Raw genomic sequence first — 111651 nt, forward strand, 5'->3', positions numbered from 1 at the left:
CTTCAGCCCCGATTCCCAGAAGCCGTCGAAGCGACCGGCGGCGACATAGGCGAGGTCGAGCGCGGCCGAACCGAAGCGGCGGATGCCGGCGACTTCGGGCGCGACCGCGCCGAAGATGCGGGTCCATTCGGCAAAGTTGCCATGGCCCAGGAACGGAATGCCGGTCGCGATCAGTGCTTCGGACAGATCGCGGCGCGACGACACGCGCAGCCGCTGCCCCTGCAACCACGCACCCCGGCCCTTTTCGGCCCAGAAGCCTTCGTCGGTGATCGGGTTGTAGACCATCGCGCAGGTGATCTCGGGCTTGCCGCCCGCGCCGAACGGCTCCTCGACCGCGACCGAGATCGAGAAATGCGGGATGCCGTGCAGGAAGTTGGTGGTGCCGTCGAGTGGATCGACGATCCAGCGCGGCTTGGACGGATCGCCGGCGATCTCGCCGCCTTCCTCCAGCAACATGCCCCAGTCGGGACGCGCTTTCCGCAGTTCCTCGACCAGCGTTTCCTCGGCGCGCTTGTCGGCCAGCGACACGAAGTCCGCCGGCCCCTTGCGGCTGACCTGGAGATGCTGGACCTCGCCGAAGTCGCGGCGCAGGCGCGGGCCGGTCTTGCGCACGGCGCGTTCGAGGACGGTGATGAGGCCGGACTGGGCGGACATTTCTTTGGTTCCTGTTGGTTTACTTGGCAGCGCCGCGGGCGAAGCCCGCGTCGTCGGCCGCGCTTTCGCGCGCCGGCCGGGCTTGCGGTCAGGGCAAATAGCGCACGCTATTTGCTCCGACCGCTGCGCCTCAATCCGCGCGCCTCACATAAGTCTGCTCATACACGTCCACAACGATCCGCGTACCAGCAGCGATATGCGGCGGGACCATGACGCGGACGCCGTTGTCGAGCACGGCCGGCTTGTAGGACGACGACGCCGTCTGCCCCTTCACCACCGCATCGGCTTCGACGATCGTCGCTTCGATCGTATCGGGCAGCTGGACGCTGATCGCTTCGTCGTCATACATTTCCATGACGACATCCATGCCGTCCTGCAAAAATGCGGCAGCGTCGCCCAGCAGGTCGCGGGCCAGCGTCACCTGGTCGTAGGTGATCTTGTCCATGAACACGAGCGTGTCGCCTTCGGGATACAGGAACTGGAAGTCCTTGGTATCCAGCCGGATGCGCTCGACCGTTTCGGCGGAGCGGAAGCGGACGTTGTTCTTGCGGCCGTCGCGCAGGTTCTTCATCTCGACCTGCATATAGGCGCCGCCCTTGCCCGGCTGCGTGTGCTGGATCTTCACCGCGCGCCAGATGCCGCCTTCATATTCGATGATGTTGCCGGGGCGAATGTCGACGCCGCTGATCTTCATGACGAACCATACCTGTTGGAAAGAGCGAAGCTGCGCCCTTACCGCTCCGCCCGTCCGCGGGCAAGCAGCGGATAGGGGTTGATCGCCCGACCCCTATACCATGGCTCGTCGGGGTTCAGCCGCTCGATGCCGAAATGGAGGTGGAAATTGCCCGCCCCGGCGTTGCCGGTGTCGCCGACCGCCCCGATCGGGTCGCCCGCGCGGACCTGCCCGCCCTCGTGCAGTGTCGGGGCATAGGCGGCGAGATGGGCGTAGTAATAGGACAGCCGCCGGTCGGGCGAGCGGACATAGGCGGTCACGCCCCCGCCCCCGTTGCTGTAGAACAGCTTTTCGACCGTACCCGGCGCCGCGGCGACCACCGGGACGCCGGCCGGGGCCATGATGTCGACGCCGGTATGGCGCCGTTCGCCCCCGGCCCGCTCCTCGCCGAAACTGTCCCGGATGCTCGACCAGCCGACGCCGCGCACCGGCAGGGTCAGCATGCCGGGCGGTAGCGGATCGGCAGGTGCCTGAGGCGCCGTAGCTAGGCGGTCCGGACGAGGACTACGGGGATCGCCGAAATCGACCAGCAGCGCGATGAGCCCCGCCCCCAGCACGAACAGGGCGAGGAACGCCCAGCCGATCCGGTTCATCGCCGCAGCCTTTAGGGCTGGAAGATCGCGGGCGTGCCGGGCTTGACCATCAGCGACAGCCGCGCCGCGTCCCAGTTGGTCAGGCGGATACAGCCATTGCTCTCGGTCTTGCCGATATTCTCCGGCTCGGGCGTGCCGTGGATGCCGTAATGCTCCTTCGACAGATCGACCCACACCACGCCGACCGGGTTGTTGGGACCGGGCGGTACGATCTCCTTGCTGTCCGACTTGTCGGCGTGGCGCAGGATCGCGGGGTTGTACTGCCAGTCGGGATTGGCCGCGACGCCCTGGATCTTCCATTCGCCGATCGGCAGCGGGTCGTGCGACGAACCCATGGTGGCGGGGAACTGGGCGAGGATCTTGTCGCCGGCATAGGCGCGCAGCCAGCCTTCGGACTTGTCGACGACGACGCGGTCGGCCTGTGGCTGGTTGGCGTCGACGTTGAGATTGGCGAGCGTCTGGCGATAGTCGCCCGACCAGCTGTCGGCATAGCTGCGCGAGGTGGGCAGGACGTTGGGGAAGACGACGCGGGTGCCGGGGCGCAGCATTGTTTCGCGGCTGTTGAGCGCGACCAGCGTGGCGGGGGTGGTGTGGAACATCTCGGCCAGCTTTTCGAGCGGCGAGCGGTAGCCGAGCGTCGTCAGCTTCGCCTGATCGGCATATTCCTTCGGAATCGGGTTTGTGTACGGGCCGGCCAAGGCACGTTCGGACAGGGTCAGCGTGACCGTCGCCGGACGCATCGCCGGGTTCAGCGCGCGCTTCGTCGCAGGGTCGAGCGTACCGGTGACCGGCAGGTCGCGCGCGGTCTGGAACCCGCGCAGCGCCCGCTTGAACAAGGCGCTGTCCTTGCCGTCGATCACGCCGACGGTGAAGCCGTGCCGGTCCAGCAGCACCTGCGCATGCAGGACGGTCTGATCGATCGCCGGCGCGGGTTGCGGCGCGGGCGCCTGTGCCACCGCGACGCCGCTCACCACGAGTGCTGCCCATGCCAGTCGCTTCATACGCCAATCCCCAAACATCGTTGAGGAAGGATAACGACCGGGCGGGGCAGACGTTTCCTACCCCTTGAGCACCGCGTCAAATGCCTCGATCGCGGCGGCCTCGTCGCCGTTCCATACGGCACCCGAGACGGCGATGAAGTCGGCGCCGGCGGCGATCAGCGGGGCGGCGTTTACAGGGGTGATCCCGCCGATCGCGACACTGGGCAGTTCGAACAGCGCCGACCACCATGACAGGATGACCGGTTCGGGGACGTGGCGCACTTCCTTGGTCGTGGTCGGATAGAAGGCGCCGAACGCGACATAGTCGGCGCCCGCCTCCCCCGCCTCCATCGCCAGGTGGCGACTGTCATGCGCGGTCACGCCGATCTGGACATTGGGGCCCAGCACGTCGCGGGCTTCGCGGGCATCGCCGTCTTCCTGGCCCAGATGGACGCCGTCGGCACCCAAGCGCTTGGCGAGGCTGATGCTGTCGTTGACGAGGAAGGCGACGTCATGGTCGGCGCAGATGCGCTGGAGCGGCTCGGCGAGGCGGGCGGCGGCATGCTGGTCGATATCCTTCACCCGGAACTGGAAGGCGGCGACCGGGCCGGCACCCAGCGCGCGGGCGAGGCGATCGGGGAAGGTCCCGGTCACGTCGAGCGGCGATATGAGGTAGAGCTGGCACGGCGGACGCCGCACGTCGCGCACGAACTGCTTCGCGAAATCGGGGGACAGCGGGCCGAGCGGATCTTCGTCAAGGGTCATGCTGCTTCCCTGCCCCAGTGTGGCGGCGGGTGGAAGGGCATGGGCGGGTCAAAGTTCACTAAGTTCACACTCGCGCGCGTTTCGTGCACACATTTGCGAGTGACTATTAATATTAAGTCGTCCCGTTCGCTTGCCACTAAAGAAGAGGCGGAATCCCGGTCAACCCGGGGTGATGGGGTGAGCGATGCGCGACAATGACAAAGAGCACCGGACGCTGGAGCGCCCGACGTCCTTTTGCCATAGCTTGTGCTCTGTAGGACAGCGAAAGCGCTGAAACCGGTGGCGTCCGATCTATCGCTGGAGTCTTTTGCCCGGCGCCATCAGCGCCTGACCTTCAATTCGGCCTGCATGTCCGCAGCGATAACGACTTCATCTGTCGTACCAGTCGCACGCAGCGCCCGTATCCGCTGACGCATCGCAACCGACCGCCGCCGCTCAGGCAGTTTCGCAATAGTGGTATATTCCCGGACGGCCTTCACCCAAAGGGCGTTCAGGCCGCTGACATCTTCCGCGTCGCGCGCAAAGGGTCCTCGGACCAACATCCACTTGCCACGCTGGTCACGCGACAGAAACAGCACCAGCTTCATCCCGCGCGCGAAGGTATAGCGGACGCAGCCGCCAATCAGGGCGCCCTCGTTCGGTTCACGCAGTTCGCGTGGCGCGCTGCGGAAAAGGATCGTGCGATCTTGCGTTATGATCGATTCGGGAATGGCTATCCGGCGGGGCGCTATCGCACCATGCAGGATCATGCGGGTGGTCGCCAACACATCGCCGCCCCATTCCGGCGTGGGTGAACGGCGTTCGCCGTCCACCTCGGCTATGACGATCGCGTCGGCTCGTGCCGCGAGGTCCAGCGTAGTCGGCGGTCGATATTTCGGTGACACCGAACAGGCCAATGCCGGGCCGGCCCACGCCGATCCCAGCAGCAAAACGCTGCCGAGAAGCGCGTGGACCGGCGTCGCAGGCATTACGCCGCGACGAACGTCTTTTCGGTCGAGGCGCAATGGATTTCGTCGATCGCCTTGCCCAGGGCCCGGTCGAATTCGGCGTCGGTCATCTGCTGACGCAGGTCGGACAGCAGCGCCCGGCTGAAGCTGGCGATGATGCCCGGGTTCTTCGCCAGTTCGGCGCACGCCTCGGTCCGGCTGAAACCGCCCGACAGCGCCACCACGCGCAGCACGCGCGGATGGTCGACCAGCGGCTGGAACAGGCCGGGCTCGGCCGGGAGCGAGAGTTTCAGCATAACCTTGTCGTCGCCGGTCATGCCATCAAGCGCCTTGAGCGTTTCGTCGAGCAGGATCGCGTCGGCCTGCGCCCGCTCGGCGCTCTTGATGTTCACTTCGGGTTCGATGATCGGCATCAGGCCGTGCGAGAGCACCTGATCGGCGATCTCGAACTGCTGGCGCACGATCGCGGCGATGCCGACGCGGTTGGCGAGGTTGACGACCGAGCGTTCCTTGGTCCCGAAGATACCGAGCTTCGCGGCGCGGGCGAGCAGCGTGTCGAGATCGGGGTTCGGCTTCATCAGCTGGACGCCGTCGGCTTCGTTCTCGAGGCCCTTGTCGATCTTCAGGAACGGCACGACGCCCTTGTCCGCCAGCGCCTGCGGCACGGGCTTGCCGCCCGCCTGCCCGTCCATGGTGCGTTCGAACAGGATCGCGCCGATCACCTTGTCACCGGTGAACGCGTCCGACAGGATGATGCGGGCGCGCATATCGTGGATCAGGCCGAACATTTCGTCGTCGGTGGTCCATGCGCCGTCCTCGACGCCATAGCCGTTCAACGCCTTGGGCGTCGAACCGCCGCTCTGGTCGAGCGCGGCGATGAAACCCTGTCCGTCGGCAATCTTCGCAGTCATGTCAGCGGTGTTCATGTCGATCCCCTTGGGTTCGTGAAATGTCAGAGTGCGAGCCAGCGCCGCAGCGCCTGATCCACCTGCTCCATCGATGTTGCCGTCGCCTGCCCCAGCACGCGGACGATACGGCTGCGGCGGAGCGTCTTGATCTTGTCGACCTGCGCCTCGCTTTCGACCGAGATGCCGGTCGTGTCGGACGGCGCGAAGGGCACGCGGAACAGCGTCTCGCCACCGGTCAGGCTGGTCATCGGGACCAGCGTGACCGAGGCGTGCGCCTCGTTGAACAGGTCGGACTGGACGACGAGGAACGGGCGACGCTTGACCGCCAGTGCTTCGGGCCCTTCGACCAGCACGATCATGCCGCGCTTTATCTCCACCGGCCGTCCTCCGCTTCCACCCGGTCGAAGAACGCCCAGTCGGCGCCGTCGTCGCGCGCCGCGGCGCGTTCGGACTGGCGGCGGGCTTCGGCGCGAAACGCCTCGTCATGGAGTTCGACATAGCGGCGCACGGCATCGCGGGCGATATCGCTCTTCGATCGTCCCTGCGACCGGGCGACATTGGCGAGCCGCTCTTCCAGTTCGGTGTCGAGTCGTACCCCTAGCAACGCCCTGCCCTTCGTTTAACGTGTTGAACGGGTAGTCGGGGTTGGCGGTGGGATCAAGCGGGTTGTGGGGTTTGAACGGGCAAAAACGACGTACCCCCGCGCAGGCGGGGGTCCAGGGGCCAAGCAACGCGGCGTAGCGTTCGGCGCTCTGGCCCCCCGCCTGCGCGGGGGTACGGTGGATCGGGTGGCAGACTTAGCGGATCAGCGCGGCGACGCCGGGCAGTTCCTTGCCTTCCATCCATTCGAGGAAGGCACCGCCGGCGGTCGAGACGAAGCTGAACTGGTCGGCGACGCCGGCCTGATTGAGCGCGGCGACGGTATCGCCGCCGCCCGCGACCGACACCAGCGATCCGTCGGCGGTCAGCGCCGCCGCCGTCTTGGCGAGCGATACGGTCGCGACGTCGAACGGCGGGGTTTCGAAGGCGCCCATCGGTCCGTTCCACACCAGCGTCCGGCAGTTCTTGAGCACATCGCCCAATGCCTCGGTCGCGGCGGGGCCGACGTCGAGGATCATTTCGTCGGCGGCGACTTCGTGGACGTTGACGGTACGGGTCGCCGGGTTCGGTTTGAATTCCTTGGCCACCACCACGTCGTACGGCAGGTGGATGGTGCAGTTCGCCTTCTCGGCGGCTTCGAAGATTTCGTCGGCAGTGCCGGTCAGCTCGTGTTCGCACAGCGACTTGCCGACATTCACCCCGCGCGCGGCGAGGAAGGTGTTGGCCATGCCGCCACCGATGATCAGGTGGTCGACCTGTCCGACCAGATGCTTCAGCACGTCGAGCTTCGACGACACCTTGGCCCCGCCGACGACGGCCGCGACCGGGTGCTGCGGGTTGCCCAGCGCCTTGTCGAGCGCGTCGAGTTCGGCCTCCATCTGCCGCCCGGCGAACGCGGGCAGCTTGTGCGCAAGGCCTTCGGTCGAGGCATGCGCGCGGTGCGCGGCGGAGAAGGCGTCGTTGACGTAATAGTCGGCAAGCGCGGCCATGGTATCAACGAGTTGCGGATCGTTCTTCTCTTCACCGGCGAAGAAGCGGGTATTCTCCAGCACGGCGATATCGCCCGGCTGCATCATGCGGACCGCCTCGGCAGCGCCGGTCCAGTCGACGAAGCGGACTTCGCGACCGAGCACGTCGGACAGCGGCCTGGTGACCGGGGCCAGCGACATGGTGGGGTTCGGCTGCCCCTTGGGACGGCCGAAATGGGCGAGGATCAGCACGATCGCGCCGCGATCCGCCAGTTCGGTGACGGTGCCGATCGTCGCGCGCAGGCGGGTGTCGTCGGTGACGGCGCCATCGGCCATCGGCACGTTCAGGTCCTCGCGGACCAGCACGCGCTTGCCGGTGAGGTCGCCCATGTCGTCGAGCGTTTTGAAATTACGGCTCATGTCAGTTCCCCTGATGGCCACCCGTTCGTCCTGAGTAGCCATTGAGCAACGTCGAACTGCCATATCGAAGGACCGATGCTTCGATACGGAACTTCGACAAGCGCAGTCCCTACTCAGCACCAACGGGGGTAGTGGTTTCAATTCGTATCGTGTCGCCGACGCTGATCCGGCCGCCCTCGATCACCTGCGCCAGCGCGCCGCCGCGCCAGTCGGGGGTGAGAGCCGCGCGCAAGCCTTCGGCGATCGTCTCCATGCGGCTGCACGGATCGCATTCCTTGGTAATTTCAAGGAGAACCTCGCCGACGCGGACGCGCACGCCCAGCGTCTGCGGCAGGTCGAAATCCTCGACCAGCAGGTTCGCGCGGCGCTCCCACCAAGGCAGTTCGTGGCCGATCAGCGTCATCGCCTGCGCCCAGTCGCCGACTTCCATCAGCGACACCTGCCGCTTGTTGCGGCCGGGTTTCAGCGCGCCGCGGAAGTCGCCGTCCAACCCGGTTTCGACGGTGACGCGCACCGTCTGCACCAGTTCGATCGGCCCGCGCGAAAAGGCGTGGCGGGCGATGCCCTTCAGGATACCGCCCGCCATCGGGTCAGCCCAGCTTCGCCATCGCAGTCGCGGTGTCGACCATGCGGTTCGAGAAGCCCCATTCGTTGTCGTACCACGACACGACGCGGACCAGCTTGCCGTCGAGCACGGCGGTTTCGAGGCTGTCGACGGTCGACGAGGCGGGGGTGTGGACGATATCGATCGACACCAGCGGTTCGTCCGAGAACACCAGCACGCCCTTGAGCGGGCCCGATTCCGACGCCGCCTTCAGGATCGCGTTGACCTCGTCCTTCGTCGTGTCGCGCTTCGGCGTGAAGGTCAGGTCGACGAGGCTGCCGTCCGGCACGGGCACGCGGACCGCCGAACCGTCGAGACGGCCCTTCAGTTCGGGCAGCACTTCCCCGACCGCACGGGCGGCACCGGTGGTGGTCGGGATCATCGACATCGCGGCGGCACGCGCGCGGCGCAGATCTGGGTGGATCTGGTCGAGGATCTTCTGATCGTTGGTATAGGCGTGGATCGTGGTCATCAGACCGCGTTCGATGCCGATCGAATCGTTCAGTACCTTGGCGACGGGCGCTAGGCAGTTGGTGGTGCACGACGCGTTCGACACAATCGTGTGGCCGGCCTCCAGCTTGTCGTGGTTGACGCCGTAGACAACGGTCAGGTCGACATTCTTGCCCGGCGCCGAGATCAGCACGCGCTTCGCACCGGCGTCGATATGCTTCTGGCACGCGTCGCGGTCGGTAAAGAAGCCGGTGCATTCGAGGACCAGCTCCACGCCCAGTTCCTTGTGCGGCAGGTTGGCGGGATCACGCTCGGCGGTGACGCGGATGCGCTTGCCGTCGATGACCAGATCATCTCCCTCGGCGGCAACCTCACCCGGATATTTGCCATGGACCGAATCGCGGCTGAACAGCCAAGCGTTCGACTTGGCATCGGCGAGGTCGTTGATCGTGACCAGCTCGAGCCCGCTGTCGGGGCGTTCGAGGATCGCGCGCGCCACCAGACGGCCGATGCGTCCGAACCCGTTGATCGCTACTTTCGTCATATCCGCGTCTCCTCAGTTGCCAAGCCGTGCCAGCACCTTCGCGGTGATGGCATCGGCGGTCAGTCCGAAATATTCGTAGAGCTTGTCCGCCGGGGCCGACGCCCCGAACCGGTCGATGCCGAAGCGCAGGCCGTCGACCATCGTGTAGCGTTCCCAGCCGATCGTCGTCCCCGCCTCAATCGACACACGCAGGATCTCGTCGGGGCGGGCATGCGGCAGCACGTCCTCGCGGTACGCGGCGTCCTGCGCATCGAAGCGCGACCAGCATGGCATCGACACGACGTCGGCACCGATGCCATGCGTTTCAAGGCTGGCGGCGACGCCGAGCGCGATCTCGACTTCCGAACCACTCGCGATCAGGATGACGCGGCGGTCGCCCTCGGCATCCTTGAGACGATAGGCACCGCGTGCCGAGCGGTTCTCGGTAGCGCTGTCACGGACCTGCGGCAGGTTCTGCCGCGACAGCGCGAGCAGCGACGGACCGTCGCGGCGCTGTACCGCCAGTTCCCAGCATTCCGCGGTCTCGACCGCATCGGCGGGGCGATAGACGTCGAGGCCGGGGATGATGCGCAGGCTCATCACATGCTCGATCGGCTGGTGGGTCGGACCATCCTCGCCCAGACCGATCGAGTCGTGGGTCATGACATAGACCACGCCGGCATTCTGCAGCGCCGACAGCCGGATCGCCGGACGGGCATAGTCCGCGAAGACGAGGAAGGTGCCGCCATAGGCCAGCACGCCGCCATGCAGCGCCATGCCGTTCATCGCCGCCGACATGCCGAATTCGCGGATGCCGTAATGGATGTAGCGGCCCGAATAATCGTCCGCCGTCAGCGGCTGGAGCGCCTTGGTCTGGGTATTGTTCGAGGGGGTCAGATCGGCCGAGCCGCCGATCGTTTCGGGCAGCGAGGCGTTGATCGCTTCCAGCGCGAGCGAAGAGGCGACACGGGTCGCGACCTTCTTCGGATCGGCGAGCAGGTCGTCGACATGGTCCTTGAGCGACCAGCCGTCGGGCAGTTTGTTCGCCATGCGGCGTTCGAATTCGGCACGGTCGGCATGGGCCGACAGGCGGGCGTTCCAGTCGGCATGGACCGACGCGCCGCGTGCGCCGACGGCCTTCCACGCCTCCGTCAGGGCCTCCGGCAGATGGAATGCTTCGTGTTCCCAAAGCAGCGCGGCGCGGGTGGCGAGGATTTCCTCCGCCCCCAGCGGCGAACCGTGAACCTTGTGGCTGCCACCCTTGTTCGGCGCGCCCTTGCCGATGACGGTGCGGCAGCGGACCAGCGACGGACGCGGATCGGCGGCAGCTTCGGTGAGTGCGCGTTCGATATCGGCAAAGTCATGGCCGTCGCACGCAACGACGTGCCAGCCGGTCGCGGCGTAGCGCGCGGCGACGTCCTCGCTGGTCGACAGGTCGGTCGATCCGTCGATGGTGATGCGGTTGTCGTCCCACAGGACGTTCAGGCGGCCGAGCTTGAGGTGACCGGCAAGGCCGATCGCCTCGTGGTTGATGCCTTCCATCAGGCAGCCGTCGCCGGCGATGACCCAGGTGCGGTGATCGACCAGTCCGTCGCCGAACACGGTGTTCAGGTGCCGCTCGGCCGTCGCCATGCCGACCGCCATGGCGAGGCCCTGCCCCAGCGGACCGGTGGTGCATTCGATGCCGGGCAGCTCGAAATTCTCCGGATGGCCGGCGCACGGGCTGCCGAGCTTGCGGAAGGCGGCGATGTCGTCGATCGTCGGACGGGCATAGCCGGTCAGATGAAGGAGCGAATAGATCAGCATCGATCCATGCCCCGCCGACAGGATGAAGCGGTCGCGATCGGCCCAATTCGGGTCGGCGGGATCGAATTTCAGGAATTTGGACCACAGGACCGTCGCGACGTCCGCCATGCCCATCGGCATGCCGGGGTGCCCCGAATTGGCGGCCTCCACCGCGTCCATCGACAAAACGCGGATGGCGTTGGCGAGTTCGAGCTGGGATATGGTCACGCGCACTCCTGTTGGGCGCTACTAGGGTTGCGCGAGCCTTTGGAACCGTCACGCGTATCAGTCAACCGCCAAACCCGAGGCTTGTTTAACATGTATAGCAGCGATAGTTTCTTCGGATGAACGACGACCCCCATGCAGCCGCGGTTGCGCGTATCGAACAGGCGTTGTCGCGGATCGAACGCGCCGCACAGGTGAAGGTCGATGCGAATCAGGCGATCGCCACGCGGCATGCCGCGCTCAAGGCGCGGATCGGCGATGCGATCGGCGCGCTGGACGCGGTGATCGCGCGTGAAGCGGATGCCGACTGATGGGACAGATCACGCTCAACATCGCCGGGCGCAGCCACCAGGTAGCATGCCGCGACGGCGAGGAACCCAAGCTGAGGGCGCTGGGGGCGGTGCTGGAACGCCATGCCGCGGCCGCGCAGCGGGCGTCGGGCGGGTCGTCGGAGCGAACGCTGCTGTATATCGCGCTGATATTGGCCGACCAGTTGAGCGAAGGGCCGAGCGATGCGCCGGCCGATCCCGCCCCGGCAGTACTGGAGCGGATCGCCGAACGACTGGAAGCGGTCGCATCGGCCCTTGAGGCGCCGGGCCCGGACGCCTAGATAGGAGTCGGCGGGACTGCCCGGTGCGAGCCATGCATAATCCCTGAGGCTATTTCTTCATCCATGGGGGTTGTCCCTGCGCAGATCCTGGTCTGACGTACATGATCCCCACCTGACGTACCGTGCGTCAGTGGATAACGCGGCAAACGGCCCATGGTGGTTCCGCCACACCTTCGGACGGATATGATCGACAAGACGAGCTTGCGCCGCGCATTGCGGGCGCGCCGGCGTGGCTTTGCCGCTACCTGTCCGCCGCTGCCTGCCCCATCCCCGCTGTTGATCGAAGCGCTGCGCCCTGGCGTCATCGTCGCCAGCTATGTGCCGGTCGGCGGGGAAGCCGATCCTGCGCTGTTCGATGCGGCGGTGCTGGCCGCAGGCGGGCAGCTGGCATGGCCGGTCGTGGTCGACCTGGCATTGCCCATCACCTTCCATGTCGCGCCACCGGAGGCGATGATCGAGGGCCCCTACGGCCTGCGCCAGCCCGTGGCGGCGGACGGCGGCGTCGTACCCGACATCATTCTCACGCCGCTGGTCGGGTTCGATTCGCGCTGCAACCGGCTGGGCCAGGGGGCGGGCCATTACGACCGGGCGTTTGCGCTCTGGCCGGACGCGCTGCGAATCGGTATCGCGTGGTCGGTGCAGCAGGTGGACGACCTGCCTCGCGACCCATGGGACGTGCCGCTGCACATGATCGTCACCGAAGCCGATACATTCTTGCCGGGAGGCCCCAAGTGAACGAACCGACCTGGCGCAAACCGGTGGGCGTGCTGGCGATCCTCGTCATGCTGACATTGTGGGCGGTGGCGGTCGCGATGCTGTCGCCGGTAGTCGGCGGCTGGCACTGGGTGCTGCAGCTGGCATTCTACCTGATCGCCGGCATCGCATGGCTATGGGTACTGCCAATGCGGCGCATGCTGTCGTGGATGGAAACGGGCCGCTGGCGGTAGCGCCGATCCGTGAAGGATGGCGCGAGTGACGGGGCTCGAACCCGCGACCTCCGGCGTGACAGGCCGGCGCTCTAACCAACTGAGCTACACCCGCTCTCTAGCGAGGAGGCGGCCTGTAGGATAGCCGATCGGCGGTGTAAAGCGTGTTCTTGGCAAGCACCGGCAAAAAGGTCATTCGGCGATGGTCGCGGTCAGGCGCAGGCCGAGCACCAGCGCGTTGTCGACCGTCGGGTTCAGCCCCGGTGCGACGATATACTGTACGTGCGGCTGGACGCCGATCCCGTCGGCGATCGCGAGGCGGTGGTTGAGTTCGATCAAGGCCTCCCCCCTCGGCGGCGTTCCGATCGTCGCGCGCACGATCGCGCGTGCGGCGCTGCCCGCCCCGGCATAGGCGATGGCGATCCCGCTATCGTCGGCGGGCCGCGCACCGATCAGCCCGCGCCAGACGAGCCCGACGGAGGAAAAGCCGGCGATCAGATTGGCACGGTCGCTCGCCACCCCCAGCCGGAAGAAGCCGCGCATTCCCCGCGCCCGGTCGCCCGCCAGCTGTGCCTCGCCCCGCAGATAGGCGCCGCGGCTATGCACCTGACGGACGACCGGCGCGTGGGTCGCCACGTCGAAGCGGTCGTCGCTGCGCGCGGTATAGGTCCAGCCGCCGGCGAGCAGGCGGACACGGCCCAGTTCGGCATCCGCCTCCCCGATCAGCAGCGCGCCGTCGCCGCCGCCGATGCCGATCCAGATGCGGCGCGGATGGGCGGGATCGTTCGGCACGCCATCCGCCGCCGCCGCGCGCAGCGTCAGCCGGTTGCCGACCTTCACCTGCCCGCGGACCGACAGGCTGGTGCTGGGAAAGGTCGACGGCCCGGCCCGCCCCGATCCGCCCAGTTCGCTGCCCATGCCGAAGCCGCTGTTGACGAACAGCAGCGACGTCTGAACCGCGTCGAATTCGCTGTTCACGTCGTACAGCCCGACCTTCACCGACCAGCGGTCGTCGGTGCCGCGATGCTCGACCCAGCCCTCCAGCAGATGGAACAGCGGCACGCCGGTTTCGATGCTCGACGCGATCTGGCCATCGCCCACCACGTCGCCGCTGAAGCTGGCGCCGTTATTGTAGAAACCGTGGACCAGCACCGTGGTACGCGGGACGACGCCCAGCGCGTCGAGATCGGCGGTGGCGATCGCGCTGACATTGTTGATCCAGCGCGTACCGCGCCGCCGCCCGCCCGCGACCGACGACAGGATATCGCCGGTATAGGCGAGTTGCAGGACCAGCGGATCGCGCGCCTCCACCTCGGGCAGTTCGACATTGCCGGGCGCGCGCTCGACGCTGGGTGCGGCAACCTGTGCGACGGCGGGTGCGGCAATGCCGCATGCCGCTATCGCCCCAATCACCGCCCTGCCCCGTGCCATCCGCATTCCCGTCCGTTACGATCTTCCTGGCGAAGACGGCAGGGGGTGTCGCGAATTTCGCTATACGATCGCGCGAGCCGCCGGGGTTGACCGGGATGTGGCAGCGGCGGCAAGCTGACGCTTTCGCGAGGGCAGCCATGTACCAGCGTTTCGCCGAGATCGTCGATGCCGTGACCGCGATCCGGCACGATCTCCACGCCCATCCCGAACTGGCCTTTGCCGAACATCGCACCGCCGGAATCGTCGCCGAACAGTTGCGTGCCGCGGGGCTCACCGTCACGACCGGGATCGGCGGGACCGGGGTGGTGGGGACGCTGACCCATGGGCGGCCGGGTGCGACACTGGGCCTACGCGCCGACATGGATGCGCTGCCGTTTCAGGAACAAGGCGCGCCGCCCTATGCCAGCACCCGTCCGGGCGTGTTCCATGGTTGTGGCCATGACGGACATACCGCGATCCTGATCGGCGCGGCGCGGCATCTGGCCAGCCTGCCGCCGTTCGACGGCACGATCCATTTCCTTTTCCAGCCGGCCGAGGAGGGACAGGCGGGCGCGCGGGCGATGATCGAGGACGGGTTGTTCGAACGCTTCCCGTGCGACAGCGTGTTCGCGCTGCACAACTGGCCCGACCTGCCGGCGGGCGAGATCCGCACGCGCGCCGGGCCGATCATGGCGGCGGCGGACAAGTTCGTCATCAGGGTTCTTGGCAAGGGTGGGCATGCCGCCATGCCGCAAGGGACGCCCGATGCGGTGCTCGCAGCAGCGCAGCTGGTCACGCAGCTCAACACCATCGTCGCGCGGCGGATCGCACCGACCGACCCCGCGGTGCTGTCGGTGACGCAGGTCAACGGCGGCGATACGCACAACGTCCTCCCCGCGGAGGTGACGCTGGTCGGCACGGTCCGCACCTTCGATGTGGCGGTGCAGGCGCGGATCGAGGCGGCGATCCGGTCGGTCGCGGCGGGGATCGGTATCGCCAGCGATACGCGGATCGAGGTCGACTATATCCGCACCTACCCGCCGACGATCAACGACGCGCGGTCGGCGTCGATCGCGCTGGAGGCGGCGGCCGCCGCCGGACTGGCGCACGGCGAGGCGCCCGATCCGGCGATGACGGCCGAGGACTTTTCGTTCATGCTACAGGCCTGTCCGGGTGCCTATGTCTGGCTCGGGCAGGCGCGCGAGGGGGGCGAGAACCCCGCGCTGCACCACCCGCGCTACGACTTCAACGATGCGATCATCGGCCCCGGCATCGCGTGGATCGCGGCGCTGGCCGCGCGGGTGGTCGGGGCGCGCTAGGCTTCAGAGATATTTTAGCCAGCCGATATCGTTGCGGCGCTGCTTGAACTGCGCGAACCGGCGGGTCGGCAGGTAGAGCGCGGCCAGCAGCACGGCATAGAGCGCCCAGATGCCGGCGAGATGGTCGAACCCGTACACCGTCCCCCGGTTCGGACCCCACAGCCCGAGTGCGATCAGGTACAGCGCGCGCAACAGGTACAGGTGCAGCAGATAGAAGAACATCGGTGCCGCGCCGAAGATCGCCAGCGCCGGAATCAAGCGCGACGCCTGCCACCGCTCGAACGCCGCCAGCAGCAGCGCACCGAGGCCGACCGTCGGCAGCAGGTACAGCAGCGATGGCGGATATTTGGTGAGCGCGAGGAAACTGATCGCAGTGCGCAGCGGCGTGCCGGCATCGAACCATGGCCGGTCGCCATAGATATTCAACGTTCGCAGCACGACGAACCCTGCGATCAGGCCGAGCCCCAGCAGCACCAGCCGCCGCAGCCGCCGCAGCCGCACGGCCGGGGCGGTGGCGTTCGCGAACCACGGACCGATGCCATAGCCCAGCAGGATCAGGCCGATCCATGGCAATACCGGATAGGTCGTCTTCCAGGTAATGCCGAGAAATTCGAACGCGGCGCGCTGGTGCAGCAGCGCCCACGGCACGAAGAACGCGTCGCCCGGCGCCAGCACGATGCCGTCGAGCAGATTATGGCCGCAGACAACGGCCAGCCCCAGCGCGACGATCACCTTTCGCGAACAATGCACCGCACCGGCGAGGACGACCATGCTGGCGCCGATCGCCCAGATGACCTGCAGCCACAGCGTCTGCGGCGGGAACTTCGCGCTCCACGCGAACGAGACGAAGGTAATTTCGAAGATCAGCAGGAATGCGCCGCGCCGAAGCAGGAAGTCGGACATTTCGGCGCGCGAATGTTTCTGGCCGTACAGCCATGCCGACAGCCCGGTCAGCGCGACGAACACCGGTGCGCAGATCGAGCTGAGCAGCCGGGTGAAGAACAACGCGGGCATCACCGTGGTGGCGTCGACCGGATCACCAACCTGCAAATGGGTGAAGAACGTCTCGCGGACATGGTCGAGCAGCATCACGACCATCACCAGCCCGCGCAGGGCATCGATCGATTGCAGGCGGGTCGTCGGGCGCTTCGCTTCCAGATGCATTGCGGCGATGTATACGTGATAACATATCCTTAGCAACCGTGCGGTGCTTGACCGGGCAGACGGCGGTGCGGCACGACCCTAGGTTCATTCGATGGAGGCGACCGATGGCATTGCTCTATACTGCGCAGCCGGCGCGCGGCGAGGCTTGGGCGGCGATATTCGCCGGGGCGATGCCCGACCTCGACGTGCGGCTGGCGCCGGCGATCGGCGATCCAGCAGACATTCGCTATCTGGCGGCGTGGACGCTGGCGCCGGGACTGATCGAGACGCTGCCGAACCTCGAGGTGCTGTTCTCGATCGGCGCGGGCGTGGACCAGCTCGACCTGTCGCAGGTGCCGGCGCAGGTGACGGTGGTGCGGCTGGTCGAACCGAACCTAGCCGCAGCGATGGCGGAGTATGTCGCGATGACGGTGCTGGCGCTGCACCGCGACCTGTACGCCTATGCCGAGCAACAGCGTGCCGGCGTGTGGCGGCAGTTGCCGCAGGTGCCGGCGGGGGAACGGCGCGTCGGGATCGCCGGGCTGGGGCAGATGGGATCGGCGGCGCTCGATGCGCTGGAACCGTTCGGGTTCGCGCTGTCGGGCTGGAGCCGGTCGCCACGTTCGCTGCCCGGCGTGACCTGTTTCCACGGCGATGACGGCCTGGGGGACTTTGCGGCGCAGGCGGACATTCTGGTCAACCTGTTGCCGCTGACGCCCGAGACGCGCGGGTTTCTGGGACGTACGCTGTTCGAACGCATGCCGTCGGGCGCGGCGATCGTCAGTGCGGGACGTGGCGGGCATCTCGATGCGGCGGCGCTGGTCGCGGCGCTGGATGCCGGACGGCTGTCGCGCGCGGTCCTCGACGTGACGCCGGTCGAACCGTTGCCGGCCGCCGATCCGCTCTGGCACCATCCCCGCGTCGTAGTGACACCGCATGTCGCGGCGGCGACGGACAACGAAGGGTCGGGGAAAGCGGTGCTGGCGAACATCCGGCGGCACCGCGCGGGCGAACCGATGCTGGGCGTCGTCGCGCGCGAACGGGGCTATTGAAGGGTCGCGATCCGGCGCATCCATGTGATGCGCCATGGCGCGAGTGACGGGGCTCGAACCCGCGACCTCCGGCGTGACAGGCCGGCGCTCTAACCAACTGAGCTACACCCGCTCTCTAGCGAGGAGGCGGCCTTTACGGAGCCGCGCCGGGGCTGTCAACGGCGCTGTTCGCCGTGGCGGCATTTCGCCCCGACGGCGGTATGTCTTGCACCAGTGTGCCATGTTCGAACAGGAAGCCGGCGATATCGGGCTTGCCCGCGCCCTTCAGCACCGTCTGGATGATGATGAGCAGCGGCACCGCCAGCAACGCGCCGGGCGTGCCCCAGACCCAGCCCCAGAAGCTGAGTGTGATGAGGATCATCAACGGATTGATCGTCAGGCGGTGGCCGACGACCAGCGGGGTGATGACGTTTGCCTCCACCAGATGCGCGCCGACCATGATCGCCGCGGGCAGCAGCGCCCACCAGATATCGGTGAAGGTCATCAACCCGCCCAGCGCGAGCAGCAGCGCGGCGAAGATGGGGCCCAGATACGGCACATAGTTGAGCAGCGCGACGATCCCGCCCCACATCAGCGGCGTCGGCATACCGATATACCACAGCGCCAGCGCGACGATGACGCCGAGCATCAGGTTGATGAGCGTGATCGTGCCGAGATAGGCCGAGGTGTCGTCGACGACGTTCTGGATCACCCGCGCGGTCGCCATCGCCCCGCCGAAGCTGCTGCGACCGGTGATCGCCGCGCGGCGCAGATCGGTCCAGCCCGCCAGGAAGAAATAGATTACGAGGATCGCGAAGAACATTTCCAGCAGCGCCGACGGTGCCGAGGTCGTGACGAGATCGAGCAGCGACTGCGGCGGGGCGACGCTGGCCGCGCTCTGTTTGGCGGGGGCGGTCGCGACGTTGGCGATCAGGCCGTTCACGAATTTTTCGAGGCTGGCATAGAAATCGATCAGCGGCGCGACATTTTCCTGAACGCGGTCGATCCGGTCGGGCAGGATTTGCGCCCAGCCCCATGCCGGCACGACGATCGACGCCAGCGCGCCATTGGCGACCAGCAGGAACAGCAACACGCAGAACAGCGCGGCGAGCGGTGCGGGCACGCGGTGCCGTTCCTGCCATTCGAGCAGCGGCACCAGCGCGATGGCGATGACGATCGCGGCGGTCAGCGGCAGGAAGAAGCGCGCGCCTGCCTGCAACGCGAAGGGCAGCGCCAGCACCAGCCCGACCCCCGCGATCAGCGTCAACGCGGCGAGCAGCCGGTCGCGACGCAGCTCCTCGGTCGGGGCATCGACCACCGCGTCGACCGGATCGGACGGTGGCGTCGCCGCCGTACCGCTCGCCCCCGTCCGGTCGACCGGCGGCCGGGATGCTTCGGATTCGGGTGCGGTATCTGCCATGTATCGAGCCTAGTCCCTATCGGCGGTCCGCGCCATCGGCGGCGTAACGCGCGGGCACCCGATTTGCGCCACGCGGGAGCGGGCGATATGGGCCTCGCCCGATGACCGACGCCCGACAGCATGCGAGCCCCCTGCCCCCGGCGCTGCGCCCGATCGCCGCCGATCTGGCGCGGCTGTCGGCGATCGACCGGCGGCGCGCACTGATGCCGATCGCCGGGCGCGATTTCGCGTCGAACGATTATTTGGGCTTGGCCGGGTCGACGGTGCTGCGCGAGGCGGTCACGGACGCGATCGCGCGGGGGGTGCCGGTCGGGTCGGGCGGGTCGCGGCTGCTGCGTGGCAACCATGCCGAGCATGAAGCGCTGGAGGCCGAGGCCGCCGCGTTCTTCGGCAGCGAGCATGCGCTGTGGTTCTCCAGTGGTTTCGCCGCCAACGCGGCGCTGCTGGCGACGTTGCCGCAGCGGGGCGACCTGATCGTCCACGACACGCTGATCCATGCCAGCGCGCATGAGGGGATGCGGCTGGCGCGTGCCCCGGCGGTGGCGGCGGGGCATAACGATCCGCACGCGATCGACGATGCGATCCGCAACTGGCGGCGGCAGGGCGGCACGGGCAGCCCGTGGATCGCGGTCGAAAGCCTCTACAGCATGGACGGCGACATCGCGCCCTTGGATGCGCTGGCGGAGGTCGCGGCGCGGCACGATGCGATGCTGCTGATCGACGAGGCGCATGCGACCGGCGTGTTCGGACCGGATGGGCGCGGGCTGGCCGCCGCGCTGGAGGGACAGGCGAACGTCGTGACCTTGCGTACTTGTGGCAAGGCGTTGGGCAGCGAAGGCGCGCTGGTGTGCGGGCCGGCGGTCGTCATCGATTTCCTGATCAACCGGGCGCGCGGCTTCATCTTTTCGACCGCGCCGTCGCCGGTCATGGCGACGGCGGTGCGCGCCGGGCTGGGCGTGCTGGCGAACGAGCCGGCGCGGCGTAAGCGGCTGGCGGCGTTGGTCGGCCATGCAGGCAAGCGGCTGGGACCACTCGGCGCGAGCGTGACGGGAACGCAGATCCTGCCGTTGATCGTCGGCGACGACGGGCGGGCGATGGCGCTGGCAGCGGCGGTGCAGGCCGCCGGGTTCGACCTGCGTGGTATCCGTCCGCCGACCGTGCCGGCGGGGAGCGCGCGGTTGCGGATATCGTTGACGCTGAACATCGACGAGGCCGATATCGATGCGCTGGCCGGGGTTCTGGAGCGACTTGCATGACCGCGATCGTGGTGACCGGGACCGATACCGATATCGGCAAGACGGTGTTCGCCGCCGCGCTGACCGCCGCGCTCGGGGCGCACTATTGGAAGCCGGTGCAGGCGGGCACCGACGACGGGACCGATCGGCAGCGGGTCGCGCGGCTGGCGGGGATCGCATCCGACCGTATCCTGCCTGAAGCCTATGCGCTGGCCACCCCCTGCTCCCCACACCGCGCAGCGGCGATCGACGGGGTGACGATCGACCTCGACCGGCTGACGTTGCCGGTGGTCGACGGGCCGCTGGTGGTGGAGGGGGCCGGCGGCGTGCTGGTGCCGATCGCCGGCGCCACGACCTTTGCCGACCTGTTCGCACGCTGGCAGCGGCCGGTGGTGCTGGTCGCGCGCACCGCGCTTGGCACGATCAACCACAGCCTGTTGTCGATCGAGGCGTTGCGCGCGCGCGGCGTACCGCTGCTGGGCGTCGCGTTCGTCGGCGATGCGGTGCCCGACAGCGAGGAAACGATCGTCCGGCTGGGCAATACGCGGCGGCTGGGGCGGTTGCCGCAGTTGCCCGAGCTGACGCCCGACAGCTTGGCGCGCGCCTTTACCGAGGGGTTCGCGGTGGAGGATTTCCGGTGAGCGCGGTGTGGCATCCATTCACCCAGCACGGGTTGAACGAACCGATCCCGCAGATCGTGCGCGGCGACGGCGCGGCGCTGTGGCGTGCCGACGGGCGGCGGATCGTCGATGCGATCTCGTCGTGGTGGGTGACGACGCACGGCCACAACCATCCGCGCATCGCCGCCGCGATCGCCGAACAGGCGGGGCGGCTCGACCAGATCATCTTTGCCGGATACACCCATGAGCCCGCCGAGACGCTGGCCGCCGGGCTGCGCGCGATGCTGCCGGATGCGCTGACCCGCGTGTTTTTTTCGGACTCGGGATCGACCAGCGTCGAGGTCGCGCTGAAGATGGCGCTCGGCTATTGGCGCAACGGGGGCGAGGACCGACACCGCATCCTCGTGCTGGACCATGGCTATCATGGCGACACCATCGGGGCGATGTCGGTCGGCGCGCGCGGGGTGTTCAACCGCGCCTATGCCCCGCTGCTGTTCGATGTCGGGTCGATCCCCTTCCCCGACGCCGGGCGCGAGCAGGCGACCTATGATGCGCTGGCGGCGGCGGCGCGCGCTGGCGCGGCGGCGTTCATCGTCGAACCGCTGGTGCTGGGCGCGGGCGGGATGCGGATGTATCCGGCCGCGGTACTGGCCGAGATGCACCGTATCTGCGCGACCCATGGCGTATTGTTCATCGCCGACGAAGTGATGACTGGATGGGGTCGCACCGGCACGCTGACCGCGTGCGAACAGGCAGGCGTCGTGCCCGACCTGATGTGCCTGTCGAAGGGGCTGACCGGCGGGGCGATCCCGCTGGCGGTGACGATGGCGAGCGAGGCGATCTATCAGGCGCATTATGGGCCGGACCGGGCGACGATGTTCTTTCACTCGTCGAGCTACACTGCCAATCCCGTCGCCTGTGCCGCGGCGAGTGCCAATCTGGCGATCTGGCGCGAAGAGCCGGTAGTGGCGCGGATCGCGTCGCTAGGAGAGCGGCAAGCGGTTCGGCTGGCAGCTATGGGCACGCATCCGCGGGTCGCCAACGCGCGGCGGCTGGGGACGATCGCGGCGTTCGAGCTGGAAGGCGACGAGGGGTATCTGTCCGACCGGGCGCCGAAGCTGATGGCGCAGTTCCGCGAGGCGGGTGTGTTGCTGCGGCCGCTGGGGTCGACGCTCTACGTCATGCCGCCCTATTGCATCGACGATACCGATCTCGACGCGATCTACGCCGCGCTCGGTGAGGCGTGCGACTTGGGTTGATCACGACCGTAGCGCAGCGTTACGACGCGTTGCGGCGGCGGGTTTCCCAGCCCTTCTTCGCGGCGGCCGAGCGATCGGCGGCGGGGCGGTCAGCGGCTGCCTTGCCGCCGTTATGCGCGGATTTGTGCGTATCGGGCTTGCCGCGGCCCGAGCCGGACTTGTTGCCACCGCCCGAATCCTTGTTCACCGTCGCCCAGGCGCGGCGTTCGGCTTCCTCCTCGGACAGGCCGCGTTCTTCATAGCCCTGCTCGATATGCTCGGCCTTGCGCTTCTGCTTGTCGGTATAGCTGCTCTTGTCGCCGCGTGGCATGGCCAACCTCCTGTGGTGAAGGTTCAACCGTCGATGCTGCAGCTGGGTTTCATGCTCCGAGGATCGAGCGGTACAGTGCGTGATAACGCTCGGCCATCGCCTCGACCGAGAAGCGTTCGGCGACGATCCGGCGGCAGTCCGCCCGATCGAGTTCCCCTACCCGCTTAATCGCGGCGACCGCTTCGTCGAGGGTGTCGACGAGGAAGCCGTTGACGCCGTCTTCGATAAGTTCGGGCATCGATCCGCGATTATAGGCGATGACCGGGGTGCCGCACGCCATCGCCTCGACCACCGACAGGCCAAAGGGTTCGTCGAAGCCGATCAGGTGGAGCAGCGCGCGCGACCGGCCCAGCAGGTCGGTGCGCGCGGTGCCGCCGACCGCGCCGTGATAGACGATGCGGTCGCTATCGATGTGCGGTTCGACCTCCTCGCGCCAATAGCGGTCGTCCTGCACGATGCCGGCCATGTGCAGACGGCGTCCGCTGGCCTGTGCCGCCGCGACCGCTGCCGCCGCGCCCTTGTCGGGGTGCATCCGGCCGAAGAACAGCAGATCGTCGCTACCTTCCGCGTCGAACGGGAAGTCGTCCAGCGGGATGCCGTGATGGATCGTCGCGGCATAGCGGAGCGCCGGGTTACGGTCGGCATCGCTGATCGCGACATAGTGCACGCGGTCCTGATAGGGCGCGTACATCGGCAGGATGCGGTCGGACGAGAAGCCGTGGATGGTGGTGACCATCGGCGTATCGACCAGCCCGGAAAAGGCGTGGGCGGGGAAATCGGCCTGGTTGTGGATCAGGTCGAACTCGCCCGCGCGTTCGAACACGTGGGCGAGGTGCGCAAACTCCCACACCTTTGCGTCGATCGACGGGTCTTCGCTGTACGGCGCGGGGACGACTGCGGCGAGGGTCGCGGCGGTCAGGCTGTCCTGCGTGGCGAACAGCGTGACGTCGAGCCCGCGGGCGACCAGCGCCTCGGTCAGCAGGCTGGTGACCAGCTCCCACGGGCCATAGTGGCGCGGCGGCGTGCGCCACGCGATCGGGGCGATCATCGCGATGCGCATCAGTCGACTTTCAGGATACGGCCCTCGGCGGGGCGCAGGGTGACGGGATCGGTAGTGCCGTGGGTTGATAAGAAGACGTTGCCGGGTTCGACGCTGGCCGGGCGGTCGCCGAGGTTCAGCACGATGCGGTAGCGGTCGGTGCCGTCGCTGCGGGTGTAGGTCAGCACGTCGCCGTCGGCGCGAACGTCGCCGATCGCGCCGGTTGCCAGCGCGGGCGTGGCGCAGCGCAGCGCCAGCAGGCGGCGGTAGAGCGACAGCATCGATTCGGGGTCGCTTGCCTGTGCCTCAGCGTTGAGCGGCAGGTGCGCCGGATCGATCGGCAGCCACGGGTCACCGGCGGTGAAGCCGCCCACCGCGGTCCATGGCAGTGGGGTGCGCACCGGATCGCGGCCCAGCCCCAGTCCGGGCTCGCGCAGTTCGCGCGGGTCCTGCACCTTGTCGGCGGGCACCTGCGCGTCGGTCAGGCCCAGCTCGTCGCCCTGATATAGCGTCGGCGTGCCGCGCAGCGTCAGCAGCAGCATCGCCGCTACCCTCGCCTGTGCCAGCCCAACGCGCGTGGCGATGCGCGGGCGGTCGTGGTTGCCGAGCACCCAGTTGGGCCAGCCGCCCTCCGGTAATGCCGCTTCATACTCGACGATGCGGGTGGCCAGTTCGGCAGCGTTCCAGTTCGCCTCGATCAGCTGGAAATTGAACGGCAGGTGGACGCCGGGGGCGTCGGAGGTGCCGTAATAGGTCATCAGCTTCGGGATCGGGAGGTAGATTTCGCCGACCAGCACCGCGCCGAACTCGTCGGCCTGCTGGCGCATCGCGGTGGCGATGGCGTGGACCTCGGGCTGGTCGGTTGAGTGCAACTGCAACACGCGGTGCATGTCGCCCATGCCTTCGCGAAAATCGGGGTTGCGCGGGTTGTCGGGGAAGTCGGCGTGCTTGACCATGTGCCACTGCACGTCGATGCGGAACCCGTCGACGCCGCGATCGAACCAAAAGCGCATCGCGGCCAGCATCGCCGCCTGCACCTCCGGGTTGCGCCAGTTCAGGTCGGGTTGTTCGGGCAGGAAGGCACGCGAATAATATTGGCCGGTGGCGGGGTCGAAGCTCCACGCCGGCCCACCGAAATCGCTGATCCAGTTGTTGGGCGGGCCGCCGTCCGGGGCGGGATCGCGCCAGATATACCAGTCGCGCTTCGGATTGTCGCGCGATGCGCGGCTCTCGACGAACCAGTCGTGCCGGTCCGAGCTGTGATTGGGCACGAAGTCGAGCAGCACCCTGATGCCCGCGGCGTGTGCTTTCTCCAGCAGCGCGTCGAAATCGGCAAGTGTGCCGAAGCGCGGGTCGATCCCGGTATAGTCGGCGACGTCATAGCCGAAATCGGCCATCGGCGACGGGTAGATCGGCGAAATCCAGATGGCGTCGATGCCGAGATCGACCAGATAGTCGAGCCGGTCGGCGATGCCATTCAGGTCACCGATCCCGTCGCCGTCGCTGTCGGCGAAGGAACGTGGATAGATTTGGTAGATGGTGGCGGCCTGCCACCATGGTTGCGCGGATGAAACGATCACTCGCGGACAAGCCGCCAGCGGACGAATCGTTCCGCCTATTCGAACTCCATGATGACCGCATCGACCGCCAGGCTATCGCCGGCGGCATGGGCGATGCGGGCGACGGTGCCGGGGCGTTCGGCGCGCAGGATGTTTTCCATCTTCATCGCCTCCACCACCGCCAGCGGTTGACCGGCCTCGACCTTCTGCCCCTCGACCACTTCGACGCGGGTCAGCAGGCCCGGCATCGGGCACAGCAGGAAGCGGGACAGGTCGGGCGGGACCTTTTCGATCATGTGCCGGGTGAGCGCGGCGACGTGCGGCGGCAGGACGCGGACGATGTGCGAAGCGCCGCGGGCAGTGAGCTTCCAGCCGCCGATGGTGCGGGCGACGCGCGCGGTCAGCTCGCTGCCGTCGATCCGGGCGGTCACCACACGCTGCGACGGGCGCCAGTGCATCACGACGTCGAGCGGTACGTCACCGTCGATGTTGACCAGCAACCCGCCGTCATAGCCGTCGACGCAAATCTCGAAGCGATGCTCGCCGACGGTGACGATCCGCTCGGTCGAGGGCGGCGCCTGGCGACCGAGCTGTCCGTCGATCGAGCGGGCGCGGAGCGATTGTTCGAGGTCGACGAGGACCGCGATCGCCGCCAGTTGGCGCAGTAGCGACCGGTCGGCGGGGGCGCCGTGGAAGCCTTCGGGATATTCCTCGGCGATGAAGCCGGTGGTCAGCGCGCCTTCGCGGAAGCGGGGGTGCTGCATGATCGCGGAGAGAAAATCGATGTTGTTGCCGACCCCGGCCAGTTCGAACCGGTCGAGCGCCGCGACTTGGGCGTCGATCGCCGCTTCGCGCGTCGGGGCCCAGGTGATGAGCTTGGCGATCATCGGGTCGTAGAACATGCTGACCTCGCCGCCCTCGACGACGCCGTCGTCGACACGGGTGCGTGCCTCGGCCGTCACCCCAGCGAAGGCTGGGGTATCCCCGTTGGAGAGTGCATCGACATCACCGGGAGACCCCAGCCTTCGCTGGGGTGACGTATCGGGCTGCCGGGGAGGATCGTAGCGTACCAGCCGGCCGGTGCTGGGCAGGAAGCCGCGATAGGGGTCTTCGGCGTAGACGCGGTTCTCGATCGACCAGCCAGTCAGCTTGACCTCGTCTTGGGGAAAGGCGAGCGGTTCGCCCGCCGCGACGCGGAGCATCTGTTCGACCAGATCGAGGCCGGTGATCTCCTCCGTCACCGGATGTTCGACCTGCAGCCGGGTGTTCATTTCGAGGAAGTAGAAGCTCTCCCCCGTCACGTCCGCGCCGGAGACGATCAGTTCGACCGTGCCCGCCGAATAATAGCCGACCGCACGGGCCAGCGCGACAGCCTGTTCGCCCATCGCCTTGCGCATCGCGGGCGTGACGAAGGGTGATGGCGCTTCCTCGACCACCTTCTGGTGGCGCCGCTGGATCGAACATTCACGCTCGCCCAGATAGACGATGTTGCCGTGTTGATCGCCCAGCACCTGAATTTCGATATGGCGCGGGCTTTCGATGAACTTTTCGATGAAGACGCGGTCGTCGCCGAAGCTCGCCAGCCCTTCGCGCTTGGTCGCCTCGAATCCCTCGCGGACATCCTGTTCGCTCCACGCGAGGCGCATGCCCTTGCCGCCGCCGCCCGCCGACGCCTTCATCATCACCGGATAGCCGATGTCGCCGGCGATGCGCACCGCATCCTCGGTATCGGCGATCTCGCCCAGAAAGCCGGGCACGACGTTGACGCCAGCGGCCTGCGCCAGCTTCTTCGATTCGATCTTGTCGCCCATCGCCGCGATCGCGTTCGGCGGCGGGCCGACAAAGGCGATGCCGGCATCGGCACAGGCGCGCGTGAAACTCTCCCGTTCCGACAGGAAGCCATAGCCGGGATGGATGCAGTCGGCGCCGGTCGCCTTCGCCGCCATCAGGATCAGTTCGGGGTCGAGATAGCTCTGCGCGGCGGGCGCGGGGCCCAGCCGGACGCTCTCGTCCGCCATCATGACGTGCGGCGCGCGGGCGTCGGCATCGGAATAGACCGCGACGGTCGCGATCCCCATCCGCTTGGCGGTGCGCATGACGCGGCAGGCAATTTCCCCGCGATTGGCGACCAGAATCTTCTTGAACAAATCGCTCTCCTGTCCGCCCCGTGACTTCGGGGTCAGCATCAAATCTCGCGGCGCAGATCGCGCAACTGCTGCGCCCGTTCCTTCGTCAGTCGTTCGAGGCAGTTGGCGCGCGCCAGCGGCTGCATCGATCCGCCGGCATAGCGGCCGGCTTCGAGGACGCATTGCGTGTCGCGGAACTTCAGCCACGCGCGCTGGCTGGCGAGCGCCGCCGCGGCATAGCCGAAGCCGCCGCCACGCGAGGTGTTAGCCGCGTCCTGCGCCTTCATCTTGGCATAGCTCGCCTGCCATTCGCGGGTCATCGCCGCGTCGGCGCGTTGCAGCGCCGCCTGTGCGCAGCGGTTCATATCGGCCTGGGTGGTGGCGTTGGCGCAACCGCCCTGGGCGGCGGCGGCGGCGAGGAACAGGGTCAACAGCATGAGGATCTCCGCATCGGTTCCTCCCCAACCATCGGCGTCATCCCGAGTTTCGCCAGCAGCGCTGCATCCGCGTCGTCGCCGGCATTGCCGGTGGTGAGCAGCTGGTCGCCGGTGAAGATCGAATTGGCCCCGGCCATGAAGCACAGCGCCTGCGTCGCGTCCGACATGCTTTCGCGCCCGGCCGACAGGCGGACCATGCTGAGCGGCATGGTGATGCGTGCGACGGCGACGGTGCGGACGAATTCGATGTCGTCGATCTTCGCGAGCGGGGTGTCGGCCAGCATGTTGCCGAGCACCGTGCCCTTGACCGGCACCAGCGCGTTGACCGGCACGCTTTCGGGATGGCGCGGCAGCGTGGCGAGCGCGTGGACGAAGCCGACGCGGTCGCTGCGCGTCTCCCCCAGCCCGACGATCCCGCCGCTGCACACGTTGATCCCCGCCGCGCGGACATGCGCCAGCGTATCGAGCCGATCCTCGAACGAGCGCGTCGAGATGATGTTGGCGTAGTTTTCGGGCGAGGTGTCGATGTTGTGGTTATAGTAATCGAGCCCGGCCGCCGCCAGACGCTGCGCCTGATCGGGAGTCAGCATGCCCAGCGTCATGCAGGTTTCCATGCCCATCGCACGGACGCCCTCGACCATCGCGATCACCGCGTCCATGTCGCGGTCCTTGGGATTGCGCCATGCCGCGCCCATGCAGAAACGCTGCGATCCGGCCGCCTTCGCCTCGGCCGCGGAGGCGAGCACCGCCTGCACCTCCATCAGCTTTTCCGCCTTGAGCTGCGTGTCGGCGCTGGCCGATTGCGAGCAGTAGCCGCAGTCCTCCGGACAGCCGCCGGTCTTGATCGACAGCAGCGTGCAGAGCTGGACCTGTCCGATGGCGTGATGGGCGCGGTGGACGGTCTGGGCGCGGAACATCAGTTCGTCGAAGGGGAGATCGAACAGGTCGGCGATTTCGGTGCGGGTCCAATCGGTGCGGACCGGAGAACCGGCGTCGCGTTCGTTGCCCTGGGCCCCCGCCTGCGCGGGGGTACGTCCATCGTTCAGGGCAACCGAAGCAGTCATCACGTTCATTCCACAGTCTCTCCAACCGGCGGCAGGTTGTGGCCGAGCAGTGTCAGCACCTCCGCCGCCGCGTGGACCAGGTTGGTGCCCGGTCCGAAAATCGCCGCCACCCCGGCTTCGCGGAGCAGCGCATAATCCTGTGGCGGAATCACCCCGCCGGCGATGACGCGGATATCCGCACGGTCCGCCGCCGCCAACCGTTCGATCAGTTCGGGGATCAGCGTATTATGCCCGGCGGCGAGGCTGGAGGCACCGACGACGTCGACCCCTTGCGCAATCGCCAGCTGCGCGGTTTCCTGCGGAGTCTGGAACAGCGGGCCGGAGACGATGTCGAAGCCCAGATCGGCAAAGGCGCTGGCGACGACGTTGGCGCCGCGATCATGCCCGTCCTGCCCCATCTTGGCGACCAGCATGCGGGGTTTCCGTCCCAGCCGCCGCTCGACCGCCGCGACGCCTTCGCCGGCACGCAGCCAGCCGCTGTCGTCGGCATGGGCCGGGCCGTAGATGCCCTTGACCGGGGTCACCGAGACGGCGTGGCGGCCGAAGGCGACCTCCATTGCCGCCGACATTTCGCCCAGCGTCGCACGGGCACGGGCAGCGGCGACGCAGAGCGCCAGCAGGTTGCCGTTGCCCCGCGCGCCGTCCTGCAACGCGGTCAACGCCGCCTGCGTGACGGCTTCGTCGCGGTCCGCCTTTACCCGTTCGATGCGACGAATCTGGTCGGCGCGGACCTTGGCATTGTCGATCGAGAGGATGTCGATCGGATCTTCCTGTGCCAGCCGGTATTTGTTGACGCCGACGATGACGTCCTCGGCGCGGTCGACCCGCGCCTGCCGGGCGGCGGCGGCGCGTTCGATATGTTCCTTGGGAATGCCCTTGTTGACGGCGTCGATCATGCCGCCGGCGGCCTCGACCTCCTCGATCAGCGCCCATGCCTTGTCGGCCAGTTCCTTGGTCAGCGCCTCGACATAATAGCTGCCGCCCAAGGGATCGACGACATGGGTCATGCCGGTCTCTTCCTGCAATATCAGCTGCGTATTGCGGGCGATGCGAGCGGAGAAGTCGGTAGGGAGCGCGACGGCTTCGTCGAGACTGTTCGTGTGCAGCGACTGGGTCCCGCCGAAGGTCGCGGCCATCGCCTCGACGGTCGTGCGAATGACGTTGTTGTACGGGTCCTGCTCGGTCAGCGACACGCCGCTGGTCTGGCAATGGGTGCGCAGCGTCTGGCTGCGCGGACTGCCGCCGAAATCGGCGATGATCCGGCTCCACAGGGTGCGCGCGGCGCGGAGCTTCGCGATCTCCATGAAGAAGTTCATGCCGATGCCGAAGAAGAACGACAGCCGCCCCGCGAACGCGTCGATATCCAGCCCGCGCTCTATCGCCGCGCGGACATAGGCCATGCCGTCGGCGAGGGTGAACGCCAGCTCCTGCACCGCCGTCGCCCCGGCTTCGTGCATGTGATAGCCGCTGATCGAGATGCTGTTGAAGCGCGGCATGTGTTCGGCGGTGTAGGCGATGATGTCCGACACGATCCGCATAGATGGCTCGGGCGGGTAGATGTACGTGTTGCGGACCATGAACTCCTTGAGAATGTCGTTCTGGATCGTGCCCGACAATTTCTCCGGGCCGACGCCCTGTTCTTCCGCCGCGACGATGTAGAAGGCGAGGCAGGGCAGCACCGCGCCGTTCATCGTCATGCTGACCGACATGGTGTCGAGCGGAATGCCGTCGAACAGGATCTTCATGTCGTCGATCGTGTCGATCGCGACCCCGGCCTTCCCCACATCGCCCGCCACGCGCGGATGGTCGCTGTCGTATCCGCGATGCGTGGCGAGGTCGAAGGCGACCGACAGCCCCTTCTGCCCCGCCGCCAGGTTGCGGCGGTAGAAGGCGTTCGATTCCTCGGCGGTCGAGAAACCGGCGTACTGGCGGATGGTCCAGGGGCGGCCGGCATACATCGACGCCTTCACCCCGCGCGTGAACGGCGCGAAGCCGGGCAAGCCCGGATCGGGTGCGTCGGCAGCGGTGTAGAGCGGCTTTACCGCGATCCCCTCCGGCGTGGTCCAGGTGAGGTCGGCGTCTTTCACTTCGCGTGCGGCGAGCTTCTGCCAGTCTTCGATGGTCGGGCCTGTCATCGCACGGCCCCTACCGCCGGACGGGGGGTCAAGTCGAGCCGGGTCATGTCACGCCCCCGTAAAGCGCGGCGCGCGCTTGGTGAGAAAGGCCGTGCCGCCCTCCACCGCGTCGGTCGTCGCGCGGGCGGCGCGCTGCGCCTCGGCCTCTCGCGCCATCGCGGCGGAGTAATCGTGATCGAGCGCATAGGCGAGGTTGCGGCGCATCAGCCCAAGCGCGACCGTCGGCCCCGCCGCCAGCCGCCGGGCGAGCGCCATCGCCTCGTCCTCCAGCGCGGCACCGTCGACGACGGCATGGATCATGCCCCAGTCGAGCGCGGTGATCGCCGCGACCCGTTCACCCAGCATCATCATCCGCGCGGCGCGGGCACGCCCGATCAGGCGCGGCAACATCCAGCTGGCCCCGCCATCGGGGATCAGGCCGATATTCACGAACGCCTGCAGGAAATAGGCATCGTCGGCGGCGACGCAGAAATCGGCGGCGAGCGCGAGGCTGCATCCGATCCCCGCCGCGGCGCCGCGCACCGCGCTGACCACGGGCACGTCGAGATCGGCGATCGCCTGCAGCGTCGGGTTATAGTGATGGGTGAGCGCGGCATGCGTCGCCGCCGGAGCGTCGTCGCCGCTCAATGCCGCAGTCACGTCGGCGCCCGAACAGAAGGCGCGCCCTGCCCCGGTCAGCAACACCGCGCGCGCGCCGCCGCGATCGGCCAGCGCGTCGCGGATCGCATCGAACATCGCCGGTGGGGCGGCATTCAGCCGATCGGGTCGGTCGAGGACGATGCGCAATACATCGCCGTCCCGTTCCACCCGGATATCGCCTGCCATCGAATCACTCTCCCGTATCTTTTGATACGGTGTGCGGAAAGGCACGGACGAACGCCAGCCCCAAACGGGCCGAACGGCAATATGGCGGGGGCGAACCCCCGCCGCACCGGCTTACCAGAAGATGTCGTATTCGACGTCGACGACCCGTCCGGTGCGGACGTCGACCAGCAACGCATCGTTATAATAGCGTACCCAGCGATACGGCTCCCACGCGTCGGGCAGACGGTAATAATAGGGATCATTGATCCAGTAGTTCGACCCGAACAGGAACGAATTGAGCGTCACGCCGATGCCGAAGCGGCGATAGCCGTAGTTCCAGCCCTGCGGTGCATAATAGCGCGGCAGGCGGTAGAGGCCGCGATTCTGCTGGCGATAGCGGTTCCAGTCATAGCGGTCGTCACGCCGCCAGCCGCGATCCCATTGCCCGCCGCGGTTCCAGCCATTGCCGCGATCCCAGTTGCGGTCGCCCCGGTTCCAGTCGTTCCGGTCCCAGCCGCGATTGTCGCGGTCCCAGCCATTGTTCCACTGGTCACGCTGCTGTTCGCGGCGCCATTGGTCGCGACGCCATTGATCGCGCCGGTCCACCGTGCCGCGCCCGTCGGTGCGCGGCCAGTCGCGGCGCAACGCTTCGCGGTCGATCTGGCCCTGTGCATCGCGGGGAGGATCGCGCCGTTCGAAGCGGTCGCGCACCTGCGGTTCGGGCGGACGCTGCCAGCCGCGATCGGGCGTGCCGGGCTGCGGGCTGCGCTGCCAGCCGCGATCGCCCCGGTCACCGCGCTGTCCATCGCCACGCAGGCGTTCGCGGTCGATCTGTCCGGCGCCGTCGCGCGGCGGCGGCGGACGGTCGAAGCCGCCGCGATCGCCCCGGTCGCCGCGGTCGCCGCGGTCGCCGCGATCCTGCCAGCGCGGGGCGTCACCACCGGGCTGTGCTTCGGACCGGCGTTCCTCGATCCGTGGGTGTTCGGGGCGCGGCTGCGGCGCTTCGACGCGGATGTCGCTGCGGAATTCGGCGCGGGCTTCGGGCGTCTCACCCCCCGGTGCCCGTTCGATCCGTTCGCGTCCGCGGAACCCGCGTTCGGGCTGCGCCATGGCCGCCGTCGGCACCAGCGCCGACACGCTCAACAATGCCAGCAGGAAACGGCTCTTCATCATATCCCTCCACCGCCGGTGGTCGCCGGCATCGATGGATGCGGTTTATTACGGACGCGATCAACCGTTGCTGAATGGCGGTGACAGCCGATTGAAAGAATAGGGCTTACTTGCGCGGCGGGGTCAAAGCCGGCGTCTCGCGCGCGGCTTCGTCGCGATCGATGCCGGGGCGCGGGGGTGGGTCGAGCGTCGCGTCGCCGCGCGCCGCGGCAGCGGCCTGGCGCACCGCGTCGACCAGCCGGGGATAGATGCCGCAGCGGCACAGATGGTTGAGCGCGGCGACGATCTCCGCCTCACCGGGATCGCGGTTCTGCCGCAGCAGCGCGACCGTCGCCATGACGAAGCCGGGGATGCAAAAGCCGCACTGCACCACCTGTGCCGCGAGGAACGCCGCCTGTACCGGGTGGCTGCGATCGCGCGCCAGCCCCTCGATCGTGGTGACGAAGGTTCCTTCCAGGCTGCCGATCGCGACCTGGCACGACTTGACCGCGCGGCCATCGATATCGACCGTGCAGGCGCCGCAATGGCCGGTGCCGCAGCCATATTTGGTGCCGGTCAGGTTCGACGCGTCGCGCAGCGCCCACAACAACGGCGTTTCGGGATCGAGCCGATATTCCTGCGGCAGGTTGTTGACGGTGAAGCGGGTCATGCGGGCGACCTTGTAGGGGGCTTGCCCGCACAACGCCAACCCTGACGAAACGGGTCGTTTCCGGATGCGGCCTTGAGCCGTGCGCGTGCGCGACCGATCTTTCGGCCATGACCCTCCCCACCCTGTTTGTGCCGCATGGCGGCGGCCCCTGCTTTTTCATGCACCCCGGCGAAGCGCCCGACCCGATGTGGCGGCCGATGCAGGCCTATCTCGCCGGGCTGATCGCGTCGCTGCCGGAGCGGCCACGCGCGATCCTGATGATCTCCGGCCATTGGGAGGCGGAGCGGCCGACCGTCCATGTCGGCGAGCGTCCGGCGTTGCTGTACGATTATTACGGCTTTCCCGAGCATACCTATCACCTGCGCTGGGACGCGGCCGGGGTACCGGACGTCGCACGGCGGGCGGCGGCGCTGTTGCGGGGTGCAGGCTTTGCGACCGACGAAGAGGCGGCGCGTGGCTGGGATCACGGCGTGTTCATTCCGATGATGGTCGCGGTGCCGGATGCCGATATCCCGCTGGTCCAGCTCTCGCTCGACCGGTCGCTCGATCCCGCGGCGCATATCGCGATGGGGCGGGCGCTGGCCCCCTTGCGCGACGAAGGCGTGCTGATCGTCGGGTCGGGCATGAGCTTCCACAATCTGCGCGCGCGTGGACCGTCGGTGACGCCGGTCGCGGATGCATGGGATACCGCGCTGACCGCGGCGGTGACTGATCCCGATCCGGTCGCACGGACCGAACGGGTCGCGGCGTGGGAAAGCCTGCCGCACGCCCGGTTCGCGCATCCGGAGGCAGAGCATCTGTTGCCGCTGATGGTGACGCTCGGCGCGGGTGGCGACGATGCGGCCGTGTGCGACTATCGCGACGAGGTGATGGGCTGGGTCGTGTCAGGATATCGCTTCGGTTGACGCAAGAATATTGCGCTCTCCCCCCGCCTGCTGGCACAAGGGCGGAAACGCCCGACCAACGGGCCAAGGAGAGACGATGCTCGAAGCACTCGAAGCGTTGGAAAAGCGGCGCGCGGCGGCGCGGGCCGGCGGCGGTGATAAGCGGGTCGCGGCGCAACATGCCAAGGGCAAGCTAACCGCGCGCGAACGGGTCGACATATTTCTCGACGAAGGGTCGTTCGAGGAACTCGACATGTATGTCGAACATAATTGCGTCGATTTCGGCATGCCGGATCAGGTGATTCCGGGTGACGGCGTGGTGACGGGATCGGGCACGGTCAACGGCCGCCTCGTCTATGTCTTCAGCCAGGACTTCACCGTGTTCGGCGGGTCGCTGTCGGAACGACATGCCCAGAAAATCTGCAAGATCATGGACATGGCGATGAAGGTCGGCGCGCCGGTCATCGGTCTCAACGATTCGGGCGGCGCGCGGATTCAGGAGGGCGTGGCGTCGCTGGGCGGCTATGCCGAGGTGTTCCAGCGCAACGTGCTGGCATCGGGCGTGGTGCCGCAGCTGTCGCTCATCATGGGGCCGTGCGCGGGTGGCGCGGTCTATTCTCCGGCGATGACCGACTTCATCTTCATGGTGAAGGATTCCAGCTACATGTTCGTGACCGGCCCCGACGTGGTGAAGACGGTCACCAACGAGGTCGTGACCCAGGAGGAACTGGGCGGCGCGATCACCCATACCACGAAGTCGTCGGTCGCCGACTGCGCGTTCGAGAACGATATCGAGGCTTTGCTGGCGGCGCGCGACTTCGTCGATTTCCTGCCCGCCAACAACCGCAGCGGCGTGCCGGAACGGCCGAGCGACGATCCGTGGGATCGGAGCGAGCCGAGCCTCGACACGCTGATCCCGCCCAGCGCCAACCAGCCGTACGACATGCACGAGCTGATCGTGCGGACGGTCGATGACGGCAGCTTCTTCGAATTGCAGCCGGGGCATGCGGCGAACATCATCATCGGCTTCGGCCGGATCGAGGGGCGCACCGTCGGCATCGTCGCCAATCAGCCGATGGTGCTGGCCGGGTGCCTCGACATCAATTCGTCGAAGAAGGCGGCACGGTTCGTGCGCTTCTGCGATGCGTTCGAGATTCCGCTTCTGACGTTCGTCGACGTGCCGGGCTTCCTGCCGGGCGTGGGTCAGGAGCATTCGGGGATCATCAAACACGGCGCCAAGCTGTTGTTCGCCTATGCCGAGGCGACGGTGCCCAAGATCACGGTCATCACCCGCAAGGCTTATGGCGGGGCGTATGACGTGATGGCGTCGAAGCATCTGCGCGGCGACCTGAACTATGCATGGCCGACCGCCGAGATCGCGGTGATGGGTGCCAAGGGCGCGGTCGAGATCATCTTCCGCTCGAAGGACCCGGCCGAGGTCGCGGCGCGGACCGCGGAATATGAGGCGCGCTTCGCCAATCCGTTCGTCGCGGCGAGCAAGGGGTTCGTCGACGAGGTGATCCTGCCGCATTCCACCCGGCGGCGGGTGGCGCTCGGACTGCGCAAGCTGCGGAACAAGAAGCTCGAGAACCCGTGGAAGAAGCATGACAATATCCCGCTTTGAAGTCCTCCCCGGCACGGGGGGGGGGACCGCTCGCGCAAGCGAGGGATGGAGGGGGCTTGGCTCCATCGCAACGGTTCCGTGTGCTGACGGTCCCCTCCACCATCCTGCAAATGGTCCCCCTCCCCGTGCCGGGGAGGATTTGTCGTGAGCCTCGGCCGGTTGAACCATGTCGGGGTCGCCACGCCTTCGATCACGGCGTCGATCGCGATGTATCGCGACCTGCTGGGTGCCGATGCCATTGGCGAGCCGTTCGACCTGCCGGCGCAGGGGGTGAAGGTATGCTTCATCGATGCGCCCAATACGCAGATCGAGCTGATCGAGCCGTATGACGACAGTTCGCCGATCGCCGGGTTTCTCGTAAAGAACCCGGCAGGCGGGCAGCATCATCTGTGCTTCGAGGTCGCGGATATCGCGGTGGCGGTCGCCGGGCTGGCGGCCAAGGGCGCGCGGGTGCTGGGAAGCCCACGGATCGGGGCGCATGGAACGCCGATCGTCTTCGTCCATCCGCGCGACATGGGTGGTGTGCTGATCGAACTGATGGAGACGCCGGAGCATTGACCGGTCGTCCCTACTCCCCTCGACAGCCCTTGCCCTATCTGGTTGAACGCGTGGCATGAATAGTCCCGTCCGCAAGGCCCCCGGTGGCCCCTCCCCCGTCCGGGCCGAATGGGGCCGGTCGGTCGAGGCGACGCTCGGCGCCGTTCCCGGTATCCGCCGGGCCAAGACCGATGCCGCCGTCCTGTTCGCGCTGACCGATTTCCTGTCGGAGGCCGAATGCGACCTGCTGATGGCGACGATCGACCATGGCAGCCGCAAGTCGACGCTGCTGACCGCGAGCAACGATCCCAATTTCCGGACGTCGGACAGCTGCGACCTCGATCGCTGGCACCCGCTGCTGCAACCGATCGACGAGAAGATCGCGCACCTGCTGGGCATTCCGCCCGAACATGGCGAGACGATGCAGGGGCAGCGCTATGCGCCGGGGCAGCAGTTCCGCGCGCACAACGACTATTTCAACGAGAACGAGCCTTATTGGGCGTCGATGGCGGTGCAGGGCGGGCAGCGGACCTGGACGGCGATGGTCTATCTGAACGAGGTCGAACAAGGCGGCGCGACGTGGTTTCCGCAGGCGGGCGTGCGGTTCAATCCGCGGCCGGGCATGCTGATCGCGTGGAACAACATGGGCGCGGACGGCAGCCCCAACCTCGCCACGCTGCACGAGGGGATGGCGGTGGTCGAGGGGACCAAATACATCATCACCAAGTGGTTTCGCGAGCGGCCCTGGACCCCGACGATCGAGCCCTGAGCGGCCAAAGTTCACTAAGTTCACACTCGCCACGGTTTATGGCGCTTCACGCTCCTCACATCCGAGACGTCACCCCGGACTTGATCCGGGGTCCCGCTTTCTAACTGACGTTGCAGAAGAAGCGGGACCCCGATCAAGTCCGGGGTGACGATAGTGGCCGTCGGTGCGGCTGTAGGAAAGCGGTAAGGCGGCGGCACATCGATACATACGCCGCCGCCCTGTCCCTTACGCCTTCTTGCGCGCCCGCTTCGGCGCGGCGGCGGCTTCGGTGTCTTCTTCCTCGTCGGGCGATTCCTCGCCGGCTTCGCTCAGCGCTTCGCCGAGTGCGCGCAGCTTGTCCTGCTGCTTGTCCGACTTTTCGGCAATCTTGGTCGTGGCCGCGCCCAGGCGGTGGAGCAGATCGTGGACCCGGTCGCTGTCGGGTGCGTCCTTTTCCAATTGCTTGCGCAACGAGGCCAGGTCGCGCAGGATGCCCTTGGCACCCGGCACGTCGGTGTCGGCCAGTGCGGCTTCCCAATCCTCGATCATGGTGGCGCCCTTGGCGGGCTTGGTTTCGTCCAGTCCGCGATTGATCGCGTTCATCGTTCCGGCGAATTTAACGGCCATTGTCGACTCCTCGAACGGCAAGCTGCATGCGCAGCCGCCGGTCAACGAGCGAGGGGGAAAGCGGCCCCGGGGCAAGCGAACTATTTGTTTTCGCTGGGGTGAGGAACCTTTGGCTGGACCGAATGCCGAGGTCCAGTTGGAAAGCGTTTTCAGTCAGCCACCGACGTCCCGCAACCGGGTCCCGGCCTTCGCCGGGGTACAAGAAGACGACTTTTACAATGTTAGCGCCATTGCCGGGACGTCCGGATCGACCCCTCGTCAATCGACGCGGATGCGGGTTCCCGTGTCAAAGCCGTCGGACATCAGCCGTACGATCGCGTCCGCCACGCGCTCCGGCGGTTTTACCCGTTGCGGGTCCTCGCCGGGATAGGCGCGCTCGCGCATCTTGGTGCGGGTGGCGCCGGGATCGACGATTGCGGTGCGGACGGCTGAGATGTTCGCCATTTCGAGACCGTAGCTGGCGATGAGATTGTCGAACGCCGCCTTCGACGCGCCGTACATTCCCCAATAGGCCCGTGGCGCTGCGCCGACCGAGGAGGTGACGCCGACGACGCGGCCGGCGCGCGCAAGACGCAGCATCGGCGAGAAGGCAGCGATCAGCGCGGCGTTGGCGGTGACGTTGAGCGCCATCACCTTGTCGAACTCCTTGAGGTCGAACGACGGCACCGGCCCCAGCGTGCCGAGCGCACCGGCGTTGAGCACCAGCATGTCGAGCGCGCGCCAGCGTTCGGCGATCGCCGAGACCAGTTGCGGGATGGCGGTACGATCGTACAGGTCGATCGGCGCGATGGTGGCCGAGCCGCCCGCCGCATAGATCGCGTCCTCGACCTCCTCCAGCCCGCCGGTGGTGCGGGCGGTAAGGATGATGTGCGCGCCTTCGGCCGCCAGAGCGATGGCGGTGGCCGCACCGATCCCGCGGCTGGCGCCGGTGACGAGCGCCAGCTGCCCCTTCAACGACATGCTCATCCGACGCGTTCGGCCAGCATCGCCAGCTGATCGACCGAACTTGTTTCGTCCTGGTCGGTCAGCGGAGTCGGATAATCGCCGGTGAAGCAGGCGTCGCAATATTTCGGCCGGATCGAGGTGCGCGATGCCTCACCCAATGCGCGGTACAGCCCGTCGATTGACACGAAGGCGAGGCTGTCGGCCTGGATATAGTCGGTCATCCCGCCCAGATCGAACTTGGCGGCGAGCAGCTTGGCGCGTTCGGGCGTATCGACGCCGTAGAAGCAGCTGTGCCGGGTGGGCGGCGACGCGATGCGCATATGCACTTCGGCGGCCCCTGCATCGCGCATCATCTGCACGATCTTGAGCGAGGTGGTGCCGCGGACGATCGAATCGTCGATCAGGACGATGCGCTTGCCCTCGATCAGCTTGCGGTTGGCATTGTGCTTCAGCTTCACGCCCAGATGGCGGACCTTGTCGCCCGGCTGGATGAAGGTGCGGCCGACATAGTGCGAGCGGATGATGCCAAGTTCGAACGGGATGCCCGAGGCCTGCGCATAGCCGATCGCAGCGGGGACGCCCGAATCGGGGACCGGGATGACGAGGTCGGCGTCGACGCCGTTCTCCTGCGCCAGTTCGGCGCCGATCGCTTTCCGCACCGAATAGATCGAGCGGTCTTCGCTGATCGAATCGGGGCGCGAGAAATAGACCCATTCGAAGATGCAGGGACGTGGGCTGAGCGGCGCGAAGGGGCGGATCGAGCGCAGTTCGCCGTTCTTGACGATGACCAGCTCGCCCGGTTCGACTTCGCGGACGAATTCGGCACCGACCACGTCGAGCGCAACGGTTTCCGACGCGAAGATGTATGCGCCGTCGCCCAGACGACCCATTACCAGCGGACGGATGCCGAGCGGATCGCGGCAGGCGATCATCCCCTCGGGCGTCATGCAGATCAGCGAATAGGCGCCTTCGACCTGCTTCAGCGCATCGATGAAGCGGTCGAGCAGCGTCCGATAGTTGGACGTGGCGACGAGGTGGATGATGACTTCGGTGTCGCTGGTCGACTGGAAGATCGATCCGGTGCGGACCAGATCCTTGCGCAGCCGCATCGCATTGGAAAGATTGCCGTTATGCGCCACCGCGAACCCGCCCGACGCCAGTTCGGCATAGAGCGGCTGGATGTTGCGGTTCGACGTCTCGCCGGTGGTCGAATAGCGGACATGGCCGCACGCCGTAGCGCCGGGCAGCGATTCGATGATTTCGGGGCGATCGAAGTTGCCCGCGACATGGCCTTGCGCGCGCTGGGTATGGAACATCGCCCCGTCCCAGCTGCAGATGCCTGCCGCTTCCTGCCCGCGATGCTGGAGCGCGTGGAGGCCGAGCGCCACCAGCGCCGCCGCGCCGTCCGCGCCGGAAACACCGAAGATGCCGCACTCCTCGCGCAGCTTGTCGTCGTCGAATGGATGGGTGGTGAACATAGGCCCTTCCGGGGATAAGCGTGTCACGCGGCTGCCATATAGGGACGCGTAATCGATTTGTCGCCCTTTGATCGTCGATTGCGGCGGAACCATGATCGGCGATAGGGGTTGGGCATGACCCCGCGCGATACCGGCCTGACCCTGAACCCGAAATTCGATGCCGACGGACTGCTGACCGCGGTATGCGTCGATGCCGCTACGGCCGCGCCGTTGATGGTGGCGCATATGAATGCCGAGGCGCTGCGGCTGACGATTGAAACTGATGAGGCGACCTTCTGGTCGCGGAGTCGCGGGGCGCTTTGGAAGAAGGGTGAGACGTCGGGGAATGTGTTGCGTGTGGTGGAGGTGCGGATCGATTGCGATCAGGACGCGCTGTGGCTGCGTTGCGAGCCGGCCGGGCCGGCGTGCCATACCGGGGCGGCGAGTTGTTTCTTTCGGCGGATCGAGGGCGATCGGCTGGTCCCCGTCGCATGAGGTGGATCGCCGCGGCGTTGCTGGTGGCGGGGTGTTCGCAGGGAAGCTCGACGCCCGAGACGGTCGAGGGCGCGGCCCTGGAACAGGCGGCGATCGCGCGCGGCGTGGTCCGCGATCCGGCGAATGCCACGCCGGTCGGGCTGTATGCGCGCGAGGGCGACCGGATGTGCGTGACGGGCAAGCGGATCGGCGTGTTCATCGATTATGGCGAAGGCACCGGGTGCAGCGGGCGCGGACGGTATGCGCGCGATGGCGAGCGGCTGCGGGTCGATCTGGGCAAGGACTGCGCGTTCGACGCGGCGTTCGATGGCGATGCGGTGCGCTTTCCGGGGAAGTTGCCGGATGGGTGTGCGGCGCTGTGTACCAAGCGGGCGTCGTTGTCGGGGTTGCAGCTCGACCGGTTGAGCGACAGCGCGGCGGAGGCTGCGGCGCTGCGCGATCCGGGTGGGAGGGGGTTGTGCGCGTAATGCGCTTAAGTCCAGCCGAGCCGTACCCCCGCGTAGGTCGAAGTCCAAGGCGGCAAGCACTACAGTTGTGATCGTGGCTCTGGATCCCTGCCTGCGCGGGGATACGGTGGTCGCAGTTTAGATGCCCCGCGCCGCCGCCAGTGCGCGTTCGCGGGCTTCGCGGTGGTCGATGATCTTTTCCGGATAGTTTTTCGGTCGGCACCCGGCTTCGTCCGGATCGTGGATTGCCGCGTCGGACAGTTTCGCCAGTTCGGGCACCCAGCGACGGATATAGTCGGCGGCGTCGAATTTCTCCGACTGGGTCAGCGGGGCCATGATGCGGCCGAACATGTTCGAATCGACGCCCGTCCCCGCGACCCATTGCCAGTTCACCGAATTATTGCCGTAGTCCGCATCGACGAGGCAGTCCCAATACCAGCGTTCGCCCTCGCGCCAGTCGATCAGCAGGTGCTTGATGAGGAACGACGCGGCGATCATCCGCACGCGGTTGTGCATCCAGCCGACCTGCCACAGCTGGCGCATGCCGGCGTCGACGATCGGATAGCCGGTGCGGCCCTGCTGCCACGCCTTGAGGTCGCGTTTCGCTGCGGCGTCGCTGCGCCATTTCAGCTTGTCGTAGCGCGGGCGGCCATTGGCGTCGGCATAGTCGGGCATCGACAGGATGACGCCGCTGGTGAAGTCGCGCCACGCCAGTTCCTTGCGGAAGGTGGTCAGGCTGTCGCTCCGTCCGTCCAGCGCCGCCCAGACCTGGCGCGGGGTGATTTCGCCATGATGGAGGTGCGGTGACAAGTTCGAGCTGCCGTCGATCGAGGGGAGGTTGCGGGCCGTGTCATAATCGTCGACGCGATCGACGAAGGATTTCAGCGCCTCGTGTGCGCCGTCCTCACCAGGGTGCCATGCCTTGGCGAAGGCGGTCGACCAGTCGGGCTTGGTCGGCAGCAGCTTCCAGTCGGTCAGCTTGTCGGACTTGGGCCAGGTCGACGGCGACGGGACGGTGCGCGGCATCGCCACCGGGTCCTCGGGCGGCAGCATCTGGTTCAGCGCCTTCCAGAAGGACGAATAGATTTTGAACATGCCGCCCGAACCGGTGCGGACGCTTTCGGGCGGGCGCAGGTGATTGCCGTCGTGGAGGGTCAGCGTGTCGCCGAGCGCGTCCTGCGCCTTTACCCACCATGGTTCATAGTGGCGCATCGCATGGATGCGGGTCGCGCCGGTCTCTTTCATCAACTTGCGCAGTTCGGTGACGGCATCGCCGCTGCGCAGGATCAGGCGCGAGTCCTTGGCCTTCAGCGCATCGGCGAAGGCGCTCAGGCTGTGGTGAAGCCACCAGCGTTGCGCACCGCCGATCGCCCAGTCGCCGGGCGCCTTGTCGTCGAGGATATAGACCGGGATGACGTCGCCGTCGTCGATTGCGGCACGGAGCGCGGGCTGGTCGCGCAGGCGGAGGTCCTGGCGGAGCCAGAGTAGGACGGGGTCGCTCATCCCCGGGGGTACGCGTGCGGTACGATCCCGGTTCCCTGCGCCACCGCGACGATTGACGCGACATGGCGGTGCGACACTTCGAGCAGGTCGCCGTACCCGCCACCCAGCGCGCTGGCGATCGGCATGCCGCGCGCCTTTGCCAACTGCCCGACCCAGCGATCGCGTTCATTCAGGCCGTCCTGCGTCAACGCCAGCCGCCCCAGCCGGTCGGCGGCGAACGGGTCGACCCCGGCCTGATACAGCAGCAGCGTCGGGCCGAAACTGTCGATCAGCGGGACCAGCGTCGCTTCGAGCGCCGTCAGATACTCGTCGTCGCCGACCCCGTCGCGCAGAGGCACGTCGAGCGTCGAGACGGCCTTGCGCGCCGGAAAATTCTTCTCGGCATGGATCGAATAGGTAGCAAGTCCAGTGCGCCCGGCGAGGAGCGAGGCGGTACCATCACCCTGGTGGACGTCGACATCGACCACCAGCACCCGCTCGCACGTCCCTTCGTCGACCAGCCGGTGCGCGGCGATGGCGAGGTCGTTGAACACGCAATAGCCCGCACCGGTGTCGGCGAGCGCGTGGTGGCTACCCCCGGCGGTGTTGGCGGCATAGCCACGGTCCATCGCGACGCGGGCGGCGGCGTAGGTGCCACCGGGCACCGCCTGTGCCCGGAGCGCCATCGGCGGAGTGACGGCGAAGCCGATGCGGCGTTCCTTGTGCGGGGGCACGCGCGCCTCGATCACCTCGGCGACATAGGTATCGTCGTGCACCGCCTCGATCCACGCACGCGGCATCGGATCGCAGCCATGCCATTCGATCGCGTCACCCATGTCGAGCAACAGGTCGCGGACGAGGCCGTTCTTGCCCCAGCGATAGCGGCTGCCCGGCGGGCTTTCGGCGACATAGTGGGGATGGTGGACGACGGGGATCACCCACGGACAGATAAGGTGCGGATGCGCCTCGCAAAAGCGGTGCGCGGCGGATAGGAAGGCGGACATGGACAAGACCACCCTCCCCTATCGCCCCTGTGCCGGCGTCATGCTGCTGAACCGCGACGGACGGGTGTTCGTCGGCCAGCGGCTCGATTCGACGCTGGAGGCGTGGCAGATGCCACAGGGCGGGATCGATCCGGGCGAAGCGCCGATCGACGCGGCGGTGCGCGAGCTGCGCGAGGAAACCGGCGTGGCGGCGGACAAGGTGCGGCTGATCGCGGAAAGCCCCGAAGAGCTGTTCTACGACCTGCCCGACGACATGATCGGCAAGATCTGGAAAGGGAAATGGCGCGGGCAGCGGCAGCGCTGGTTCCTGTTCGCGTTCGAGGGCAACGATGGCGATATCGACATCCAGACGCCCGAGCCGGAATTCCGCGCATGGCGCTGGGCCGACCCCGTCGACCTGCCGACGATGATCGTGCCGTTCAAGAAGGCGCTGTACGAAGCGGTGCTCGCCGGATTTGCGGATCATTTGCATCGGTGAACTGCCCGATCGGCGGGACGAGCCGTTCAGCCGCGGTCCACGCGATCGGCTATAGCGGGCGGTGATGCTCAACCCCGCATTCCTTTTGCCACTCGGCGCTTACTACGCCGAGCCGCCGCCCGAGCCCGATCTGCCGATCGAAATCCGGACGATGCTGGAAGAGGCGATGGCGTCGGGTAACGACAACGACGTCGCGACGATCGTGCGCTATGCCCGCAAGGCTGCGCCGAAACATTCGCAGAAGATCGCCGAACTGGCGTCGCACTACACGTTCGAACGCAGCGAAAAGACCGAGAAGCGGTTGCGTACCGCGTCGTTCGGCGCGCTGGTGAAGGGACGTGCCGAGGTCGGCGGCTGGATCAACAGCGGCAATTCGGACAGTCTGGGTGTGACCGCGGTACTCGACCTGTCGCGTGAGGGATATCGCTGGCGCCACAAGTTGAAGCTGCAGGCGGATTATCAGGAAAACAACAACATCCCGACGCGCGAACATTATCTCGCGGCGTTCGAACCGAACTACAAGGTCGACGACCGACTGTATATCTATGGCGCGGCACAGTTCGAATCGGACAAGTTCTTCGGCTATTACGACCGTTATTCGGCATCAAGCGGCGCGGGCTATACCGTTGTCGCCAAGGGGCCGGTGACGCTCGACCTCGAACTGGGGCCGGCATTTCGCTATACGTCGTTCACCACCGGCACTGCCGAACGCAATCTGGCGGCGCGCGGGTCGGTCGATTTCGACTGGCGGATGACACCCGCGCTGACGCTAAGGCAGGATACCTCGGCCTATTTGCAGGATGCGAACAGCACGGTCACCAGCCTGACCGCGGTCGACGCCAAGCTGCTGGGGCCGCTATCGGCGCGGCTGTCGTACAATATCCAGTTCGAAAGCCGTCCGCCGGTCGGACGGGTCAACGCGGATACTACCGGACGCGCATCGCTGGTGTACGCGTTCTGAGGGGGTAATCCGGTTGCGCATATACGTCACCCCAGCGAAGGCTGGGGTCTCTGACGGCTCTTGTCCCGTGCCATAAACGGGAGATCCCAGCCTTCGCTGGGATGACGTTTGTGGATCGGAGAGCCCGCGCGGATATCGATACCAACCCCAAAACGGTTCCGTTTGATACCATATCCCTCTACAGCAGGGCGATGGACAGGATAGACGGGCACGAACGCCGGACGATCGACAGGATCGACGGCGCGGCCATGCGGTCGCAGGTCGAACGATGGGTGGCGGTGAACAGCGGGACGCGCAACGTCGCGGGGCTGGACACCATGGCCGGATTGCTGGCGGATGCGTTCGCCGCGCTGCCGGGTGAGGTCTCGCTGGTCGATCCCGATCCGGTAGAGACGGTCGATGCCGACGGCACGGTCCGCGCGATCGACCACGGGCGACACCTGCTGGTGCGGGTCCGGCCGGAGGCGCCGGTGCGGATGCTGTTCACCGGGCATATGGACACGGTGTACGGCGAGACCCACGCTTTCCAGGCGATGCGCTACATCGACGCCAATACGCTGAACGGACCCGGCGCGGCCGATATGAAGGGCGGGCTGTCAGTGATGCTCGCCGCGCTGATGGCGGTCGAGGCGGCGGGGATCGGCGATCGCTTCGGCTATGACGTGATGGTAAATTCGGACGAGGAGACGGGGTCGTTCTCCTCCGCGCGGCTGATCGACCGGGTGGCACGGGGGAAGGTAGCGGCATTCACCTACGAACCGGCCCTGCCCGATGGCACGCTGGCGGGCGCGCGGGGCGGCACCGGCAATTTCTCGATCGTCGTCACCGGGCGCAGCGCGCATGCCGGGCGCAATCCGGAGGAAGGGCGCAACGCGATCATCGCCGCCGCCGATATCGCGCTCCGGCTGAGCGCGGCGCGGAGCCCGCGACTGGCGGTCAACCCGGCGCGGATCGATGGCGGCGGGCCGAACAATGTCGTGCCCGATCATGCGGTGCTGCGGGTGAACTTCCGGCCGCATGGACTGGACGAGATCGAGCGGGCGCGGACGCAGATCGATGCGGTTGTGGCGGACGTCGCAGCGACCCATGAGGTCGAGATCGCAGTGCATGGCAGCTTCAACCGCCCGCCCAAGCCGATCGATGCCGGTGCCGCCCAGCTGTTCGCGCTGGTGCAGCAGGTGGGCAGCGACCTGTCGATTCCGATCGCATGGCGCGATACCGGCGGGGTGTGCGACGGCAACAACATCGCCGCGTGCGGCGTGCCGGTGATCGACACGATGGGGGTGCGCGGCGGCGCGATCCATTCGGCGCAGGAATTTATGATCGTCGACAGCTTGGCCGAACGCGCCGGACTGTCGGCACTGGCGATTGCCCGTATCGCGGGTCAGGGGGGATTGTGACGTTTCGAATCCGTGCGGCGCGCGAAAGCGACCTGAAATATCTCTATGAAATGGCGAAGCTGACCGGCGGGGGCTTTACCAACCTGCCCCCCGATCGCAACGCGCTGATGACCCGGCTGGAGCGCAGCGCCGTGGCGTTCAGCCATGAGGAGGACGCGCCGCGCGACGAAGTGTTCGTGCTGGTACTGGAGAATATCGACACCGGCGAGGTGCGCGGTACGTGTCAGGTGTTCACGAAAGTCGGGCAGCGGTGGCCCTTCTACTCCTATCGCGTCGCGACGCTGACCAAGCATAGCGAGGCGCTGGGGCGGACTTTCCGCGCCGACATCCTGAACCTCGTCAACGATCTGGAGGGGTCGAGCGAGGTCGGCGGGCTGTTCCTGCATCCCGGCGAGCGTGCCGGCGGGCTGGGGCTGCTGCTGGCCCGGTCGCGCTATCTGTTCATCGCGCGGCATCGCGGGCGCTTTGCCGATCGGGTGCTGGCGGAATTGCGGGGGATCATTGACGAGGCGGGCGGTTCGCCCTTCTGGGACGGGGTCGCCGGGCGGTTCTTCGGCATGACGTTCCAGGATGCCGACCAGTTCAATGCGATCCACGGCAACCAGTTCATCGCCGACCTGATGCCGCGCCACCCGGTCTATATCGCGATGCTGCCCGAAGCGGCGCGCGGGGTCATCGGCCTGCCCCATCCGACCGGCCGGGCGGCGATGCGGATGCTGGAGAACGAAGGCTTCGCCTATGAGAATTACGTCGACATCTTTGACGGCGGCCCGACGATGACCGCGCGGACCGACCAGATCGCGACGGTGCGCGACCAGCGCGAGCGGCAGGTGGTGGCGATCGGCGAAGGCGGCACACCGTCGCTGCTGGCGACCGGGCGGCTGGCCGAGTTCCGCGCGTGTATGGGCGAAGTGACGGTGCGCGACGATGGGATCGTGATTGACGCGGAGGCGGCACGCGCGTTGGACGTCGCGGTCGGCGATACGGTGTCGCAGGTGGGACGATGAGCGTGCGCGAGATCAATTTCGACGGGATCATCGGTCCCAGCCATAATTATGCGGGGCTGAGCCACGGCAACCTCGCGGCGACGCGCAATGCGGGCGGGACGTCGCGCCCGCGCGCGGCGGCGTTGCAGGGGATCGCCAAGATGCGCGCGAACCTCGCGCTGGGGCTGACACAGGGCATCCTGTTGCCGCATCCGCGCCCGGACCATGGTTGGATGAACCGGCTGCACTGTGGGTATGGGGAGGCATCGCCGACATTGCAGGCACAGGCGCTGTCGGCATCGGCGATGTGGGCGGCCAATGCCGCGACCGTCTCCCCTGCCGCCGATTGCGGTGACGGGCGCTGCCACCTGACCGTCGCGAACCTCGTAACGATGCCGCATCGCAGCCACGAATGGCCGGCGACACTGAAACAGCTCGAACTGGCCTTTGCCGATCCGGCGTTTGTGGTGCATGGCCCCGTCCCCGCCCCGTTCGGGGACGAGGGCGCCGCCAACCATATGCGGCTATGCGAGACGCACGGCACGGCCGGCGTCGAAGTGTTCGTCTATGGCGTGGCCGGTGGCCCCTTCCCCGCCCGGCAGCATCCGGAGGCCAGCGCGACGATCGCGCGCGGGCATGGCCTCGATACGGCGCGGACGCTGTTTGTGCGGCAGTCGGACGCGGCGATCGCGGCCGGCGCGTTCCATAATGACGTGGTGACGGTCGCCAACGAACGCGTGCTGTTCGCGCATGAACTGGCGTTCCACGACCGCGACGGCTTCTTCGCCGACCTGCGCCGGGCGATGCCATCGGTCGAGATCGTCGAGGTACCGGCCGACCGCGTCAGCCTTGCCGATGCGATCGCCTCCTATCTGTTCAATGCGCAGCTGGTGACGTTGCCCGACGGCGGCGGCGGCATGGCGCTGATCCTGCCCGCCGAAGCGCGCGAGAATGCGCGCGTGTGGGAGTGGTTGCAGGAGATGGTCGCCGGCAACGGGCCGATCCGGCGGCTGGAGGTGGTCGATGTACGCGAATCGATGGCCAATGGCGGCGGGCCGGCTTGCCTGCGCCTGCGGGTCGTGGCCGATCCGGCGACGATCGATCCCCGCTTCCTGGTCGACGATGCGAAGCTCGACCGGATCGCAGCAGTGGTCGAGGCGCATTGGCCCAAGCAGATTGCGCCGTCCGATATCGGCGATGCGGCGCTGATCGAGCGGATCGAGGCGGCGCGGCGGGCGCTGCTCGAGGCGCTCGACCTTGTCGGGTTAATTGACACTTAACCACGATCCGTGCGGCAGGAACCGCTGAAAACCGCCAATGGTACGTAATTTGCGTCATTTGGCATATGCTGACCCGGCTCAAAAACCTGTTCACGATCAAGTCGAAGTTCGAGGCGTACCTGGTCATCTATGGCCTGGGCGTCGGCGCGGTCGAACGCGGCTTTCATTACATGGCGCAATATCCCGGTATCGGCGGCAAGCTGTTGTTCGCGGTCTGCCCGATCGCGGTGTTCATGGCGGGGACGCGCATCCTCGACTCCATCGACGCGGAGCGCCGGGAGCGCTAGGGCGACCCATGCCTCGCGAAATTACCGCCTATTCGAACCCGATGGTGAAGGCCGCGCGCAACCTGCGTGAAAAACGCCATCGCCGCGATCAGCGCCGTTTCCTTGCCGAAGGATTGCGCATCCTGACCGAAGCGCGCGAGGCCGGTTGGCTGCCCGCCGAACTCTATTTCGCGAGCGACGCGCCGCATCCGCTGCTCGAGACGCTGATCGACGAGACCGAAGCGTCGGGCGGCATCGCCATCGCGACGACGGTCGACATCCTGTCCAAGCTGTCCGGCAAGGACAATCCGGGGTCGGTCGTCGGGGTCTATGACGAATTTTCGACCGAACTGGCGCAGATCGATCGGCGCAACGCGTCGCTGTGGCTGGTCGCCGAACGACTGCGCGATCCGGGCAATCTCGGCACGATATTGCGCACAGCCGACGCGACTGGGGCGGGCGGGCTGATCCTGATCGACGAGTGCGTCGACCCGTTTTCGGTCGAAGCGGTGCGGGCGAGCATGGGCGCGATCTTCACCGTTGCCGTGGCGCGCGCGGATTGGGCGACGTTCGAGGGCTGGCTGCGGGGTGGGCCGGGGACGCTGGTGGGGTTGAGCCTCGACACCGAGCAGGATTACCGCGCGGCGAGCTATCCCGATCCGACCTTCCTGCTGACCGGGAACGAGGCGCAGGGAATGCCCGACCATATGGCGGCGGCCTGCGACCTGCTGGTCAAGATTCCGATGCTGGGCAAGGCCGACAGTTTGAACGCGGCGGTGGCGACGGCGGTGATGGCGTACACCGTGCTGGGGCAGCACCGCCCCTGAACCTTCGCTGGCCTCGGGCATTGGGGCGGCATGCACCGACCCACTTTCGCCGCCCTGCCCGCCGCCGAACTGGATGCGCTGGAGCGTCCGAGTATCGTCCTGTTCGGGGCGAGCGAGGCGACGCCCTATAACGATGGCGAACCGAGCCATTCGGCCGATGCGCCCGCGGCGATCCGGGCGGCGTCGCTGGGGTTTGCGCGGCAATTGTCGCAGCTCGATTTCGATCTGGGGTTCACGCCCTTTCCCGATCCCGACGATGCCCGCGGCGTCGTCGATATCGGCGATATCGACACCCGGCCGGAAGATGCAGCGGGCAATCGTGCGCGGATCGAGGCGGCGACGCGCGCGGTGCTGGCAGCCGGCGCGGTGCCGATCGTCCTGGGCGGGGACGATTCGGTGCCGATCCCGTTTGCGGCGGGGTTCGAGGGGCGCGGGCCGCTGACCGTCGTGCAGATCGACGCGCATGTCGATTGGGGCGACGATATCCGCGGCGAGCCGCTGGGATACGGATCGCCGATGCGGCGGTTGGCGGAGATGCCGCAGGTCACCGGCATGGTGCAGGTAGGCGTCCGGGGCTTGGGCAGCGGTGGTGCGTGGCAGATCGAGGATGCGCGCGACTGGGGCAGCCGGATCGTCACCGCCTATGACCTGATCCGCAGCGGGATCGATGCGGCGATCGATGCGGTGCCGGCGGGCGGTCGCTATCTGGTGTCGATCGACTGCGACGGGATCGACCCGGCGGCGTTCCCGGCGGTCGCGATGCCGACGCCGGGCGGGTTGCGGTATGAGGAGGTCGTGGTGTTGCTGCACGCGCTGGCCGAGAAGGGCGAGATCGCCGGGCTGGTGCTCGCGGAATATGTGCCGGCGCGGGATGATCCGCAGCGACTGTGTGCGGGGATGGCGGCGCGGATCGTGGCGGTGGCGATGGGGTTGGTGCTGGGGGATAGCGGGCGGGCGGTGGTGCGGCCGAAGAAATAGGCCGTAAACTCGTCTCAACCCTTGCCCACGGTCAGTAAAGCTGGCCGCAGTCGTACCCCCCCGCAGGCGGGGGACCAGGATTTTTATGCCCAACCGGTTGTTCTGCTTGGCTCTGGCCCCCCGCCTGCGCGGGGGTATATCCGGGGTTGGGGGCGGCAGGTACAATTACGATAAGAGTGGATAATTACTCCGCCGCCGCTTCCTCCGCGTCGGACCGATCCTCGACCGCTTCCTCGGCAGCGGCGATCGCGACGGCCAGCTTGGTCAGCGGGCGCGGTGACTGTTCGACCACCGGCAGCGGGTCGATCGACTTGCCGCCGGTGTCGATGTTGAGCGTCTCGAACCGCTTGGCCGAGGTCATCACCTGCGATTCGAGGCTACCGACGAAGGCGTTGTAGGCGGTGTTGGCACCTTCGAGGTTCTTGCCGAGCTTGGCGACATGATCGCCCATCTTGGCCAGACGCGCGTGGAGTTCGCGGCCCAATTGGCCGATCTGTCGTGCTTCGCCGGCCAGCTTTTCCTGCCGCCACACCGCCGCGACGGTGCGGGCGATGGCGATCAGGTTGGTCGGCGTCGCGATCAGCACGCGGCGGTCGAAGGCATAGTCCCACAGGTCCGGCGCATGTTCGAGCGCGGCGGCGAGGAAATGTTCGCCCGGCACGAACATGACGACGTAATCGGGCGTATCCTCGAACTGCGACTGGTAGCTCTTGGCGCCGAGCGCGTTCACGTGGTTCTTCATCGACGCGACGTGCGCGGTCATGAACGCGGCGCGCTCGACCTCGTCAACCGCACCGTGCGCGTCCTGATAGGCGTTGAGCGATACCTTGGCGTCGATGACGAGGCTCTTGCCGCCGGGCACTTTGACGATCGCGTCGGGGCGCAGCCGGCCTTCGCCATGGTCGACCGACACCTCCATCTGGAAATCGGTATGTTCGGCAAGGCCGCAGGTTTCGAGCACGTTGCGCAGCTGCTGTTCGCCCCAGCGGCCGCGTGCCTTGGGGGCGGAACGCAGCGCGTTGACCAGCTTGGCCGCTTCGCTCTTCACCGATTCCTGGCCGATGCGCATCGCGTCCATCAGGCCCTTCAGTGTGCCGTACGCTTCCTGCCGCTCGCCCTCGACCTTGGTCATGCTGGCTTCGTAGCGCTTCAGCGTCGCCTCTACGGGAGCGAGCAGCGCCTTCAGCTTCATTTCGTTGGTGTCGCCGGCCTGCGCGAAGCGTTCGTTGGCGCGTTGCAGGAACGCCTTCTGCGCGCCATCGAGCATGATCTGCGCGGTTTCGCGGAACTGCCCGGCCATCGCCTCGCGCGCATCCTTGAACTCGGTCAGTCGTTCCTCGAACGCGGCGGCATTGGCCTTGAGCGCGGCATGGTCGAGCAGCAGCGCATCGCGGTCACCGCGGATTTCTGCCAGTTCCTCGCGTAGCACAGGCACTTCCTTGGCGCGTTCGGTGGCCAAGGCCAAATCGGCGATCGCCTGCTTGAAATCGTCCTCGCGGCTGTCGCGCTCCTCGCGCAGCGACTGGACCTGCCGGCTGCCCATCAGCCAGCCGATCGCCAGCCCCGCGAGCAGGACGGCGGCGACGATGACGATGACGAGCGGGTCCATGCGATACTCCGGAAGGAACGGAGTGGGAACCTACCCGCGGGTCGTTCGGGGGACAAGGCGGCGGGGGTTCGGTTCGTCGCGTTGCGGCGACGAGTGCGCGGGATGCCCTTGTCGCCAGCCCCGCCAAGGAGCGTCACCCCAGCGCAGGCTGGGGTCTCTCGCGGTTGGGGTACCGTGCTCTCACCGGGAAACCCCAGCCTGCGCTGGGGTGACGGTTGCGGCTAAGGAGCAGCTCTACGCCGCCTTACGCGCCTTGTTCAGTTTCTTGATGACCATGTCGCGCTTCAGACGCGACAGATGGTCGATGAACAGAACGCCGTTCAAATGATCCATCTCGTGCTGGAGACAGGTCGCCATCAGCCCGTCGAGCCATTCGTCATGGCTTTTGCCCTGCTCGTCGAGCCATGTCACGCGGCAGCGTTCGGGGCGGACGACGTCGGCATATTGCTCGGGGATCGACAGGCAGCCTTCCTGATAGGACGACAGCTCTTCCGACACTTCCTCGATCACCGGATTGACGAAGGCGTGCGGCGCCTTGACCGGCTTGCCCTCTTCATCCTCTTCGTCCTGCAGGTCGATGACCAGCACGCGCTTGGGCACGGCGACCTGGATCGCGGCGAGGCCGATGCCGGGGGCGTCGTACATCGTCTCGAACATGTCGGCGATGAGCGTCTTGACCTCGTCGGTTACGTCCTCGACGGGTTCGGAGACGAGGCGGAGGCGGGGGTCGGGAATTTCGATGATCGGAAGAATGGCCATAACGGCTGGGTAGGTAGCATATTTTCCGCGGTCAAGCGACGGGGCGTCGTGCCCGCAGCGCCTGTGCCAGCGTCCCTTCGTCGAGATAGTCGAGCTCGCCGCCGACCGGCAGGCCGTGGGCGAGCTGGGTCAGGCGGACCGGATATTTCTCGATCCGCTCGGCGATGTAATGCGCCGTCGTCTGCCCCTCCAGCGTAGCGTTCATCGCCAGCACGACCTCGTCGATGCCGCCCGCCGCGACGCGGGCGACGAGCGAATCGATCGCAAGGTCGTCGGGGCGTACCCCCTCCAGCGCCGACAGGCGCCCGCCCAGCACATGGAAGCGGCCGGGGAACAGCCGCGCGCGGTCGAGCGCCCACAGATCGGCGACCTCCTCGACCACGCACAGTGCGCGGTCGTCGCGGCGGGCATCGGTGCAGATGGCGCAAGGGTCAGTGGTGTCGACATTGCCACAGGTCGAACAGGTCGCCAGCGTCCGCGCTACGCGGTCGAGCGCGATCAGCAGCGGGTCGAGCGCCGCCTCGCGCTTCTTGACCAGATGCAGCACCGCCCTCCGTGCCGAACGGGGGCCGAGACCGGGAAGGCGGGAGAGCGCCTGGGTCAGCGCGTCGATTTCGGGAGAGGCCATCGCCGCCTAAGATAGGGGGTTGCACGGGCGGACGCTACGGTGTCGAGAGGGGCCATGCGGATCATCTTCATGGGCACGCCCGACTTTGCGGTGCTGATCTTACAGGCGTTGGTCGATGCAGGGCATGACGTCGTCGCGGCGTACAGCCAACCCCCGCGCCGGGCCGGGCGGGGCAAGGCGCTGACCTCCTCCCCCGTCCACCGGCTGGCCGAGTCTCTGGGGATCGAAGTGCGCACGCCGGAGCGGCTACGCCACCCCGTCGTGCAGGCGGACTTCGCCGCGCTGGACGCCGACGTCGCCGTGGTCGCCGCTTACGGGTTGCTGTTGCCGCAGGTGGTGCTGGATGCGCCACGGCTCGGGTGCCTGAACGTCCACGGATCGCTGTTGCCGCGCTGGCGCGGGGCGGCGCCGATTCAGCGCGCGATTCTCGCCGGCGATGAAGAGACCGGCGTCGGCATCATGCAGATGGCGGCGGGGATGGATACCGGGCCGGTACGGCTGGAGGGACGGACGCCGGTCGCCGGCAAGACCGCGGGCGAACTGGCCGGGGAATTGAGCGCGATGGGCGCGCGGTTGATGCTGGAGGTACTGGCCGACCCCGACGCCTACCCGCCGGTCGCGCAGGCGAGCGAGGGCATGACCCATGCCGCCAAGATCGACAAGGCCGAGGCGCGGCTGCGCTTCGACGGCAGCGCGGTGCAGGCCGAGCGGCAGGTGCGCGCGTTCAATCCGGCGCCGGGGGCGTTTTTCGAACTGAATGGCGAGCGGGTGCGGGTGCTGGCGGCGGAAGTCGTGGACGGTGCGGGCACGCCGGGCGTCACGATCGACGATGCGCTGACGATTGCCTGTGCCGAAGGCGCGTTGCGGCCGACCTTGGTTCAGCGCGCCGGGCGCGGGGCGATGACGCCGCGCGAACTGCTGCGCGGCTTCGCGATTCCGGCCGGCACCCGCGTCGCATGACCCGCTTCGCTTTGACCGTCGAATATGACGGTCGGCCGTTCGTAGGGTGGCAGCGCCAGTCCGAAGGGGCGAGCGTGCAGGGTTCGATCGAACGCGCACTGTTCGAGGTTACCGGCGAAACCGCCGCGGTCCACGCCGCCGGCCGGACCGATGCCGGAGTCCATGCCACGGCGATGCGGGCGCATGTCGATGTCGCGAAGCGAATAGCCCCGTTCCGGTTGATGGAGGCGCTGAACGCCCGGCTGCGGCCCGATCCGGTCGCGATCCTCGATTGTGTCGAGGTGGCGGACGACTGGCATGCGCGCTTCTCGTGCGTGCAACGGGCCTATGTCTATCGCATCGTCTGTCGCCGGGCGCCGTTGACCCACGCGCTGGGGCTGGCATGGCGGGTGCCGCAGGAACTGGATACGGTTGCGATGGCCGCGGCAGCGGCGCGACTGGTCGGGCGGCACGACTTCACGACGTTTCGCTCGGCGCATTGTCAGGCGGACAGCCCACTGCGGACGCTCGACTGGCTGGAGGTGGTGGCACAGGGCGAGCAAATCGCGATCCATGCCGCTGCGCGGTCGTTCCTGCACCATCAGGTGCGGTCGATGGTCGGCTGCCTCGCTATGGTCGGACAGGGCAAGCGGACGCCCGACGATCTGGCGGATATCCTCGCTGCGCGCGACCGGGCGGCGCTGTGGCTGAATGCGCCACCCGACGGATTGTTCTTCGCCGGCGCGGAGTATCCTGATGAGAAACACTCTGCACCCGTCCTGCCCCAAACCGTCACCCGAGCATAGACTGGGGTCTCCGACGGCTCCGGCGCTACTCCATCACCGGGAGATCCCAGCCTTCACTGGGAGGACGTACGCTGCCTATCGCACCAGCCGCGCCACTAGTTCGACATGGGTCGACCAGCGGAATTGCCCGACCGGCCGGACCCAGTCGATGCGGTATCCGCCTTGCACCAATGTCTTAGCATCGCGCGCGAAGCTGCTGGGATTGCAAGAAACATAGGCGATCACCGGCACCTTCGCCTCGGCCAGCGCCGCCGCCTGTTCACGAGCGCCTGCGCGCGGCGGGTCGAGGATCACGGCGTCGAACCGGTCTAGTTCAGCGGCGGTCAGCGGGCGGCGGAACAGGTCGCGATGGTCCGCGACGACCGGGCGTCCGACCCGCGCCGCGGCGAGTTTCAGCGCCATGATCGCTTCGCGCCCCGCCTCCCCGGCATAGGTCCGCGTTCTCGTCCCACGCGACAGGGTGAAGGTACCGAGCCCGGCGAACAGGTCGGCGACGATCCCCGCCCCGGCGACGGCTTCGTCGACCGCCGCGATCAGCGCCGCTTCGCCGTCGCCGGTCGCCTGCAGGAAGCTGCCGGGCGGGAACGGCACGGGCACGCCGCCCAGCGTCACCGTCACCGGTTCGGGCTCCCAACGAGCCTCCGCACCCATGCCGTCGTCGATCGACAGGCGGGCGAGGCGCTGATCCTGTGCGAAGGTCGTTAGCGCTTCGGCGGCGGCAAGGCCTTCGGCCATCTGGCCGATCAGCAGGACGTCGACGCCCTGATCGACGCGCGCGAGGTGGATATCAGCGCGGGTACGGTCCTTGAGCGCGGTCGCCAGCAACCAGCGCAGCGGCGCGACCGCGGCGAACAGCTCGGGCAGCAGGACATGGCACTCGCGCAGATCGACGATGCGGTGGCTGCCGCTTTCGGTGAAACCCAGCGTCACCTGCTTGCCGCGGCGGTCGGCGTGGAGCGTCGCGCGGCGGCGGGTCTGCGGCGCGGACAGGATCGCCGGGCGGACGGGGGCGTCGAGCGACTGCGACGCCAGCGCGCCGCGCACGCGGTCGGCGACGAAATCGGCTTCGCTCGACAGGTCGAGATGTTGGAGCCGACACCCGCCACATTCCGGAAAATGGCGACACGGCGGTTCGGCATGATGCGGGCCGTAATCGATCGATCCGTCGGGCAGCAGACGGTCGCCCGGCGCGGCGAGCGGGACATGGACGCCATCGCCGGTTACGCCTTCGCCCCGCGCCGCCACGCGGACGATCACGTCTTCGTCGCTCAACGACATTCGGCGACCGCCTGTCCAAGGTGATCGCTCAGGGCATCGGCGACGAATGCCGCGCCGGCCAGCTGCGCGGCACGGCCGTGCAGCCATACCGCCTGCGCCGCGGCATCGGCGCCGCCGGGACGCAGACGTGCGGCGAGGATGCCGGCCAGCACGTCGCCGGTGCCGGCGGTCGAGAGCCATGACGATGCGTGGGGGGCAACGGTGACGGTGCCGTCGGGGGAAGCGATCACGGTATCGGGGCCTTTGTGAACGATGGTGGCGCGCGCCTGTAGCGCAGCTTGCACCGTGCGGTCGATCTTGTTGCCATCGCCCTTGCCGAACATACGGGTGAACTCGCCGCCATGGGGGGTGAGCCAGGTCGGCGCGCTGCGGGCGGCGATACGCGCGATGCCGGCCGGGCCGAGCAGCGAGAGCGCGTCGCCATCGATGACGAGCGGCGCTGTGCACGCAAGGGCTGCATCGACTTTGGCGATCGCGGTATCGTCACGGCCGAGGCCGGGACCGACCAGCACCGCCGCCAGTCGTTCGTCGGCCAGATCGTCGAGCGGGCGGTGGACGAGCGCGTCGGGGCCGCCCTGCCCCCTGTCACCGGCCAGCACGACATAGCCCGCACCGGCCGACAGCGCGGCACGCGCGGCGAGGCGGGTGGCGCCGGTCATGGCGCCGGACAGAACCGTGACGAGGCCGCGGGTGTATTTGTGGGCGTCACGGGCGGGAGCGTCGATGCACGGGCGGGCGATCGTGCGCGGCGTTTGGGGCAGGGTCAGGTCGAGGTCGGCGAGCAGGACATGGCCGCAGCGTGCCACCGTATCGCCGACGACATGCGCGGGCTTGAGTGCACCCAGCGCGATCGTCAGGTCGGCGCGGCCACCGCCTCCGAACTCGTGGACCGCGTCGCTGTCGACCCCGCTTGGTACGTCGATCGCGATGGTGAACGCGTCGCGCGACAGATGGGAGAGACGATCGGCGATGACCGAGTCGAGTGCGCGCGACAGACCGATGCCGAACAGGCCGTCGACAAGGATCGGGCGAGGCTCAGCGTCGTTCATCTGATCCACCGGCCCCGGCCAAGCGGCGCGCATTCGGGCGGCAACCCCCTCAGCCCGGCCAGGCAGCGCAGCCACCCTGACGTCCATTCGCCATTCGTGCAGAAGCCGTGCGACAACAAAGGCATCGCCGCCATTATTACCGGGGCCTGCCAACACCAGTATCGGTCGACCAAAGGCAATGCGGCGCACCTCTCGCGCCACTGCCAGCCCTGCGCGTTCCATCAGCGCGCCCTGATCCACTCCACCCGCGAAAGCGGCGGTCTCCGCTGCCCGCATCTGCTCGGCGCGAAGGATCAGTGCGCCGCCGGGAAAGATCATCGCGCGACGGGACCGACCGTCGCGGGCAGGCGATAGCGCGCGCCGCCGATCGCAACCTCGATCCGGTTGTCACCGATCACGGTGACTTTTGCCGCTTCCGATCCGTCGGCGGCGACCACGCCGCGACCGTCGCGGGTGATGCGCAGCCGGTGGAAACCGCCATTCGGCTGGCGCAGGGTCAGGATGGTTTCGTCGCCATCGGCGGTGCGTTCGATGGTGCAGTCGGCGGCAAAGGGTGCCGCCGCGTCGGACGCACATTCGATCCGGCCGGCATCATCGGCCGCGGCGCGCTGCTCTGCCTCGACATTGGTGAGGACGGTCGGGTCGGGCTTCGGATCGCACCCGGCGAGCAGCAGGGGGAGGAGGAGCAGGCGTTTATCGAATCCGGTCATAGGCGATCGATACCACAGGTGGTCGCGCGCCGTATCGCTGTTGGCGACCGCGGCTCTCCCAACTGGAAACGCCGTACCCCGGCAAAAGCCGGGGTACGCTCAGGCGTGGCAACCAGCCCTCAAATATCGGCGTAGACGTGCCGCTCCGCCTTGGCGCCGGGATGCGTCACCGCACCCTGATACGCCGGGCCGACCGTCTGCGAATAGCGCCACAGCGCCCCCGCCTGATAGTCGTTGACCCGCGGCTGCCACTTCGCGCGGCGGTCCGCCAGTACGCCCGGGGCGACGTCGAGGTCGATCGTGCCGGCATCGGCGTCGATGGTGATGATGTCGCCATCCTCGACCAGCGCGATCGGGCCGCCTTCGGCCGCTTCGGGACCGACATGGCCGATGCAGAAGCCGCGCGTGCCGCCCGAGAACCGGCCGTCGGTGATCAGCGCGACGGTCTCGCCCATGCCAAGGCCATAGAGCGCGGCGGTGGTCGACAGCATCTCCCGCATGCCCGGACCGCCCTTGGGCCCTTCGTAGCGGATGACGAGGACGGTGCCGTCCTTGATCTCGCGCTTCTCGACCGCGGCGAAGGCGTCTTCCTCGCAATCGAACACGCGGGCGGTGCCGGTGAACTGCAGGCGCTTCATACCCGCGACCTTCACGATCGCGCCGTCGGGGGCAAGCGTGCCGCGCAGGCCGACGACGCCGCCGGTCGGGGTGATCGGCGTCTTGACGTCGTAGATGACCTTCTGGTCAGGATTCCACGTCACCTCGTCGATATTCTCGCCCAGCGTCTTGCCGGTGACCGTCATGCAACTGCCGTCGAGCAGATCGTTGGCAAGCATCGTCTTCATCAGCATGTAGACGCCGCCGGCCTCGTACATATCCTTGGCGACATACTTGCCGCCGGGCTTGAGGTCCGCAACGTAAGGCGTTGATTTAAAAGCTTCCGCCACATCGAACAGGTCGAAGTCGATCCCCGCCTCGTTCGCCATCGACGGCAGATGCAGCGCGGCGTTGGTCGAGCCGCCGGTCGCCGCCACGACACGCGCGGCGTTGATGAACGCGGCGCGGGTGGCGATATCGCGCGGGCGAAGGTTCAGGCGGACCAGCTCCATCACCTGCTTGCCGGCGGCGATCGCGATCTCCTCGCGACTGCAATAGGGCGCGGGCACCATGTTCGAATTGGGCAGCGACAGGCCGATCGCCTCACCGACGCACGCCATGGTATTGGCAGTGAACTGACCCCCGCACGCGCCATGGCCCGGACAGGCGACCTTTTCCAGCGCGGTGAGATCGTGGAGCGGACAAGTGCCGGCGGCATAGCGGCCGACCGCCTCGAACACGTCGACGACGGTCACGTCGCGATCCTCGAACCGGCCGGGCAGGATCGACCCGCCATAGACGAAAATCGACGGCACGTTCAGTCGCAGCATCGCCATCATCATGCCCGGCAGCGACTTGTCGCACCCGGCAAAGCCGACCAGCGCGTCGTAGCAATGGCCGCGGACCGACAGTTCGACCGAATCAGCGATGACCTCTCGGCTGACCAGCGAGGACTTCATCCCCTGATGGCCCATGGCGATGCCGTCGGTGACGGTGATGGTGTTGAACCGGCGCGGCATGCCGCCGCCCGCCACCACGCCTTCGCGAGCGGCATCCGCCTGAAAATCGAGCGTCGTGTTGCACGGCGCGCTGTCATTGCCGGCCGACGCCAGCGCCACGAACGGCTTGGCGATATCCTCTTCGGCGATGCCCATCGCGTAATAATAGGAGCGATGCGGCGCGCGTTCGGGGCCGACGGACACGTGGCGGCTGGGCAGCCGCGATTTGTCGAAAGTCTGGGTCATGGCGACAGCCTATTGCGCAGAGGATGCTTCCAACGCAAGTCCGTTGCGCACGGTGGCAATCGTTGACGTCAATATGCCGCACCACTCCGCCACGCCGGCGGGTTCGGCGATCAGGTCGTTGCGGATTTCAATCGAAAGCGACGCGATGCCCTGCCCCTCGGCGTGGCGGTTAAGCGTGGCGTTGAGGATGCGGCCCGAATAAGGTTCTTGATCGCCCGTCACAATCCCTTGCCCACGCAGGTGATCGATGGCGAGGCGGGCGGCGCGGTCGTCGCGGCCGTAGAGGACGCCTGCCTTCCATGGGCGCGGTTCGCCACCGGTTTCGAGTTGCGGCGTGAAACTGTGGATCGCAACGATCAATCGCGGACGGTCACGGCGGACCTGCGCGCGGATCGCGGCGTGATAGGGCGCATGGAAGCGGGCGATGCGATCCGCCCGGTCGGCCCCAATATTGGCGGGAATGGCGTGGCCGTCGGATATTTCGGGGATCAGGCCGGGATGGTCGCTCTGGCGATGCAGGTCGATCACCAGCCGCGATATGGTGCCAAGGATCGCGGGGGCGTCGAGCGCGGCGGACAAGGCGCGAGTCAGCGGCCCCGCACCGATATCGACGCCGACGTGCAGCGATAGGAGCTGCGGCGGAATCGCGACGTCGCCGGGCACCCAGGCTGAGGCATGGTCGCACAATAGCAGCAAGGCCGTGTCGCGGCCGGAGAGATGTTCGGTCATCGGAACACCGGCGCGCGACGTTCGCGGAAAGCGGCGAGCCCTTCCTGCAGCTCGGCGCCACCGAACGCGGCGTCGAACCGAGCCTCACCACTGGCTACGCCGTCGACCGCCTGTTTCAGTCCGCGGACCGCTTGGGCAGCGTTGGCGGCGATGCGCTCCGCCAGCGCCTGCACCGCCGTCAACGGGTCGCTGCTGCGCTGTTGCACCAGCCCGATCGCCAGCGCGGCATCGGCATCGATCGCGTCGCCGCTGTACAGCAGCCGCGCGGCATGCCCCCGCCCGACTGCGGCGACCAGCCGAGCGACGTCGGCCGGTGGATAGAGGATGCCGAGCCGCGCGGGTGGCACTGCGAAGCGCGCACCGTCACCGGCAATGGCAATATCGCAGGCGAGCATCAGCGCCACGCCCGCCCCGAAACACCCGCCATCGACCGCGGCAATGACCGGCATCGGTAGCGCGGCGATCCCCTCGATCGCGGCGGACAGCTGTTCGCGAAACGCGGTGCGGCGCGCGGGGTCGCGTTGCAGTTCGCCAAATTCGGCGATGTCGGCCCCGGCGGAAAAGATGCCCGGTTCGCGCGAAGCAAGGATGACCGCGCGGGCGTCGGAGGCGGCGAGGTCGGCGACTCGCTCTACCAGGGTACGCCAGCCACTCGTCGGCAGGGCGTTGCGCGCCGCCCCCCGGGCCAGCCACAGCGTGGCGATATCGCCGTCCATGGTGCAGTCGATCATAGGGGGTAAGTGGGCGGCGTCCGAAGAGACCGCCCACGGACGATCCGCTCCCGGCGTACGATCCGCTTGTGTTTCCCTACAAGGACCGTGCCATGCGTCATGTCCAGCGGATGCCGCCCCGCCCTGTTCCGCTTCGGGACGACCGCCTGTCACGCGAGTTCCGTTTCGAGACACCACCAGCCTAGCTGGGCTGCACCGATTGTGGCAGCGGCAGTGGCGCGGTCCTCGACCCGGTCGAACAGCGCGAAGCAGGTCGCGCCCGACCCCGACATGCGCGCCAGCGTCACGCCTTCGGCCGCAGCCAGCAACGCCAGCACCGCGTCGATTTCCGGGGCCAATGCCCGTGCCGGCGGTTCGAGGTCGTTACGCCCCGCGAGCGCGATCGCCAGCGCATCGCCCTGCGGCAACGGACCGCGATCGATCCGGTCCCATGCGGCGAAGACCGCGGCGGTCGACACGCCGACGCCGGGATTGACCAGCAGCACCGGCAGGTCAGGCGCATCGATCGGCGTCAGCCGCTCGCCGCGCCCGCGCCCGATCATCGTGCGGCCGGCGAGGCAGGCGGGAACGTCCGAACCCAGCCCCGCGGCGATATCGAACAGCGCCGGATCGTCGAGCGGCACGCCGGACAGCTTCGCCATCCCGCGCAGCGTCGCGGCGGCGTCGGCCGATCCGCCGCCGATCCCCGACGCGACCGGCAGATGCTTGTCGAGCACGATCGACAATGGCTCGCCCGGTCCGAAGCTGCTGCGAAACGCATCGCGGGCACGGGTGACCAGATTGTCGCCCTCCCCGCCCAGGCCCCCGGCGAACGGCCCGATAATGGCAAAGCCGTCACGCTCCGCCGGAGTCAGCCGCACCGTGTCGCCGTCGCGGACGAAGGCGAACAGCGTCTCCAGTTCGTGATAGCCATCGTCGCGCCGCGCACGGACGTGCAGCGCGAGGTTGAGCTTGGCGGGGGCGGGTTCGACGATCATCGCGGTCAGCGATGCGACGAAGCGGGCCCGTTCGCAAGCTTGCTCGCCAAACGCTGCGCATCGGCGCCGTCCGCTGCGACTGACGCTGCCGCCCAGGCATAGCGTGCCTCGACCCGGCGACCGGTCGCCCAATATACGTCGCCGAGATGCTCGTTGATCTCCACATCATCGGGTGCCTGCCGCACCGCGCCCTCTATCAGGGGCAGCGCGGCGGTCAAATTGCCGGCACGATAGCGCGCCCAGCCGAGCGAATCGGCGATCGCCGGGTCCTTCGGTGCCAGCGCATGGGCGCGTTCGAGCATGCGCGTCGCCTCCACGACATTCTCGCCATGGTCGACCTGCGCATAGCCCAGATAGTTGAGCGCGACCGGCTCCTGCGGGGCCAGTTCGACCGCGCGGCGCAGCATCGGCAGCGCGCCCGTCCAGTCGCCCGACTGGTCGAGCGCCGCGCCGCGTTGCAGGTACAGCGTCCAGTCCGCCCCCTGCCCCGCCTGCGCCAGCGCACGGGAATAGGTCTGCGCGGCCGCGGCCGCCTCCCCGGTTTCGAGCTGGAGGTCGGCATAGCGGCGCAGCGTCGCAGTCGTCGCGCCGGGGCTTTCGGCCTGGATGCGGGCCAGCGCCAGCGCGCCGGGCACGTCGCCGGACCGCTGGAGGATGACGATGCCGAGCGCATTGGCGCTCCCCGCGAACGGATCGCCCGCCGGGACCGCTGCCAGCGTCGCCTTCGCCTCGGCGATCGCATCGTCACGGGCGAGCGCGTCGGCCAGCGCGATGCGGGCACGGGCGTAATCCGGGTCGAGCAGCAGTGCCGAGCGGGCAAGCATGATCGCGAGCGATTCGGTGCCCTCCGCCGACAGGTCGCCGGCCATGCGCGCGAACAGGCGAGACACGCCGAACCGGGCGTCGCCCTTGCTGCCGCGACCCAGTGTCTCGGCGGCGCGGCTGAGCACCGGATCGTCGCCCGCCAGCAGTGCGCGCGCGGTATCGCGCTGTCCGGCGCGGGCGAGCAGTTGCGCCGCGTTCAGCCGGAAATCGGCGTCGCCCCCGGTCGCGGTCAGCAGGCTGCGGGTGGCGGCAATGCCCTCGCTCGTCTGTCCGGTCGCCAGCAGGCGCAGCGCAGCATTTTCGGCGGCATAGCGGCGCGGGATCGGACCACCATCGACCGCGACCGGCGGCGCGGGCAGATCGACCCAGCTCGCGAGCGACGGTCCCAGAAAACCGAGCGGTGATTCCGCCAGCCGACCAAGCGCCGTGCGTTGCGCCGCCGTATCGCGTGCGATCACCGCGTCGCTGAACGCGAGAATGTCGAGATCGGGCGGCGCCACGTCGGCGGCGCGCAGGACCGCGCCGGCCCGCCTTGCGAGCGGCAGGTCGCCACTGGCCAGTGCCTGCCGCAGCGCGCGCACCGCGATGACGGGATCGTTCGGCTGCGCTGCCAGCGCCTCGGCATAGCCCTGCGCGGCCACGGTAACGGCGCCATCGGCATCGGCGGCGCGGGCACGGACATAGGCGGCAAGCGGGGTGGTTGCCGCCGACGCCGGTGCGGCCACCAGCGTCGCCACGATCAATCCCAGGCTACATATTCGGATAATTCGGTCCTCCGCCGCCTTCCGGCACGACCCAGTTGATGTTCTGCGTCGGGTCCTTGATGTCGCACGTCTTGCAGTGGACGCAGTTCTGGGCGTTGATGACGAATTTCGGGCTATCCGTTTCTGCCCCCACGATTTCATATACGCCCGCCGGGCAATATCGTTGCGCGGGTTCGTCATAGAGCGGCAGGTCGTATTCGACCGGCACGTCGGGGTCCTTCAGCGTCAGGTGGACCGGCTGATCCTCCTCATGATTGGTGTTCGACAGGAACACCGACGACAGCCGGTCGAAGCTGAGCACGCCATCGGGCTTGGGATAGGCGATCGGCGTCACCTGATCCTTGCGCCACAGGCTTTCGTGATCGGGGTGGTGGCCCATGGTGAAGGGCATGCGCAGCCCCCAATGTTCCGCCCACATCGTCGCATTGGCGATGCCCGACCCGACAAAATCGCCGAATTTCTTGACGAGCGGCACGACGTTGCGGACCCCGCGCAACTCTTCATAAACCCAGCTCGCCTCGTACGCGGCGGTATAGGCGGTGAGTTCGTCGCCGGTGCGCCCGTCGCGCACCGCAGCGAAGGCGGCCTCGGCGGCCATCATCCCCGACTTCATCGCGGTATGGATGCCCTTGATCCGCGGTACGTTCAGGAACCCGGCCGAACAACCGACCAGCACCCCGCCGGGGAAGGTCAGTTTCGGCACCGACTGCCACCCACCGTCGTTGATCGCGCGCGCGCCGTACGACACCCGCTTGCCGCCCTTCAGGATCGCGGCGATCGCCGGATGGGTCTTCCACCGCTGCATTTCGTGGAACGGCGAGAGATAGGGGTTGCTGTAGTTCAGCCAGGTGACGAAACCGAGTGCGACCTGCCCGTTCGCCTGATGATACAGGAACCCGCCGCCGTTGCTGCCGCGCGTCTCGCTGAGTGGCCAGCCCTGGGTATGGATCACGCGGCCGGCGACATGATTCTCCGCCGGGATGTCCCACAATTCCTTGATGCCCAGACCATAGACCTGCGGCTGGCTGTCCTTCGCCAGGTCGAAGGTGCGAATGATCTGCTTCGACAGGTGACCGCGAACGCCTTCGGCAAAGAAGGTGTATTTCGCATGGAGTTCGAGGCCCGGCTGCCAGTCGGGCTTGCGCGTGCCGTCGCGGGCGATGCCCATATCGCCGGTCGCGACGCCCTTCACCGACCCGTCGTCGTGATACAGGATTTCGGCGGCGGCGAAGCCGGGGAAGATTTCGACGCCCAGGCCTTCGGCCTGTTCGGCCAGCCAGCGACACATATTGCCGAGCGACCCGGTATAGGTGCCGGTGTTCTGCATGAACGGCGGCAGGATGCGGTGCGACACCTCGCTGCTGCCGGTTTCCGACAACAGCCAGTGGTGGTTCTCGGTCACCGGAACCTCGGCCATCGGACAGCCCATGGTCCGCCAGTCGGGCAGCAATTCGTCCATCGCGCGGGGATCGAACACCGCGCCCGACAGGATATGGGCGCCGACCTCCGACCCCTTTTCCAGTACGCAGACGGCCAGTTCGTCGCCCGTTTCCGCCGCCATCTGCTTCAGCCGGATAGCCGAGGACAGACCGGCAGGGCCCGCGCCGACGATCACGACGTCATAGGGCATCGATTCCCGTTCGCTCATTCTTTCATCCTCTCGGGGGCGCCGCACCGCCCATACTCGTCGCGTGGGCGACACGCCCTGTCCTTCCGATTGATTCGGGCAGATTGACGGGGAGGTCAAGGCAGTGCCTTAAGGAGCAATGGGGGCGGACCAGCATATTCAGTGGCATGATGCCGCCGCGAGCGCGCTCGAATGGTGGCATGACGCCGGTGTCGACACGCTGGTCGAGGACGAACTGCGCGACTGGTTCGCGACCCCGGCCCCGCCCGCCCGCCCGCTTGCCGTAACGTCGACGCCGGTCGCCGATCTGCCGCCCGACACGCTGGAGGCGTTCCTGACATGGCGGATGGGCGATGCCGCGCCCGAAGCGGGATGGAACGCGGTGAGCGTACCGGTAACCGCGCAAAAAAATCCGCCGCTGATGATCCTGACCGACCTGCCCGAGGCGGATGATTCGGGCGATAGCGGCTGGATGACCGGCCCGGTCGGCGCATTGCTCGACCGGATGCTGACGGCGATCGGCGAAACGCGCGAGGACGTCGTCGTTGCCGGGATCGCCCATGCCCGCCCGCGGACCGGGCGCGTGCCCGCCGATGCGCAGGAGGCGCTCGACGATCTCGCCCGGCGCCTCGTCACGCTGGTCGGGCCGGCGCGGCTGCTGCTGTTCGGTGCCGAACCGTGCCGGGCGATGCTCGGCCCCGATGGCACGCGCGGTGGTTTACGAACGCTTAACCATGACGGCCTAACCTGTCCCACGATCGCTACGTTCCACCCGCGCTTCCTGTTGGAGCGGCCGTTGGCCAAGGCGGAAACGTGGCGGCACCTGCAGTTGCTTATCAGGGATACGACCACGTGAAGCTGACCCCACTCGTGTTCGCGGCGCTGATGTTGCCCGCTCTTCCCACCGCTGCCCGCGCCGACGATGCACCGAACCGCGGCGCCGTAACCACCGTCGCCGAAGCGCGCATCCCGCCGCAATTGTCGCTCGAGGATCGCGACGCCTACCGACAGGTGTTCGAAGCGATCCGCGGCGGGCGCTGGGCCGATGCGCAGCTGCGGCTCGACGCGATGAAGCCGGGGCCGCTCCACGCCGTCGCCCGTGCCGAACTCTATACCGCCAAGGGATCGCCCAAGGTCGAACTGCCGCAACTGATGGCGGTGCTGAGCGAAGCACCCGACCTGCCGCAGGCGCCCGATCTCGCCCGCATCGCCAAGGTGCGCGGCGCGACCACCCTCCCAGAACTGCCTGCGCAGCAGCGGCTGGTCTGGTTCGACGCCGCACCGGTCCGCGTCCGGGCCAAGGCCGCGCGCAGCGATGCCGCCGCGGCGCAACTGCTCGACGCGATGAAGCCGTATGTGAAGGCCGATGACGGTGCCGCCGCCGAAGCGCTGATCGCCACGCGCGAATCGGACCTGACTCCCGAAGCGCTGACCGAGATGCGCGGGCGCGTCGCGTGGATCTATTTCGTTGCCGGCGACGATACCAACGCCCGCCGCCTCGCCGCGGTGGCGCAGCGGGGTCAGGGCGACTGGACCGCGCAGGCCGACTGGACGCAGGGGCTGGCGGCATGGCGGCAGCAGGATTGCGCCGGCGCGCAGGGCGCCTTTGCCAGCGTCGCGCAGCGGGCGGGCGACACCGAACTCCGTTCGGCGGGGCTCTATTGGGCGACGCGCGCCGACATCGCCTGCGGCCGCCCCGACCTGGTGCAGGCACGGTTGCAGACCGCGGCGCAATATGGCGAGACCTATTACGGGCTGCTGTCGCGACAGGCGCTGGGGCTGATCGAGGGTGCCGATGCAAACGGCCGTGCCCCGGTGACCGAGGACTGGCGCGCGCTGGAGCGGCGGTCGAACGTGAAGGTCGCCGCCGCGCTGATCGAGGTCGGCGAGAATGCGCTGGCCGACAAGCTGCTGCGCCATCAGGCGCGGATCGGGGGCGCGGGTGATTATGCCGCGCTGACCCGGCTGTGCGGCAATCTGAACCTCCCCGCGACGCAGCTGTGGATGTCGCATAACGGACCGCAGGGCGCCCGCCCGCTGGCCGAGGCACGCTATCCCGCGCCCGACTGGACGCCCGAGGGTGGCTGGCGCGTCGACAAGGCGCTGGTGTTCGCCCACACGCTGCAGGAATCGCGCTTCGACGCCGGAGTGGTCAGCCCGGCGGGCGCGACCGGCCTGATGCAGATCCGCCCCGGCGCGCTCACCGATTATGCGCGGGCGCACGGCCTGACGCTGGAAAAATCGGCACTGTCGAAGCCGCAGGTCAACATGGCGGTCGGGCAGAGCTATCTGGAACAACTGCGCGACCGTCCGTTCACCGGCGGGCTGCTGCCCAAGGTCATCGCCGCGTACAATGCCGGCCCGACCCCGGTCGAGGCGTGGAACGTCCAGCTGAAGGACGGCGGCGATCCGCTGCTGTACATCGAATCGATCCCCTATTGGGAAACGCGCGGTTACGTCATGACCGTACTGCGCAACTACTGGATGTATGAGAAGCAGGCGGGCAAGGCGTCGGCCAGCCGCGCCGCGCTGGCGCAGGGGATGTGGCCGAAATTCCCCGGCCTGCCGGGTGCCGCCGCGGTGCGCGTGAGCGCCAATGGGCGGACGCGGATCGCCGATGCCAATTGACGAAAGCCGGACGTTCGTTCCCGTGCGCATCGCGGTGCTGACGGTATCGGACACGCGCGGACTGGCGGAGGATCGGTCGGGCGATACGCTGGTCGGCAGGCTTGAGGACGCCGGCCATGTGCTGGCCGACCGCGCGATCGTGCGCGACGATATCGACATGATCGTCGCGCGGTTGCACGGCTGGATCGACGACGACGGCATCGACTGCGTCATCACCACCGGCGGCACCGGCGTCACCGGCCGCGACGTGACCCCCGAGGCGGTCGAGCGCGTCGCCAGCAAGCTGATCCCCGGCTTCGGCGAGCTGTTCCGCTGGCAAAGCCATGCCAAGATCGGCACGTCGACGATCCAGTCGCGCGCCACCGCCTGCGTCGCGCGCGGCACGTATATCTTCGCGCTGCCCGGATCGACCGGCGCGGTGAAGGACGGGTGGGACGGCATCCTGCGCGAACAGCTCGACATCCGTCACCGCCCCTGCAACTTCGTCGAGCTGATGCCGCGTTTGCTGGAGCGGTAGCGGCAAACCGCCCCTCACCGGTAAGGCAGCACGAGGATCACATCTCGTCATTCCGGACTTGATCAAATCTCTGCGAAAGTACCGATTCTCACACCTAACGCGTACCCCCGCGCAGGCGGGGGTCCAGGGTCCCAAGCGCAAGCTGTTGTTTTGCGTGGCTCTGGGCGCCCGCCTGCACGGGGGCACGGCAAGGGTACGGTGAGGGGCGAGACTTTCGCCAAGGCACCGACTTGATCCGGCGTCCCGCTTTCTACCCGACGCAGGAGGATGAACGGGACCCCGGGTTAGGCCCGAGGTGACGTTTGGCGCGACCGGATCGGCAAGGGTAGCTTGCCCCTGCCCCGCCTCTATTTCTTCGCTGGCTTCGGCTTCGCCGCCGCGCGCTTCTCGTCGAGAAATTTCGCGAAATCGCTGTCCATCTCGGCGTACCAATCGACCAGGTCGGCGAACTACGCCTGCGTCATGCCGCCAACTGCCGTCGTGTCCAGAAACTCGCGCAGATCGCCGTCCGGATCGACCCCGACCTTCAGGAACCGCTTATTAGCGTTCCATTCGTTATTCAGGGCGGCGGTGTAGAGCGGGTCCTTCTTGTACCACGACGCGAACTGGAACGATCCGCAGTCCTTCAGCCCTTCGCAGCCATAGAATTCGACGGTGAACGAATTTCCGTTCACGCCGCTCAGAACATAGGGTTCGCCCTGCTTGTTGATCTTCAGTTCCGCGCGGTAACCCGCCTTCTGCAACGCCGTGACGACATTCCCCGGCTGACGCAGGTCGAGCAACACCGCGCCGGGCGCGGCCAGTGCCGCCGCCGCCCAGATCATCATTCCCATCATCGAAAAATCCCCCCATGCCCCGCGCAGTTCCTATCGCGGGGCATGCGGGCTGAACAAGGCTATTCGGCCACCATCGCCGCCAGCACATGGCCGTCGGGGTCGCGGAAATGGAAGCGGCGACCGCCGGGAAAAGTGAAGATCGGCTGGACGACCACCCCGCCCGCCAACTCGACCGCCGCCAGCGTTGCGTCCAGATCGTCGACCTCGATCACCGGCAGCAGCGTGGTGAGCGACGTATCGGCGTCCAGACCCAGATCGGTATCGCCACTGGTCGTCGCGGCGTAGGACGGCCCGTAATCGGTAAACTGCCAGCCCATGACGGCGGTGTAGAATGCCTTTGCCGGCTCCGTCGCCGTGACCGGTAGCTCGAGATAATTCAGCCGTGCCATATTGCCTCCCTTGTTCTTGCTTTGTTCTAACCAACTCGATAGGCTGGCGCAATGTCCAATCGTCCGGCCCGTGGTGCAACGAACAATGCGACCAGCGCGCGGTTCGCGCTGCCTGCACAGGAAATGGATGGCGACTGGCTCGACTGGCGCGAGACGGTCGACGGGGTCGAGCCGGTGCTGCGTACCAGCGTTTCGATCGAACGCCCACGCACCATTCTGTCGCGCAACAGCTCGCCCGACATTCCGTTCGACCGGAGCATTAACCCGTATCGCGGCTGCGAGCATGGGTGTATCTATTGCTTCGCGCGGCCGACCCATGCCTATCACGACCTGTCGCCGGGGCTGGATTTCGAAACGATTCTGTTCGCCAAGCCCGATGCGGCGACGCTGCTGCGCGCCGAATTGGCTCGGCCCGGCTATGTCGCCAAGCCGATCGCGATGGGGACCAACACCGACCCCTATCAGCCGATCGAACGCGAGTGGCGGATCACGCGCGATTGTATCGCGGTACTGGCGGAGACGAACCATCCGCTGACGATCACCACCAAATCCGATCGGGTGGTGCGCGATATCGACCTGCTGGTGCCGATGGCGATGCAGGGGCTGGTCAGCGTCACGCTGTCGGTCACCTCGCTCGATCCGGTGATCGCGCGGACGCTGGAGCCGCGGGCGCCGCATCCCGAAAAGCGGCTGGCAGCGGTGGCGACGCTGGCGCAGGCAGGGGTGCCGGTCTTCGTGTCGATCTCACCCGTCATCCCCGCGATCAGCGATCATGAGGTCGAGCATCTGATCGAGCGCGCAGCGCAGGCCGGGGCGCGGGGCGCCTATTTCCTGCCGGTCCGCCTGCCGCATGAGGTGGCGCCGCTGTTCCGGGCGTGGCTGGAGACGCATTTTCCCGATCGCGCAGGCAAGGTGATGGCGATCGTCCGGGCCGTGCGCGGCGGTCGCGACAATGATCCGGGCTTCCATTCGCGAATGCGCGGGCAAGGGGTGTGGGGCGAACTGCTGGCGACGCGCTTCGCCCTCGCCTGTCGGCGGCACGGAATCGGCAAGGGGCATCCCCGGCTGCGCTGCGACCTGTTCCGCCCGCCGGCCGGTGCGCAGGGCGAGTTGTTCGGCTGAACGACGGAACCGTTGCCGTATCGCAACGTATTCCGATCAAGGACAATCGGGGACGACGGACGATGACGACACGGATTTTCACTGCGGCAATGCTCTGTGCGGCAACGATCGCGGCACCGGCAATGGCGCAGACGCGATCGATCTCCCAAAGCGACCGCGCACAGGGGGCGCAGGCCAATCCGCAGCTGCTGGCGCAATATGGTGGCGCGTATTCGGGACCGCAGTCGGCCTATGTCGAGCGCGTCGGCAAGAAGGTGGCGGTGCAGTCGGGCCTGTCGAACGCCAGCGGCGACTTCACCGTGACCCTGCTCAATTCGCCGGTCGAGAACGCCTTCGCCATCCCCGGCGGCTATGTCTATGTCACCCGCCAGCTGCTGGCGCTGATGAACAGTGAGGCGGAGCTGGCGGCGGTGCTGGGGCATGAGGTCGGCCATGTCGCCGCGCGGCACAGCAATTCGCGCAACACCCGATCGACCATCGGCACGCTCGGCGCGACGCTGCTGGGCGCGGTCACGGGCAGCGACCTGGTCGGGCGGCTGGCCGGCGCCGGGTCGCAACTCTACACCCTGTCGTACAGCCGCAATCAGGAATATCAGGCCGACCAGTTCGGCGTGCGCTATGCGACCGCGGCGGGCTATGCCCCGTCGGGCATGGCCGACGCACTGATCCAGCTGAACGAGGCGCAGGCGCTGGCCGGGCAGACCAGCGGACGCGGTGGCAACAGCGTGCCGACGTGGATGAGCACCCACCCCAACGGGGCCGAGCGGGTGCGGCGTGCGCGGCAACTGGCGCAGCAGGCGGGCGGTTCGACCACCCAGCCGGCGCAGGATACCACCTATCTGCGGATGCTCGACGGCCTGCGCTATGACGACGATCCCGCGCAGGGGGTGATCGACGGCACGACCTTTAAGCATCCCGGCATGCGCATCCGCTTCACCGCGCCCGCCGGCTATGCGCTGCAGAACGGGACCGATGCGGTGACGATCGCGGGTCAGGGCGGACAGGCCGAGTTTCGCATGGCGCCGGCAGGCGATCCGGCCACGGTTGTTCGCCAGCGGCTGGCGGCCCTCGGCGCGCAGAACGCGCCGCAGCCGCAGACGACGCGGATCAACGGCACCGACGCCGCGATCGCCACCGTGCGCGCCAATGCCAACAACCAGCAAGTCGACGTGACGATCGTCGCCTATCGCTACCCCTCGGCCACCTATTATTTCCAGATCGTCACCCCCGCGGGGCGCGGCGTCGGCCCGTTCGAATCACTGCTCGACAGCTTCGGCACGCTGAGCCAGGCGGAAGCGAGCGCGATCACCGGCAAGCGCATCCGCATCGTCACGGTGAAGGCCAGCGACACGGTTGACTCGCTCAGCCGCCAGATGGCCTATCCCGATTTCCAGCGCGACCGGTTCCTGACAATCAACGGCATGGAAGAGGATGCGCGGCTGGTGCCCGGACAGCTGGTCAAGCTGGTCGTGCGCGGCTGACCCCTTCTCGTCGCCCCTCGCCCGTGCGAAGGGGCGGCGATGACCAGCCATGACGTCATCATCCTCGGTGCGGGCGGTGCCGGCCTGTTCTGCGCCGGCATCGCCGCACAGCGCGGGCGGCGGGTGATCGTCCTCGACCACGCGCCCGAACCGGGGCGCAAGATCGTCATTTCGGGCGGCGGGCGCTGCAACTTCACCAATGTCGGCACCAGTTGGGACCGGTACGTTTCGACCAATCCGCAGTTCGCCCGATCGGCGCTGGGGCGTTATACTGCGCAGGATTTCATTGCGCTGGTCGATACGCACGGCATTGCGTGGCACGAAAAGACGCTGGGGCAGCTGTTCTGCGACGGATCGGCGCGGCAGATCGTGGCGATGCTGATGGACGAAGCGCAGGGGGCCGAGATCGCGCTGGGCCAGCCGATCCGTGACGTAACCCATGCCGATAGCGTCTTCACCGTCGTCCATGGCGATCGCACCGTCACCGCCCCGTCGCTGGTGATCGCGACCGGCGGACCGTCGATTCCGAAGCTCGGCGCGACCGGCTTAGCCTATGACCTCGCCAAACGCTTCGGATTGAGGCTGGTCGAGCCGCGTCCGGCGCTGGTGCCCCTGACCCTGCCGCCCGAGGACGCGCTGTTCCGTGACTTGTCGGGCGTCGCGACCGAAGTCGTGGCGGGTGCCGGCAAGGCCAGGTTCCGCGAGGCGGCACTGTTCACGCACCGGGGCCTGTCGGGCCCGGCGATCCTGCAGGCGTCGTCCTATTGGCGCCACCGCGAGGCCATCACGATCGATTTCGTGCCCGACCAGCCGGCCGGATGGCTAGTCGACACCAAGCGCGCGCGGCCCCGCGCTGGGCTGCGGTCGGTGCTGGGCGCGACACTGCCCGACCGGCTGGCTGAGGCACTGGCGGCGAAGTTCGCGGTGGCGGGCGAGCTGGGCAATCAGCGCGATGCGGTACTGACCGATATCGAACGGCGCCTGAGCGGCTGGCAATTCCACCCGAACGGGACCGAAGGCTTCGCAAAGGCCGAAGTCACGGTCGGCGGCATCGCCACCGACGGGCTGAACCAGAAGACGATGACGGCCAGGCACCTGCCCGGCCTCTACGCGATCGGCGAGGCGGTCGACGTAACCGGTTGGCTCGGCGGCTATAATTTCCAATGGGCATGGTCGAGCGGCTGGGCGGCGGGACAAGCGGTGTGACGCGCAAGACGTCGTTCCCACCGGTTGTCGACACGTCGACACGGGTGTTGATCCTCGGCAGCCTGCCGGGGGACGCCTCATTAGCCGCTGGGCGCTATTATGCGCATCCGCAGAACCAATTCTGGCGGTTGCTGTCGCCGGTGGTTGGAGTGGACCTTCCCACTCTTGATTATTCCACCCGGCTCGAGGCGCTTCAGGCCGCGGGGATCGGCCTGTGGGACGTGGTGGCGAGTGCGACGCGGCCGGGCAGCAGCGATGCGGCGATCCGCGATGCAACCGCCAATGACGTGGCGACGCTGATTGCCTCGCTGCCCGTGCTGCGGGTGGTGGCGTTCAATGGCGGGACGGCATGGAAGGCTGGGCGGGGACTGGTGCGCGGCGTCGAAATGCTGGCACTGCCGTCGAGCAGCCCCCTGCACACGGTCGGCGTGGCGGCGAAGCAGCCAGCATGGGATGCGATCGGGTCGTACCTGCGGCACAGCTGAGCCTCTCGCGACCTTTCGTCGATATCGTCACCCCGTCGCAGGCCGGCGTCCCGCAGCCGGCCAAGACACGCCAACCGCACGCCATTTCCCGTCCGATCGCACGCCCCGGTTGCAATCGCCCCGCCCCCTGCCGCATAGCATCGCCCATGTCCGACGAACGCGATGTTTCCACCCTATCCTTCGAAGACGCGCTGCGCGAACTCGAAGGAATCGTCAGCCGGCTGGAAACGGGTCAGGAAGACCTCCAGACCGCGATCGACCTCTACGCCCGTGGCGACCTGCTGCGCGCGCAATGCGCCGCGCGGCTCGATGCGGCGCAAGCGCGGATCGAGGCGATCCGGATCGATGCCGAGGGGCGGGCCTCGGCCCAGCCGTTCGACGCGCAATAATGGCGACCGTCGCGCCGCCGGTGTCGCTGAACGCCGCCCTTCGTGAAATCTCGGCCGAGATGGATCGCCAGTTCGACGGGCTGTTGCCGGTCCCGGGCGATCCGCGCGCGAACCTGTACCGCGCGATGCGTCACGCCGCGATCGGCGGGGGCAAGCGGTTGCGCCCGCTGCTGGTATTCGCTACCGCGCGGCTGTTCAATGTCGAGCGGATGCGCGCCGCGCGGGCCTCGCTCGCGATCGAATGCATCCATGTCTACAGTCTGATCCATGACGACCTGCCGGCGATGGACGACGACGATGTTCGCCGCGGCAAGCCGACGGTGCACAAGGCATTCGACGAGGCCACCGCGATCCTGGCGGGCGATTGCCTGCATGCGCTGGCATTCGAGATTCTCGCGCACGAAGCGACGCATCCCGACCCCCATGTCCGCATCGAGCTGATCGCCGACCTCGCCCACGCCTCCGGCCCATCGGGCATGGCCGGCGGACAGGCGATGGATCTGGAGGCGGAGGACACCAGTTTCGACCTCAACACCGTCACCCGGTTGCAGGCGATGAAGACCGGCGCGCTGATCGCCTGTTCCGTGGAGGCGGGCGCGATCCTTGGCCGGGTGTCGCCGGATCAGCGCACGTCGCTGCGCGGCTATGCCCGCGATATCGGCCTCGCCTTTCAGATCGCGGACGACATCCTCGACGTCGAAGGCGACGAGGCGGCGGTCGGCAAGGCGCTGCGCAAGGATGGCGAGGCGGGTAAGGAAACCTTCCTCTCACTCCTCGGCCTCGACCGCGCCCGCGAACAGGCGCGGCTGCTGGTCGACCAGTCGATCGAACATCTGCGCGACTTCGGCCACGAAGCCGACCTGCTGCGCGCCATCGCCCGCTACGTGCTAGAGCGTGACCGGTGAAATCCGTGGTTTCGTCCGGCATCGTGATCGCTGCGATGCTGGGCGGATGCGACCGGGCCGATCCGATCGAACGGTTGCGCGCCGAGGTGGCGATGCCGGCCTGCCCCGGTGCCAAGGTCGAGCGTCTCCCGCCGGTAGCAGGCCTCGAAGCCGATTATGCAGTGAAGGTTACGGCAGCGACTGCTGCATGTCGCGGTGGTCGACCGCTCTGGCCCGATCTCACGACTATTATTGCCAAAGCAAGCCGATATTCTGTGGTCGCCATGACGCGTCGGGCCGGTATGCGTTTGCAATGGCGACGATCAGCTTCGTCGCTCCTGATCGCGCTCTGGTGGAGCTAACCAAGATATGACCCGCATCGGCATCTATCCCGGCACGTTCGATCCGATCACGCGCGGACACATGGACATTATCCGCCGCGGCGCGAAGCTGGTCGACCGCTTGGTCATCGGCGTGACGACCAACCCGTCGAAATCGCCGATGTTCACCCTGCCCGAACGCCTCGCGATGGTCGCGCGCGAGGTGGCGGATGTCGACGGCGACATTCAGGTCGTGGCGTTCGACGCACTCCTGATGACTTTTGCCGAGCGGCAGGGGGCGAGCGTGATCGTCCGGGGCCTGCGCGCCGTCGCCGACTTCGAATATGAATATCAGATGGCGGGGATGAACCAGCAGCTGAACGACCGGATCGAAACGGTCTTCCTGATGGCCGACGTCTCGCTGCAACCGATCGCGTCGCGGCTGGTCAAGGAGATCGCGATGTATGGCGGGTCGATCGCGAAGTTCGTAACGCCCGCGGTGTGCGAAGAAGTGGTGGCGCGGGTCGAGAAGCTGGGCCGCAAGGGCGACTAAATCCAACATCCTCCCATCGTTGTGGGGAGAATCTAGGTGCGCCGCCTAATCAACCACGTCACCCCCGCCAGCAGCACGATCACGATCCCGCCGCCGGCCAGCACCTGCCACGACGGCAGCCACCGCCCGATCACTTCGCTCAACCCGTGCCCGAACCAATAGCCGATCGACACGAAGATCGTCGCCCACAGCAGTGCCGCCGCGCCGTTCAGCACCACGAACCGGCCAAGCGGCAACTGTGTCGTACCGATCGCGATCGGGCTGACGGTACGCAACCCGTAGAGGAAGCGGAAGGCGAACACGAACAGCGTCGGATGCCGTTCGAACGTGGTCAGCGCGCGGGCGAAGGCGGGCTTCGCGCTCCAGCGGCGCACCCGCGGATGGTCGCGAAACCGACGCCCGGCGGCAAAGAACAGCTGGTCGGCGATGAACGACCCCACCGCCGCGGCGAGGATCGCGCCGACATAGGGCAGCACCCCGCGCTGGACCATGATCCCGCCCAGCACGACGACCGTCTCCCCCTCCGCCCCCGCGCCCAGCGCAAGGGCGGCGAGGCCGTAGCGGGCGATCAGCGCCTCGATCGTCATGGATGGGCTCCGATCATCGCGGCACCGTAGCGGCTCGCCCCGCACGGTAAAGCGAAACACGGCCCTTCCGCCGATACGGTCCGCGCGCTAGACACCGCCGATGCTTGCCCCGCCCCTCCCAATGCGTGCCCGACCGGGCGCTGTCGTCCGCTGGCTCTGGTGGGTCGCCGCGTTGATCGTGGCGATGGTGGTGGTCGGCGGCATCACGCGGCTGACCGAATCCGGGCTGTCGATCACCGAATGGAAGCCGCTGTCCGGCACCCTTCCTCCCCTCAATGCCGCGCAATGGGAGGCGGAGTTCGCGAACTACCGCCGCATCCCCGAATATCAGCTGCTGAACCAGGGTATGACGCTGGCGCAGTTCAAGGGCATCTTCTTCTGGGAATATGTCCACCGCCTGCTGGGGCGGATCATCGGACTGGCGTTCGCGCTGCCGCTGGCATGGTTCTGGGTCCGCGGCGCGATCCCGCGCGGGTATAAGGGCCGGCTGGTCGCGCTGCTGGCGCTGGGCGGATTGCAGGGGGCGATCGGCTGGTGGATGGTCGCGTCGGGCCTGTCGGTGCGGACCGACGTGTCGCATATCCGGCTGTCGGTGCACCTGCTCAACGCGCTGCTGATCCTCGCCGGCACCGTGTGGACCGCGCTCGACCTGCGCGAACTGGCGGCGGATCGTTATGCCCGGCCGGCGCGGCTGACCGGGGTCGGCGCGATCACGGGCATCATCCTGTTCGTCCAGCTGCTGTTCGGCGCGTGGGTCGCCGGGCTGAACGCCGGGCTGGTGACCGATCAGTGGCCGCTGATGAACGGTCGCTTCTTTCCGGCCGACGAATGGGCGGCGCGCGCACCGCTCGACGCGATCGTCAACGATCCGTACGTCGTCCACTTCCTCCACCGCTGGTGGGCATGGGTCGCGGTCGCGGCGCTGATCGTGCTGGCGCGTGCCGCCAAGCGCGCCGGCCATCCGAAGGTCGCGCGGATGATCCATATCGCGTTCGGCATCCAGATCGTACTCGGTATCAGCACCGTCATGACCGGGGTGCGGATAGAGGTCGCGGCGCTGCACCAGCTGGTCGGCGCGCTGCTCGTCATCGCCACGACATGGGGCGCGCACGCCGTCGGCCGGCGATGATCGTCCTACCCCCGCCCGTAATCGAGGCGGCGAGCACGACCGGCTTCGCGCCGGCGCTCGACACCGCCTATCGCTACCATATCGAACAGCAGCGTGACGAAGCCGGCGTCGTCCGCCGCTACACGACCGACCGCACGATCCGCTTCCGGCGGATGGCCGACGGGCTGGTGGCCGAGATGGTGATCGATACGGCCGATGGCGGCCTGTCGGATGGTCCCGGCGCGATGTTCGAACGCGCCTTTGCGACGCTGCGCGGCCGACCGATCCGCTACATCCTGTCCAACCGGGGCGAGGTGACCGGGGTGATCGATCGAGCGGACGTGTGGTCCGCGCTGATCGACGCCATCGCGACCCAGGCTGGAAGCGATCCGGCAAGGGCAGCGATGCTGGCGCGCCTGACCGCGCCGCTGCGCGCCATGCCCGAGCGGCAGCAGGTAGCGATGCTCGGATCGATGCTGACCAACCTGCTCGCTCCCGACATCGTCCGCCGCGGCGTCCAGCCCGAACGGCCGATCCGCCGGCCGGGCGCCCCGCCCTTCGGCACCGGTACGGAGGTGACCGGGACCGAGCGTGTCTATGCGCAAGGCCGCGACCTGATCGCCGAGGAAAGGCTGTCGGGCGACCTCGCCGCGGCAGGCGGCCGGGCGAGCGGGCGCCGGACCAGCACCACGACCCGCAGCGTCGACGCCGCGACCGGCCTGATCGTCCGCCAGACCGCCACGGTACGCATCGACAGCGGCGACGCGTCCTCGATCGCGACGACCCGGATCACGCAGCGCCAGCCATAGGGTATTTAGATACCCGTCAGCAAAGCCGCTGTTTGCTTGACTTATCGACGCCGTTTCGGCAATTGCCCGGCGTTCGCACCGCTCCGGTTCGGGGCGGACGCGTCATATATCCGAAAGGTCCAACGCCCATGAAGGCGCTCATGAAGACCACCAAGTCGGCCAAGCCGCACGAGGTGGAAAAGAAGTGGCATATCGTCGATGCCGACGGCCTGGTGGTCGGTCGCGCTGCGTCGATCATCGCCAACGTCCTGCGCGGCAAGCACAAGACGTCGTTCACCCCGCACGTCGATTGCGGTGACAACGTCGTCGTGATCAACGCCGACAAGATTCGCTTCACCTCGAACAAGGCGAAGACGAAGACCTATTACAAGCACACCGGATATGCCGGCGGCATCAAGGCGGTCACCGCCGAGAAGGTCCTCGAGGGTCGTTTCCCCGAGCGCGTCCTCGAAAAGGCCGTCGAGCGGATGATCCCGCGCGGCCCGCTGGGTCGTGACCAGATGCGCAACCTGCGCATCTTCAAGGGTGCCGAGCATCCGCATGAAGCGCAGAACCCGCAGGTTCTCGACATCGCGAGCATGAATCGCAAGAACAAGGTGGGCGCATAATGTCCGACAACCGCCAGTCCCTTTCCGACCTCGCCGGCCTGACCGGTCAGCAGGCACCGGAAGCCGCCGCTCCGCAGGCGTCGGCCCCGCAGACCGATGGCGCGGAAGCACCTGCCGCCGCTCCGGTCGAACCGGCCCGTCCGACCATGCCGCTGCGCGCGCAGGAAATCGACGCCTATGGCCGCGCCTATGCGACCGGCCGTCGCAAGGACGCCGTCGCCCGCGTGTGGATCAAGCCGGGTTCGGGCAAGATCACGATCAACGGTCGCGATCAGGAAGTGTATTTCGCACGTCCGACGCTGCGTCTCGTCATCAACCAGCCGTTCGGCGTCGCCGACCGCAATGGTCAGTATGACGTGATCTGCACCGTCAAGGGCGGCGGCCTGTCGGGGCAGGCCGGCGCGGTCAAGCACGGCATCAGCCAGGCGCTGACCCGCTACGAACCGATCCTGCGCGCGCCGGTCAAGGCCGCCGGGTTCCTGACCCGCGACAGCCGCGCGGTCGAGCGCAAGAAGTACGGCAAGGCGAAGGCCCGCCGCAGCTTCCAGTTCTCGAAGCGCTAAGACCCGTTTGGAAACGCGCCCCGATGGGCGCGTTTCCCGGTACCGTCTCGAGGCAAGAACGCCACGCGCGGGGGCCGACAAAGTTCCCGTTTGCGGCCAAATGCGTGCCGATTGGGGCGGTCCGGTATCGGGCCGCCCTTTTCGTTTGGTGCGTAACCGTATAGCGAGAGCCGGTCCGCACGCTGGCGGAACTATCCAAGAGACGCCATGACCTCGCGCGCCAAGACTTCGTTGCTGCCGCTCGCCGATTCGGACCTGTGGCCCGACGAACTGAGCCGCAGCCTGTCGGACAAGCTGTTCACCATCGCGTTCGGCGCGATCCAGTGGCCCTGGCTGCTGCGCAGCCTGTCGGGCGGCAAGAAGGCGGACAAGGCGCGGTTGATGGCCGATCTCGGGCTCGCCCCCGATGCGCTGCCCAATTTGGGCAGCTGGAAGGCGGATACCGGCTATCTGTCGCTGATCGTCGAACGCATCGCCGCCAGCCGGCCGCAGACGGTGGTCGAACTGGGCACCGGCGCGTCGAGCCTGGTCACCGGCGCAGCGCTGGCCAAGCATGGCGGCGGGCAACTCATCAGCTTCGATCAGCATGCCGGCTTCGTCGATGCGACGCGTGAATGGCTGGCAGAACACGGCATCGCCGCCGATCTGCGCGCCGCCCCCCTGGTCGAGGCGCCGGGTGACTGGCCGGGCGTGTGGTACGATATCGACGCACTGCCCGATCAGGTCGACCTGCTGCTGATCGACGGGCCGCCGTGGACGATCCACCCCTATGTCCGGGGTGCTGCCGAGACGCTGTTCGACCGCCTGCCGGTCGGCGGCGTGGTGATGCTCGACGACGGCGCACGGCCGGGCGAGCGGGTGGTGGCGCAACGCTGGCGTCGCCGCTGGCCGAACTTCCGGTTCGAACTGGTCAATCGCGGGACCAAGGGGACGTTGATCGGGCAGCGTTTGTCGTAAGAGGCTGCGTGCTGCTGCGGGAGGGCATACGCAGGACGTCCCATAGCCACGAGCGTCGCGCCGGCGAAGGGTGGGGCATCAGCGGCTCCTGCCTCGTGCCATCACCGGGAGATCCCAGCCTTCGCTGGGATGACTACGTGGCAGGCCGGATCATCGAATAGCCCCCCATCCCGTACCCCCGCGCAGGCGGGGGTCCAGCGCCACAATCGATACGCTGGCGCGCCGGGCTCTGGATCGCCGCCTCCGCGGGGATAAGACAGGCTTACCCCGCCTCCGTCACCGCCTCATCCGTCGCGCCCATCTTCCTTGCGATGGTCTCGAACTGCCCATTCTCGATCCGGATTTCATTGAACGACGGCGGATCGTCGCGAGTGCGGATCGACAGCGTGCCCGCGCCGATCATCCGCAACCGCCCGCTGCCGGTGCGATAGGGCATGTCGAACGGGTCGTGGACATGGCCCGACAGCACCGCATGCGCCCCCGCCGCCGCGACCGCGTCCAGCGCGACGCCGCCGCCATGCGTCTCGCCGCTCGACTTGGTCCCGACATCGATCAACGGATGGTGTGCGGCGATGAAGATCAGGTCGCCCTTGGGCACCTTGCGGATCATCTCCAGCGTGCGCGACAGCGCCTTGTCGCCGACATAGCCCTTCGACCAGTCCCAGCGGAACTGGAACCGGGCGGTCGTCTTGAGCGGCACGATCGCCACGCCGTCGATCTCCAGCGGACGCTCGATCATCCGCTCCAGCCGGCGATAGCGCTTATAGGGCCGGACGAACCGCGCGAAGAGATTGTAGAGCGGCAGGTCGTGGTTACCGACCTCGACCGTGACCGGCCGGTCGAGGCTTTCGAGCCATTCGGCCGCCGCCTCGAACTCCGCCGTCCGCGCGCGCATGGTCAGGTCGCCGGTCATGATGATCGCGTCGGGCTGTTCCGCGCGGACCGCATCGCCGAACCATGCGAGCGCCGCCTTGTCCTCCGCACCGAAATGGACGTCGCTGACATGGAACAGGCGGATCATCAGGCACTCCCGGAATTATCGTTCCGGTCCCAACGCATAACCGGCGTCAGCGCTCCGAACGGATCGCCAGCGCGGTCCCGCCGCCCAATGCCGCGACCAGCGCGAGCGCGAGGAACACCGCCCCCAGCCCCGCCCCCGCCGGCACCAGCGCCGCGAGCAACGGCGGCACGCAGGCGGGCAGCGTGTTGGTGAGGTTCAATACCGCCAGATCACGGCCGCGCGTATCGGGCGACGGCAGCAACTGCATCGCCAATGCCGAATGGAGGGCAAGGAACACCGACAGCCCGGTCTGCGCCACGCCATAGCCGATCGCCGCGCCGACGAACCCCGGCGCGACCGCCATGCCGATCAACCCGGCGACGACCAGCAGCGTCGCGCCGCCCAGGAACGGCTTGCGCCCGCCGACCCGGTCCGACCAGCGCCCGGCAAGGATCGTCGCGATAACGACCACCCCCGTGACGACCGCCATCGCCTGTGCCACCGGTCCCGCCGCATCGCCCTCCCCGCGCCAGCGATCGGCGAAGTGGAAAAAGGCATAGGCGGTCAGGCCATTGCCCGCGACCTGCATCGCAAGGCGCGCGACCCAGGCGCGGATCAGATCGGCGCGGACCGGTGCGGTCGCCGGCTCCTGCCCCGTAGCGCTTTGATCGCCGCCGCTGCGTTCGCGCGCGAACAGCAGGAACGGCACGATCATCATCGCCGCCAGCGCAACGTTCGCCGCAAACCGCGCGGCTTCACCGACGAACAGCGGCGCGGTCACCGCGGCCGCCGACAGCACGCCGATCGGATGCGAGATGCCGAGCAGCCCCGACACCCGCCCCTTGGCGCGGTCGGGCACCTCGTCGGCCATCACTGCGACCATCGGCGCGAACATCAGGTTGAGCGCGACCTGCCAGAAGGCGATAGCGCCGAGCAGCGCCGCGGGCGTTCGCGCCAGATGGATCGCACCGAACGCCACCGCGATCAGCCCCAGCCCGACCGCGATCGGCAATCGCCGGCTGCGGCTGCGGCGCCAGTGCAGGTCGCTCAGCCAGCCCGCGGCGATATTGGCGATGCTCGCGACCGCCGCGCCGACCAGCACCGCCTGTCCCAGCAACGCCACGCGATTGCCGGGATCGATCGCCTCGACCTTCACCTGCAACAGGATCGACACGAACGGCATGAACGCGACGAACAGCCCGCAATAGGCGAGCGTGTAGAGCGGCACGAACCCGCGCGCCGGCGCGGCCGGGGTCAACGCCCCGCGGTCCGGCGCAGCGCGACGATCAACTGACCGATGGTATAGGGCTTGTGCAGCAGGTCGAACCCCATCGTGCCGTGGCGGACGATCACGTCGCTATAGCCGCTGGTCAGCAGCACCGGCAGACCCGAATAGAGATCGCGCACCCGCGCGGCGAGTTCGACGCCGTCGATGCCCGGCATCATCACGTCGGAAAAGACGATATCGAACCCGTCGGGGCGTTCCGACAGCTTCGCCAGCGCGGCATGGCCGTCGACGACATGCAGCGGATCGAACCCCTGCGCCTCCAGTGCCTGCGTCGTCGTCGTGCCGACCGCGACATTGTCCTCGACCACCAGCACGCGCAGCCCGTGGCCCGCCATCGGCTCGGGCAGGTCGCGGGCGGGCGCAGGAACCTGATCGGGCGTCGTCACCTGCGGCAGGTACAGTGCGAAGCGGGTATCGCCCGGCGCGCTGCGCGCCCGCACCTCGCCACCCGACTGCTTGGCGAAACCGAACACCTGGCTGAGGCCGAGGCCCGTGCCCTTGCCCAGTTCCTTCGTGGTGAAGAACGGTTCGAAGATGCGGGTCAGCGTTTCCTCGTCGATGCCGCTGCCGGTATCGGCGACGGTGATCGCGACGAACTGCCCGCCGACCGCCGGGGCGGTGGCGCTGGCAGGAATGCCGTTGACCGATCGTACGGTCAGCGTCAGCCGCCCCTCGCCCTGCATCGCGTCGCGGGCGTTGGCGGCGAAATTGACGATCGCGGTGTCGAACTGGTTGGGATCGGCATCGATGAACACCGGCGTCGCGCACGGTTCGATCGTCACCTCGATCCGCGATCCGGCCAGCGTGCGGACGATATCGCCCAACGCGGTGACCGCGGCGTTCACGTCGAACACCGCCGGCTGCAACGCCGATCGCCGGGCGAACGCCAGCAGCTGCCCGGTCAGCTTGGCCGCGCGATCGACGGTGTCGCTGATCGCCGAGAGATAGCGTTCGCGGCGTTCGTCGGTCAGCGTCGGCTGGCGCAGCAGGTCGACCGAGGACCGCACGATCGTCAGCAGATTGTTGAAATCGTGCGCGACGCCGCCGGTCAGCTGGCCGATCGCCTCCATCTTCTGGCTCTGGCGCAGCGCGTCCTGCGCAGTCACCAGCGCCTTGGTCCGGTCGACGACCTGTTCCTCCAGCGATTCGGCCAGCGCCGCCAGCTCGCGCTCGGCCCGGCGGCGTTCGGTCGCGGCGCGAGTGCGCTCGGCGACTTCGCGGACGAACGCGATCTCGTCGTCGCGCCACACCCGCGGCTCGCCATGGTTGGTGTAGATCAGCGCGACCAGCCCGCCCAATTCGGTCAGCGGCATGTTGATGAACGCGCGCGCGTTGATCGATTCCAGCTGCGCCGCGGTATCCGCGGTGCGCGGGTCGCTGCGCGCATCCTCGACGATCGCGGTTTCGCCTCGCTTCAGGTCGTCGATATAGCTGCCATAGTCGCGGAAGTGCAGCACCCCGGCGATCGTCGCCACCCCCGGCGCGTTCCAGTCGCGCTCGATCGTAATCGTCTCCGCCTGCCGATCGACCACGCCGTACCCGACCCGGTCGACGCCCAGCGCCTCGCCGATGATCCGCGACGCGGTGACGCCCATCTCGACCGGATCGTCGAGCAGGCGCAGCTGGTCGTTCAGTTCGGACATGGCGGCGCGCATCCGCTCTAACCGCTTGTAGACCGTGACGTCGATCGACACGCCGGTCAGCCGCACGACCTCGCCATCGGCGTTGCAGGTCGGTTGCCCGCGGCTGGCGATCCAGCGCGTCTCGCCGTCGTTCGCGCGGATGCGGACCTCGATCTCCAGCGGCGCGCCGGTCAGGCTCTCTTCGATCGCGGCCATCGCCCCGGCCCGGTCGTCGGGGTGCACGATCGCGGCGATCTCGGCGGCGGACGGCGGATAATCGGCGTCGAACCCGAAATTGGTGCGGCAGATCGCCGACATCGTCAGCTGCCGCGTCGCCCGTTCGAACGACCAGGTGCCGAAACGCCCCGCCTCCAGCGCGAACAGCATCTCGCGCTCGCGCTCCTCTTGTTCGCGAAATCGCCCGGCCAGTTCGGCCAGTAGCGCGACATTGCTCGATTCCAGTCCCTCCAGCCGCGCCCGCTCCGACGTCACGTCGAGCTGGCTGGCGAAGAAATAGACGAGCTGACCGTCGGCATCATGGACCGGCGCCAGCAGCAGCCGGTTCCAGAACGGCGTACCGTCGTGATGATAGTTGCGGATGTCGATCTCGATCGACTGCACCGCCTCCACCGCCGCGCGAATCTGCGCCACCGCGGCGGGATCGGTATCCGCGCCCTGCAGGAACCGGCAGTTGCGCCCGATGATCGCATCGCGACCATAGCCCGTCAGCCGGCAGAAGGCGTCGTTGACGAACACCACCGGATTGTCGGGCAGGCGCGGGTTGGTGATGATCATCGGCATCCGCGTCGCGCGGACCGCGGCGACGAACGGGTCGGTTCCGCCATCGGTGCCGGCGATCTCCAGCGCGATGCGGCGATCGTCGCTGGCCGCCTGCCGGCTCGTCTCCGCCCTGTCGTCCACGTCGCCTCGCATCATCCCGGAACGTGGGCCGCGCGCGGCCGTTCCCCCATGCCAAGCTATGCGGGGATCAGCGGCGGACGTCCAGCCCGCCCGACAGGAACGCGTCGATATCCGCTTGCCGGAACAGGCTGAAATCGCCCGGCAACGAATGCTTGAGCGCCGCGACCGCCAGGCCCCAGCTGGCCGCCGTGGCATCGTCCTGCCCCGACATCAGCGCATGCAGCACCCCGCTGGCAAAGGCATCGCCGCCGCCGATGCGGTCGACGATCCCCGACACTGCCACCTCTTCGGTCTGCACCGCGCCCGCACGACTGTCGATCCGCGCCGACAGCCGGTGGCGATCGGCATCGTCGACATGGCGCGCGGTCGAGGCGATGTGCTGCAGGTTCGGGAACGCCGCGAACGCCGCCTCCGCCGCCTCGCGCCGGCGATCCTCGCCATCGCCCGAGAATTGCTTGCCGAGCAGCAGCGACACATCGCGGTGGTTGCCGAACAATAGGTCGGCCATCGCCACCAGCCGGGTCAGCACGCCGCGCGGATCGCTGTCCCACGCCTCCCACAGCCGCGCACGGTAATTGCCGTCGAACGAGACGGTCAGCCCCTTGGCCCGCGCCGCCTCCGCCGCGGCGATCGCGGCATTCGCGGCATCCGGCCCCAGCGCCGGGGTGATCCCCGACAGATGCAGCCGGGTACAGCCGGTGAGCAGCGCATCCCAATCCCATGCCGAGGCCGGCGCCGTGGCAAAGCTCGACCCGGCACGGTCATAGACGATGTCCGACGCGCGCAGCCCGGCACCGGGACTGAGGAAATACAGCCCCATCCGCCCGTCGCGCATTGCGACCCTCGAGCAATCGACCCCCTGCGCCCGGATCGCTGCCACCGCGCCGCGCCCCAGCGGACTGTCGGGCACCGCGCTGACCATCGCGCTCGCATGGCCCAGATTGGCGAGCCCGACCGCGACATTCGCCTCGGCCCCGCCGACATGCACGTCGAACCGCCCGCTCTGCATCAACAGCTCGCGGCCGGGCGCAGTGAGGCGCAGCAGCAGTTCGCCGAAGCACAGGATCATCGCGCCAGCCACCCGCCATCGACCGCCAGCACATGTCCGTTGACGTAATCCGACGCGGCGGAGGCGAGGAACACCGCCGCCCCGCCCAGATCGCTCGCATCACCCCAGCGCCCGGCCGGGATCCGCTCGACGATCTGGCGGTTGCGCGTCTCGTCCGCTTGCAACGCGGCGGTATTGTTGGTGGCGATATAACCCGGTGCGATCGCGTTGACGTTCACGCCCTTCGCCGCCCATTCGTTCGCCAGCAGCTTGGTCAGGCCGCCGATGCCCGATTTCGACGCGGTATAGCTCGGCACGCGCACCCCGCCCTGAAAGGTCAGCATCGAGGCGATGTTGACGATTTTGCCGCGGCCCTGCGCCACCATGTGCCGCCCGGCAGCCTGGCACAGGAAGAACACCGATTTCAGATTGGTGTCGATCACCGCGTCCCAATCTTCCTCGGTAAAGTCGAGGCTGTCGGCACGGCGGATGATGCCGGCATTGTTGACGAGGATGTCGAGCCCGCCCAGCGTATCGACCACCTGCGCCACGACGCCTTCGACCGGGGCGATGGTCGACAGGTCGGCCGACACGATCTCCGCCCGCCGCCCCATCGCCCGCACCTGTTCGGCGGTGTCGGTCGCGGGCGTCCGCCCGATCAGCGCGACGTCGGCCCCGGCAGCGGCCAGCGCCAGCGCGATCGCCTGTCCGATGCCGGTATTGGCACCGGTCACGGCCGCGACCCGGCCCGAAAGATCGAAGGGATTCATGGCAACTCCTCGGTTCCCCGCTTGGGCGGGTCCTGCTTATTTCCAGTATCGCACCACCGACACGCTACCCCGCGGTAGGAACGAAGCCGACCTGATCGTCACCCCAGCGAAGGCTGGGGTCTCCCGCGGTTCTTGTCCCGCACTATCACCGGGAGATCCCAGCCTTCGCTGGGATGACGCATGATAGAAACGGACCAGGATCTGCGCGATCCATGCCCTCACGCCAGCTGGCAGATATCCAGCACGTTCATGTCGGTATAATCCTGATTCTCGCCCGCCATCGCCCAGATGAAGGCATAGGCGCGCGTGCCCGATCCCATATGCACCGACCATGGCGGGCTGATCACCGCTTCCTCGTTGCTCATGACGATGTGGCGCATCGCTTCGCCTTCGCCCATGTAATGGAACACCTTGTCGTTGTCGGTCGGCAGTTCGAAGTAGAAATAGATTTCGCTGCGACGCTCATGGATGTGCGGCGGCATGGTGTTCCACACGCTGCCGGGCTTCAACACGGTCAGGCCCATCACCAGCTGCGCCGAATCGCACACGCCGGGGATGACCAGCTGATAGATCGTCCGCTCGTTCGATTCCTCGAGGCTGCCGCGCTCCAGCGCGTTGGCATCGGCGATGCCGAGCTTGCGGGTGGCAAAGCCCTGATGCGCCGGGCACGATGCGATGTAGAAACGCGCGCCGTTGCCGCCGAACTCGACGTCCTTGGCACCCATCGTGACGTAGCAGCAGTCCTTGTTGCCGAGCGTGAAGACCTCGCCATCGACCGTCACGGTGCCTTCGACCGCGCCGACATTGACCACCGCCATCTCGCGGCGTTCGAGGAACGGATGCCCCTCGGCCGACTTCGGCTCGGTCTGCACCGGCAGCTTGACCGGCGCACCGCCCACCGCAACGCCACCGATCACGAAGCGTTCGGCATGGGTGTAGTTCAGCACGCATTCGCCTTCGCGGAACAGCCCGTCGATCAGGTAGCGGTCGCGCAGTTCCTCGTTCGACACGCATTCCATCATGTCGGGGTGCGTCGCGTAATAGGTCCGGTCGAACATGGCTCTCTCCTGATGGTAACCGGTATCAGTCGTTCTGGGACTGTTGTGGTACCGGCACGTCAATGGGTCTGCTACCGTCCTACCGTCCCCGGCGGCATGCGTCGACCGGTTTTTGCGATCACGGGATGCCGGTTTTCTGCCGTTTCGGATCGAGGATGCGCGTTGCAATCCGCGTCGCAATCGTTCCGGAATATGGTCTACATGTCCTGTATGCGGAACGATTGACCAGCCATTTGCTCCAAAAAAGATTATGGTGCCGCGGTTTGACACCGGTTTCTTGTCCGCGATGGTGCATTATACTTCGCCCGAACTCAACCAGCCGTCATCCCAGCGAAGGTTGGAATCTCCCGGTTACAGCACGGGACAGGAGCCGCGGGAGACCCCAGCCTTCGCTGGGTGACGCTTCCGGACAGATGCACCGACGCAAAACCCCTGCCCTACACCTCCACCCCCTGCCAAACTCCCAAACGTTTTTTGGCGCCCCAGTTCCCACCCCGCGCGAAACCCGCCTGCGCACAAAAACGTGGCGAGTGTGAACTTAGTGAACTTTGGCGGCCTCGCGTCCCTGCCAAACCCCGCGACCGCCCGAGCCCATGAGACATTCCACCCACTTGCTCCGCCCCGCCGCACCCGGCAAAGCCGGGTCCATGCAACCGCTCGATCCTCAGCAACAAGCCGCTCGCACCTGGTTCGAATCGCTGCGCGACCGCATCTGCGCCGCGTTCGAGGGGATCGAGCGCGAGGCGGGGTCGGACGCCGCCTTCGCCTACACCCCGTGGGACCGCACCGACCCGTCGGGTGCGCCCGGCGGCGGCGGGGTGCGCGGCGTGATGAAGGGGGGCGTTTTCGAAAAGGTCGGGGTCAACGTCTCGACCGTCGGCGGCGCGTTCGAGGGCGAGTTCGCCAAGTCGATCCATGGCGCCGCCGAAGACCCCCGCTTCTTCGCCACCGGCATCAGCCTCGTCGCGCACATGGCCAATCCGCATGTGCCGGCGGTCCACATGAACACCCGCTTCCTGGTGACCACCAGGCGCTGGTTCGGCGGCGGCGCGGACCTCAACCCGCCGATCCCCTATGCGGAGGACACCGCCGACTTCCACGCGGCGATGCAGGCGGCGTGCGACGCCCACGACCCGGCGCATTATCCCCGGTTCAAGCAATGGGCCGACGACTATTTCTACATACCCCATCGCGGCGTGCATCGCGGTGTCGGCGGCATCTTCTACGACCATCTGGGCGACGACTTCGACCGCGACTTCGCCTTCACCCGCGACGTGGGCGAGGCGTTCCTGTCGATCTATCCGGAACTGGTCCGGCGGCGGATGGCGATGCCGTATGACGATGCCGACCGTGCCCGCCAGCTCGAATGGCGCGGGCGCTATGCCGAATTCAACCTCGTCCACGACCGCGGCACGCTGTTCGGGCTGAAGACCGGCGGCAATATCGACGCGATCCTGATGAGCCTCCCGCCGCTCGCGACGTGGAGCTGACTCAGTGGGGCTGATCCCGGTCCAACCGGACGAGGTCGCGACGATCGTCACCTCGCTGGAGATGCTCGAACGGCCGCGCCCCGCGCCGCTGCCGGCCTCGCCGCTGCGGCTGGTCCGCTGGGAACGGCCGACGCTGGACCGCTATCGCGCGCTGTTCCGCCGGGTCGGGGGCCCATGGCTGTGGTTCTCGCGGCTGGTGATGGCCGACGACGCCCTCGCCGCGATCATCCATGCCGATACCGTGCGCATCTGGGCGGTGGTCGACCGTGCGGGGATCGAGGTCGGGATGCTCGAACTCGACGATCGCACCGCCGGCGAATGCGAGCTCTCCTATGTCGGACTGATCCCCGAACTGGCGGGACAGGGCCATGGCCGCTGGCTGATGGCACACGCACTGGCGCTGGCATGGGGCAAGGACGTGCGGCGGGTATGGGTGCATACCTGCACGCTCGACCATCCCGGCGCGCTCGCTTTCTATCGCCGCTCGGGCTTCGTCCCCTATCAGCGATCGATCGAAACCTTTGCCGATCCGCGCGTCGCCGGGGTACTGCCCGACGACTGCGGCGGCCACTATCCGTTGCTCGCCAACCGGCGATAGATCGTCGCACGGGTCAGGGTGAAGGCGATCGACATCGCCGCCGCCACCACCGACGCCGCAAAGGCGAGGATCGCCATCGTCACCGGGTTGGTCCCGCCCGCCGACACCGCGCTGGCGGTGGCGCTGAGCAACAGCACGACCATCTGTCCTCCGAAGAAGATCAGCCCCGACAGCGACAGCAGCTGCAGCGCATGGCCTTTGGTCAGCTCGATCGCGCGGCCCATCGCATCGCCGAAGCGCCGCTCGGGCTCGGCCATCAGCACCGGCAGCACGACGAAGACCCGGCCGATCACATACAGCATCGGCAGGATGAACAGGATGAGGCCGCCCAGCTTCGCCGCGTTGATCAGCAACGTCGCTACGACCAGCACCGGCAGTCGGCGGAACGCGGTGCGCAGCGCCTCGCCCACCGTCGGTCGGGCCGGATCGAGGATCAGCGCCAGCAGCACCGCGATACCGACCAGCTCCGCCAGCGCCTGCAACGCCAGCCAGTGGATATTGTCGACCAGATAGGACTGCATCGACGCCAGCAACGCCTGGTCGTCCTGCGTCCCGGCACGCACCGTGATGCGGTCGGTGCGCATGAACAGCGACAGCGCCAGATTGGGCAGGAAGAAGAATACGCCGGCGACCGCGACGATCACGTCCCGGTCGCGACGCCAGATCGCCAACGCTTCCTGTATTGCGGCCCCGACGTTCAATTTCATGCGAACACGGCCGCATCGTCCTGTTGCCCGACGATCTCGCGGTAAAGCTTGCCGATAAAGGCCGTCTGATACAGCGCCAGCGCGGCGCTGACCGCCGCGACGGCGATGGCACCGCCGATGATGGCCAGCGAGAAGCTGCTGTTCGGGTCGGACAACAGGCCAAGGATACCGCCGACGACGAACTGCGCCGCCGACACCGCGACGCCCGCGACGATCGCGTAGAGCAGCAGCAGCCCGATCAGCTTCCACGTCATGCCGCGGGTCAGGCCGAACGCCCGCCCGATGGCACCGATACCGCGCCGCTCCATCGCGACGACCGCGTTGATCGGCAGCAGCCGCGCCGATGCCCACAGCGTGAACAGCGCCAGTGCAAAGAAATAGAGCAGCGACAGCCCCAGCTTGGCGAACTCCTCCGGCTGCGGCGGCGTGCCCGCCATTACGCTCCGGAAATCGAAGCCGCTGGCGACCACCACCACGACGCCCGGAATCGCCAGCACGGCGAGGATCGCGACCAGCACGATGCTCACGCCGATCAGCGGCAGGAAGCGCGACTTGGCGAGGCCCATCGCGACCGCGCGCTGCTCCTGCCCATTGGGCTGCGCGGAAAACGCGATCAGGTAGAGCGCACCCCATAGCGACACCAGCGTCGTGACGAGCGACACCAGCCCGAACGCCGCGGCGGTACCGCCGGTCGCGCCCGCGCGCACCCCGGCCAGACTGCCCGACAGCGCGGGCGCTGCGAACTGGGTGACGAGCAGGACGGGCATCAGCTCGCCCACATGGTCGCGGACGAAATCCACCGCCCGGTCCCAAATCGTTCCGATCTTGGCCATTGTTGCACGCGCTCCCCTTTTATCCGATGGATGCTCTACCCATCCTGTTCCCGAATGAAAATGGCCCCTGATCCCATCGTCCCGCCGATCGCCATCGCCCAGCAGATCGAATGGCGCACCGACACCGCGCTCGTCGACTATCCCACCGCACTGGCGACCATGGAGGCCCGCGCCACCGCCATCGCCGATCGGCAGGCCTCGGAAATGGTGTGGCTGCTCGAACATCCCCCGCTCTACACGGCGGGGACGAGTGCAGATCCGCTCGAGCTGCTCGATCCGCGGTTCCCGGTCCACGCGGCCGGACGCGGCGGGCGCTATACCTATCATGGGCCCGGACAGCGGATCGGCTATCTGATGCTCGACCTGACGAAGCGCGGGCGCGATGTCCGCCGGTTCGTCCATGCGGTCGAAGCCTGGGTCATCGGCGCCTTGGCGACGTTCGGCATCCATGCCTATGCGGTGCCCGACCGCATCGGCATCTGGACCGCGGACGGCGGGACCGAGGCGAAGATCGGCGCGATCGGCGTCCGCGTCCGCCGCTGGGCGACGCTGCACGGCTTTTCGGTCAATCTGGCCCCAGATTTGTCACATTTTGGGGGCATTGTTCCTTGTGGGATCGCCGAATTTCCCGGGACCAGCGCCGAAGCGCTCGGGAAATCGGTCGACCCGTTGATGTTCGATGCTGCGCTCGCCGCCGGCCTTCCGGCGTTTCTGGACGCGCTGTACCCTTGCGCGAAAGAGGCTTGAGGGCGGCTCCCCCTTCGACTAATGTCCGGACCGGATTGGGTATTAACGGCAAAAAGAACGCCGCCTATCCATAGCTTAGGGAGCTTACCATGCGTGCATTCTCGAAGATCCTGACCGGTTCGATCGTCGCCGGCGCGGCGCTGGCGCTGTCGGCTTGCGGCGGCAACACCGAAACCACCGCTGCCAACGACGCGACCATCACCGACCTGAACTCGACCGACATGATGGACGGCACGATGTCGGACAACATGACCGCGGTTGACGGTGCCATGGGCAACGACACCATGATGATGTCGAACGACAGCATGATGATGTCGAACGACACCATGATGATGTCGAACGAAGCCGGCATGACCAACGCCATGTAATCAACCGTTTCGGTTGATCTGGCGAAGGGGCCGTCCGGGCGACCGGGCGGCCCTTTTTCATTGCTCGGTCGCCTTTTCGCGTTCGTTACGCCCCCGTGCGGCGAATCGTGTGGACCCCATGCAAGTTGGGGCTTGGGTCGCTGGCCAAAACGCCTTAACCATCGCTGCCTGCCGAGGCGCCGACACCCGCGCCGTGAAAGGAAGAGATGAGCGTAGTGCGTACCCTGGTCCTGGCCGCTGCCGCCGCCCTGACCGTCGCGGCGACCCCCGCGTCGGCCCAATTTTTCTTCAAACCCGCCGATATCGACGGTCCGCGCGTGACTGGCGAGGAACCGGGCGTCATCACCCAGGCATTGCCGGGCGCGACGCCCGCCGAGCTGCGCGCGGCCGTGTTGTGGAACCTGCGGTCGGCGCTGAACGTCGCGGCGCTGCAGTGCCAGTTCGAACCGACCATGCTGACGTTGAACAATTACAACGCGATGCTGTTCAACCATGCCGACGAACTGAAGCTCAGTTACGAAGCGCTCGACAAATATTTCGACCGCACCACCGGCTCGTTAAAGGCGGGCCAGACGGCGCTCGATCAGTTCGGTACCCGGGTCTATTCAGGGTTCTCGACCGTGTCGGCGCAGCTCGGTTTCTGCCAGGCGGCAAACGAGATCGGGCAGGAGGCGCTGTTCGTACCGCGTGGCTATCTGGGCGAGTTTGCCGAACTGCGGATGCGCAAGCTGCGCAACTCGCTGGTCCCGGCCGGCGAACAACAGTTCACGCGGCAAGTTCCGTACATGCGTCCGGTCCGGCTGTATCAGTTCGAGAACCCGAAATGCTGGCGCAAGGGCCTGTGGCAGGTGAAGCGCTGCGGCGCCTATCCGGCCTGAGACCCATTTTCAAAAAAACGCATATTGCCGGAACCAAGGATCACGCGTCCCGTTATGCCCTTCGGATAGCGATTTTATGCCCCCCCGCTCTCGCTATCCACGAAAAGGGTCCGGTCGGGCGCATACCCTCCCCCCCCCGGTAACGTCCGCCGGACCCATATTCTGGTTTCAAACTAAGCGACCCGTCGATGCAGATCGGCGGGTCGCTTTTTTGGTGCACCATTGGTTCCTGAACCGGAACGAATGGTTTCCCCAGACATTCCTTGCGCAGAGCGGGCGCGCCCCGCGTCAACTGGAGGTACTTATGCGGAAGATTCTCAGCCTGGCCGTGGTTGCTGGTGCCCTCGCCATCAGCGCGTGCAACACCGTCGAAGGCGTCGGCAAGGACGTGTCGTCGGCGGGTAACGCCGTCGCCGGTGCCGCGAACGACACCAAGTAAGCCACCGCTTACCTGCACCGAAAAAGGCGGCCCGGACCATGTTCGAGCCGCCTTTTTTCTTGTCCGGCGAACGGGACGCCATTGGAGATTAGTTCATCTGGCTGCGACGTCCCCCGCGAAGGCGGGAGTCCCTATCCGCCAGCGTCGTGGGATCGGCCGAAGCGTAGGCGTCTATGGATTCCCGCCTTTGCGGGAATGACGATAATCAACCGCCGCGACTGAACGATGATCCCGGTCAGGAAATCCCGTTGCCAAGATGACGTCTGGATCAACGGGAGTGAAAACCCTAGCCGCGCTCGGCCGTCTCGCTGTCCGTCGCTTCCGCATTCTCCGGATCGCGCTTCGCCCGACGCTTCTCGGTGAACCAGATCGCGATCAGCGCCAGTTCGTAGAGCAGGATCAGCGGCACGGCGAGCAGGAACTGCGACCCGACATCGGGCGGCGTCGCCACGGCAGCGATCGCAAAGGCGCCGACGATCGCATACCGCCGCGCGCCGATCAGCTGCTTGCGGGTAACGATCCCGGCCAGTTCCAGCAGCATCAGCAGCACCGGCAGCAGGAAGGCGAGGCCGAACGCGAACAGGAACTGCATCACGAACGACAGGTAATTTTCGATCGACGGCAACGCCTCCTGTTCGACGCCGCCCAGATTGCCCTGATAGCCCAGCAGGAAGTGCAGTGCGACCGGGATGGTCACGTAATAGGCCAGCGACGCGCCGGCGATGAACAGGATGGGCGTCGCCAGCAGGAACGGGAACAGCGCACGCTTTTCGTTGCGGTACAGCCCCGGCGCGACGAACTGCCACAGCTGGTTCGCGATCACCGGGAAGGACAGCATCATCGCCGCGAAGAACGCGACCTTGATCTGGACGAAGAACGCCTCGAAAATCTGGGTGAAGATCACGCGCTTCTGACCGGCCGCGAGCAGCGGCTTGAGCAGAAACGTCAGGATTTCGTGGGAAAAATAGAAGCAGACCGCGAAACACGCCGCGACCGCGACCGCCGAATAGAGCAGGCGACGGCGCAGTTCGATCAGGTGGTCGAGCAACGGGGCTTGGCTGTCGTCGATCTCGTTCATGACGGGGCCTTGCCATCGGCGGCGGGCGGATGATCGCCGGGCGCCTCGCGCAGTTCGGGGCGCTCGACCATCACCGGGGCGGGCGTAGCGTCCGGTACGGTCGGTTCGGCATCATGTACCAGCGCAACATGCCCCGGCGGCGGCGGCGACGGCGCGTCGATCGGGTGCACGGCGGCCGGCTCGGACGGGTGTTCGCGCATGATCCGCGCGTTTTCCTCGGCCCATTTCTTTTCCATCTCGGCCAGTTCCGCCTCGCGGACCATGGTATCGAAGCCGGAGCGGAACTGCCGGGCGACGCCGCGCGCCTTGCCGACCCACAGGCCGACGATGCGCATTGCCTTGGGCAGATCCTTGGGGCCGATGACGACCAGCGCGACCAGCGCGACGACCATCAATTCGGTGGGAGCGATATCGAACATCGGCGCTCAAGTTCAGGCGGACGTGGACGTCCGCCGGGGAAGGATCAGCGGTCGCCGTGCGGACGGTCGGCGTCGCGCACCGGATCGGTGTGCAGCGGGTCGCGCGGCGCCGGATCGCGGTCGTAGCCGGTGTCGAGCGGACGCTGTTCCAGCCGTTCGCGCGGACGCGCGGGCGGCGGCGGAACGTCGTCATCCTCGGCCATGCCCTTCTTGAAGCTCTTCAGCCCCTTGGCCACGTCGCCCATCATGTCGGAAAACCGCCCCTTGCCGAACAGCAACAGAACGGCGACGCCGACGATCAGCCAGTGCCAAATGCTAAGACCACCCATCGTCCACACTCCAAGCGAAACAAATCCTTGGGGCTCACTTAGTCGCTATCGTCGCCGCTTTCCAGCACGCTTGCGAATGCGTCGCCGATTGGCTCCAGCAACCCCGCCACGCGCAGATCCTCGATTCCCGGCAGGTCGCGGCGGCTGTTCAGCCCGAAATGGTCGAGAAACGCCTGCGTCGTTGCGTACGTCAGCGGACGGCCCGGCACCTCGCGCCGTCCCGCCGGGCGGACCCAGCCGGCGGCGAGCAGCACGTCGATCGTGCCCTTCGATATCTGCACCCCGCGGATCGATTCGATGTCCGCGCGCGTCGCGGGCTCGTGATAGGCGATGATCGCCAGCGTCTCGATCGCGGCGCGCGACAGGCGGCGCGATTCGTCGCGGTCGCGGCGCAGGAAATGGGCGAGGTCGGGGGCGGTCTCGAAATGCCAATGCTCACCGCGCCGGACAAGGCCGAAGCCGCGCCCGGCATGATCCGCCTCGATCGTGACCAGCGCGGCGCGGACGTCGCCGTCGCCGACATAGGCGGCGATCATCGGGACGGTCAGCGGCGTCTCGCTGGCGAACAACACCGCCTCCACCGCGCGGACGAACGGGTCGGTCATGCGATCCGCCGCAGTTCGATCGGCCCGAACGGCGCGTCCTGCCGCACCTCGACCCGCCCCTGCCGCGCCAGTTCGAGCGTGGCGAGGAAGGTGGAGGCGAGCGCCGATCGGCGATAGCGTTCGTCGGCCTGGGACGGCAGGAAATCGGCGATCGCGGTCCAGTCGAGCGTCATGTCGAGCATCGTCTCGACCCGCTCCATCGCGACCTCCAGCGTCATGACCGGTCGCGTAGCGACGACGTGCAGTACCGGGCGGGTGCGCGCGCTGATCCGGCCATAGGCGCCGATCACGTCGAACAGGCTGGCATCCCAGCGCGCCTTGCGCACGACGTTCAGCCCTTCGGGATCCCCGCGGAGAAACACGTCGCGACCGATGCGGTCGCGCGCCATCAGCCGCGCCCCCGCTTCGCGCATCGCATCCAGCCGTTCGAGCCGAAGTTGCAGCCGCAACGCCAGCTCCTCCGGATCGGGGTCCATCTCCGGCTCGCGCGGCAGCAGCAGCGCGGATTTAAGGTAGGCGAGCCACGCCGCCATCACCAGCCAGTCGGCGGCAAGTTCGAGCCGCAATGCCGCCGCGCGATCGATCCAGCGGAGATATTGCTCGACCAATGCGAGGATCGAGATGCGGCGCAGATCGACCTTCTGCGTCCGCGCCAGCGCCAGCAGCAGGTCGAGCGGCCCTTCCCACCCGTCCAGTTCGATCGTCAGCATCGGCGCGTCGGCGTCCATGGTACCGACCCTATCCGCGGGTGCGGGCGTCCGTCACCGATATTCGTGCGTCACGTCCTGATGCAGCCCGGTGAGCGTGACCGAACGCCCGTCCTGCATCTCGGGCATGGCGGTGATGCGCAACCAGCGCTTCGGCTCGCCCGGCGCGTCGATCTCGGTATCGATGGTAAACCCCCGCCGGTGGCGAATGGCATGGGCGCGCAGCCGTTGCAGCGCCGATCGCGACTCCGGCGCGTACATCGGCAGCGTGACCTCGCGGCGCGGCGTGACCCACAACGGCAACCCGAACAGGGCATAGGTCGAATCGCTCCATGCCAGCGCATGGGAGCGAAGGTCGCAGCGGAATTGCCCGTCGCCGGACAGGTCCGGGGTATAGCCGTTGCAGAGAATGCCCTGCGGCAAGCGGACGCCGCGTTCGAACAGCGGCCAGCTATGATAGAGTTGCAGCGGTTCCGTCGGCAGCATCGCGCAATTTCCCCAGCACCAAGCGGAGAGCAGTATAACGGACGGCCGTTAAGGCGCGGTTAGCGCGCGGCTCAGGTCAGCGCGAGCAGCCGGTCCCGGGTCGCGACCAATTCCGCCATCGGCACCGTACTGACCGTCCCGACCGCCGCCATCGCGCGGTCGAGCCGTGCGCGCGATGCCGGTGCGATCTCTTCCAGACGATCGGCGATCGCGTGCATCTCGTCCAGCCGCGCCCAGCAGTCGAGCACGGCGTCGCATCCCGCGGCGATCGCCGCCGCTGCCTTGTCCGCCGGGGTGCCGGTCAGCGCCTTCATGTCGATATCGTCGGTCATCAACAGCCCGTCGAAGCCGATCCGCCCGCGGATGATGTCGCGGATGACGGTCGGCGACAGCGTTGCGGGACGCTCCGCATCCCATGCGTCGAACACCAGATGCGCGGTCATCCCCATCGGCGCACCCGACAGCGTGGCGAAGGGGGCCATGTCGTGTTCCAACGCCTCGGCCGGCGCAGTGACGCGGGGCAGTTCGAGATGGCTGTCGACGGTCGCACGGCCATGGCCCGGCATGTGCTTGACGATGCCGACCACCCCCGCCGCGGCCAGTCCGTCGAGCGTCGCGCGGCCAAGGGCGGCGACCCGCATCGGGTCCGCGCCGAAGCTGCGGTCGCCGATCGCGCCGGTCATGTCGGGCTGTCCGACGTCGAGCAGCGGCAGCGCGTCGACGGTCACCCCGACCTCGGCCAGCATCATGCCCAGCGCCTGCGCATTGGCCTTCGCGGCCGCGATCGCCGACGACGGCGCGCGGTCGTAGAGCTTCGCGAAGGCGGCGGGGGCGGGAAAGTCGGGCCACACCGGGGGCTTCATCCGCGATACCCGTCCGCCTTCCTGATCGATCAGGATCGGCAGATCGGCCCGGCCCGACAGGTCGCGCAAGCTGTCCGTCAGCGCGCACATCTGTGCGCGATCGACACAGTTACGCGCGAAGAGGATATAACCGAGCGGGTCGGCCGCGCGGAACAGCGCGGCCTCGTCGGCGGTCAGGGTCGGGCCGGACAGGCCGAAGATGACGGGCTTCATGCGGCGAGGGCTACCGCAGCCGCCGGGCCGCGACAACCGGGGTATGTCACCGGGCTATGAAGCAATTCTCTCCGGCCAGTTTCAGCTTGCCGCACAGGTCCGACGCCTGGTTCGCACTGCCGGCGTTGACGCGCAGGCGGTAGACGGTCTTGCCCTTCACCTCCGCCGCCTGCACCGATTTGCCGAGCGGAGCGAGATAGGCGAAGCGGCGCGACAGCTGGTTCCACGCGGTGTTGGCCACGCCTTCGCTGGGGAAGGAGCCCAGCTGAACGACCGATCCCCCTGCCCCCGCCGCGGTTTCGACCGGAGCAGCGGCGGCAGGCGCACGCGCCTCCAGCCGCGACGTGGTGGTCGGCACCGCGGTCGCGACGCGACCGGTGCCGCTGCTGGTCGGGTTCGCGGTCGGGGCGGCGGCGCGACCCTGTACCGGCGCTTCGGGGACGGCGTTCAGGTTGACTGCGGCATTCCTCCCGGTCGCACCCTCGCTGGTGGCGATCGCGGTGTCGCTGTCGCCGGTCACCCGCATGCCGTCGGCCTCTTGCGGACGCGTCTTGTACGGCCCGTCCGGCGCGGCGATCAGGTCGCCGGTACCACTGGCGGTCGGCGCGGCGCGGTTACGCAGCAGGGCGAAAGCGATCGCCCCGACCATCAGCAACCCGATCAGCACGACCAGCACCGTGCGCCAGATCGGGCGCGCGGGTGCAAGCTCCGGCTCCGCGCTTTCCAGCCACGGCAGGCGTTCGTGATCGGGATCGCCGGCGGTGATCGTGTCGGCCATCACTTCATCTCCTCGACCGCCTCGACCCCCATGATGGCGAGACCGTTGCGGATAATCTGCCCGATCGCGCGCGCGAGGAAAAGCCGTGCCTGCGTCAGTACGGCATCGTCCGCTTGTAGATAGCGGCGCGACGGATCGTCGTTGCCGAGATTCCATGCGGCATGAAACTCTGCAGCCAAGTCATAGAGATAGAAGGCGATCCGGTGCGGTTCACGTGCCGCCGCCGCGCTTTCGACCACGCGTGGAAACTGTGCCGCACGTTTCACCAGCGCCAGTTCGACCGTATCGAGACGGGACAGGTCGGCTTGCGCGTTTTCGGCAATACCGGCCTCCGCCGCGCGGCGCACCAGCGAATGGACGCGGGCATGGGCGTATTGGACGTAGAAGACCGGATTGTCCTTCGACGCTTCGACCACCTTGGCGAAGTCGAAGTCCATCTGCGCATCGGCCTTGCGCGTCAGCATGGTGAAGCGGACGACGTCCTTGCCGACCTCGTTCACGACATCGGCCAGCGTAACGAAGTTACCGGCGCGCTTCGACATCTTGACCGGCTCACCACCCCGCAGGAGGCGCACCATCTGCACCAGCTTCACGTCGAAGCGGGTCCGCCCTTCGGTCAGCGCCTGGACCGCCGCGACGATGCGCTTGACGGTACCGGCATGGTCGGCGCCCCAGATGTCGATCAGCTGGTCGACGCCCTCGGCCTTCTGGAAATGATAGGCGAGGTCGGCGCCGAAATAGGTCCAGGTCCCATCGGACTTCCTGATCGGACGGTCCTGGTCGTCGCCGAACTTCGTCGAGCGGAACAGCGGCAGTTCGACCGGTTCCCAATCCTCGGGCGTCTCGCCCTTGGGCGCTTCGGGGACGCCGTCATAGACGAGGTCGCGCGCACGCAGCCACGCCTCGGCCGCTTCGGGCTTCTTCGCCGCCTGCAACTCGGCCTCGGACGAGAACACGTCGTGGTGGATGCCGAGCAACTGCAGGTCGGCGCGGATCATGTCGAGCATCGCCGCGACGGTCTTCGTGCGGAACAGCACCAGCCATTCGCTTTCGGGTGCGTTCACGTAGCGGTCGCCGAACTCGGCCGCGAGCGCCTGCCCGACCGGGACCAGATAGTCGCCGGGATACAGCCCCTCGGGGATCGAAATCGTCTCGCCCAGTGCCTCGCGGTAACGCAGGTGCGCCGAACGGGCGAGGACGGCGACCTGTCCGCCGGCATCGTTGACATAATATTCGCGGATGACGCGCGCGCCATTCCATTCGAGCAGGCTGGCCAACGCATCGCCGACCACCGCCCCGCGACAATGGCCCATGTGCATCGGCCCGGTCGGGTTGGCCGAGACATATTCGATGTTCACGACCTGCCCGCTGCCCACGCTCGAGCGGCCATAGTCGTCGCCGGCATCGGCGATCGCGGTCAGCTCGCCGCGCCACGTGTCGTCGGTCAGCGTCAGGTTGATGAAGCCCGGACCCGCTACCGACACGCTCGCCACCTCGGGAAGTCTGGCGAGCTCGGCGACCAACAGCTCCGCCAATGCGCGGGGATTGGTTTTCGCCGGCTTGGCCAGCACCATCGCGGCGTTAGTGGACAGGTCGCCATGCGTCGTATCGCGCGGCGGTTCGACCGTAATCGCGCGTCGCTCCAGCCCCGCCGGCAGGTCGCCACGGGCGACGAGCGTGTCGAGCGCGCGGTCGAGATGGGCGAAAAAACGGGGGTACAGCGTCATGGCGGTTCCGGTCGGTTGATCCAAACGCGCCGCTTAGCCGATAGCGCCGCCCCTGCAAAGGATCACGCCCGGATCAGTCCCGCGACCGGACGTCGCCCGCTGCTGCCCGGAAACAGTGTCGCCATCGTGCGCGCCGGATCGATGCCGAAATGCCCGGCGACCGCACCGGCGATCAACGCGTCGAGATCGGTCGTCGGCGTCAGGTCGCGATCCTCGTACAGCTTTGTGAGGCCCGGCCAGTCGGCCACGACGCGCTTGCCCAGCACCGTGCCGCCCAGCATCATCGTCGCGGTCGCGGTGCCATGGTCGGTACCGCCGGTGCCATTGATCCGCGCCGTCCGGCCGAACTCGGTCGCGACCAGCACCAGCGTCTGGCTCCATGCCGGGCCGAGCCCGGTGCGGAGTGCCGACACCATCGCGTCCAACGCCTTCAGCTGGGTGTTGAGCCGCCCGCGCTGTCCGGCATGGGTGTCCCAGCCGCCGGTTTCGATCATCGCGATCCGCGCGCCGTCTGCGGGGGCGAGCAGCCGCGCGGCCAGCGTACCGGTCGCCGCGGCGTTGCGGCCGGCATCGCCGCCGGCCTCCTGGGCGAGCTGTCGGGTCTGCACCGCCTGTGCCCACAACGCGTGGAGTTGCGGGTCCTCGGCATAGAGCTGGGTCACGCGGCCCATCAGGTCGCCCGAGGCGTCGGGCAGCGCGGAGGGAGCATAGGACGCGACCTCGCGCGTGCCGCGGAGCGCCAGCGGAACGGTCGCGGCGACGGCGATGGCGCGGGCATCCTCGCGCGGGAGCAGGGTCAGCAGGCGGTTGAGCCAGCCGTCCTTGACCGCATAGGCCGCAGCGCCGCCGGTTTCGAGCACGTTCTGCCCGTCGAAATGCGACCGGTCGCGATAGGGCGATGCGACGGCGTGGGCGAACAGCGCCTGCCCGCCGTCATAGAGCCCGGCCATGCCGGACAGTGCCGGGTGCAGCGCGAACATGCCGTCGAGCTTGCGCGCCGCCGCCGCATCTTCCGCCCATGCCCCGCGCAAGGCCGCATAGCCGGGGTCCCCGGTCGGCATCAGCGTGGCGAGGCCGTCGGCTGCCCCACGCTGGATGACGAACACGAAGCGCCGCTCGGTCGCCGCGCGGGCATAGGCGAGGCGCGGGGCGAAGGCGGCGGACAGCGCCGCCGCGCCGCCGATGAGGAAATGTCGCCGATCGGTCATGGCCTATCTCCGCAGGAACTGGGGGGCAACGAACAGCAGCGCGAGCGCCTGTGCCGGGCTTTCTGCGCGGGTGATCGCGGCCTGCGTCGCGGGGGCGAGGCCGTCGGGGAACAGCCGGGTCGCCAGCGCCCGCGGGTCGGGTGGCTCGCGCAGCCGCCCGGCTAGGCGCTCGGCGGCCTCGACCCGGCGCATCAGCGCGTCGGGGCCGGCCCAGCTGGCGGCGATGTCGTCGAATCCGATCGGCTGTCCGGGGCGCCAGATCGGCTGGCCCAGCTGCCCGAACAGATTGACCAGCTGCCGCCCCTCGCCCGGCGGCGCATCGGTGGCGCGCAGCGTGGCGATGGTCCATTCCCATGGCGTACGGAATTTGGGCGTGCCGGGCGCCCAGGCCTCGGGCGCATCGAGCAGCGCGCGGTAGACGGTCGGCAGGTCGCCACGCGACGACAGGAACGCACGCTCGACACGGGCGACGGCGGCAGGAGGCGGATCGTCGGCGACGAAGTGGCGGACCAGCTTGGTCGCGATGTGCTTGGCAGTCGCCGGATGCACCGCGAGGTCGGCGAACACCGCCGCCGACTGGTCCGCGCCCCCTTCGGCATAGTCGCGGCCAAGGATGCGGCGCTTGCCGGGCTGGTGCAGCGCCGGTGCGAAGACCGCGCTCCCCTGCTGTCCGCCCACGATCCGTGGACCGCCACGGCCGAGGCCGGCGACGGTCCAGCCGGTCAGCGCCCGAGCAAGTTCGGTGACGTCGGCCTGGGCATAGCCGGTGCGGACGCCCAGCGTGTGCAGCTCCAATATCTCGCGCGCGAGGTTTTCGTTGAGGCCGGCACGGCCACCGACCCGGCGCTGCCCGAACGGGCTGTCGGGGCCGACCGACTGCGCCTGATCGAGATAGATCAGCATCGCCGGATGACGCTCAGCAGCGAGGAGCAGGTCATGAAAGCGGCCGAGGACGTGCGGGCGGATCGCGTCGAATTCGAACGCGGCGGCGAGGCCGGTGACCGGCAGCTTGTCGGCCGACAGGGCGAAATGGTTCGACCAGAAATGGGCCAGCCGCTCGACGAAAGGCGTGTCGCTGGCCACCGCCGCGGCGGTGCGGGCGGCCACGCCATCGAGATAGAATTGGCGGACGCCCCGGCGAATCTGCGCGGCGCGGTTGTCGGGCGGGTCGGCGGCCATCGGCATCGCCTCCGCCTGCATATCCGCCTGCGTCGCGCGGCGTTCCTGCCGCACCCTGCGCAGGTCGGCCTGCGCCCGTGCCGCCGCCTGCCCCGCCACCGCAGTCGTCGCCACCCCCGCGAGCGCGGACGGGCGCGGGTTCCAGCGGGCGAACTGATCGGTCAGCCAGCGTTTCGGATCGGCAGGCGGCGTCGCGTCGCCGCGCGCGCCCAGCCCGAACCGGTTCCATGCAATCTCGCTCTGGGGCATCGCCCGCCACTCCACTGCCAATCTCTCAGGCGATCCAACGCCTTGATTGTCGCAGAGTTATATCAGCGGCGTCAGAATCCGTCGGGCAGGTCGATCGGTCCGACAACCTCCCGGTAACAGCGCACCGCAAAGCGATCGGTCATGCCGGCGATATAGTCGGCGATATGGCGACTGCGGTCGGGTTCGGCGTCGGGCAGCGTCTCGCGCCAGCCGTCGTGCATCGCCGCGGGGTCGGCGTGATAGGCAGCGAACAGGCCCGCGACGACCTGCTCCGCCATCGCCGCCGCCGCCAGCTGGCGCGGGTGGTGGTAGAGATTGGCGTACATGAAGCGTTTGAGCGTCCGCTCCGCCTCCGCCATCTTGGGCGAGAAATGGGCGAGGCACTGGCCGGCGGCGCGGACGTCGGCGACGGTCTCGACGCCGGCCGCTACGGTACGCCGCTGAGTCTCGGCGATCAGGTCGTTGACCATCGATCCGATCTGCGAGCGGGTGAGTTCGCCGACCAGCCGATCGGCAGGCACGTCGGGAAAGCGCGCGCGGACCGCGTCCCAGCCGACGGCGACGAAGGGCACGGCGAGCAGCTGTTCGAGCGTCAGCAGCCCGGCGCGCAGCCCGTCGTCGATGTCGTGATTGTCATAGGCGATGTCGTCGGCGATCGCCGCGATCTGCGCCTCCAGCGACGGCCATTCGTTCAGGCGCAGGCCGTGCGCGGCGTCGGCCCCGGCCAATGCCCAGCCGGGGGTGGGGATCGGGCCGTTATGCTTCGCGAGCCCTTCCAGCGTGTCCCAGGTGAGGTTGAGGCCACGCCAGCGGGGGTATGGGCTGTCGAGCCACGTCAGCGTGCGCAGCGTCTGGCCATTATGGTCGAACCCGCCATGCGCCGCCATCGCCGCGCGCAACGCATCCTCCCCGGCATGGCCGAACGGCGGATGGCCGATATCGTGGGCGAGGCACAGTGCCTCGGTCAGGTCTTCGTTGAGGCCGAGCGTCCGCGCGACCGCACGACCGATCTGGGCGACTTCCAGGCTGTGGGTCAGCCGGACGCGGAAATGGTCGCCGTCGGGCGCCATGAACACCTGCGTCTTATGGCGCAGGCGGCGGAAGCTGATCGAGTGAATGATGCGGTCGCGGTCGCGCTGGAACGCGTCGCGTGGGCCGCGAGTCGCGTCGCCCGGTTCGGCGTGGAGCCGCCCGCCATGTGCCTGCGGGTCGGCGGCATAGAATGCCTTCACTTGACCGGGACCCGCGCGACCTTCTGCCCCGCCTCGCTGGTGAAGGTGAACGCCTGCACCCCCGATTTGCGCAGCGTGTTGACGAAGTCCTGCGCCTCGGCATCGCTCTTGAACGGCCCGGTGAGCAGGCGGTTGGTCGCGCGCAACGGCGTGGTCCATGCCTGCCGCCCTTTGAGCGCGGATGCCTTGCCCGCCATGATGCCCCATGCGGCGGGGAGGCCGGCGACGTTGGCGCCGCCGGCGATCTGGACCCAGTGGCGTTCGGGGTCGGCGCGCTTGACCTGTGCCTCGCGCGCGGCCTCGGCAGCGGCGGCCTTCTTCTCGTCGGCGATGCGCTTGGCCTCGGCCGCCTTCTTGGCGGTGGCGGCACGGGCGGCGGCTTCCTTCTTCGCCTCGGCGGCTTCGGCCGCGCGGGCGGTGGCTTCGCGCGCGGTCGCGGCGCGGCGGGCGGCTTCGGCCTCTGCCGCGAGCGTCGAAGGCGCCGCGACCGGTGCCGGCGGCGGTCCGACGCCGAGTTCGGACGCGGGGATGTCGAGGTTGCGGATGATGCGGGCGAGCACATCGTCGTTCGATTCGGTGCGCGCGGCGACGGTCGCGGCGGCGCTGGAGACGGCGGGCGTCGCCGCCGGCGGGGTCGGCGCAGGGGCCGTGTTGCTGGCGACCGCGGCGGGCGCTGCGGTCTCTGCGGGGCGATCGACCAGCGTTACGGGCACCGGAGCGGAGGCGACCTGGACCGGCGGGCGCGCGGCCTGTTCGGCGCGGTCGCGGGCGGCGAGTGCCTCGGCAGCGACGCGGCGTTCCTCGGTTTGGCGGGCGGCGACGCGTTGCGCTTCGACCCGGGTCGCTTCGGCGAGACGCGCCTGTTCGGCCTGTTGCGCGGCGAGCTGCCGCTGCGCGAGCGCGGCGCGGCGGGCAGCTTCGTCGGCCTGTGCCTGGGCAAGCTGCTGGGCGCGGGCGTCGGCGGCGCGGCGGGTCGCTTCGGCCTGCGCGGCCTGTGCCTGAGCCAGTTGCTGCGCACGGGCGTCGGCGGCGCGACGGGTGGCCTCGGTCTGAGCAGCCAGCGCGGCGGCGGCCTGACGCTGGCGTTCGGCGCGGCGCTCGGCATAGGTCGACGAGCGAGCGGTAGTGCGCGCCGTCGCGGCGGGTGCAGGCGTCGTTGCGGAGGCCAGCGCGACCGGCGGCGCAGTGCGGACCGGGGCGGGCAGCGCCGGGGCGAGGCGCGCGTCGGCCAGCCGCTCGGGGCTCGGCACCAGCCGGCCGTAATGGACGGCGAAGGCGCGGTCGGCGCCAGCCAGTTGCGGCAGGCGGCGGAAGAAGGGCGAGAGGCTGGCGGAGAAGCCCGGCAGCACGCTGGCGGTGATCTTGTCGGCACCGGCGGCATCGCCCGACATGGCGAGGACGAAGGCGCGCACCCGCCACGCGGCGCGGTCGCCCTTTTGGAGCAGCGGGTTGAGGACGGCGGTCGATCCGGTCACGTCGCCATCGATGCCGAGCGACAGCGCGAGGCGGCGGGTCACCTCGTCATCGTCGCCGGCCCGCAGCGCCTGCCGGTAGTCCGCCTGCGCCAGCGACCCGCGGCCGAGCAGGTCATAGGCAAGACCGCGTTCGGCGAGGTACGGGGTCATGTTCACGCCCGCCCGTTCGGCTGAGGCGAACAGCGCCAGCGCCTCGCCCGGACGCTCCATCCCGACCAGCGCGACGCCGCGCGCGGCGCGGATGCGCGGGTCGTTCGGCGCGACCTTTTCGGCGCGGGCTAGGAACTGCATCGCCGCGTCGGTATCGCCGAGCTTGCCCGACAGTCGCCCCGCCTCGACCAGCGCCGACACGTCGTTCGGGCTGCGGCCGAGGACGCGCATCTGTTCCGACAGCCGGTCGGCATTGGGAGTCAGCGGCTGGACGATCGCGCCGGGCTGCGCGGCGGCCGGCAGGGGCGATGCGGTGGCGAGCAGCAGCGCGGTCAAATGGAGCGGTGAGAGTCGGGTCATGGGCGGGACCGCTTAACCATGCGGCGGCTGAACGGGGAATGTTCAGGTGCCGATGCGGCGACGAAGCGAGCGGTGGTGGCGATGAAGCGAGCTATGCGCGGTCAAAGTTCACTAAGTTCACACTAATGGGCGTTTTGCGTGTCGCGTGGGGGGTTGTCCGGCGGGGCGCGGGTTTGTGGAATGGGAAGCGACAGGTTGGCCGGGGACGGCGTTGTAGGAAAGGGGTTTTGCGATCAATGCCGCGCGCATCGAACCTTCGTCCGGCGAACAACTTTCTATACTCGTCACCCCGGAGTTGATCCGGGTCCCGCTTTCCCGATCTGTCGAAACAGAAGAAGAAGGGTGACCCCGGATCAAGCCCGGGGTGACGTGCATGGGGTTGGGTGACAGTCGCTTAGCGTCGGGAGTGGGCGAAACAGTTCCGTCGCCGTTCGGGGGCACGCCCTCGACCGTCCCCTCCCCGCGCGGCGGGGAGGAGTTTAGTGCCGTTTACTGGTTGTTCTGCCGGTGCAGGAAGCGCGGGATGTCCAGCGGTTCCTTCGCATCGTCGGTGCCGCGGGCCGGCGCGCGGCCGGCATTGGCCATGCGTTCGAACAGCGTGCCGCCGGGCTTGCGGGCCGGCGCAGCTTCTTCCCGCGGCGCTTCCGCCGGGGCGTCGGGAGTCAGCCAGCGGCGGCGGCCGTCGCTGGACGACGCGCCGAAGTCGCTTGCCGGGGTCGGTGCAGGCATCGGGGCTGCGGCCTGTTCGGCACCCAGCACCAGTTCGTCCTCGTCATGCTGCACGGTGGCCGGCGTGTCGTAGGTAGAATGCGGCACGGCGCGTTCCGACACCGATGGCTGGCTCGCGCCCTGCGGGAAACGGTCCATCGGCGCGGGCGCCGGGGCTTCTTCCAGATGCTCGGCGGCGGCACCGCTCGGCGCGACCGGCGCGGCGGCGGGCGCCGAGGGCGCGGCGGCGCGACGCGGCGCGTTGAACGAGAAGGCGCGGGTCGGTTCGGCCTGTGCCGGCTGCGGCGCGGCCTGCGACGGGGCTTCGTCCTCGATGCCGGTCGCGACGACCGAGACGCGGATCTTGCCTTCCAGCTCGCTGTTGAACGCCGAACCCCAGATGATGTTGGCGTCGTCGTCGACCAGTTCGCGGATGTGGTTCGCGGCTTCGTCCACTTCGAGCAGGCGCATGTCGTCGCCGCCGGTGATCGACACGATCACGCCCTTGGCGCCGTTCAGCGACACGCCGTCGAGCAGCGGGTTGGCGATCGCCTGCTGCGCGGCTTCGATGGCGCGGTTGTCGCCCTCGGCCTCGCCGGTGCCCATCATCGCCTTGCCCATTTCCTGCATCACCGAACGGACGTCGGCGAAGTCGAGGTTGATGAGGCCGGGCATGACCATCAGGTCGGTGATGCCGCGCACGCCCTGCTGCAACACTTCGTCCGCCATTTCAAAGGCTTGCTTGAAGGTCGTGTTGGCGTTGGCGATCAGGAACAGGTTCTGGTTCGGGATGACGATCAGCGTGTCGACATACTTCTGCAGTTCCTCGATGCCGGCATCGGCCGACTTCGCGCGGCGCTTGCCCTCGAACGCGAACGGACGGGTCACGACACCGACGGTCAGGATACCCATCTCGCGCGCGGCCTTCGCGATCACGGGGGCAGCGCCGGTGCCGGTGCCGCCGCCCATGCCGGCGGCGATGAAGCACATGTGCGCGCCCTCGAGCGACTTCTGCACCTGCTCGATGGTTTCCTCGGCCGCGGCGCGACCGATTTCGGGGCGGCTGCCGGCACCAAGCCCCTGGGTGATCTTCGCACCCAGCTGGATACGCTGCGGCGCGGACGACTGCTTCAACGCCTGTGCGTCGGTGTTGGCGACGAGGAACTCGACCCCCTGCACTTCGGCGCGGATCATGTTGGCGATCGCGTTGCCGCCGGCACCGCCGACCCCGATGACGGTGATGCGCGGGGTCAATTCATCCACGTCGGGTGCCAGAAATTCGATGCTCATACTCGGTCTCCCTGTCCCGGCCGGCACCGGGCACAAATTTCGAAAGGCGGTTGTGCATCAAGCCGGGGGACGATCCTAGCCCCCCACCCGGCCCGATGGTAATAAAAAGTCAATAGTTGGTTCGGAATGCGGTCAACAGACGCTGAAACAACGCCCCGGTGCTGGGCCGCGATACCATCTGCTGCGTCGGCTGCAATGCGCGCAGGTCGACCGGGTTCGACGCGGCGAACATGGCGAGGCCGGCGAGCGTCGCGAATCCGGGACCCGAATGGGCATCGGGCAGCGCGGTCAGCCCGCGGGCACGGCCGACGCGGACCGGACGCCCCAGCGCCTGCTGCGCATAGTCGGCGATCCCCTTAAGCTCCGCACCACCACCGGTCAGCACCACCTGCCGCCCGACGGGATCCTCGAAGTTCAGCCGGCGCAGTTCCTTGTTGATCTCCGCTACCAGTCGGTCGAGCCGCTGGCGGATCACCGCGATCAGCTGGGCACGGGTGATCCGGGTCCCCTCGGCATCCTCGTCGACGCGGACCGGCGCGACATCGATCATGTCGTGGTTGTCGCGCGGGGACATGTTGGCCGAACCGTAGAAGCATTTCAGCCGTTCGGCCTGTGCGCGGTTGGTGCCGAAGGCGGAGGCAACGTCGTCGGTGATATCGCTGGCGCCCATCGCGATCGAGGCGAGGCCGGTCAGTACGCCATTGGCGAAGACCGAGACGTTGGTGATGCCCGCGCCGATTTCGACCAGCGCGACGCCCAGTTCGCGTTCCTCTTCGGACAGGCAGGCGAGGCCGGTGGCGACCGGCGCGGCGACGATCGACTTCGTCTCGAGATGTGCCGAGCGGACGCACAGGTCGAGATTGCGGACCGGCGAGCCTTCGGTCGCGACGACGTGGATTTCGACGCCGAGGCGATCGGCGTGCAGGCCCTTGGGTTCCTTCACGCCGCCCAGACCGTCTAGCGTGTAGCGCATCGGTTGCGCGTGCAGCACCATGCGCTGGCCCGGATCGATCGCGTTGCGGCCGGCCTTCAGCAGCGCATCGATATCCGACTGTTCGACGCGGTGGCCGCCCAGATCGACCTCGAGCTTGACGATATCGGACACGAGGCCGCCGGCCGAAAAGCTGACCCACACATCCTCGATATTGAAGCCGGCGATGCGTTCGGCCTGTTCGACCGCTTCGCGGACCGCCGTCTCGGTCGCCTTCATGTCGGCGATATAGCCGCGCTTGACGCCGCGGCTCTCGCGCTGGCCGGTGCCGAGCACG

Annotated in this window: 116 protein-coding genes and 2 tRNA genes (2 of these 118 only partly in view); 47 read left to right on the forward strand and 71 right to left on the reverse strand. The window is 67.7% G+C overall.

Features of this window, described 5'->3' with window-relative positions:
- From MF610_RS06945 to tkt, 13 genes are all read right to left on the reverse strand, one after another.
- Nucleotides 1-654, reverse strand: partial view of an inositol monophosphatase family protein gene (locus MF610_RS06945; RefSeq protein WP_242194250.1) — the 5' portion only. It extends 162 nt beyond the left edge of the window; the window shows 654 of its 816 coding nt (coding positions 1-654); its start codon is at nt 652-654; its stop codon lies beyond the left edge, outside the window.
- A gap of 130 nt (nt 655-784) precedes the next feature.
- Nucleotides 785-1348, reverse strand: coding sequence for an elongation factor P (gene efp / locus MF610_RS06950; RefSeq protein WP_056452206.1), 564 nt, complete (start codon nt 1346-1348; stop codon nt 785-787).
- 38 nt (nt 1349-1386) lie between these two features.
- The gene (locus tag MF610_RS06955; RefSeq protein ID WP_242194252.1) at nt 1387-1980 is read right to left on the reverse strand and encodes a murein hydrolase activator EnvC family protein; all 594 of its coding nucleotides are present in this window, start codon (nt 1978-1980) and stop codon (nt 1387-1389) included.
- Nucleotides 1981-1991: 11 nt separating this feature from the next.
- Nucleotides 1992-2981 (reverse strand): L,D-transpeptidase family protein, encoded by a 990-nt coding sequence (locus tag MF610_RS06960; RefSeq protein ID WP_242194254.1) that lies wholly within the window; start codon nt 2979-2981, stop codon nt 1992-1994.
- 57 nt (nt 2982-3038) lie between these two features.
- Nucleotides 3039-3725 (reverse strand): thiamine phosphate synthase, encoded by a 687-nt coding sequence (gene thiE, locus MF610_RS06965; protein ID WP_242194256.1) that lies wholly within the window; start codon nt 3723-3725, stop codon nt 3039-3041.
- 320 nt (nt 3726-4045) lie between these two features.
- Nucleotides 4046-4693, reverse strand: coding sequence for a hypothetical protein (locus tag MF610_RS06970; RefSeq protein ID WP_242194258.1), 648 nt, complete (start codon nt 4691-4693; stop codon nt 4046-4048).
- Nucleotides 4693-5598, reverse strand: coding sequence for a fructose bisphosphate aldolase (locus MF610_RS06975; RefSeq protein WP_242194260.1), 906 nt, complete (start codon nt 5596-5598; stop codon nt 4693-4695). Before MF610_RS06975 ends, MF610_RS06970 begins: the two co-directional genes overlap by 1 nt.
- A gap of 26 nt (nt 5599-5624) precedes the next feature.
- Nucleotides 5625-5939 carry a type II toxin-antitoxin system PemK/MazF family toxin gene (locus MF610_RS06980; RefSeq protein WP_242194262.1) on the reverse strand — a complete coding sequence of 105 codons (315 nt, stop codon included), beginning with the start codon at nt 5937-5939 and terminating at the stop codon, nt 5625-5627.
- A gap of 8 nt (nt 5940-5947) precedes the next feature.
- Nucleotides 5948-6184 (reverse strand): ribbon-helix-helix protein, CopG family, encoded by a 237-nt coding sequence (locus tag MF610_RS06985; RefSeq protein WP_055755878.1) that lies wholly within the window; start codon nt 6182-6184, stop codon nt 5948-5950.
- 193 nt (nt 6185-6377) lie between these two features.
- Nucleotides 6378-7568: a phosphoglycerate kinase gene (locus MF610_RS06990; RefSeq protein ID WP_242194265.1), complete on the reverse strand. Its 1191-nt coding sequence runs from the start codon at nt 7566-7568 to the stop codon at nt 6378-6380.
- A gap of 109 nt (nt 7569-7677) precedes the next feature.
- Nucleotides 7678-8154, reverse strand: a complete 477-nt coding sequence (locus tag MF610_RS06995; RefSeq protein ID WP_242194267.1) for an MOSC domain-containing protein — start codon at nt 8152-8154, stop codon at nt 7678-7680.
- Nucleotides 8155-8158: 4 nt separating this feature from the next.
- Nucleotides 8159-9166 (reverse strand): type I glyceraldehyde-3-phosphate dehydrogenase, encoded by a 1008-nt coding sequence (gene gap, locus MF610_RS07000; RefSeq protein ID WP_242194269.1) that lies wholly within the window; start codon nt 9164-9166, stop codon nt 8159-8161.
- 12 nt (nt 9167-9178) lie between these two features.
- Complete coding sequence (tkt, locus tag MF610_RS07005; protein WP_242194271.1) at nt 9179-11158, reverse strand: transketolase; 1980 nt, start codon at nt 11156-11158, stop codon at nt 9179-9181.
- A 116-nt stretch (nt 11159-11274) separates the two neighbouring features.
- On the opposite strand from tkt, the gene MF610_RS07010 reads away from it, so the two are divergent.
- The 4 genes from MF610_RS07010 (at nt 11275) to MF610_RS07025 (ending at nt 12712) form a co-directional block, all read left to right on the forward strand.
- Entirely contained in the window at nt 11275-11466 is a 192-nt protein-coding gene (locus tag MF610_RS07010) for a hypothetical protein (protein WP_242194274.1), read from the forward strand.
- A complete protein-coding gene (locus MF610_RS07015; protein WP_242194276.1) occupies nt 11466-11765 on the forward strand; it encodes a cell division protein ZapA in 300 nt (99 codons plus the stop codon). Before MF610_RS07010 ends, MF610_RS07015 begins: the two co-directional genes overlap by 1 nt.
- A gap of 183 nt (nt 11766-11948) precedes the next feature.
- Complete coding sequence (locus MF610_RS07020; RefSeq protein WP_242194278.1) at nt 11949-12500, forward strand: 5-formyltetrahydrofolate cyclo-ligase; 552 nt, start codon at nt 11949-11951, stop codon at nt 12498-12500.
- Complete coding sequence (locus MF610_RS07025) at nt 12497-12712, forward strand: DUF2842 domain-containing protein (protein ID WP_339328514.1); 216 nt, start codon at nt 12497-12499, stop codon at nt 12710-12712. The genes MF610_RS07020 and MF610_RS07025 overlap by 4 nt, the downstream gene beginning before the upstream one ends.
- Before the next feature lie 17 nt (nt 12713-12729).
- On the opposite strand, the gene MF610_RS07030 is transcribed toward MF610_RS07025, so the two are convergent.
- Together MF610_RS07030 and MF610_RS07035 are read right to left on the reverse strand one after the other, a co-directional pair.
- Nucleotides 12730-12806, reverse strand: a tRNA-Asp gene (locus MF610_RS07030).
- Nucleotides 12807-12883: 77 nt separating this feature from the next.
- Complete coding sequence (locus tag MF610_RS07035) at nt 12884-14122, reverse strand: carbohydrate porin (protein WP_242194280.1); 1239 nt, start codon at nt 14120-14122, stop codon at nt 12884-12886.
- A gap of 137 nt (nt 14123-14259) precedes the next feature.
- Between MF610_RS07035 and MF610_RS07040 the strand changes: the two genes are divergently transcribed.
- Nucleotides 14260-15420, forward strand: a complete 1161-nt coding sequence (locus tag MF610_RS07040) for an amidohydrolase (RefSeq protein ID WP_242194283.1) — start codon at nt 14260-14262, stop codon at nt 15418-15420.
- A gap of 3 nt (nt 15421-15423) precedes the next feature.
- Here the strand turns inward: MF610_RS07040 and MF610_RS07045 are convergent, their stop codons facing one another.
- Nucleotides 15424-16584: an acetyltransferase domain-containing protein gene (locus MF610_RS07045; RefSeq protein WP_242194285.1), complete on the reverse strand. Its 1161-nt coding sequence runs from the start codon at nt 16582-16584 to the stop codon at nt 15424-15426.
- Nucleotides 16585-16688: 104 nt separating this feature from the next.
- Between MF610_RS07045 and MF610_RS07050 the strand changes: the two genes are divergently transcribed.
- The gene (locus tag MF610_RS07050; protein WP_242194288.1) at nt 16689-17615 is read left to right on the forward strand and encodes a 2-hydroxyacid dehydrogenase; all 927 of its coding nucleotides are present in this window, start codon (nt 16689-16691) and stop codon (nt 17613-17615) included.
- A gap of 35 nt (nt 17616-17650) precedes the next feature.
- Here MF610_RS07050 and MF610_RS07055 read toward each other — a convergent pair.
- Both MF610_RS07055 and MF610_RS07060 read right to left on the reverse strand, forming a co-directional pair.
- Nucleotides 17651-17727: transfer RNA gene (locus MF610_RS07055), tRNA-Asp, on the reverse strand.
- 21 nt (nt 17728-17748) lie between these two features.
- The gene (locus tag MF610_RS07060; RefSeq protein ID WP_242194290.1) at nt 17749-19014 is read right to left on the reverse strand and encodes an AI-2E family transporter; all 1266 of its coding nucleotides are present in this window, start codon (nt 19012-19014) and stop codon (nt 17749-17751) included.
- A gap of 101 nt (nt 19015-19115) precedes the next feature.
- On the opposite strand from MF610_RS07060, the gene MF610_RS07065 reads away from it, so the two are divergent.
- Genes MF610_RS07065 through MF610_RS07075 form a run of 3 tightly spaced genes read left to right on the forward strand, consistent with a single transcriptional unit; the run spans nt 19116 to nt 22128 of the window.
- Complete coding sequence (locus MF610_RS07065; RefSeq protein ID WP_380870845.1) at nt 19116-20270, forward strand: 8-amino-7-oxononanoate synthase; 1155 nt, start codon at nt 19116-19118, stop codon at nt 20268-20270.
- Complete coding sequence (gene bioD / locus MF610_RS07070; protein WP_242194292.1) at nt 20267-20890, forward strand: dethiobiotin synthase; 624 nt, start codon at nt 20267-20269, stop codon at nt 20888-20890. The genes MF610_RS07065 and bioD overlap by 4 nt, the downstream gene beginning before the upstream one ends.
- Nucleotides 20887-22128, forward strand: coding sequence for an adenosylmethionine--8-amino-7-oxononanoate transaminase (locus tag MF610_RS07075; RefSeq protein ID WP_242194294.1), 1242 nt, complete (start codon nt 20887-20889; stop codon nt 22126-22128). Before bioD ends, MF610_RS07075 begins: the two co-directional genes overlap by 4 nt.
- 19 nt (nt 22129-22147) lie before the next feature.
- Here MF610_RS07075 and MF610_RS07080 read toward each other — a convergent pair whose 3' ends face one another.
- From MF610_RS07080 to MF610_RS07125, 10 genes are all read right to left on the reverse strand, one after another.
- The gene (locus MF610_RS07080) at nt 22148-22438 is read right to left on the reverse strand and encodes a plasmid stabilization protein (protein ID WP_242194296.1); all 291 of its coding nucleotides are present in this window, start codon (nt 22436-22438) and stop codon (nt 22148-22150) included.
- Between the two features lie 49 nt (nt 22439-22487).
- On the reverse strand, nt 22488-23498 hold the full coding sequence (locus MF610_RS07085; protein WP_242194297.1) for a glycosyltransferase family 4 protein: 1011 nt from the start codon (nt 23496-23498) through the stop codon (nt 22488-22490).
- On the reverse strand, nt 23498-25057 hold the full coding sequence (locus MF610_RS07090; RefSeq protein ID WP_242194300.1) for an alpha-amylase family glycosyl hydrolase: 1560 nt from the start codon (nt 25055-25057) through the stop codon (nt 23498-23500). Before MF610_RS07090 ends, MF610_RS07085 begins: the two co-directional genes overlap by 1 nt.
- A 35-nt stretch (nt 25058-25092) precedes the next feature.
- The gene (locus tag MF610_RS07095; RefSeq protein ID WP_242194302.1) at nt 25093-27183 is read right to left on the reverse strand and encodes an acetyl-CoA carboxylase biotin carboxylase subunit; all 2091 of its coding nucleotides are present in this window, start codon (nt 27181-27183) and stop codon (nt 25093-25095) included.
- Nucleotides 27184-27221: 38 nt separating this feature from the next.
- Entirely contained in the window at nt 27222-27599 is a 378-nt protein-coding gene (locus MF610_RS07100) for a lysozyme inhibitor LprI family protein (protein ID WP_242194304.1), read from the reverse strand.
- A complete protein-coding gene (bioB, locus tag MF610_RS07105) occupies nt 27590-28666 on the reverse strand; it encodes a biotin synthase BioB (RefSeq protein ID WP_380870848.1) in 1077 nt (358 codons plus the stop codon). Before bioB ends, MF610_RS07100 begins: the two co-directional genes overlap by 10 nt.
- 2 nt (nt 28667-28668) lie before the next feature.
- Nucleotides 28669-30798 carry a methylmalonyl-CoA mutase gene (gene scpA / locus MF610_RS07110; RefSeq protein WP_242194309.1) on the reverse strand — a complete coding sequence of 710 codons (2130 nt, stop codon included), beginning with the start codon at nt 30796-30798 and terminating at the stop codon, nt 28669-28671.
- 48 nt (nt 30799-30846) lie between these two features.
- Nucleotides 30847-31623 (reverse strand): enoyl-CoA hydratase-related protein, encoded by a 777-nt coding sequence (locus MF610_RS07115; protein ID WP_242194312.1) that lies wholly within the window; start codon nt 31621-31623, stop codon nt 30847-30849.
- Between the two features lie 111 nt (nt 31624-31734).
- Entirely contained in the window at nt 31735-32772 is a 1038-nt protein-coding gene (locus MF610_RS07120) for an RcnB family protein (protein ID WP_242194314.1), read from the reverse strand.
- A 106-nt stretch (nt 32773-32878) separates the two neighbouring features.
- Nucleotides 32879-33421: a (2Fe-2S)-binding protein gene (locus tag MF610_RS07125; RefSeq protein ID WP_242194316.1), complete on the reverse strand. Its 543-nt coding sequence runs from the start codon at nt 33419-33421 to the stop codon at nt 32879-32881.
- Nucleotides 33422-33528: 107 nt separating this feature from the next.
- On the opposite strand from MF610_RS07125, the gene MF610_RS07130 reads away from it, so the two are divergent.
- The 4 genes from MF610_RS07130 to MF610_RS07145 all read left to right on the forward strand — a co-directional run bounded on the left by MF610_RS07130 (nt 33529) and on the right by MF610_RS07145 (nt 37235).
- The gene (locus MF610_RS07130; protein ID WP_242194318.1) at nt 33529-34326 is read left to right on the forward strand and encodes a DODA-type extradiol aromatic ring-opening family dioxygenase; all 798 of its coding nucleotides are present in this window, start codon (nt 33529-33531) and stop codon (nt 34324-34326) included.
- 76 nt (nt 34327-34402) lie between these two features.
- Nucleotides 34403-35929, forward strand: a complete 1527-nt coding sequence (locus MF610_RS07135; protein ID WP_242194320.1) for an acyl-CoA carboxylase subunit beta — start codon at nt 34403-34405, stop codon at nt 35927-35929.
- 144 nt (nt 35930-36073) lie between these two features.
- On the forward strand, nt 36074-36487 hold the full coding sequence (mce, locus tag MF610_RS07140; protein ID WP_242194321.1) for a methylmalonyl-CoA epimerase: 414 nt from the start codon (nt 36074-36076) through the stop codon (nt 36485-36487).
- Nucleotides 36488-36542: 55 nt separating this feature from the next.
- Nucleotides 36543-37235, forward strand: coding sequence for a prolyl hydroxylase family protein (locus tag MF610_RS07145; RefSeq protein WP_242194324.1), 693 nt, complete (start codon nt 36543-36545; stop codon nt 37233-37235).
- A gap of 225 nt (nt 37236-37460) precedes the next feature.
- On the opposite strand, the gene MF610_RS07150 is transcribed toward MF610_RS07145, so the two are convergent.
- The 3 genes from MF610_RS07150 to purF form a co-directional block, all read right to left on the reverse strand.
- On the reverse strand, nt 37461-37841 hold the full coding sequence (locus MF610_RS07150; protein ID WP_242194328.1) for a hypothetical protein: 381 nt from the start codon (nt 37839-37841) through the stop codon (nt 37461-37463).
- A gap of 258 nt (nt 37842-38099) precedes the next feature.
- Entirely contained in the window at nt 38100-38807 is a 708-nt protein-coding gene (locus MF610_RS07155) for an SDR family NAD(P)-dependent oxidoreductase (RefSeq protein WP_242194330.1), read from the reverse strand.
- Nucleotides 38804-40264: an amidophosphoribosyltransferase gene (gene purF, locus MF610_RS07160; RefSeq protein WP_242194331.1), complete on the reverse strand. Its 1461-nt coding sequence runs from the start codon at nt 40262-40264 to the stop codon at nt 38804-38806. Before purF ends, MF610_RS07155 begins: the two co-directional genes overlap by 4 nt.
- A gap of 114 nt (nt 40265-40378) precedes the next feature.
- Between purF and hisI the strand changes: the two genes are divergently transcribed.
- Both hisI and MF610_RS07170 read left to right on the forward strand, forming a co-directional pair.
- Entirely contained in the window at nt 40379-40738 is a 360-nt protein-coding gene (gene hisI, locus MF610_RS07165; protein ID WP_242194333.1) for a phosphoribosyl-AMP cyclohydrolase, read from the forward strand.
- Nucleotides 40735-41205, forward strand: a complete 471-nt coding sequence (locus MF610_RS07170) for a hypothetical protein (protein WP_242194335.1) — start codon at nt 40735-40737, stop codon at nt 41203-41205. The genes hisI and MF610_RS07170 overlap by 4 nt, the downstream gene beginning before the upstream one ends.
- 117 nt (nt 41206-41322) lie before the next feature.
- On the opposite strand, the gene MF610_RS07175 is transcribed toward MF610_RS07170, so the two are convergent.
- Nucleotides 41323-42687, reverse strand: a complete 1365-nt coding sequence (locus tag MF610_RS07175; RefSeq protein WP_242194337.1) for a cryptochrome/photolyase family protein — start codon at nt 42685-42687, stop codon at nt 41323-41325.
- Complete coding sequence (locus tag MF610_RS07180; protein ID WP_242194339.1) at nt 42684-43604, reverse strand: histone deacetylase family protein; 921 nt, start codon at nt 43602-43604, stop codon at nt 42684-42686. Before MF610_RS07180 ends, MF610_RS07175 begins: the two co-directional genes overlap by 4 nt.
- Before the next feature lie 64 nt (nt 43605-43668).
- On the opposite strand from MF610_RS07180, the gene MF610_RS07185 reads away from it, so the two are divergent.
- From MF610_RS07185 to MF610_RS07220, 8 genes are all read left to right on the forward strand, one after another.
- On the forward strand, nt 43669-44148 hold the full coding sequence (locus tag MF610_RS07185; RefSeq protein WP_242194341.1) for an RNA pyrophosphohydrolase: 480 nt from the start codon (nt 43669-43671) through the stop codon (nt 44146-44148).
- A 64-nt stretch (nt 44149-44212) separates the two neighbouring features.
- The gene (locus MF610_RS07190) at nt 44213-45109 is read left to right on the forward strand and encodes a DUF481 domain-containing protein (RefSeq protein ID WP_242194343.1); all 897 of its coding nucleotides are present in this window, start codon (nt 44213-44215) and stop codon (nt 45107-45109) included.
- A 191-nt stretch (nt 45110-45300) separates the two neighbouring features.
- Nucleotides 45301-46509, forward strand: coding sequence for a hydrolase (locus MF610_RS07195; RefSeq protein WP_242194345.1), 1209 nt, complete (start codon nt 45301-45303; stop codon nt 46507-46509).
- Nucleotides 46506-47516 (forward strand): arginine N-succinyltransferase, encoded by a 1011-nt coding sequence (locus MF610_RS07200; RefSeq protein ID WP_242194346.1) that lies wholly within the window; start codon nt 46506-46508, stop codon nt 47514-47516. Before MF610_RS07195 ends, MF610_RS07200 begins: the two co-directional genes overlap by 4 nt.
- Nucleotides 47513-48775, forward strand: a complete 1263-nt coding sequence (locus tag MF610_RS07205; protein ID WP_242194348.1) for an N-succinylarginine dihydrolase — start codon at nt 47513-47515, stop codon at nt 48773-48775. The genes MF610_RS07200 and MF610_RS07205 overlap by 4 nt, the downstream gene beginning before the upstream one ends.
- 65 nt (nt 48776-48840) lie before the next feature.
- Nucleotides 48841-49062 carry a hypothetical protein gene (locus MF610_RS07210; RefSeq protein WP_242194349.1) on the forward strand — a complete coding sequence of 74 codons (222 nt, stop codon included), beginning with the start codon at nt 48841-48843 and terminating at the stop codon, nt 49060-49062.
- 8 nt (nt 49063-49070) lie between these two features.
- Nucleotides 49071-49868 carry a TrmH family RNA methyltransferase gene (locus MF610_RS07215; protein ID WP_242194351.1) on the forward strand — a complete coding sequence of 266 codons (798 nt, stop codon included), beginning with the start codon at nt 49071-49073 and terminating at the stop codon, nt 49866-49868.
- Nucleotides 49869-49898: 30 nt separating this feature from the next.
- The gene (locus MF610_RS07220) at nt 49899-50846 is read left to right on the forward strand and encodes an arginase family protein (protein ID WP_242194353.1); all 948 of its coding nucleotides are present in this window, start codon (nt 49899-49901) and stop codon (nt 50844-50846) included.
- Between the two features lie 184 nt (nt 50847-51030).
- On the opposite strand, the gene MF610_RS07225 is transcribed toward MF610_RS07220, so the two are convergent.
- The 3 genes from MF610_RS07225 to recR all read right to left on the reverse strand — a co-directional run bounded on the left by MF610_RS07225 (nt 51031) and on the right by recR (nt 53842).
- Complete coding sequence (locus tag MF610_RS07225; protein WP_242194355.1) at nt 51031-52455, reverse strand: DNA recombination protein RmuC; 1425 nt, start codon at nt 52453-52455, stop codon at nt 51031-51033.
- Between the two features lie 234 nt (nt 52456-52689).
- Nucleotides 52690-53214, reverse strand: a complete 525-nt coding sequence (def, locus tag MF610_RS07230; protein WP_242194357.1) for a peptide deformylase — start codon at nt 53212-53214, stop codon at nt 52690-52692.
- Nucleotides 53215-53245: 31 nt separating this feature from the next.
- Entirely contained in the window at nt 53246-53842 is a 597-nt protein-coding gene (recR, locus tag MF610_RS07235) for a recombination mediator RecR (RefSeq protein ID WP_242194358.1), read from the reverse strand.
- Between the two features lie 54 nt (nt 53843-53896).
- Here recR and fmt point away from each other — a divergent pair, with 54 nt between their 5' ends.
- Nucleotides 53897-54802 (forward strand): methionyl-tRNA formyltransferase, encoded by a 906-nt coding sequence (fmt, locus tag MF610_RS07240; protein ID WP_242194361.1) that lies wholly within the window; start codon nt 53897-53899, stop codon nt 54800-54802.
- Nucleotides 54799-55587, forward strand: a complete 789-nt coding sequence (gene truA / locus MF610_RS07245; RefSeq protein WP_242194363.1) for a tRNA pseudouridine(38-40) synthase TruA — start codon at nt 54799-54801, stop codon at nt 55585-55587. Before fmt ends, truA begins: the two co-directional genes overlap by 4 nt.
- A gap of 75 nt (nt 55588-55662) precedes the next feature.
- On the opposite strand, the gene MF610_RS07250 is transcribed toward truA, so the two are convergent.
- The 9 genes from MF610_RS07250 to MF610_RS07290 form a co-directional block, all read right to left on the reverse strand.
- A complete protein-coding gene (locus MF610_RS07250; protein WP_242194366.1) occupies nt 55663-56865 on the reverse strand; it encodes a class I SAM-dependent RNA methyltransferase in 1203 nt (400 codons plus the stop codon).
- Nucleotides 56856-58232 (reverse strand): NAD(P)H-hydrate dehydratase, encoded by a 1377-nt coding sequence (locus MF610_RS07255; protein ID WP_242194368.1) that lies wholly within the window; start codon nt 58230-58232, stop codon nt 56856-56858. Before MF610_RS07255 ends, MF610_RS07250 begins: the two co-directional genes overlap by 10 nt.
- Nucleotides 58229-58624: a hypothetical protein gene (locus MF610_RS07260; RefSeq protein ID WP_242194369.1), complete on the reverse strand. Its 396-nt coding sequence runs from the start codon at nt 58622-58624 to the stop codon at nt 58229-58231. Before MF610_RS07260 ends, MF610_RS07255 begins: the two co-directional genes overlap by 4 nt.
- Nucleotides 58625-58743: 119 nt before the next feature.
- A complete protein-coding gene (gene ilvD / locus MF610_RS07265; protein ID WP_242194371.1) occupies nt 58744-60465 on the reverse strand; it encodes a dihydroxy-acid dehydratase in 1722 nt (573 codons plus the stop codon).
- Between the two features lie 9 nt (nt 60466-60474).
- A complete protein-coding gene (locus MF610_RS07270) occupies nt 60475-61194 on the reverse strand; it encodes an N-formylglutamate amidohydrolase (protein WP_242194373.1) in 720 nt (239 codons plus the stop codon).
- Nucleotides 61191-61925 carry an enoyl-CoA hydratase/isomerase family protein gene (locus MF610_RS07275; protein WP_242194375.1) on the reverse strand — a complete coding sequence of 245 codons (735 nt, stop codon included), beginning with the start codon at nt 61923-61925 and terminating at the stop codon, nt 61191-61193. Before MF610_RS07275 ends, MF610_RS07270 begins: the two co-directional genes overlap by 4 nt.
- Before the next feature lie 149 nt (nt 61926-62074).
- Nucleotides 62075-62902: a 4-(cytidine 5'-diphospho)-2-C-methyl-D-erythritol kinase gene (locus tag MF610_RS07280; protein WP_242194377.1), complete on the reverse strand. Its 828-nt coding sequence runs from the start codon at nt 62900-62902 to the stop codon at nt 62075-62077.
- A 5-nt stretch (nt 62903-62907) separates the two neighbouring features.
- A complete protein-coding gene (locus MF610_RS07285) occupies nt 62908-64464 on the reverse strand; it encodes a tetratricopeptide repeat protein (RefSeq protein WP_242194379.1) in 1557 nt (518 codons plus the stop codon).
- 13 nt (nt 64465-64477) lie between these two features.
- The gene (locus MF610_RS07290; protein ID WP_242194382.1) at nt 64478-66139 is read right to left on the reverse strand and encodes an electron transfer flavoprotein-ubiquinone oxidoreductase; all 1662 of its coding nucleotides are present in this window, start codon (nt 66137-66139) and stop codon (nt 64478-64480) included.
- Between the two features lie 118 nt (nt 66140-66257).
- Here MF610_RS07290 and MF610_RS07295 point away from each other — a divergent pair, with 118 nt between their 5' ends.
- From MF610_RS07295 to moaB, 3 genes are read left to right on the forward strand one after another with little or no spacing between them, the layout of a single operon-like run.
- On the forward strand, nt 66258-66974 hold the full coding sequence (locus tag MF610_RS07295; RefSeq protein WP_242194383.1) for a uracil-DNA glycosylase family protein: 717 nt from the start codon (nt 66258-66260) through the stop codon (nt 66972-66974).
- 29 nt (nt 66975-67003) lie between these two features.
- The gene (locus MF610_RS07300) at nt 67004-68746 is read left to right on the forward strand and encodes a lytic transglycosylase domain-containing protein (protein WP_242195307.1); all 1743 of its coding nucleotides are present in this window, start codon (nt 67004-67006) and stop codon (nt 68744-68746) included.
- Complete coding sequence (gene moaB, locus MF610_RS07305; RefSeq protein ID WP_242194385.1) at nt 68736-69263, forward strand: molybdenum cofactor biosynthesis protein B; 528 nt, start codon at nt 68736-68738, stop codon at nt 69261-69263. The genes MF610_RS07300 and moaB overlap by 11 nt, the downstream gene beginning before the upstream one ends.
- 449 nt (nt 69264-69712) lie before the next feature.
- On the opposite strand, the gene MF610_RS07310 is transcribed toward moaB, so the two are convergent.
- Together MF610_RS07310 and MF610_RS07315 are read right to left on the reverse strand one after the other, a co-directional pair.
- Nucleotides 69713-70099, reverse strand: a complete 387-nt coding sequence (locus MF610_RS07310; RefSeq protein ID WP_242194387.1) for a YbjN domain-containing protein — start codon at nt 70097-70099, stop codon at nt 69713-69715.
- Between the two features lie 59 nt (nt 70100-70158).
- Nucleotides 70159-70488: a VOC family protein gene (locus MF610_RS07315; protein ID WP_242194390.1), complete on the reverse strand. Its 330-nt coding sequence runs from the start codon at nt 70486-70488 to the stop codon at nt 70159-70161.
- Between the two features lie 51 nt (nt 70489-70539).
- Between MF610_RS07315 and MF610_RS07320 the strand changes: the two genes are divergently transcribed.
- The 8 genes from MF610_RS07320 (at nt 70540) to coaD (ending at nt 76928) form a co-directional block, all read left to right on the forward strand.
- Nucleotides 70540-71610 carry a PA0069 family radical SAM protein gene (locus MF610_RS07320; RefSeq protein ID WP_242194392.1) on the forward strand — a complete coding sequence of 357 codons (1071 nt, stop codon included), beginning with the start codon at nt 70540-70542 and terminating at the stop codon, nt 71608-71610.
- Nucleotides 71611-71672: 62 nt separating this feature from the next.
- Nucleotides 71673-73091, forward strand: a complete 1419-nt coding sequence (locus MF610_RS07325; RefSeq protein WP_242194394.1) for a M48 family metalloprotease — start codon at nt 71673-71675, stop codon at nt 73089-73091.
- A 39-nt stretch (nt 73092-73130) separates the two neighbouring features.
- Nucleotides 73131-74297 carry a BaiN/RdsA family NAD(P)/FAD-dependent oxidoreductase gene (locus MF610_RS07330; RefSeq protein WP_242194396.1) on the forward strand — a complete coding sequence of 389 codons (1167 nt, stop codon included), beginning with the start codon at nt 73131-73133 and terminating at the stop codon, nt 74295-74297.
- A complete protein-coding gene (locus MF610_RS07335; RefSeq protein ID WP_242194398.1) occupies nt 74261-74782 on the forward strand; it encodes a DNA-deoxyinosine glycosylase in 522 nt (173 codons plus the stop codon). Before MF610_RS07330 ends, MF610_RS07335 begins: the two co-directional genes overlap by 37 nt.
- 146 nt (nt 74783-74928) lie before the next feature.
- Entirely contained in the window at nt 74929-75171 is a 243-nt protein-coding gene (locus MF610_RS07340) for an exodeoxyribonuclease VII small subunit (RefSeq protein ID WP_242194401.1), read from the forward strand.
- Nucleotides 75171-76076, forward strand: coding sequence for a polyprenyl synthetase family protein (locus tag MF610_RS07345; protein WP_242194403.1), 906 nt, complete (start codon nt 75171-75173; stop codon nt 76074-76076). Before MF610_RS07340 ends, MF610_RS07345 begins: the two co-directional genes overlap by 1 nt.
- On the forward strand, nt 76073-76417 hold the full coding sequence (locus MF610_RS07350) for a hypothetical protein (RefSeq protein WP_242194405.1): 345 nt from the start codon (nt 76073-76075) through the stop codon (nt 76415-76417). The genes MF610_RS07345 and MF610_RS07350 overlap by 4 nt, the downstream gene beginning before the upstream one ends.
- A 7-nt stretch (nt 76418-76424) precedes the next feature.
- The gene (gene coaD, locus MF610_RS07355; protein ID WP_242194406.1) at nt 76425-76928 is read left to right on the forward strand and encodes a pantetheine-phosphate adenylyltransferase; all 504 of its coding nucleotides are present in this window, start codon (nt 76425-76427) and stop codon (nt 76926-76928) included.
- A 32-nt stretch (nt 76929-76960) separates the two neighbouring features.
- Here coaD and MF610_RS07360 read toward each other — a convergent pair whose 3' ends face one another.
- Complete coding sequence (locus MF610_RS07360) at nt 76961-77515, reverse strand: DedA family protein (RefSeq protein WP_242194409.1); 555 nt, start codon at nt 77513-77515, stop codon at nt 76961-76963.
- 121 nt (nt 77516-77636) lie between these two features.
- On the opposite strand from MF610_RS07360, the gene MF610_RS07365 reads away from it, so the two are divergent.
- The 5 genes from MF610_RS07365 (at nt 77637) to MF610_RS07385 (ending at nt 81560) form a co-directional block, all read left to right on the forward strand.
- Nucleotides 77637-78644 carry a COX15/CtaA family protein gene (locus MF610_RS07365; protein ID WP_242194410.1) on the forward strand — a complete coding sequence of 336 codons (1008 nt, stop codon included), beginning with the start codon at nt 77637-77639 and terminating at the stop codon, nt 78642-78644.
- Nucleotides 78641-79432, forward strand: coding sequence for a hypothetical protein (locus MF610_RS07370; RefSeq protein WP_242194412.1), 792 nt, complete (start codon nt 78641-78643; stop codon nt 79430-79432). Before MF610_RS07365 ends, MF610_RS07370 begins: the two co-directional genes overlap by 4 nt.
- 128 nt (nt 79433-79560) lie before the next feature.
- Nucleotides 79561-80040: a 50S ribosomal protein L13 gene (rplM, locus tag MF610_RS07375; protein WP_055783848.1), complete on the forward strand. Its 480-nt coding sequence runs from the start codon at nt 79561-79563 to the stop codon at nt 80038-80040.
- Nucleotides 80040-80603: a 30S ribosomal protein S9 gene (gene rpsI, locus MF610_RS07380; protein WP_242194414.1), complete on the forward strand. Its 564-nt coding sequence runs from the start codon at nt 80040-80042 to the stop codon at nt 80601-80603. Before rplM ends, rpsI begins: the two co-directional genes overlap by 1 nt.
- A gap of 207 nt (nt 80604-80810) precedes the next feature.
- Nucleotides 80811-81560, forward strand: a complete 750-nt coding sequence (locus tag MF610_RS07385) for a class I SAM-dependent methyltransferase (protein WP_242194416.1) — start codon at nt 80811-80813, stop codon at nt 81558-81560.
- 262 nt (nt 81561-81822) lie between these two features.
- Here MF610_RS07385 and MF610_RS07390 read toward each other — a convergent pair whose 3' ends face one another.
- The 6 genes from MF610_RS07390 to kduI all read right to left on the reverse strand — a co-directional run bounded on the left by MF610_RS07390 (nt 81823) and on the right by kduI (nt 89267).
- A complete protein-coding gene (locus tag MF610_RS07390) occupies nt 81823-82581 on the reverse strand; it encodes a metallophosphoesterase family protein (RefSeq protein ID WP_242194418.1) in 759 nt (252 codons plus the stop codon).
- Between the two features lie 46 nt (nt 82582-82627).
- The gene (locus tag MF610_RS07395) at nt 82628-83818 is read right to left on the reverse strand and encodes an MFS transporter (protein WP_242194420.1); all 1191 of its coding nucleotides are present in this window, start codon (nt 83816-83818) and stop codon (nt 82628-82630) included.
- Nucleotides 83815-86391 (reverse strand): PAS domain-containing protein, encoded by a 2577-nt coding sequence (locus MF610_RS07400; protein ID WP_242194423.1) that lies wholly within the window; start codon nt 86389-86391, stop codon nt 83815-83817. Before MF610_RS07400 ends, MF610_RS07395 begins: the two co-directional genes overlap by 4 nt.
- Nucleotides 86392-86458: 67 nt before the next feature.
- On the reverse strand, nt 86459-87460 hold the full coding sequence (locus MF610_RS07405) for a sugar kinase (protein ID WP_242195310.1): 1002 nt from the start codon (nt 87458-87460) through the stop codon (nt 86459-86461).
- Nucleotides 87457-88209: a 2-dehydro-3-deoxy-D-gluconate 5-dehydrogenase KduD gene (gene kduD, locus MF610_RS07410; protein WP_242194424.1), complete on the reverse strand. Its 753-nt coding sequence runs from the start codon at nt 88207-88209 to the stop codon at nt 87457-87459. Before kduD ends, MF610_RS07405 begins: the two co-directional genes overlap by 4 nt.
- Before the next feature lie 218 nt (nt 88210-88427).
- On the reverse strand, nt 88428-89267 hold the full coding sequence (kduI, locus tag MF610_RS07415; protein WP_242194426.1) for a 5-dehydro-4-deoxy-D-glucuronate isomerase: 840 nt from the start codon (nt 89265-89267) through the stop codon (nt 88428-88430).
- A 647-nt stretch (nt 89268-89914) separates the two neighbouring features.
- On the opposite strand from kduI, the gene hemF reads away from it, so the two are divergent.
- Both hemF and MF610_RS07425 read left to right on the forward strand, forming a co-directional pair.
- A complete protein-coding gene (gene hemF, locus MF610_RS07420) occupies nt 89915-90757 on the forward strand; it encodes an oxygen-dependent coproporphyrinogen oxidase (RefSeq protein ID WP_242194428.1) in 843 nt (280 codons plus the stop codon).
- Between the two features lie 4 nt (nt 90758-90761).
- Nucleotides 90762-91355 carry a GNAT family N-acetyltransferase gene (locus MF610_RS07425; RefSeq protein ID WP_242194430.1) on the forward strand — a complete coding sequence of 198 codons (594 nt, stop codon included), beginning with the start codon at nt 90762-90764 and terminating at the stop codon, nt 91353-91355.
- On the opposite strand, the gene MF610_RS07430 is transcribed toward MF610_RS07425, so the two are convergent.
- Both MF610_RS07430 and MF610_RS07435 read right to left on the reverse strand, forming a co-directional pair.
- A complete protein-coding gene (locus MF610_RS07430; protein WP_242194432.1) occupies nt 91328-92062 on the reverse strand; it encodes a hypothetical protein in 735 nt (244 codons plus the stop codon). The two genes, MF610_RS07425 and MF610_RS07430, sit on opposite strands and share 28 nt — an antisense overlap.
- Nucleotides 92059-92895 carry a hypothetical protein gene (locus MF610_RS07435; protein ID WP_242194433.1) on the reverse strand — a complete coding sequence of 279 codons (837 nt, stop codon included), beginning with the start codon at nt 92893-92895 and terminating at the stop codon, nt 92059-92061. The genes MF610_RS07430 and MF610_RS07435 overlap by 4 nt, the downstream gene beginning before the upstream one ends.
- Nucleotides 92896-92955: 60 nt before the next feature.
- On the opposite strand from MF610_RS07435, the gene lipB reads away from it, so the two are divergent.
- The 4 genes from lipB to MF610_RS07455 all read left to right on the forward strand — a co-directional run bounded on the left by lipB (nt 92956) and on the right by MF610_RS07455 (nt 95327).
- Entirely contained in the window at nt 92956-93642 is a 687-nt protein-coding gene (gene lipB / locus MF610_RS07440) for a lipoyl(octanoyl) transferase LipB (RefSeq protein ID WP_242194435.1), read from the forward strand.
- A gap of 89 nt (nt 93643-93731) precedes the next feature.
- The gene (locus MF610_RS07445; protein WP_242194437.1) at nt 93732-94010 is read left to right on the forward strand and encodes a hypothetical protein; all 279 of its coding nucleotides are present in this window, start codon (nt 93732-93734) and stop codon (nt 94008-94010) included.
- Nucleotides 94011-94216: 206 nt separating this feature from the next.
- Entirely contained in the window at nt 94217-94888 is a 672-nt protein-coding gene (locus MF610_RS07450; RefSeq protein WP_242194442.1) for a hypothetical protein, read from the forward strand.
- A 304-nt stretch (nt 94889-95192) separates the two neighbouring features.
- Nucleotides 95193-95327 carry an entericidin A/B family lipoprotein gene (locus MF610_RS07455; RefSeq protein WP_242194445.1) on the forward strand — a complete coding sequence of 45 codons (135 nt, stop codon included), beginning with the start codon at nt 95193-95195 and terminating at the stop codon, nt 95325-95327.
- A 286-nt stretch (nt 95328-95613) separates the two neighbouring features.
- Here the strand turns inward: MF610_RS07455 and tatC are convergent, their stop codons facing one another.
- From tatC to ftsA, 15 genes are all read right to left on the reverse strand, one after another.
- Nucleotides 95614-96405, reverse strand: a complete 792-nt coding sequence (gene tatC / locus MF610_RS07460; RefSeq protein ID WP_242194446.1) for a twin-arginine translocase subunit TatC — start codon at nt 96403-96405, stop codon at nt 95614-95616.
- A complete protein-coding gene (gene tatB / locus MF610_RS07465) occupies nt 96402-96824 on the reverse strand; it encodes a Sec-independent protein translocase protein TatB (protein WP_242194449.1) in 423 nt (140 codons plus the stop codon). Before tatB ends, tatC begins: the two co-directional genes overlap by 4 nt.
- Before the next feature lie 44 nt (nt 96825-96868).
- Complete coding sequence (locus MF610_RS07470; RefSeq protein WP_242194451.1) at nt 96869-97153, reverse strand: twin-arginine translocase TatA/TatE family subunit; 285 nt, start codon at nt 97151-97153, stop codon at nt 96869-96871.
- A 38-nt stretch (nt 97154-97191) separates the two neighbouring features.
- Nucleotides 97192-97758, reverse strand: coding sequence for an SMC-Scp complex subunit ScpB (gene scpB / locus MF610_RS07475; RefSeq protein ID WP_242194454.1), 567 nt, complete (start codon nt 97756-97758; stop codon nt 97192-97194).
- Nucleotides 97755-98486, reverse strand: coding sequence for a segregation and condensation protein A (locus MF610_RS07480; protein WP_242194456.1), 732 nt, complete (start codon nt 98484-98486; stop codon nt 97755-97757). The genes scpB and MF610_RS07480 overlap by 4 nt, the downstream gene beginning before the upstream one ends.
- A 33-nt stretch (nt 98487-98519) precedes the next feature.
- A complete protein-coding gene (locus tag MF610_RS07485; protein WP_242194457.1) occupies nt 98520-98951 on the reverse strand; it encodes a hypothetical protein in 432 nt (143 codons plus the stop codon).
- 71 nt (nt 98952-99022) lie between these two features.
- Nucleotides 99023-100027, reverse strand: coding sequence for a beta-N-acetylhexosaminidase (gene nagZ / locus MF610_RS07490; RefSeq protein ID WP_242194459.1), 1005 nt, complete (start codon nt 100025-100027; stop codon nt 99023-99025).
- A gap of 46 nt (nt 100028-100073) precedes the next feature.
- A complete protein-coding gene (locus MF610_RS07495; RefSeq protein WP_242194462.1) occupies nt 100074-100805 on the reverse strand; it encodes an SPOR domain-containing protein in 732 nt (243 codons plus the stop codon).
- A complete protein-coding gene (gene argS / locus MF610_RS07500; protein WP_242194464.1) occupies nt 100805-102532 on the reverse strand; it encodes an arginine--tRNA ligase in 1728 nt (575 codons plus the stop codon). Before argS ends, MF610_RS07495 begins: the two co-directional genes overlap by 1 nt.
- Before the next feature lie 62 nt (nt 102533-102594).
- Nucleotides 102595-103740 carry a DUF1501 domain-containing protein gene (locus tag MF610_RS07505; RefSeq protein WP_242194466.1) on the reverse strand — a complete coding sequence of 382 codons (1146 nt, stop codon included), beginning with the start codon at nt 103738-103740 and terminating at the stop codon, nt 102595-102597.
- Nucleotides 103741-103743: 3 nt separating this feature from the next.
- The gene (locus MF610_RS07510; RefSeq protein WP_242194471.1) at nt 103744-105168 is read right to left on the reverse strand and encodes a DUF1800 domain-containing protein; all 1425 of its coding nucleotides are present in this window, start codon (nt 105166-105168) and stop codon (nt 103744-103746) included.
- A 71-nt stretch (nt 105169-105239) separates the two neighbouring features.
- Nucleotides 105240-106400 carry a deoxyguanosinetriphosphate triphosphohydrolase gene (locus tag MF610_RS07515; protein WP_242194472.1) on the reverse strand — a complete coding sequence of 387 codons (1161 nt, stop codon included), beginning with the start codon at nt 106398-106400 and terminating at the stop codon, nt 105240-105242.
- Complete coding sequence (locus MF610_RS07520) at nt 106397-108385, reverse strand: tetratricopeptide repeat protein (protein WP_242194475.1); 1989 nt, start codon at nt 108383-108385, stop codon at nt 106397-106399. The genes MF610_RS07515 and MF610_RS07520 overlap by 4 nt, the downstream gene beginning before the upstream one ends.
- A gap of 489 nt (nt 108386-108874) precedes the next feature.
- Nucleotides 108875-110383, reverse strand: coding sequence for a cell division protein FtsZ (ftsZ, locus tag MF610_RS07525; RefSeq protein WP_242194476.1), 1509 nt, complete (start codon nt 110381-110383; stop codon nt 108875-108877).
- A gap of 109 nt (nt 110384-110492) precedes the next feature.
- Nucleotides 110493-111651: the 3' portion of a cell division protein FtsA gene (gene ftsA / locus MF610_RS07530; protein ID WP_242194478.1), read on the reverse strand. The gene runs 101 nt beyond the window's last position; the window shows 1159 of its 1260 coding nt (coding positions 102-1260); its start codon lies off the right edge, out of view — the gene reads right to left on this strand; its stop codon occupies nt 110493-110495.

Origin of the sequence: Sphingomonas hankookensis (assembly GCF_022664465.1) — a bacterium.
Lineage (GTDB): Bacteria > Pseudomonadota > Alphaproteobacteria > Sphingomonadales > Sphingomonadaceae > Sphingomonas > Sphingomonas hankookensis.

Bases quoted from the DNA above. Each gene is read 5' to 3' on its own strand.
- efp (WP_056452206.1), bottom strand. From the start codon at position 1,348: ATGAAGATCAGCGGCGTCGACATTCGCCCCGGCAACATCATCGAATAT.
- MF610_RS06955 (WP_242194252.1), bottom strand. From the start codon at position 1,980: ATGAACCGGATCGGCTGGGCGTTCCTCGCCCTGTTCGTGCTGGGGGCG.
- MF610_RS06960 (WP_242194254.1), bottom strand. From the start codon at position 2,981: ATGAAGCGACTGGCATGGGCAGCACTCGTGGTGAGCGGCGTCGCGGTG.
- thiE (WP_242194256.1), bottom strand. From the start codon at position 3,725: ATGACCCTTGACGAAGATCCGCTCGGCCCGCTGTCCCCCGATTTCGCG.
- MF610_RS06970 (WP_242194258.1), bottom strand. From the start codon at position 4,693: ATGCCTGCGACGCCGGTCCACGCGCTTCTCGGCAGCGTTTTGCTGCTG.
- MF610_RS06975 (WP_242194260.1), bottom strand. From the start codon at position 5,598: ATGAACACCGCTGACATGACTGCGAAGATTGCCGACGGACAGGGTTTC.
- MF610_RS06980 (WP_242194262.1), bottom strand. From the start codon at position 5,939: ATGATCGTGCTGGTCGAAGGGCCCGAAGCACTGGCGGTCAAGCGTCGC.
- MF610_RS06990 (WP_242194265.1), bottom strand. From the start codon at position 7,568: ATGAGCCGTAATTTCAAAACGCTCGACGACATGGGCGACCTCACCGGC.
- MF610_RS06995 (WP_242194267.1), bottom strand. From the start codon at position 8,154: ATGGCGGGCGGTATCCTGAAGGGCATCGCCCGCCACGCCTTTTCGCGC.
- gap (WP_242194269.1), bottom strand. From the start codon at position 9,166: ATGACGAAAGTAGCGATCAACGGGTTCGGACGCATCGGCCGTCTGGTG.
- MF610_RS07010 (WP_242194274.1), top strand. From the start codon at position 11,275: ATGAACGACGACCCCCATGCAGCCGCGGTTGCGCGTATCGAACAGGCG.
- MF610_RS07015 (WP_242194276.1), top strand. From the start codon at position 11,466: ATGGGACAGATCACGCTCAACATCGCCGGGCGCAGCCACCAGGTAGCA.
- MF610_RS07020 (WP_242194278.1), top strand. From the start codon at position 11,949: ATGATCGACAAGACGAGCTTGCGCCGCGCATTGCGGGCGCGCCGGCGT.
- MF610_RS07035 (WP_242194280.1), bottom strand. From the start codon at position 14,122: ATGGCACGGGGCAGGGCGGTGATTGGGGCGATAGCGGCATGCGGCATT.
- MF610_RS07040 (WP_242194283.1), top strand. From the start codon at position 14,260: ATGTACCAGCGTTTCGCCGAGATCGTCGATGCCGTGACCGCGATCCGG.
- MF610_RS07045 (WP_242194285.1), bottom strand. From the start codon at position 16,584: ATGCATCTGGAAGCGAAGCGCCCGACGACCCGCCTGCAATCGATCGAT.
- MF610_RS07050 (WP_242194288.1), top strand. From the start codon at position 16,689: ATGGCATTGCTCTATACTGCGCAGCCGGCGCGCGGCGAGGCTTGGGCG.
- MF610_RS07060 (WP_242194290.1), bottom strand. From the start codon at position 19,014: ATGGCAGATACCGCACCCGAATCCGAAGCATCCCGGCCGCCGGTCGAC.
- MF610_RS07065 (WP_380870845.1), top strand. From the start codon at position 19,116: ATGACCGACGCCCGACAGCATGCGAGCCCCCTGCCCCCGGCGCTGCGC.
- bioD (WP_242194292.1), top strand. From the start codon at position 20,267: ATGACCGCGATCGTGGTGACCGGGACCGATACCGATATCGGCAAGACG.
- MF610_RS07080 (WP_242194296.1), bottom strand. From the start codon at position 22,438: ATGCCACGCGGCGACAAGAGCAGCTATACCGACAAGCAGAAGCGCAAG.
- MF610_RS07085 (WP_242194297.1), bottom strand. From the start codon at position 23,498: ATGCGCATCGCGATGATCGCCCCGATCGCGTGGCGCACGCCGCCGCGC.
- MF610_RS07100 (WP_242194304.1), bottom strand. From the start codon at position 27,599: ATGCTGTTGACCCTGTTCCTCGCCGCCGCCGCCGCCCAGGGCGGTTGC.
- scpA (WP_242194309.1), bottom strand. From the start codon at position 30,798: ATGACAGGCCCGACCATCGAAGACTGGCAGAAGCTCGCCGCACGCGAA.
- MF610_RS07115 (WP_242194312.1), bottom strand. From the start codon at position 31,623: ATGGCAGGCGATATCCGGGTGGAACGGGACGGCGATGTATTGCGCATC.
- MF610_RS07120 (WP_242194314.1), bottom strand. From the start codon at position 32,772: ATGAAGAGCCGTTTCCTGCTGGCATTGTTGAGCGTGTCGGCGCTGGTG.
- MF610_RS07125 (WP_242194316.1), bottom strand. From the start codon at position 33,421: ATGACCCGCTTCACCGTCAACAACCTGCCGCAGGAATATCGGCTCGAT.
- MF610_RS07130 (WP_242194318.1), top strand. From the start codon at position 33,529: ATGACCCTCCCCACCCTGTTTGTGCCGCATGGCGGCGGCCCCTGCTTT.
- MF610_RS07135 (WP_242194320.1), top strand. From the start codon at position 34,403: ATGCTCGAAGCACTCGAAGCGTTGGAAAAGCGGCGCGCGGCGGCGCGG.
- MF610_RS07145 (WP_242194324.1), top strand. From the start codon at position 36,543: ATGAATAGTCCCGTCCGCAAGGCCCCCGGTGGCCCCTCCCCCGTCCGG.
- MF610_RS07150 (WP_242194328.1), bottom strand. From the start codon at position 37,841: ATGGCCGTTAAATTCGCCGGAACGATGAACGCGATCAATCGCGGACTG.
- MF610_RS07155 (WP_242194330.1), bottom strand. From the start codon at position 38,807: ATGAGCATGTCGTTGAAGGGGCAGCTGGCGCTCGTCACCGGCGCCAGC.
- purF (WP_242194331.1), bottom strand. From the start codon at position 40,264: ATGTTCACCACCCATCCATTCGACGACGACAAGCTGCGCGAGGAGTGC.
- hisI (WP_242194333.1), top strand. From the start codon at position 40,379: ATGACCCCGCGCGATACCGGCCTGACCCTGAACCCGAAATTCGATGCC.
- MF610_RS07170 (WP_242194335.1), top strand. From the start codon at position 40,735: ATGAGGTGGATCGCCGCGGCGTTGCTGGTGGCGGGGTGTTCGCAGGGA.
- MF610_RS07175 (WP_242194337.1), bottom strand. From the start codon at position 42,687: ATGAGCGACCCCGTCCTACTCTGGCTCCGCCAGGACCTCCGCCTGCGC.
- MF610_RS07185 (WP_242194341.1), top strand. From the start codon at position 43,669: ATGGACAAGACCACCCTCCCCTATCGCCCCTGTGCCGGCGTCATGCTG.
- MF610_RS07190 (WP_242194343.1), top strand. From the start codon at position 44,213: ATGCTCAACCCCGCATTCCTTTTGCCACTCGGCGCTTACTACGCCGAG.
- MF610_RS07195 (WP_242194345.1), top strand. From the start codon at position 45,301: ATGGACAGGATAGACGGGCACGAACGCCGGACGATCGACAGGATCGAC.
- MF610_RS07205 (WP_242194348.1), top strand. From the start codon at position 47,513: ATGAGCGTGCGCGAGATCAATTTCGACGGGATCATCGGTCCCAGCCAT.
- MF610_RS07210 (WP_242194349.1), top strand. From the start codon at position 48,841: ATGCTGACCCGGCTCAAAAACCTGTTCACGATCAAGTCGAAGTTCGAG.
- MF610_RS07215 (WP_242194351.1), top strand. From the start codon at position 49,071: ATGCCTCGCGAAATTACCGCCTATTCGAACCCGATGGTGAAGGCCGCG.
- MF610_RS07220 (WP_242194353.1), top strand. From the start codon at position 49,899: ATGCACCGACCCACTTTCGCCGCCCTGCCCGCCGCCGAACTGGATGCG.
- MF610_RS07225 (WP_242194355.1), bottom strand. From the start codon at position 52,455: ATGGACCCGCTCGTCATCGTCATCGTCGCCGCCGTCCTGCTCGCGGGG.
- def (WP_242194357.1), bottom strand. From the start codon at position 53,214: ATGGCCATTCTTCCGATCATCGAAATTCCCGACCCCCGCCTCCGCCTC.
- recR (WP_242194358.1), bottom strand. From the start codon at position 53,842: ATGGCCTCTCCCGAAATCGACGCGCTGACCCAGGCGCTCTCCCGCCTT.
- fmt (WP_242194361.1), top strand. From the start codon at position 53,897: ATGCGGATCATCTTCATGGGCACGCCCGACTTTGCGGTGCTGATCTTA.
- truA (WP_242194363.1), top strand. From the start codon at position 54,799: ATGACCCGCTTCGCTTTGACCGTCGAATATGACGGTCGGCCGTTCGTA.
- MF610_RS07250 (WP_242194366.1), bottom strand. From the start codon at position 56,865: ATGTCGTTGAGCGACGAAGACGTGATCGTCCGCGTGGCGGCGCGGGGC.
- MF610_RS07255 (WP_242194368.1), bottom strand. From the start codon at position 58,232: ATGATCTTTCCCGGCGGCGCACTGATCCTTCGCGCCGAGCAGATGCGG.
- MF610_RS07260 (WP_242194369.1), bottom strand. From the start codon at position 58,624: ATGACCGGATTCGATAAACGCCTGCTCCTCCTCCCCCTGCTGCTCGCC.
- ilvD (WP_242194371.1), bottom strand. From the start codon at position 60,465: ATGACCCAGACTTTCGACAAATCGCGGCTGCCCAGCCGCCACGTGTCC.
- MF610_RS07270 (WP_242194373.1), bottom strand. From the start codon at position 61,194: ATGACCGAACATCTCTCCGGCCGCGACACGGCCTTGCTGCTATTGTGC.
- MF610_RS07275 (WP_242194375.1), bottom strand. From the start codon at position 61,925: ATGATCGACTGCACCATGGACGGCGATATCGCCACGCTGTGGCTGGCC.
- MF610_RS07280 (WP_242194377.1), bottom strand. From the start codon at position 62,902: ATGATCGTCGAACCCGCCCCCGCCAAGCTCAACCTCGCGCTGCACGTC.
- MF610_RS07290 (WP_242194382.1), bottom strand. From the start codon at position 66,139: ATGAGCGAACGGGAATCGATGCCCTATGACGTCGTGATCGTCGGCGCG.
- MF610_RS07295 (WP_242194383.1), top strand. From the start codon at position 66,258: ATGGGGGCGGACCAGCATATTCAGTGGCATGATGCCGCCGCGAGCGCG.
- MF610_RS07300 (WP_242195307.1), top strand. From the start codon at position 67,004: ATGTTGCCCGCTCTTCCCACCGCTGCCCGCGCCGACGATGCACCGAAC.
- moaB (WP_242194385.1), top strand. From the start codon at position 68,736: ATGCCAATTGACGAAAGCCGGACGTTCGTTCCCGTGCGCATCGCGGTG.
- MF610_RS07310 (WP_242194387.1), bottom strand. From the start codon at position 70,099: ATGATGGGAATGATGATCTGGGCGGCGGCGGCACTGGCCGCGCCCGGC.
- MF610_RS07315 (WP_242194390.1), bottom strand. From the start codon at position 70,488: ATGGCACGGCTGAATTATCTCGAGCTACCGGTCACGGCGACGGAGCCG.
- MF610_RS07320 (WP_242194392.1), top strand. From the start codon at position 70,540: ATGTCCAATCGTCCGGCCCGTGGTGCAACGAACAATGCGACCAGCGCG.
- MF610_RS07325 (WP_242194394.1), top strand. From the start codon at position 71,673: ATGACGACACGGATTTTCACTGCGGCAATGCTCTGTGCGGCAACGATC.
- MF610_RS07330 (WP_242194396.1), top strand. From the start codon at position 73,131: ATGACCAGCCATGACGTCATCATCCTCGGTGCGGGCGGTGCCGGCCTG.
- MF610_RS07335 (WP_242194398.1), top strand. From the start codon at position 74,261: ATGGTCGAGCGGCTGGGCGGCGGGACAAGCGGTGTGACGCGCAAGACG.
- MF610_RS07340 (WP_242194401.1), top strand. From the start codon at position 74,929: ATGTCCGACGAACGCGATGTTTCCACCCTATCCTTCGAAGACGCGCTG.
- MF610_RS07345 (WP_242194403.1), top strand. From the start codon at position 75,171: ATGGCGACCGTCGCGCCGCCGGTGTCGCTGAACGCCGCCCTTCGTGAA.
- coaD (WP_242194406.1), top strand. From the start codon at position 76,425: ATGACCCGCATCGGCATCTATCCCGGCACGTTCGATCCGATCACGCGC.
- MF610_RS07360 (WP_242194409.1), bottom strand. From the start codon at position 77,515: ATGACGATCGAGGCGCTGATCGCCCGCTACGGCCTCGCCGCCCTTGCG.
- MF610_RS07365 (WP_242194410.1), top strand. From the start codon at position 77,637: ATGCGTGCCCGACCGGGCGCTGTCGTCCGCTGGCTCTGGTGGGTCGCC.
- MF610_RS07370 (WP_242194412.1), top strand. From the start codon at position 78,641: ATGATCGTCCTACCCCCGCCCGTAATCGAGGCGGCGAGCACGACCGGC.
- rplM (WP_055783848.1), top strand. From the start codon at position 79,561: ATGAAGGCGCTCATGAAGACCACCAAGTCGGCCAAGCCGCACGAGGTG.
- rpsI (WP_242194414.1), top strand. From the start codon at position 80,040: ATGTCCGACAACCGCCAGTCCCTTTCCGACCTCGCCGGCCTGACCGGT.
- MF610_RS07385 (WP_242194416.1), top strand. From the start codon at position 80,811: ATGACCTCGCGCGCCAAGACTTCGTTGCTGCCGCTCGCCGATTCGGAC.
- MF610_RS07390 (WP_242194418.1), bottom strand. From the start codon at position 82,581: ATGATCCGCCTGTTCCATGTCAGCGACGTCCATTTCGGTGCGGAGGAC.
- MF610_RS07405 (WP_242195310.1), bottom strand. From the start codon at position 87,460: ATGATCCTGTGCTTCGGCGAACTGCTGCTGCGCCTCACTGCGCCCGGC.
- kduD (WP_242194424.1), bottom strand. From the start codon at position 88,209: ATGAATCCCTTCGATCTTTCGGGCCGGGTCGCGGCCGTGACCGGTGCC.
- kduI (WP_242194426.1), bottom strand. From the start codon at position 89,267: ATGTTCGACCGGACCTATTACGCGACGCACCCCGACATGATGGAATGC.
- hemF (WP_242194428.1), top strand. From the start codon at position 89,915: ATGCAACCGCTCGATCCTCAGCAACAAGCCGCTCGCACCTGGTTCGAA.
- MF610_RS07430 (WP_242194432.1), bottom strand. From the start codon at position 92,062: ATGAAATTGAACGTCGGGGCCGCAATACAGGAAGCGTTGGCGATCTGG.
- MF610_RS07435 (WP_242194433.1), bottom strand. From the start codon at position 92,895: ATGGCCAAGATCGGAACGATTTGGGACCGGGCGGTGGATTTCGTCCGC.
- lipB (WP_242194435.1), top strand. From the start codon at position 92,956: ATGGCCCCTGATCCCATCGTCCCGCCGATCGCCATCGCCCAGCAGATC.
- MF610_RS07445 (WP_242194437.1), top strand. From the start codon at position 93,732: ATGCGTGCATTCTCGAAGATCCTGACCGGTTCGATCGTCGCCGGCGCG.
- MF610_RS07450 (WP_242194442.1), top strand. From the start codon at position 94,217: ATGAGCGTAGTGCGTACCCTGGTCCTGGCCGCTGCCGCCGCCCTGACC.
- MF610_RS07455 (WP_242194445.1), top strand. From the start codon at position 95,193: ATGCGGAAGATTCTCAGCCTGGCCGTGGTTGCTGGTGCCCTCGCCATC.
- tatC (WP_242194446.1), bottom strand. From the start codon at position 96,405: ATGAACGAGATCGACGACAGCCAAGCCCCGTTGCTCGACCACCTGATC.
- tatB (WP_242194449.1), bottom strand. From the start codon at position 96,824: ATGTTCGATATCGCTCCCACCGAATTGATGGTCGTCGCGCTGGTCGCG.
- MF610_RS07470 (WP_242194451.1), bottom strand. From the start codon at position 97,153: ATGGGTGGTCTTAGCATTTGGCACTGGCTGATCGTCGGCGTCGCCGTT.
- scpB (WP_242194454.1), bottom strand. From the start codon at position 97,758: ATGACCGACCCGTTCGTCCGCGCGGTGGAGGCGGTGTTGTTCGCCAGC.
- MF610_RS07480 (WP_242194456.1), bottom strand. From the start codon at position 98,486: ATGGACGCCGACGCGCCGATGCTGACGATCGAACTGGACGGGTGGGAA.
- MF610_RS07485 (WP_242194457.1), bottom strand. From the start codon at position 98,951: ATGCTGCCGACGGAACCGCTGCAACTCTATCATAGCTGGCCGCTGTTC.
- nagZ (WP_242194459.1), bottom strand. From the start codon at position 100,027: ATGAAGCCCGTCATCTTCGGCCTGTCCGGCCCGACCCTGACCGCCGAC.
- MF610_RS07495 (WP_242194462.1), bottom strand. From the start codon at position 100,805: ATGGCCGACACGATCACCGCCGGCGATCCCGATCACGAACGCCTGCCG.
- argS (WP_242194464.1), bottom strand. From the start codon at position 102,532: ATGACGCTGTACCCCCGTTTTTTCGCCCATCTCGACCGCGCGCTCGAC.
- MF610_RS07505 (WP_242194466.1), bottom strand. From the start codon at position 103,740: ATGACCGATCGGCGACATTTCCTCATCGGCGGCGCGGCGGCGCTGTCC.
- MF610_RS07510 (WP_242194471.1), bottom strand. From the start codon at position 105,168: ATGCCCCAGAGCGAGATTGCATGGAACCGGTTCGGGCTGGGCGCGCGC.
- MF610_RS07520 (WP_242194475.1), bottom strand. From the start codon at position 108,385: ATGACCCGACTCTCACCGCTCCATTTGACCGCGCTGCTGCTCGCCACC.
- ftsZ (WP_242194476.1), bottom strand. From the start codon at position 110,383: ATGAGCATCGAATTTCTGGCACCCGACGTGGATGAATTGACCCCGCGC.